Source organism: Micromonospora sp. CA-240977, assembly GCF_050942285.1.
In the GTDB taxonomy this organism is placed as follows: domain Bacteria; phylum Actinomycetota; class Actinomycetes; order Mycobacteriales; family Micromonosporaceae; genus Micromonospora.
The window spans coordinates 4,721,616-4,836,958 of the sequence record NZ_CP192055.1 but is presented as its reverse complement, the minus strand read 5'-3'; the positions used below and the strand labels follow the sequence as shown (position 1 = coordinate 4,836,958).

General features: G+C 71.3%; 93 protein-coding genes and 1 pseudogene (2 of these 94 cut by a window edge). 45 read left to right on the top strand and 49 right to left on the bottom strand.

What is annotated here, in order from left to right; all coding sequences use genetic code 11:
* The 3 genes from ACQPWW_RS21930 to ACQPWW_RS21920 all read right to left on the bottom strand — a co-directional run.
* Nucleotides 1-10,422: the 5' end (the start) of a non-ribosomal peptide synthase/polyketide synthase gene (locus ACQPWW_RS21930; protein ID WP_433125153.1), read on the bottom strand. 14,334 nt of this gene lie to the left of the window's left edge; the window shows 10,422 of its 24,756 coding nt (coding positions 1-10,422); it begins with the start codon at nucleotides 10,420-10,422; its stop codon lies off the left edge, out of view.
* 92 nt (nucleotides 10,423-10,514) lie between these two features.
* A complete protein-coding gene (locus ACQPWW_RS21925; RefSeq protein ID WP_433125152.1) occupies nucleotides 10,515-10,799 on the bottom strand; it encodes an acyl carrier protein in 285 nt (94 codons plus the stop codon).
* A gap of 49 nt (nucleotides 10,800-10,848) precedes the next feature.
* The gene (locus ACQPWW_RS21920) at nucleotides 10,849-12,597 is read right to left on the bottom strand and encodes a fatty acyl-AMP ligase (protein WP_433125151.1); all 1,749 of its coding nucleotides are present in this window, start codon (nucleotides 12,595-12,597) and stop codon (nucleotides 10,849-10,851) included.
* 330 nt (nucleotides 12,598-12,927) lie between these two features.
* On the opposite strand from ACQPWW_RS21920, the gene hppD reads away from it, so the two are divergent.
* Genes hppD through ACQPWW_RS21905 form a run of 3 tightly spaced genes read left to right on the top strand, consistent with a single transcriptional unit; the run spans nucleotide 12,928 to nucleotide 16,429 of the window.
* Nucleotides 12,928-13,998: a 4-hydroxyphenylpyruvate dioxygenase gene (hppD, locus tag ACQPWW_RS21915; protein ID WP_433125150.1), complete on the top strand. Its 1,071-nt coding sequence runs from the start codon at nucleotides 12,928-12,930 to the stop codon at nucleotides 13,996-13,998.
* Nucleotides 13,995-15,134, top strand: a complete 1,140-nt coding sequence (locus ACQPWW_RS21910) for an alpha-hydroxy acid oxidase (protein ID WP_433125149.1) — start codon at nucleotides 13,995-13,997, stop codon at nucleotides 15,132-15,134. Before hppD ends, ACQPWW_RS21910 begins: the two co-directional genes overlap by 4 nt.
* A complete protein-coding gene (locus ACQPWW_RS21905; protein WP_433125148.1) occupies nucleotides 15,131-16,429 on the top strand; it encodes a PLP-dependent aminotransferase family protein in 1,299 nt (432 codons plus the stop codon). Before ACQPWW_RS21910 ends, ACQPWW_RS21905 begins: the two co-directional genes overlap by 4 nt.
* A 32-nt stretch (nucleotides 16,430-16,461) precedes the next feature.
* Here the strand turns inward: ACQPWW_RS21905 and ACQPWW_RS21900 are convergent, their stop codons facing one another.
* Nucleotides 16,462-17,121 carry a response regulator gene (locus ACQPWW_RS21900; RefSeq protein WP_433125146.1) on the bottom strand — a complete coding sequence of 220 codons (660 nt, stop codon included), beginning with the start codon at nucleotides 17,119-17,121 and terminating at the stop codon, nucleotides 16,462-16,464.
* A 40-nt stretch (nucleotides 17,122-17,161) separates the two neighbouring features.
* Nucleotides 17,162-18,844: a histidine kinase gene (locus ACQPWW_RS21895; RefSeq protein ID WP_433125144.1), complete on the bottom strand. Its 1,683-nt coding sequence runs from the start codon at nucleotides 18,842-18,844 to the stop codon at nucleotides 17,162-17,164.
* A 226-nt stretch (nucleotides 18,845-19,070) separates the two neighbouring features.
* Between ACQPWW_RS21895 and ACQPWW_RS21890 the strand changes: the two genes are divergently transcribed.
* The 3 genes from ACQPWW_RS21890 to ACQPWW_RS21880 all read left to right on the top strand — a co-directional run bounded on the left by ACQPWW_RS21890 (nucleotide 19,071) and on the right by ACQPWW_RS21880 (nucleotide 21,535).
* A complete protein-coding gene (locus tag ACQPWW_RS21890) occupies nucleotides 19,071-19,961 on the top strand; it encodes an ABC transporter ATP-binding protein (RefSeq protein WP_433125143.1) in 891 nt (296 codons plus the stop codon).
* 139 nt (nucleotides 19,962-20,100) lie between these two features.
* Nucleotides 20,101-20,223: a hypothetical protein gene (locus ACQPWW_RS21885; protein WP_433125142.1), complete on the top strand. Its 123-nt coding sequence runs from the start codon at nucleotides 20,101-20,103 to the stop codon at nucleotides 20,221-20,223.
* A 70-nt stretch (nucleotides 20,224-20,293) separates the two neighbouring features.
* Nucleotides 20,294-21,535 (top strand): cytochrome P450, encoded by a 1,242-nt coding sequence (locus ACQPWW_RS21880; RefSeq protein WP_433125141.1) that lies wholly within the window; start codon nucleotides 20,294-20,296, stop codon nucleotides 21,533-21,535.
* Between the two features lie 79 nt (nucleotides 21,536-21,614).
* Here ACQPWW_RS21880 and ACQPWW_RS21875 read toward each other — a convergent pair whose 3' ends face one another.
* Genes ACQPWW_RS21875 through ACQPWW_RS21865 form a run of 3 tightly spaced genes read right to left on the bottom strand, consistent with a single transcriptional unit; the run spans nucleotide 21,615 to nucleotide 23,043 of the window.
* A complete protein-coding gene (locus ACQPWW_RS21875; protein WP_433125139.1) occupies nucleotides 21,615-22,178 on the bottom strand; it encodes a dihydrofolate reductase family protein in 564 nt (187 codons plus the stop codon).
* Nucleotides 22,166-22,672, bottom strand: coding sequence for an SRPBCC family protein (locus tag ACQPWW_RS21870; protein ID WP_433125137.1), 507 nt, complete (start codon nucleotides 22,670-22,672; stop codon nucleotides 22,166-22,168). The genes ACQPWW_RS21875 and ACQPWW_RS21870 overlap by 13 nt, the downstream gene beginning before the upstream one ends.
* Nucleotides 22,669-23,043, bottom strand: a complete 375-nt coding sequence (locus ACQPWW_RS21865; protein WP_433125135.1) for an ArsR/SmtB family transcription factor — start codon at nucleotides 23,041-23,043, stop codon at nucleotides 22,669-22,671. Before ACQPWW_RS21865 ends, ACQPWW_RS21870 begins: the two co-directional genes overlap by 4 nt.
* Before the next feature lie 146 nt (nucleotides 23,044-23,189).
* Here ACQPWW_RS21865 and ACQPWW_RS21860 point away from each other — a divergent pair, with 146 nt between their 5' ends.
* On the top strand, nucleotides 23,190-23,459 hold the full coding sequence (locus tag ACQPWW_RS21860) for a hypothetical protein (protein ID WP_433125133.1): 270 nt from the start codon (nucleotides 23,190-23,192) through the stop codon (nucleotides 23,457-23,459).
* Nucleotides 23,460-23,538: 79 nt separating this feature from the next.
* Here the strand turns inward: ACQPWW_RS21860 and ACQPWW_RS21855 are convergent, their stop codons facing one another.
* Together ACQPWW_RS21855 and ACQPWW_RS21850 are read right to left on the bottom strand one after the other, a co-directional pair.
* Nucleotides 23,539-24,876, bottom strand: coding sequence for a M1 family metallopeptidase (locus ACQPWW_RS21855; RefSeq protein ID WP_433125131.1), 1,338 nt, complete (start codon nucleotides 24,874-24,876; stop codon nucleotides 23,539-23,541).
* Complete coding sequence (locus ACQPWW_RS21850; RefSeq protein WP_433134480.1) at nucleotides 24,873-28,730, bottom strand: Pls/PosA family non-ribosomal peptide synthetase; 3,858 nt, start codon at nucleotides 28,728-28,730, stop codon at nucleotides 24,873-24,875. The genes ACQPWW_RS21855 and ACQPWW_RS21850 overlap by 4 nt, the downstream gene beginning before the upstream one ends.
* A gap of 599 nt (nucleotides 28,731-29,329) precedes the next feature.
* Here ACQPWW_RS21850 and ACQPWW_RS21845 point away from each other — a divergent pair.
* Nucleotides 29,330-30,829, top strand: coding sequence for an endo-1,4-beta-xylanase (locus ACQPWW_RS21845; protein WP_433125129.1), 1,500 nt, complete (start codon nucleotides 29,330-29,332; stop codon nucleotides 30,827-30,829).
* A gap of 105 nt (nucleotides 30,830-30,934) precedes the next feature.
* On the opposite strand, the gene ACQPWW_RS21840 is transcribed toward ACQPWW_RS21845, so the two are convergent.
* The gene (locus ACQPWW_RS21840; RefSeq protein WP_433125128.1) at nucleotides 30,935-31,597 is read right to left on the bottom strand and encodes a response regulator; all 663 of its coding nucleotides are present in this window, start codon (nucleotides 31,595-31,597) and stop codon (nucleotides 30,935-30,937) included.
* Nucleotides 31,585-32,745 (bottom strand): sensor histidine kinase, encoded by a 1,161-nt coding sequence (locus ACQPWW_RS21835; protein ID WP_433125127.1) that lies wholly within the window; start codon nucleotides 32,743-32,745, stop codon nucleotides 31,585-31,587. Before ACQPWW_RS21835 ends, ACQPWW_RS21840 begins: the two co-directional genes overlap by 13 nt.
* Before the next feature lie 130 nt (nucleotides 32,746-32,875).
* On the opposite strand from ACQPWW_RS21835, the gene ACQPWW_RS21830 reads away from it, so the two are divergent.
* Together ACQPWW_RS21830 and ACQPWW_RS21825 are read left to right on the top strand one after the other, a co-directional pair.
* Entirely contained in the window at nucleotides 32,876-33,277 is a 402-nt protein-coding gene (locus ACQPWW_RS21830; protein WP_433125126.1) for a DUF6069 family protein, read from the top strand.
* Nucleotides 33,274-33,747, top strand: a complete 474-nt coding sequence (locus ACQPWW_RS21825) for a hypothetical protein (protein WP_433125125.1) — start codon at nucleotides 33,274-33,276, stop codon at nucleotides 33,745-33,747. The genes ACQPWW_RS21830 and ACQPWW_RS21825 overlap by 4 nt, the downstream gene beginning before the upstream one ends.
* 181 nt (nucleotides 33,748-33,928) lie before the next feature.
* Here ACQPWW_RS21825 and ACQPWW_RS21820 read toward each other — a convergent pair whose 3' ends face one another.
* The 3 genes from ACQPWW_RS21820 to ACQPWW_RS21810 all read right to left on the bottom strand — a co-directional run bounded on the left by ACQPWW_RS21820 (nucleotide 33,929) and on the right by ACQPWW_RS21810 (nucleotide 36,466).
* A complete protein-coding gene (locus ACQPWW_RS21820; protein ID WP_433125123.1) occupies nucleotides 33,929-34,330 on the bottom strand; it encodes a class I SAM-dependent methyltransferase in 402 nt (133 codons plus the stop codon).
* Nucleotides 34,331-34,476: 146 nt separating this feature from the next.
* Nucleotides 34,477-35,232: a formylglycine-generating enzyme family protein gene (locus tag ACQPWW_RS21815; RefSeq protein ID WP_433125122.1), complete on the bottom strand. Its 756-nt coding sequence runs from the start codon at nucleotides 35,230-35,232 to the stop codon at nucleotides 34,477-34,479.
* A 193-nt stretch (nucleotides 35,233-35,425) separates the two neighbouring features.
* Complete coding sequence (locus ACQPWW_RS21810) at nucleotides 35,426-36,466, bottom strand: LacI family DNA-binding transcriptional regulator (RefSeq protein WP_433125120.1); 1,041 nt, start codon at nucleotides 36,464-36,466, stop codon at nucleotides 35,426-35,428.
* Nucleotides 36,467-37,045: 579 nt separating this feature from the next.
* On the opposite strand from ACQPWW_RS21810, the gene ACQPWW_RS21805 reads away from it, so the two are divergent.
* The 4 genes from ACQPWW_RS21805 to ACQPWW_RS21790 all read left to right on the top strand — a co-directional run bounded on the left by ACQPWW_RS21805 (nucleotide 37,046) and on the right by ACQPWW_RS21790 (nucleotide 48,410).
* The gene (locus ACQPWW_RS21805; protein ID WP_433125118.1) at nucleotides 37,046-38,794 is read left to right on the top strand and encodes a cellulose binding domain-containing protein; all 1,749 of its coding nucleotides are present in this window, start codon (nucleotides 37,046-37,048) and stop codon (nucleotides 38,792-38,794) included.
* Nucleotides 38,795-39,019: 225 nt separating this feature from the next.
* Entirely contained in the window at nucleotides 39,020-41,974 is a 2,955-nt protein-coding gene (locus ACQPWW_RS21800) for an ATP-binding protein (protein ID WP_433125116.1), read from the top strand.
* Between the two features lie 80 nt (nucleotides 41,975-42,054).
* Nucleotides 42,055-42,210, top strand: a complete 156-nt coding sequence (locus tag ACQPWW_RS21795) for a hypothetical protein (RefSeq protein ID WP_433125115.1) — start codon at nucleotides 42,055-42,057, stop codon at nucleotides 42,208-42,210.
* Nucleotides 42,211-42,224: 14 nt separating this feature from the next.
* Entirely contained in the window at nucleotides 42,225-48,410 is a 6,186-nt protein-coding gene (locus tag ACQPWW_RS21790; protein ID WP_433125113.1) for a S8 family serine peptidase, read from the top strand.
* A gap of 90 nt (nucleotides 48,411-48,500) precedes the next feature.
* Here ACQPWW_RS21790 and ACQPWW_RS21785 read toward each other — a convergent pair whose 3' ends face one another.
* From ACQPWW_RS21785 to ACQPWW_RS21765, 5 genes are read right to left on the bottom strand one after another with little or no spacing between them, the layout of a single operon-like run.
* Nucleotides 48,501-49,205 (bottom strand): hypothetical protein, encoded by a 705-nt coding sequence (locus ACQPWW_RS21785; protein ID WP_433125112.1) that lies wholly within the window; start codon nucleotides 49,203-49,205, stop codon nucleotides 48,501-48,503.
* 5 nt (nucleotides 49,206-49,210) lie between these two features.
* Nucleotides 49,211-50,815: a hypothetical protein gene (locus ACQPWW_RS21780; RefSeq protein ID WP_433125111.1), complete on the bottom strand. Its 1,605-nt coding sequence runs from the start codon at nucleotides 50,813-50,815 to the stop codon at nucleotides 49,211-49,213.
* Nucleotides 50,812-51,690, bottom strand: a complete 879-nt coding sequence (locus ACQPWW_RS21775; RefSeq protein ID WP_433125109.1) for an ABC transporter ATP-binding protein — start codon at nucleotides 51,688-51,690, stop codon at nucleotides 50,812-50,814. Before ACQPWW_RS21775 ends, ACQPWW_RS21780 begins: the two co-directional genes overlap by 4 nt.
* Nucleotides 51,687-52,514: a hypothetical protein gene (locus ACQPWW_RS21770; RefSeq protein WP_433125107.1), complete on the bottom strand. Its 828-nt coding sequence runs from the start codon at nucleotides 52,512-52,514 to the stop codon at nucleotides 51,687-51,689. Before ACQPWW_RS21770 ends, ACQPWW_RS21775 begins: the two co-directional genes overlap by 4 nt.
* Entirely contained in the window at nucleotides 52,511-53,053 is a 543-nt protein-coding gene (locus tag ACQPWW_RS21765; protein WP_433125106.1) for an RNA polymerase sigma factor, read from the bottom strand. The genes ACQPWW_RS21770 and ACQPWW_RS21765 overlap by 4 nt, the downstream gene beginning before the upstream one ends.
* Before the next feature lie 85 nt (nucleotides 53,054-53,138).
* Here ACQPWW_RS21765 and ACQPWW_RS21760 point away from each other — a divergent pair, with 85 nt between their 5' ends.
* Entirely contained in the window at nucleotides 53,139-54,239 is a 1,101-nt protein-coding gene (locus ACQPWW_RS21760; RefSeq protein ID WP_433125104.1) for an NADAR family protein, read from the top strand.
* Nucleotides 54,240-54,308: 69 nt separating this feature from the next.
* Here the strand turns inward: ACQPWW_RS21760 and ACQPWW_RS21755 are convergent, their stop codons facing one another.
* The 4 genes from ACQPWW_RS21755 to ACQPWW_RS21740 form a co-directional block, all read right to left on the bottom strand.
* On the bottom strand, nucleotides 54,309-55,655 hold the full coding sequence (locus ACQPWW_RS21755; protein ID WP_433125102.1) for a carbohydrate-binding protein: 1,347 nt from the start codon (nucleotides 55,653-55,655) through the stop codon (nucleotides 54,309-54,311).
* 168 nt (nucleotides 55,656-55,823) lie between these two features.
* Nucleotides 55,824-56,267: a hypothetical protein gene (locus ACQPWW_RS21750; RefSeq protein WP_433125101.1), complete on the bottom strand. Its 444-nt coding sequence runs from the start codon at nucleotides 56,265-56,267 to the stop codon at nucleotides 55,824-55,826.
* A gap of 84 nt (nucleotides 56,268-56,351) precedes the next feature.
* Nucleotides 56,352-57,071: a SigB/SigF/SigG family RNA polymerase sigma factor gene (locus tag ACQPWW_RS21745; protein WP_433134478.1), complete on the bottom strand. Its 720-nt coding sequence runs from the start codon at nucleotides 57,069-57,071 to the stop codon at nucleotides 56,352-56,354.
* 309 nt (nucleotides 57,072-57,380) lie between these two features.
* Nucleotides 57,381-58,667 (bottom strand): PP2C family protein-serine/threonine phosphatase, encoded by a 1,287-nt coding sequence (locus ACQPWW_RS21740; protein ID WP_433125099.1) that lies wholly within the window; start codon nucleotides 58,665-58,667, stop codon nucleotides 57,381-57,383.
* A 196-nt stretch (nucleotides 58,668-58,863) separates the two neighbouring features.
* On the opposite strand from ACQPWW_RS21740, the gene ACQPWW_RS21735 reads away from it, so the two are divergent.
* Complete coding sequence (locus ACQPWW_RS21735) at nucleotides 58,864-59,298, top strand: ATP-binding protein (protein ID WP_433125097.1); 435 nt, start codon at nucleotides 58,864-58,866, stop codon at nucleotides 59,296-59,298.
* Nucleotides 59,299-59,677: 379 nt separating this feature from the next.
* On the opposite strand, the gene ACQPWW_RS21730 is transcribed toward ACQPWW_RS21735, so the two are convergent.
* The gene (locus ACQPWW_RS21730; RefSeq protein ID WP_433125095.1) at nucleotides 59,678-61,021 is read right to left on the bottom strand and encodes a ricin-type beta-trefoil lectin domain protein; all 1,344 of its coding nucleotides are present in this window, start codon (nucleotides 61,019-61,021) and stop codon (nucleotides 59,678-59,680) included.
* Between the two features lie 763 nt (nucleotides 61,022-61,784).
* Between ACQPWW_RS21730 and ACQPWW_RS21725 the strand changes: the two genes are divergently transcribed.
* The 3 genes from ACQPWW_RS21725 to ACQPWW_RS21715 all read left to right on the top strand — a co-directional run bounded on the left by ACQPWW_RS21725 (nucleotide 61,785) and on the right by ACQPWW_RS21715 (nucleotide 63,340).
* On the top strand, nucleotides 61,785-61,913 hold the full coding sequence (locus ACQPWW_RS21725) for a hypothetical protein (RefSeq protein WP_433125093.1): 129 nt from the start codon (nucleotides 61,785-61,787) through the stop codon (nucleotides 61,911-61,913).
* A 179-nt stretch (nucleotides 61,914-62,092) separates the two neighbouring features.
* On the top strand, nucleotides 62,093-62,899 hold the full coding sequence (locus tag ACQPWW_RS21720; RefSeq protein ID WP_433125092.1) for a class I SAM-dependent methyltransferase: 807 nt from the start codon (nucleotides 62,093-62,095) through the stop codon (nucleotides 62,897-62,899).
* Nucleotides 62,900-63,043: 144 nt separating this feature from the next.
* The gene (locus ACQPWW_RS21715) at nucleotides 63,044-63,340 is read left to right on the top strand and encodes a hypothetical protein (RefSeq protein WP_433125091.1); all 297 of its coding nucleotides are present in this window, start codon (nucleotides 63,044-63,046) and stop codon (nucleotides 63,338-63,340) included.
* Nucleotides 63,341-63,395: 55 nt separating this feature from the next.
* On the opposite strand, the gene ACQPWW_RS21710 is transcribed toward ACQPWW_RS21715, so the two are convergent.
* The 3 genes from ACQPWW_RS21710 to ACQPWW_RS21700 all read right to left on the bottom strand — a co-directional run bounded on the left by ACQPWW_RS21710 (nucleotide 63,396) and on the right by ACQPWW_RS21700 (nucleotide 66,807).
* Complete coding sequence (locus tag ACQPWW_RS21710) at nucleotides 63,396-63,926, bottom strand: GNAT family N-acetyltransferase (protein WP_433125090.1); 531 nt, start codon at nucleotides 63,924-63,926, stop codon at nucleotides 63,396-63,398.
* A 175-nt stretch (nucleotides 63,927-64,101) separates the two neighbouring features.
* Nucleotides 64,102-65,412, bottom strand: a complete 1,311-nt coding sequence (locus ACQPWW_RS21705; RefSeq protein WP_433134476.1) for a ricin-type beta-trefoil lectin domain protein — start codon at nucleotides 65,410-65,412, stop codon at nucleotides 64,102-64,104.
* A 531-nt stretch (nucleotides 65,413-65,943) separates the two neighbouring features.
* Nucleotides 65,944-66,807 carry an LLM class F420-dependent oxidoreductase gene (locus ACQPWW_RS21700; protein ID WP_433125089.1) on the bottom strand — a complete coding sequence of 288 codons (864 nt, stop codon included), beginning with the start codon at nucleotides 66,805-66,807 and terminating at the stop codon, nucleotides 65,944-65,946.
* 337 nt (nucleotides 66,808-67,144) lie between these two features.
* Here ACQPWW_RS21700 and ACQPWW_RS21695 point away from each other — a divergent pair, with 337 nt between their 5' ends.
* The 9 genes from ACQPWW_RS21695 to ACQPWW_RS21655 all read left to right on the top strand — a co-directional run bounded on the left by ACQPWW_RS21695 (nucleotide 67,145) and on the right by ACQPWW_RS21655 (nucleotide 82,792).
* Entirely contained in the window at nucleotides 67,145-67,516 is a 372-nt protein-coding gene (locus ACQPWW_RS21695; protein WP_433125087.1) for a hypothetical protein, read from the top strand.
* 210 nt (nucleotides 67,517-67,726) lie between these two features.
* Entirely contained in the window at nucleotides 67,727-68,215 is a 489-nt protein-coding gene (locus ACQPWW_RS21690) for a DUF6924 domain-containing protein (RefSeq protein ID WP_433125085.1), read from the top strand.
* Between the two features lie 555 nt (nucleotides 68,216-68,770).
* Complete coding sequence (locus ACQPWW_RS21685; RefSeq protein WP_433125084.1) at nucleotides 68,771-71,650, top strand: AAA family ATPase; 2,880 nt, start codon at nucleotides 68,771-68,773, stop codon at nucleotides 71,648-71,650.
* A 151-nt stretch (nucleotides 71,651-71,801) separates the two neighbouring features.
* Nucleotides 71,802-72,827 carry a hypothetical protein gene (locus ACQPWW_RS21680; RefSeq protein ID WP_433125082.1) on the top strand — a complete coding sequence of 342 codons (1,026 nt, stop codon included), beginning with the start codon at nucleotides 71,802-71,804 and terminating at the stop codon, nucleotides 72,825-72,827.
* Nucleotides 72,828-72,958: 131 nt separating this feature from the next.
* Nucleotides 72,959-75,235: a TOMM precursor leader peptide-binding protein gene (locus tag ACQPWW_RS21675; protein WP_433125081.1), complete on the top strand. Its 2,277-nt coding sequence runs from the start codon at nucleotides 72,959-72,961 to the stop codon at nucleotides 75,233-75,235.
* A 50-nt stretch (nucleotides 75,236-75,285) separates the two neighbouring features.
* The gene (locus tag ACQPWW_RS21670) at nucleotides 75,286-76,749 is read left to right on the top strand and encodes a SagB/ThcOx family dehydrogenase (protein WP_433125080.1); all 1,464 of its coding nucleotides are present in this window, start codon (nucleotides 75,286-75,288) and stop codon (nucleotides 76,747-76,749) included.
* Complete coding sequence (locus ACQPWW_RS21665; protein ID WP_433125078.1) at nucleotides 76,746-77,555, top strand: hypothetical protein; 810 nt, start codon at nucleotides 76,746-76,748, stop codon at nucleotides 77,553-77,555. Before ACQPWW_RS21670 ends, ACQPWW_RS21665 begins: the two co-directional genes overlap by 4 nt.
* Nucleotides 77,552-79,735, top strand: coding sequence for an NHLP family bacteriocin export ABC transporter peptidase/permease/ATPase subunit (locus ACQPWW_RS21660; RefSeq protein WP_433125076.1), 2,184 nt, complete (start codon nucleotides 77,552-77,554; stop codon nucleotides 79,733-79,735). Before ACQPWW_RS21665 ends, ACQPWW_RS21660 begins: the two co-directional genes overlap by 4 nt.
* A 24-nt stretch (nucleotides 79,736-79,759) precedes the next feature.
* Complete coding sequence (locus ACQPWW_RS21655) at nucleotides 79,760-82,792, top strand: ATP-binding cassette domain-containing protein (RefSeq protein WP_433125074.1); 3,033 nt, start codon at nucleotides 79,760-79,762, stop codon at nucleotides 82,790-82,792.
* 8 nt (nucleotides 82,793-82,800) lie between these two features.
* On the opposite strand, the gene ACQPWW_RS21650 is transcribed toward ACQPWW_RS21655, so the two are convergent.
* Entirely contained in the window at nucleotides 82,801-83,580 is a 780-nt protein-coding gene (locus ACQPWW_RS21650; RefSeq protein ID WP_433125073.1) for a MerR family transcriptional regulator, read from the bottom strand.
* 323 nt (nucleotides 83,581-83,903) lie between these two features.
* On the opposite strand from ACQPWW_RS21650, the gene ACQPWW_RS21645 reads away from it, so the two are divergent.
* From ACQPWW_RS21645 to ACQPWW_RS21625, 5 genes are all read left to right on the top strand, one after another.
* Complete coding sequence (locus tag ACQPWW_RS21645; RefSeq protein ID WP_433125072.1) at nucleotides 83,904-84,266, top strand: hypothetical protein; 363 nt, start codon at nucleotides 83,904-83,906, stop codon at nucleotides 84,264-84,266.
* Nucleotides 84,267-84,414: 148 nt separating this feature from the next.
* Nucleotides 84,415-84,789, top strand: coding sequence for a hypothetical protein (locus ACQPWW_RS21640; protein WP_433125071.1), 375 nt, complete (start codon nucleotides 84,415-84,417; stop codon nucleotides 84,787-84,789).
* 27 nt (nucleotides 84,790-84,816) lie between these two features.
* Nucleotides 84,817-85,983, top strand: a complete 1,167-nt coding sequence (locus tag ACQPWW_RS21635) for a YcaO-like family protein (RefSeq protein ID WP_433125070.1) — start codon at nucleotides 84,817-84,819, stop codon at nucleotides 85,981-85,983.
* The gene (locus ACQPWW_RS21630) at nucleotides 85,976-87,373 is read left to right on the top strand and encodes a TfuA-like protein (RefSeq protein ID WP_433125068.1); all 1,398 of its coding nucleotides are present in this window, start codon (nucleotides 85,976-85,978) and stop codon (nucleotides 87,371-87,373) included. Before ACQPWW_RS21635 ends, ACQPWW_RS21630 begins: the two co-directional genes overlap by 8 nt.
* 10 nt (nucleotides 87,374-87,383) lie before the next feature.
* Nucleotides 87,384-89,504, top strand: a complete 2,121-nt coding sequence (locus ACQPWW_RS21625) for a B12-binding domain-containing radical SAM protein (protein WP_433125067.1) — start codon at nucleotides 87,384-87,386, stop codon at nucleotides 89,502-89,504.
* Between the two features lie 43 nt (nucleotides 89,505-89,547).
* On the opposite strand, the gene ACQPWW_RS21620 is transcribed toward ACQPWW_RS21625, so the two are convergent.
* Together ACQPWW_RS21620 and ACQPWW_RS21615 are read right to left on the bottom strand one after the other, a co-directional pair.
* The gene (locus tag ACQPWW_RS21620) at nucleotides 89,548-90,069 is read right to left on the bottom strand and encodes a monooxygenase family protein (protein WP_433125065.1); all 522 of its coding nucleotides are present in this window, start codon (nucleotides 90,067-90,069) and stop codon (nucleotides 89,548-89,550) included.
* A gap of 115 nt (nucleotides 90,070-90,184) precedes the next feature.
* Entirely contained in the window at nucleotides 90,185-90,577 is a 393-nt protein-coding gene (locus ACQPWW_RS21615) for a hypothetical protein (protein ID WP_433125064.1), read from the bottom strand.
* 244 nt (nucleotides 90,578-90,821) lie between these two features.
* Between ACQPWW_RS21615 and ACQPWW_RS21610 the strand changes: the two genes are divergently transcribed.
* The gene (locus ACQPWW_RS21610) at nucleotides 90,822-91,541 is read left to right on the top strand and encodes an alpha/beta fold hydrolase (RefSeq protein WP_433125062.1); all 720 of its coding nucleotides are present in this window, start codon (nucleotides 90,822-90,824) and stop codon (nucleotides 91,539-91,541) included.
* A 130-nt stretch (nucleotides 91,542-91,671) separates the two neighbouring features.
* Here the strand turns inward: ACQPWW_RS21610 and ACQPWW_RS21605 are convergent, their stop codons facing one another.
* The 3 genes from ACQPWW_RS21605 to ACQPWW_RS21595 all read right to left on the bottom strand — a co-directional run bounded on the left by ACQPWW_RS21605 (nucleotide 91,672) and on the right by ACQPWW_RS21595 (nucleotide 95,194).
* Complete coding sequence (locus ACQPWW_RS21605) at nucleotides 91,672-92,952, bottom strand: MFS transporter (RefSeq protein WP_433125061.1); 1,281 nt, start codon at nucleotides 92,950-92,952, stop codon at nucleotides 91,672-91,674.
* A gap of 117 nt (nucleotides 92,953-93,069) precedes the next feature.
* A complete protein-coding gene (locus tag ACQPWW_RS21600) occupies nucleotides 93,070-93,867 on the bottom strand; it encodes an alpha/beta fold hydrolase (protein ID WP_433125060.1) in 798 nt (265 codons plus the stop codon).
* A 196-nt stretch (nucleotides 93,868-94,063) separates the two neighbouring features.
* Nucleotides 94,064-95,194, bottom strand: a complete 1,131-nt coding sequence (locus tag ACQPWW_RS21595) for a PEP/pyruvate-binding domain-containing protein (RefSeq protein WP_433125058.1) — start codon at nucleotides 95,192-95,194, stop codon at nucleotides 94,064-94,066.
* Between the two features lie 114 nt (nucleotides 95,195-95,308).
* Between ACQPWW_RS21595 and ACQPWW_RS21590 the strand changes: the two genes are divergently transcribed.
* The gene (locus ACQPWW_RS21590; protein WP_433125056.1) at nucleotides 95,309-95,956 is read left to right on the top strand and encodes a transcriptional regulator; all 648 of its coding nucleotides are present in this window, start codon (nucleotides 95,309-95,311) and stop codon (nucleotides 95,954-95,956) included.
* A 9-nt stretch (nucleotides 95,957-95,965) separates the two neighbouring features.
* Nucleotides 95,966-96,568: a histidine phosphatase family protein gene (locus ACQPWW_RS21585; protein WP_433125055.1), complete on the top strand. Its 603-nt coding sequence runs from the start codon at nucleotides 95,966-95,968 to the stop codon at nucleotides 96,566-96,568.
* A 21-nt stretch (nucleotides 96,569-96,589) separates the two neighbouring features.
* On the opposite strand, the gene ACQPWW_RS21580 is transcribed toward ACQPWW_RS21585, so the two are convergent.
* From ACQPWW_RS21580 to ACQPWW_RS21550, 7 genes are all read right to left on the bottom strand, one after another.
* A complete protein-coding gene (locus ACQPWW_RS21580; RefSeq protein ID WP_433125054.1) occupies nucleotides 96,590-97,144 on the bottom strand; it encodes a DM13 domain-containing protein in 555 nt (184 codons plus the stop codon).
* A 94-nt stretch (nucleotides 97,145-97,238) separates the two neighbouring features.
* A complete protein-coding gene (locus ACQPWW_RS21575; RefSeq protein WP_433125053.1) occupies nucleotides 97,239-98,081 on the bottom strand; it encodes an S-methyl-5'-thioadenosine phosphorylase in 843 nt (280 codons plus the stop codon).
* A 20-nt stretch (nucleotides 98,082-98,101) separates the two neighbouring features.
* Nucleotides 98,102-98,518 (bottom strand): hypothetical protein, encoded by a 417-nt coding sequence (locus tag ACQPWW_RS21570; protein WP_433125052.1) that lies wholly within the window; start codon nucleotides 98,516-98,518, stop codon nucleotides 98,102-98,104.
* Entirely contained in the window at nucleotides 98,515-99,666 is a 1,152-nt protein-coding gene (locus ACQPWW_RS21565; protein WP_433125050.1) for a molybdopterin-dependent oxidoreductase, read from the bottom strand. Before ACQPWW_RS21565 ends, ACQPWW_RS21570 begins: the two co-directional genes overlap by 4 nt.
* Nucleotides 99,666-100,379 (bottom strand): methyltransferase domain-containing protein, encoded by a 714-nt coding sequence (locus ACQPWW_RS21560; RefSeq protein ID WP_433125048.1) that lies wholly within the window; start codon nucleotides 100,377-100,379, stop codon nucleotides 99,666-99,668. The genes ACQPWW_RS21565 and ACQPWW_RS21560 overlap by 1 nt, the downstream gene beginning before the upstream one ends.
* Nucleotides 100,376-101,056: a TIGR04282 family arsenosugar biosynthesis glycosyltransferase gene (locus ACQPWW_RS21555; protein WP_433125046.1), complete on the bottom strand. Its 681-nt coding sequence runs from the start codon at nucleotides 101,054-101,056 to the stop codon at nucleotides 100,376-100,378. Before ACQPWW_RS21555 ends, ACQPWW_RS21560 begins: the two co-directional genes overlap by 4 nt.
* Nucleotides 101,053-101,730, bottom strand: a complete 678-nt coding sequence (locus ACQPWW_RS21550; RefSeq protein ID WP_433125045.1) for a glycosyltransferase family 2 protein — start codon at nucleotides 101,728-101,730, stop codon at nucleotides 101,053-101,055. Before ACQPWW_RS21550 ends, ACQPWW_RS21555 begins: the two co-directional genes overlap by 4 nt.
* Nucleotides 101,731-101,877: 147 nt before the next feature.
* On the opposite strand from ACQPWW_RS21550, the gene ACQPWW_RS21545 reads away from it, so the two are divergent.
* On the top strand, nucleotides 101,878-103,233 hold the full coding sequence (locus tag ACQPWW_RS21545; RefSeq protein ID WP_433125044.1) for a hypothetical protein: 1,356 nt from the start codon (nucleotides 101,878-101,880) through the stop codon (nucleotides 103,231-103,233).
* On the opposite strand, the gene ACQPWW_RS21540 is transcribed toward ACQPWW_RS21545, so the two are convergent.
* Nucleotides 103,205-104,284, bottom strand: a complete 1,080-nt coding sequence (locus ACQPWW_RS21540; RefSeq protein WP_433125042.1) for an NAD-dependent epimerase/dehydratase family protein — start codon at nucleotides 104,282-104,284, stop codon at nucleotides 103,205-103,207. The two genes, ACQPWW_RS21545 and ACQPWW_RS21540, sit on opposite strands and share 29 nt — an antisense overlap.
* A gap of 161 nt (nucleotides 104,285-104,445) precedes the next feature.
* On the opposite strand from ACQPWW_RS21540, the gene ACQPWW_RS21535 reads away from it, so the two are divergent.
* Nucleotides 104,446-105,141: a response regulator transcription factor gene (locus ACQPWW_RS21535; RefSeq protein WP_433134474.1), complete on the top strand. Its 696-nt coding sequence runs from the start codon at nucleotides 104,446-104,448 to the stop codon at nucleotides 105,139-105,141.
* Nucleotides 105,134-106,150 carry a sensor histidine kinase gene (locus ACQPWW_RS21530; protein WP_433125040.1) on the top strand — a complete coding sequence of 339 codons (1,017 nt, stop codon included), beginning with the start codon at nucleotides 105,134-105,136 and terminating at the stop codon, nucleotides 106,148-106,150. Before ACQPWW_RS21535 ends, ACQPWW_RS21530 begins: the two co-directional genes overlap by 8 nt.
* Nucleotides 106,151-106,159: 9 nt before the next feature.
* On the opposite strand, the gene ACQPWW_RS21525 is transcribed toward ACQPWW_RS21530, so the two are convergent.
* A complete protein-coding gene (locus ACQPWW_RS21525) occupies nucleotides 106,160-106,492 on the bottom strand; it encodes a hypothetical protein (protein ID WP_433125038.1) in 333 nt (110 codons plus the stop codon).
* A gap of 103 nt (nucleotides 106,493-106,595) precedes the next feature.
* Complete coding sequence (locus tag ACQPWW_RS21520) at nucleotides 106,596-107,633, bottom strand: NADPH:quinone reductase (protein ID WP_433125037.1); 1,038 nt, start codon at nucleotides 107,631-107,633, stop codon at nucleotides 106,596-106,598.
* 98 nt (nucleotides 107,634-107,731) lie between these two features.
* On the opposite strand from ACQPWW_RS21520, the gene ACQPWW_RS21515 reads away from it, so the two are divergent.
* A complete protein-coding gene (locus ACQPWW_RS21515) occupies nucleotides 107,732-108,073 on the top strand; it encodes an ArsR/SmtB family transcription factor (protein ID WP_433125035.1) in 342 nt (113 codons plus the stop codon).
* 50 nt (nucleotides 108,074-108,123) lie between these two features.
* Here ACQPWW_RS21515 and ACQPWW_RS21510 read toward each other — a convergent pair whose 3' ends face one another.
* Both ACQPWW_RS21510 and ACQPWW_RS21505 read right to left on the bottom strand, forming a co-directional pair.
* A complete protein-coding gene (locus ACQPWW_RS21510) occupies nucleotides 108,124-108,324 on the bottom strand; it encodes a hypothetical protein (protein WP_433125033.1) in 201 nt (66 codons plus the stop codon).
* Nucleotides 108,321-108,776, bottom strand: coding sequence for a MarR family winged helix-turn-helix transcriptional regulator (locus ACQPWW_RS21505; protein WP_433125031.1), 456 nt, complete (start codon nucleotides 108,774-108,776; stop codon nucleotides 108,321-108,323). Before ACQPWW_RS21505 ends, ACQPWW_RS21510 begins: the two co-directional genes overlap by 4 nt.
* A 204-nt stretch (nucleotides 108,777-108,980) precedes the next feature.
* Between ACQPWW_RS21505 and ACQPWW_RS21500 the strand changes: the two genes are divergently transcribed.
* From ACQPWW_RS21500 to ACQPWW_RS21485, 4 genes and pseudogenes are all read left to right on the top strand, one after another.
* Nucleotides 108,981-109,514 carry a mycothiol-dependent nitroreductase Rv2466c family protein gene (locus ACQPWW_RS21500; protein ID WP_433134472.1) on the top strand — a complete coding sequence of 178 codons (534 nt, stop codon included), beginning with the start codon at nucleotides 108,981-108,983 and terminating at the stop codon, nucleotides 109,512-109,514.
* 150 nt (nucleotides 109,515-109,664) lie between these two features.
* A complete protein-coding gene (locus ACQPWW_RS21495; RefSeq protein ID WP_433125029.1) occupies nucleotides 109,665-110,540 on the top strand; it encodes an endonuclease/exonuclease/phosphatase family protein in 876 nt (291 codons plus the stop codon).
* Nucleotides 110,541-110,634: 94 nt separating this feature from the next.
* The gene (locus tag ACQPWW_RS21490) at nucleotides 110,635-111,030 is read left to right on the top strand and encodes a hypothetical protein (RefSeq protein WP_433125028.1); all 396 of its coding nucleotides are present in this window, start codon (nucleotides 110,635-110,637) and stop codon (nucleotides 111,028-111,030) included.
* 61 nt (nucleotides 111,031-111,091) lie between these two features.
* Nucleotides 111,092-111,208, top strand: a pseudogene (locus ACQPWW_RS21485) (ATP-binding protein); the annotation flags it as partial.
* A gap of 59 nt (nucleotides 111,209-111,267) precedes the next feature.
* Here the strand turns inward: ACQPWW_RS21485 and ACQPWW_RS21480 are convergent.
* The 3 genes from ACQPWW_RS21480 to ACQPWW_RS21470 form a co-directional block, all read right to left on the bottom strand.
* Nucleotides 111,268-113,598 (bottom strand): tetratricopeptide repeat protein, encoded by a 2,331-nt coding sequence (locus ACQPWW_RS21480; RefSeq protein WP_433125027.1) that lies wholly within the window; start codon nucleotides 113,596-113,598, stop codon nucleotides 111,268-111,270.
* On the bottom strand, nucleotides 113,595-113,981 hold the full coding sequence (locus tag ACQPWW_RS21475; RefSeq protein ID WP_433125025.1) for a hypothetical protein: 387 nt from the start codon (nucleotides 113,979-113,981) through the stop codon (nucleotides 113,595-113,597). Before ACQPWW_RS21475 ends, ACQPWW_RS21480 begins: the two co-directional genes overlap by 4 nt.
* Nucleotides 113,982-114,102: 121 nt before the next feature.
* Nucleotides 114,103-114,585, bottom strand: a complete 483-nt coding sequence (locus ACQPWW_RS21470; protein WP_433125024.1) for a hypothetical protein — start codon at nucleotides 114,583-114,585, stop codon at nucleotides 114,103-114,105.
* A gap of 238 nt (nucleotides 114,586-114,823) precedes the next feature.
* Here ACQPWW_RS21470 and ACQPWW_RS21465 point away from each other — a divergent pair, with 238 nt between their 5' ends.
* Nucleotides 114,824-115,343, top strand: partial view of a family 43 glycosylhydrolase gene (locus ACQPWW_RS21465; protein WP_433125022.1) — the 5' portion only. The gene runs 1,016 nt beyond the window's last position; only the first 520 of its 1,536 coding nucleotides appear in the window; the start codon lies at nucleotides 114,824-114,826; its stop codon lies beyond the right edge, outside the window.

Sequence of the window (115,343 nt, the reverse complement as noted above, 5' to 3'; positions counted from 1 at the left end):
GAGGTTCGTGTCCCGAACACGGTGCAAAAGATCAGCGAAGCTCGGATTCCCGTCGGTGTTCGTGCGCAACACGAGAGTGTTGACGAAAAACCCGATGAGAGACGTGAGGGCGTCGTCGGTACGCCCAGCGATGGGCGTGCCGATGGGAATGTCGGTGCCCGCGCCGAGACGGGTGAGCAGGGCCGCGAGGGCGGCTTGGACGACCATGAACGGGGTCACGTTGTGGTCGCGGGCAACAGCGGTGATGCCGTCGTGCAGGTCACTGGGAATGGTGAACGCATACCGGTCGCCGGCGCCGCTGGCCGTGGCAGGGCGGGGCCGATCCGTGGGCAGAGCCACATACTCGGGCAGACCCGCGAGGGTGGTGCTCCAGTAGGCGAGTTGCTGCTCGTGGGTGCCGGCGAGGAGGTCCTGTTGCCAGAGGGTGTAGTCGGCGTACTGGACGGGCAGGGGCGTCCAGTCGGGTTCCTGCCCGTCGATGCGGGCGGTGTACGCGGTGGCCAGGTCGGTGGCCAGGGGTTGCATGGACCAGGCGTCACCGGCGATGTGGTGCAGCAGGATCAGCAGGATGTGATCATCCTCGGCGACCCGTAGCAGGGTGGTGCGTAGCGGTAGTTCGGTGGCGAGGTCGAACGGTCGCGCGGCCAGGTCGGCAACGGTGCGGTCGACCTGTGGTGCGGGGCAGTCGATGACGGGCAACGTCACGTCGGTGCTGCCTGCTGGCAGCACCATCTGTCGGGCGCCGGAGTCGTCCTCGACGATGATGGTGCGCAGGGCTTCGTGGCGGGTGCTCACGTCGTGCAGGGCTTCGGTGAGCGCGGTGACATCCAGCGAACCGCGCAGACGTAGTGCGCTGGGGATGTTGTAGGTCGCGTTCGGCCCCTGCAACTGGTGCAGGAACCACAGTCGTTGCTGTGCCGGGGACAGCGGCACACGCTCGGGACGCGGAACCACCGGGGTCACCGGCGGGCGTGCCTGCGCGGCGGTGTCCAGGATGGCTGCGAGTGCGGCGACGGTGGGCGTTTCGAAGATCTGCCGGATCGGCAGTTCCACGTCGAGGGTGGCGCGGATCCGGCTGACCAGTCGGGTGGCCAGCAGTGAGTGCCCGCCGAGGTCGAAGAACCCGTCGTCGATACCGACCTGTCGCACGCCCAACACGTCAGCGAACAGGTCACACAACACCTGCTCCTGCGGCGACCGGGGCACCCGGCCCACCACACTGCCGTACACCGGCACCGGCAGAGCCCGCCGATCCAACTTGCCGTTGGTGGTCAGTGGTAGGCGGTCCAGTCCGACGATCGCCGACGGGATCATGTGCGCCGGAAGCATGGCGGCGGCGTGCGCGGTCAGCGTCGCGGTCGTGACGTCCGGCGACGCCACGACGTATCCGACCAGCCGCTGATCGCCCGGCTGATCCTCGCGCAGCACGACGGCCGCGTTGGAGACGTGGGGGTGGCTCAGGAGAGCGGCCTCGATCTCGCCGAGTTCGATGCGGAAGCCCCGCAGCTTCACCTGGTCGTCGGCGCGGCCCAGGTACTCCAACTCGTCGTCGCGGTTCCACCGGGCGAGGTCGCCGGTGCGGTACATCCGGTCACCGGGTGGCCCGTACGGGTTCGCCACGAACCGGTGGGCGGACAACGCCGGTCGGTTCAGGTAGCCGAGAGCCACCCCGCCCCCCGCGACGTACAGCTCGCCGGTGACACCGGTCGGCACCGGGCGCAGCCATTCGTCAAGTACATGTACGCGCAGGTCCGGCAGGTTCACCCCGATGGTGCTGCCCGCGGCGGCGGCGGCCCGGGGGCGGGTCAGCGCGACGTAGGAGACGTGCACTGTGGTCTCGGTGATCCCGTACATGTTGACAAGTTGAGGGCTGTCGTCGTCGTGCCGCGTGTACCAGTCGGCAAGCCGGGACAGGTCGAGCGCCTCGCCGCCGAAGATGATGTGCCGCAGGCTCAATCGGCTGGCCGGTGCCTCCCGGTCCGCGGCGACCAGTTGGTAGAACGCGGACGGTGTCTGGTTCAGGATGGTGACCTGTTCCCGTTCCAGCAGCCGCAGGAAGGCCGCCGGATCCCGGCTCACCGCGTACGGCACGACGACGAGCCGGCCGCCGTGCAGCAGGGCGCCCCACAACTCCCAGACGGAGAAGTCGAACGCGTACGAGTGGAACAGCGTCCACGTGTCGTGCGCTCCGAAGCCGAACCACTGTCGGGTGGAGTCGAACAGTCGGGTCACGTTGAAGTGGCTGACCATCACGCCCTTTGGCTGGCCGGTGGACCCGGACGTGTAGATCACGTACGCCGGGTCCAGCGGGTGCAGCGGCCGGGTCCGTTCGGCCTGTTCCAGGTTGTCGTCCGACAGGCCGTCGGTGAGGCTCGGGTCGTCGACGCGCAGTTGCGGCGTGGGACTGCCCGTGACCGCCGCGGCGGTCACGGCATCGGTCAGCACCAGCACGGGCGCGGCGTCCGCCAGCGTCGAGGCGATTCGCTCGGCCGGGTAGTCCGGGTCCACCGGCAGGTAACCGGCTCCGCTCTTCACCACGGCCAGCAGCGCCGTCACGAGATCGCCGCTGCGGGGCAGGACGAGCGCGACGAGCGAGCCGGGTCCGGCACCGTTCCGTACCAACGCCCGAGCCAGCCGGTTGGCGCGTGCGTTCAGCGCCGCGTAGGTCTCCGTGCCCTCGTCGTGTACCAGCGCGACATCCGCGGCATGGGTTGCGGCCACCCGCTCGAACAGTGCCGGAAGCACATCACCCGGGGTGAACGACATCGGTTCGCCTCGGTATCCCGCGACGGCGGCCGCTCGTTCGGCGGGGTCGAGGATGTCGAGGTCGGTGATCGACTGCTCGGGGTTGGTGGTGACGGTGTGCAGGATGCGGGTGAGTCGGCGACCCAGTGCGGTGATGGTTTCGGGGTCGAACAGGTCGGTGCGGTACTCGATGGTGGTGTCGAGCCCGTTCGGGGTTTCGGTGAGGTCGATGGTGAGGTCGACCTTCACCGCACCGGTGTGGGTGGGGTGGATGCCCACGTCGAGACCCGGCATCGTCGCGGCGGTATCGAGCGCGCCCTGCTGCGTGGTGTTGAGAGTCAGCAACACCTGAAACAGCGGATGATGCGCCAGGCTACGCGTCGGGTTCAGGTGCTCAACGAGACGCTCGAAGGGCAGATCCTGGTGCGCGTACGCGCTGAGGTTCGTGTCACGAACACGGTGCAAAAGGTCAGCGAAGCTCGGATTCCCGTCGGTGTTCGTGCGCAACACGAGGGTGTTGACGAAGAACCCGATGAGAGACGTGAGGGCGTCGTCGGTGCGTCCGGCGATCGGCGTGCCGATAGGAATGTCCGTCCCCGCACCAAGCCGAGTCAGCAACGTCGCCAGAGCCGCCTGGACGACCATGAACGGGGTGACGTTGTGGTCGCGGGCGACAGTGGTGATGGCCTGGTGCAGGTCACTGGGAATGGTGAAGGTGACCCGGTCGCCGGCACCACTGGCCGTCGCCGGCCGGGGCCGGTCCGTGGGCAGGGCCAGGTACTCGGGCAGACCCGCGAGAGTCGCGCTCCAGTAGCCGAGTTGCTGCTCGTCAGTCTCAGCGAGCAGATCCTGCTGCCACAGGGTGTAGTCGGCGTACTGGACGGGCAGGGGCGTCCAGTCGGGTTCCTGCCCGTCGATGCGGGCGGTGTACGCGGTGGCCAGGTCGGTGGCCAGGGGTTGCATGGACCAGGCGTCACCGGCGATGTGGTGCAGCAGGATCAGCAGGATGTGATCATCCTCGGCGACCCGTAGCAGGGTGGTGCGTAGCGGTAGTTCGGTGGCGAGGTCGAATGGTCGCGCGGCCAGGTCGGTCAGCGTGCGGTCGACCTGTGGTGCGGGGCAGTCGATGACGGGCAGCGTCACGTCGGCGTTGCCCGCGGGTAGCACCAGTTGTCGGGCGCCGGAATCGTCCTCGACGATGATCGTGCGTAGGGCTTCGTGGCGGGTGCTCACGTCGCGAAGAGCCTCGCTCAACGCGGCGATATCCAACGAACCCCGCAGACGCAGCGCGCCGGGAATGTTGTAGGTCGCGTTAGGCCCCTGCAACTGATGCAGGAACCACAGTCGTTGCTGTGCCGGGGACAGCGGCACACGCTCGGGACGCGGAACCACCGGGGTCACCGGCGGGCGTGCCTGCGCGGCGGTGTCCAGGATGGCTGCGAGTGCGGCGACGGTGGGCGTTTCGAAGATCTGCCGGATCGGCAGTTCCACGTCGAGGGTGGCGCGGATCCGGCTGACCAAGCGGGTGGCCAGCAGTGAGTGTCCACCGAGGTCGAAGAACCCGTCGTCGATACCGACCTGTCGCACGCCCAACACGTCGGCGAACAGGTCACACAACACCTGCTCCTGCGGCGACCGGGGCACCCGACCCACCACACTGCCGTACACGGGCACCGGCAGAGCCCGCCGATCCAACTTGCCGTTCGGGCTCAGCGGCAGCCGTTCCAACCGGACGAACGCCGACGGGATCATGTAGGCGGGCAGCGTGGTGGCCAGATACCGGCGCAACTCCTCGACGTCGAACGCCGCATCCGGCCGAACCGTCAGGTACGCCACCAGCCGCTGATCACCCGGCTGGTCCTCCCGCAGTACCACGGCTGCGGCGCTGACGTTGGGGTGTTGGGCGAGGGTGTTTTCGATTTCGCCGAGTTCGATGCGGTGGCCGCGGAGTTTGATCTGGTGGTCGGTGCGGCCGTGGTATTCGAGGTGTCCGTGGTGGTTCCAGCGGGCGAGGTCGCCGGTGCGGTACATGCGCTCACCCGGGCGGCCGTGGGGGTTGGCGACGAATCGTTCGGCGGTGAGGTCGGTGCGGTGGTGGTAGCCGCGGGCGAGTTGGGTTCCGCTGATGTAGAGCTCGCCGGTGACTCCGGGTGGGACGGGGCGCAGGGTGGGGTCGAGGACGTGCAGGTGGGTGTTCCAGACGGGTTGCCCGATGGGGGTGGTGGGCTCGTCGGTGGTGGTGTGGTGGGTGACGTCGACGGCGGCTTCGGTGGGTCCGTAGAGGTTGTGCAGGGCGGTGTGGGGTAGGGCGCGGTGGGTGTGGTGGGCGAGGTGGGTGGGCAGGGCTTCGCCGCTGGCGAACAGGTGACGCAACCGCGGATGGGTGCTGTCGGTGGTGTCGCTGGTGGTGGTGTCGTCGAGGAAGGTTTGCAGCATCGAGGGCACGAAGTGGGCCACGGTGATGTGGTGCGCCTCGATGGTGTGGTGCAGGTAGGTGGGGTCGCGGTGCGCGTCGGGGTCGGCCAGGACGCAGGCCGCGCCGGTGATCAGGGGCCAGAAGAATTCCCAGACGGAAACGTCGAACGTCGCGGGGGTTTTCTGCAACACACGGTCGGTGGTGTCGAGGTGGTAGGTGTGTTGCATCCAGTGCAGCCGGTTGGTGATGGCCTCGTGGGTGACGACAACACCCTTGGGCCGGCCGGTGGACCCGGAGGTGTAGATCATGTAGGCCGGATGCTGCGGCGTCAGTTGTGTGTCGGGGCGGTGCGCGGCCCGACCACGATGCTGCTCCGGCGCGGCGGACACCACCGGGATCGCGGTGTCCAGGCTGCGCTCGGTGATCAGCGCCGCGGGGGTGGCGTCGGCGAGGGTGGCGTGGATGCGCTCGTCGGGGTGGTCCGGGTCGATGGGCAAATAAGCGGCCCCGGTTTTGAGGACGGCGACGAGAGCGACGAGCAGGTCCGCACTACGCGGCAGGGCGACGGCGACGAACCGTTCAGGTCCGGCGCCGTGGGTGATGAGGGTGTGCGCGAGCCGGTTCGCCTCGGTATCCAACTCCGCGTAGGTCAGGCTGCGGTGCCGGTCGACCGCCGCCACCTGCTCGGGGGTGCGAGCGGCCTGCGCCTCGATCAGCCGCGGTAGGACGTCGGTCGGCACGGGGTGGGTGGTGTCGTTCCACCGGTGCAACACCTCCCGTTCGACCGGGTCGAGGATGTCCAGGTCGGTGATCGACCGCTGCGGGTCAGCCGTGACGGTGTGCAGGATCCCGGTGAGCCGGCGACCCAACGCGGTAATGGTTTCGGCGTCGAACAGGTCGGTGCGGTACTCGATGGTGGTGTCGAGCCCGTTCGGGGTTTCGGTGAGATCGATGGTGAGGTCAACCTTCACCGCACCGGTGTGGGTGGGGTGGATACCCACGTCGAGACCCGGCATCGTCGCGGCCGTGTCGAGCGCACCTTGCTGCGTGGTGTTGAGAGTCAGCAACACCTGGAACAGCGGGTGATGCGCCAGGCTGCGGGTCGGGTTGAGGTGCTCAACGAGGCGTTCGAAGGGCAGATCCTGGTGCGCGTATGCGCTGAGGTTCGTGTCACGGACACGGTGCAGCAGGTCAGCGAAGCTCGGATTCCCCTCGGTGTTCGTGCGCAACACGAGAGTGTTGACGAAAAACCCGATCAAAGACGCCAAAGCATCATCAGTACGTCCGGCGATCGGCGTGCCGATAGGAATGTCCGTCCCCGCACCAAGCCGAGTCAGCAACGTCGCCAGAGCCGCCTGGACGACCATGAACGGGGTCACGTTGTGCTCGCGGGCAACAGTAGTGATGCCGTGGTGCAGGTCAGCGGGGATGGTGAAGGTGACCCGGTCGCCGGCACCACTGGCCGTCGCCGGCCGGGGCCGATCCGTCGGCAGGGCCAGGTACTCGGGCAGACCCGCGAGAGTCGCGTTCCAGTAGCCGAGCTGCTGCTCGTCAGTGTCGGCGAGCAGATCCTGCTGCCACAGGGTGTAGTCCGCGTACTGAACAGGCAGCGGCGCCCAATCGGGTTCCCGCCCGTCGATACGAGCCGTGTACGCGGCAGCCAGATCAGTGGCCAGCGGCTGCATGGACCAGGCATCACCAGCGATGTGATGCAACAGGATCAACAGGATGTGATCATCCTCGGCCACCCGTAGCAGGGTGGTCCGCAGCGGCAACTCGGTGGCCAGGTCGAACGGACGCGCGGCCAGGTCGGCCAACGTGCGCTCCACCTGCGGCCCAGGACAATCGATCACCTGCGGCCCGACATCGGCGTCACCCGCCGGCAACACCATTTGCCGGGCGCCGGAATCGTCCTCCACGATGATCGTGCGCAACGCCTCGTGACGCGCACACACGTCACGCAGCGCCTCGCTCAACGCGGCGATATCCAACGAACCCCGCAGACGCAGCGCGCCCGGAATGTTGTACATCGCGTTAGGCCCCTGCAACTGGTGCAGGAACCACAAACGCTGCTGCGCCGCGGACAACGGCACACGCTCCGGACGCGGAACCACCGGAGTCACCGGCGGACGTGCCCGCACTGCGGTGTCCAGAACCTCCGCGAGCGCCGCGACCGTAGGAGTCTCGAACACCTGCCGGATCGGCAACTCCACCTCAAGAGTCGCGCGGATCCGACTGACCAAGCGGGTGGCCAGCAGTGAGTGCCCGCCGAGGTCGAAGAACCCGTCGTCGATACCGACCTGCCGCACGCCCAACACGTCGGCGAACAGGTCACACAACACCTGCTCCTGCGGCGACCGGGGCACCCGACCCACCACACTGCCGTACACCGGCACCGGCAGAGCCCGCCGATCCAACTTGCCGTTCGGGTTCAACGGCAGCCGTTCCAACCGGACGAACGCCGACGGGATCATGTAGGCGGGCAGCGTCGTGGCCAGATACCGGCGCAACTCCTCGACATCGAACGCCGCATCCGGCCGAACCGTCAGGTACGCCACCAGCCGCTGATCACCCGGCTGGTCCTCCCGCAGCAGCAGGGCGCACTGGGCAACCACCGGATGTGACGTGATCGCCGCATCGATCTCGCTCAGCTCGATGCGGTGGCCCCGCAGCTTCACCTGATCGTCGGTGCGACCCAGGTACTGCAACTGCCCGTCGGGGTTCCACCGGCCCAGGTCACCAGTGCGGTACATCCGGCTCCCCGGGGAGCCGTACGGATCGGCCACGAACCGCTCGGCGGTCAGGTCCGTCCGTCGGTGGTAGCCGCGGGCCACCTGCACTCCGGCGATGTACAGCTCGCCGGGCACCCCGGGCGGCACGAGGCGCAGCGCCCGGTCGAGCACGTACACGACGGTGTCCGCGATCGGTCGACCGATCGGCGGATCGTCCGCGGCGCGCTCGTCGATCGGCGCGGCCGTCGACCAGATCGTCGTCTCGGTGGGTCCGTAGATGTTTGTCACCGAGCGGCAGGCGCCGCGCAGCGCCCGCGCCAGGGTGGGAGTGAGCGCCTCCCCGCCGATGAGGACGTTCAGGTCCCCGAGTCCGGTGGTGGTCGTCGAGACCAGGTTCCGCCACAGGCTGGGAGTCGCGTACATCCAGCTCGCGCCGGTTCGTTTGAGCAGGTCTCCCACCGCGGCCGGGTCCTGGGCGGTGTCGCTGGTGGCGAGCACGAGTGTCGCGCCGCGCAGCAGTGGCACGAGGATGTCCACGAGGGCGGGGTCGAACCCGATCGTGGTGACGGACAGCAGGACGTCGCCCGCCGCGGGCGTGCACCACTCCTCCATCGCGCGCACCGACAGCAGCAGGTTGTCCCGGGAGACCACCACACCCTTGGGTCGGCCGGTCGATCCGGACGTGTACATGGTGTAGGCCGCGTGCTGGCCCAGCACGGTACTGGCCGTCTCGCCCGGTGCGAGGTCAGCGCCGGACAGCTCCGTGAGCGCCACGAGGACCTCGGGCGAGTCCAGCACCAGGGGTGTCGCGTCGCTGTCCGGAAGCCGGGAGGCGGACGCCTGGTCGGTCAGCACGAGCGACGGACCGGACTGCTGCATCATGTAACTGGTGCGCGCGGCGGGATGAGCCAGGTCGAGCGGGACGAACGCGCCGCCGGCCTTGAGCACCGAGAGGATTCCCACGACCAGGTCCGGGGTACGCGGCAGGGCGAGCGCGACGTACCGCTCCGGTGCCACCCCATGTGCCATGAGCAGCCGGGCCAGCCGGTTGGACCGTTCGTCGAGTTCCCGGTACGACAGCGTGGTGACACCGTCGGACACCGCGGGCGTGTCCGGGCACTGCCGGGCCCGTTCCACAAGCCGCTCGACAAGCGACGCCGTGGGCGGCTCCCGGCCGGAGTCGTTCCAGTCGACGAGCAGCCGCTGCCGTTCACCGGCGCCGAGCAGATCGATCTCGCCGACCGGACGGTTCGGATCGGCGGTCACCCCGTCCAGGAACCGCAGGAACCGGTCCCGCTGGTTGACGACGTCGTCCTCGCCGTACCGGCTGGGATTGGCCTCGACGCCCAGCCGGACGCCGGAGTGCGGCGTGCCGTACAGGTTGAAGACGAAGTCCCGGACCCGGCCGGAGGTCAGCTGCCGGGTCGTCGCCCGGATACCGGCGAACGACAGGATCGTGTCGTGTGCGATGACGTCGACCATCGGGCCGACGAAGGTGTCCTCGCTCCCCGACAGGCCCATCTCCCGGTGCAGGTCCTCGCCGCGGTACCGCTGGTGCCGCAACGTGTCCCGGAGGTTCGCCGCGGTGCGGGCGGTGAGTGCGGCGAACGTCTCGTGGCCGTCCACAGGTACCCGTAGCGGCAGCTCGTTGGCGAGCATGCCGGGAGTGGTGAGCGCCGTACGCCCGATTCGCGCTGCCACCGGTAGGCCGAGGGTCACCTCGGAGAGCGACGTCATCCGGTGCAGGTATCCCGCGGCCGCGGCCACCGCGACGACCGACCAGGGCAGGCTGAGCCTCTGCGCGACGGAGACCAGCGCCGCGGTCCGCGCGTCGCCCAGCGGGGCGCTGCTGCGCAGCGACGCCGAGGGCATCGCCTCCGCGGCCCGCCCGGACAGCCGGGTCGACTCCGGCGGCTCGGCGAACGTCCGCAACCAGTAGTCACGGTCCTCGGCGTACCGGGCGGAGGCCCGGTACGTCGCGTCGTCGTCCACCAGGTCCGCCAGCGTGCCGAACGTCCGGGGCGGACACTCCCGCCCCTCGGCCAGCGCCGTGTAGACCTCGGCCAGCCGACGCAGGTAGAGCGACAGCCCGTAGCCGTCCAGCATCGCGTGGTGATAGCGCAGGTAGTAGCTCTGCACGTCCGGCCCGATGTGGAAGAGCGCGTGGGTGACAGTTCCCGGCGCGCCGAGATCCACCGGCGCCGTCAGGTCCTGCCGCATCCACGCCTCGGCCGCCGCGCGGGGATCGGGCCGGCCGCTGACGTCGAGGAGCCGCACCTCGTGCTCGTCGTCGTGCCCCAGGATCTGGTAGGGACCCGTGTCGTCGACAGCGAAACGGACGCGCAGCGCCTCGGTCTCGTCGATCACCAGACGGGTGGCCGCGACGAACGTCTGCGGATCCACGGCGCCCTCGATGTCGAGCCGTACCCCGACGGTGTGCCTGTTGCTCCCGGGGTCCAGCTGCTGTGCGAGCCATACCCCCAGTTGTGCAGCGGACAGTGCGCGCCGACCGGCGCCCCCGTGAGTCACCTGAATCCTCGCAATCGTGCGGCCGTCGCCGTGCGGGTGGACATGCGAAAAGGTGCGTGCCGCCGGGCGGCACGCAGATCACGTTCCGTCGGTCAGCCGGCCAGCGAGCCCGTCCCGGGCGTGAGCCGTTGGGACACCAGCGCGCCCAGGGAGGCCACCGTCGGGTTGTCCCACAGGTCGCTCGCCTCCAGGACCACACCGAAGTGGTCCTCGACCTCGACGCTGACGCTCATCGCCCCGATCGAGTCGAGACCGTACTCGGCGAAGGGTGTCGAGGGGTCGATCTGCTCCGGACGCATGCGCAGCGGTGCGGCGAGCCGCTCCCGGAGCCACTCGATGACGGCGGCGGTGTCGGGTAGGGCGGTATCGGATGACAATTCTTCCTCCTGGATGACGATCGGCTCCGGTGTCGGGCGTGGTACCTGCTCAGGCGGGCCCCACGCCCACGCGGTTGGCGTAGATCGATGCCAACTCACCGTTGAGGAAGAGTTGGCGCACCGCGGCGCGCTGGATCTTTCCGCTTGTGGTGCGGGAGACACCGCCGGGACGAAGCAGCGCCACGTGCGCCACGGACAGCCCGAACTCACGGGCCACGGTCTGCCGGATGTCGACCGCCAGCGAGCTCAGCCGCTCGCCGTCGAGCCGCCCCCGTACCTCGTGCGTGACCACCAACTCTTCCTCGGCGTCGGCTCCGTTCGCGGCCGGGACCAGGAACGCGGCGCCTACCGACCCGCTCAGCTCGCTGTGCTCGGCGCGCAGCGTCTGTTCCAGGTCCTGCGGGTAGAGGTTCCGGCCCTTGATGACCAGCACATCCTTGATCCGCCCGGTGACGTACAGCTCGCCGTCGAGCAGGAAGCCGAGGTCGCCGGTGCGCAGGTAGCGCCGGCCGTCGAGCATCGCGCCGAAGCTGCGTGCGGTGGCCGTCTCGTCGTTCCAGTACCCGTCGGCGACCGTGGCGCCGTTGAGCCACAGCTCGCCGATCCGACCCTCCGGTAGCACGGTGTGGGTGGACGGATCCACGACGCGGACTTCGATGTCCCGGGGCGCGCCGCAGCTCACCAGCTCCCGGACCGGGCCGTCGCCGGCCGGCAGGAACTCGTGCAGCTCGAGGGCGGCCGCGTCCGCGTGCACGGTTCGGACCGTCCGGTGTGCGGTGCCGGAGACCAGCAGGGTCGCCTCGGCCATGCCGAAGCACGGCACGACTGTGTGCGGGGACAGCCCGACGCTCGCGAAGCGGGAGTTGAACGCGCGGAGGGTGGCGGCCCGGACCGGCTCGGAGCCGTTGATCGCGTAGCTCCAGCAGGACAGGTCCACGCCGTCGAGATGCTCGTCCTTGATCCGGCGGACGCAGAGGTCGTACGCGAAGTCGGGGGCGGCCGAGGCACCCACCTGGTATCGGCTGATGGTGCGCAGCCACAGGTGGGGGCGGCGCAGGAAACCCGAGGGCGGCATCAGGACCATCGACCGTCCGGTGAGGATGCCGGTCAGCATGAGGCCGACCAGCCCCATGTCGTGGAAGAGCGGGATCCACCCGGCGTACCGCCGGCCCTCCCGGACCGGGAACGTCCGCGCGATGGTGTCGACGTTGCGTAGCAGATTCCCGTGGCTGATCCGCACGCCCTTCGGGGCGGCGGTCGATCCGGAGGTGTACTGCAACAGCGCCGGCGTCCGGTGTGTCGCCACTGGCCAGGTGTCGTCGGGTGCCGGCTGAGCATCGGCGGTGGCGGCCGAATCCAGCACCGTCAGCTCGGTCAGCTCCTCCGCGTCCAGCCACTGCTCGACAAGCTGTCGACTCTCCGCATCGGTAAGCACCAGCCGCGCGCCGGCGTTGCGGGCCACCCCGGCGAGTCGTAGCCGCTCGTGCCGGTACCGGCCCGGTACCGGCGCGGGCACGGCGATCACCCCCGCGTAGAGGCAGGCGAAGAGGGCCACCGGAAAGTCCAGGCCCGAGGGGTACAGCAGCAGGGCGCGGTCGCCGGGCACGAGGTGCTCCCGGAGCCGGGCGGCGAGCTGGCGGGCGGCCGCGTCCAGCTCGAGGTAGGACAGCCGGGGATCCCGGTTGTCGGCGTCGCCGAACGGGTCGTCGACGTAGACGACCGAGTCCCGGTCCGGGATGGTCCGGGCCAGCTCGGCCAGGACCGACGTCATGTTCGCGGCGTCCCTCACATTGCGCACGGCACTCCCCATCTCAGCGGACGAACCGACGTCCGAACGACTGCGAAAACCAGCCGCCGGCCCGAATTAGAGTGCACCCGTCCTGCTGTTGCCAAGCCGTTTACCGCATTGACGCAAATTTGCCCTCGGCGCGCACCGGGAGCCAACGTATCAGCCGCTTCGGCGGACCGTCAATGCGGATATAACCGCAGGTCAGGGGCATAATACGGAGGTGATATTGGGTTTATATACCACTGCTCTAAGATTGTTTCCGTTGCTCGCCGCAATCTGTCGCGGCGAATGGGTCGACCGCTCTTTCCTGTTCTCCGAACTGATCCGTCTGGAGCAGTCATGTCACCACAAGCCATCGCCTATGCCGAGCTTTTCGTCGCTGATCAGGCCGAGGCGGTCGACTATCTGTCCTCCTGCTTCGGGCTCGTGCCCGTCGCCGTCGCGGGGCCGGAGACCGGCACCCCCGACCGGCGATCCACGATGCTGCGCAACGGTGCCGTCACCATGCTTGTCACTGTCGGGCTGGATCCGGAGGGCCCCGTCGCCGCCTACGTCGAGCGGCACGGCGACTCGATCGCCGATCTGGCGCTGACCACCGACGACGTCCAGTCCGACTTCGAGCGGGCGACCCGGGCCGGGGCCGCCGCCCTGGTGCCACCACGTCCGTCGCACAACACCGACAACCCGACGTCGTACGCCGTCGTCTCCGGCTTCGGCGAGCTGCGGCACACCCTCGTGACCGCCACCGACCCGGCCGGCGTCATGCCCCCGGACCGGCGGTGGTCACCGCTGCCGGACGCCGAACCCGTTCCCCGCGACCTGCTCGCCCTCGACCACGTCGCGGTGTGCCTGCCGGCCGGCAGCCTGCGGCAGACGGTGGCGTTCTACGACGCGGCGTTCGGCACGCCGTACTACTCCTCCGAGTTCATCCAGGTCGGCGATCAGGCGATGGATTCGATAGTGGTGCGCAACGAGACCGGCGGCATCACCCTGACCCTGATCGAGCCCGATCCCACCCGGCGTCCCGGCCAGATCGACCAGTTCCTGACGGCGCACGGGGGCGCCGGCGTGCAGCACCTGGCGTTCCTTGTCGACGACATCGTCACCAAGGTCGGCGAGTTGCGGTCCCGGGGCGTCGACTTCCTCAGCACCCCGGAGACGTACTACGACATGCTCGAGCAGCGCGTGGGTGCGATGGGGGACCGGATCAACGACCTGCGCAGGACCAACGTCCTTGTCGACAGGGACTCCTGGGGATACCTGCTCCAGCTGTTCACCCGGGCCCCACACGGCGGGCGCACCCTGTTCTACGAGCTGATCCAGCGCGACGGTGCCCGGGGCTTCGGCAGCGCGAACATCAAGGCGCTCTACGAGGCCGTGGAACGCAGTCAGCAGGCCGCCGCGCGATGACCGACGGCGGCGGTGGTGGGGCCGGACCGCTGTCCCTCGCCGACTACGAGGACAGTGCGCGGCGCACTCTGCCGGCGGACGTCTGGGACTTCATCGCGGGCGGGGCGGGGGAGGAGCGTACTGTCGCGGCCAACCGCGCCGTGTTCGACACGGTTCGGCTGCGCACCCGCGTCCTTGCCGGTGTCGAGGAACCCGACCTCACGGTCCGGGTCCTCGGCGACATCTGGAACGCGCCGATCGGCGTCGCTCCGCTCGCCTACCACGAACTGGCTCACTTCGACGGTGAGACGGGCGTGGCCAAGGCGGCGGGAGAGCTGGGACTTCCGGTAGTGGTGAGCACGTTCGCCAGCCAGACGCTGGAGCGAATCGCGGCGGAGGCGTCCGCACCGCTGATGTTGCAGCTCTACGTCTTCCGGGACTGGCCGGTCACCGAGGCGTTGGCCCGCCGGGCGGCGGCGGCGGGTTACCGCGCCCTGGTGCTCACCGTCGACACGCCGCGGCTCGGCCGGAGGTTGCGGGACCTGCGTAACGCGTTCCGGGTGCCGTCGCACATCCGCCCGGTGAACCTCGACGCCCAGGTGAACGGCGGCACGCACCATCCCGCCGAGCACAGTCGACAGACGTTCGACACGCGGCTGGACTGGTCGGTGGTCGACCGGCTGCGGGCCGTCTCCGGCCTGCCGGTGCTGGTCAAGGGTCTGCTGACGGCGGAGGACGCGGCAGCGGCGGTGGCGGCCGGCGCCGACGGTGTGTTGGTCTCCAACCACGGCGGGCGGCAGCTCGACGGTGTGCCCTCGACGCTGGAGGTGCTTCCGGAGGTGGCCGCCGCTGTGGACGGCCGGTGCCCGGTCTTCCTCGACGGCGGCGTTCGCCGTGGCGCGGATGTCTTCGCCGCGCTCGCCCTCGGCGCCAGGGCGGTCTTCGTGGGCCGGCCGGCGATGTACGGGCTCGCGGTCTCGGGTGCCGCCGGCGTCCGCGACGTCCTGTCGCTGCTCGTCGAGGAACTGGCCGAGACGATGCTGCTCACCGGCCGGGCGGCGGTGGACCGGATCGACACCACGGCGGTCAGCACCGGCCGGGCCGGCGGTTTCGGTTGGGACGACCACCGGCCGGTGCGATCGAAGGAGACGACATGACGTCGGGCCCGCACGTGTTGCCGACCGGATCGCTGCACGCCAGCGTCGTCGATCCGCTGCTGGACACGATGACGTTCCTCAACGAGATCACCTCGCGATACCCGGAGGCCGTCTCGTTCGGCCCGGGCCGGCCGTTCGACGAGCACTTCGACGTCGCGGACATCAGCGGGTGGATCGACACCTACGTGCGGCACCTGCGCGACGGTGGCCGTTCCGAGGACGAGGTGCGGCGGGCGCTCTTCCAGTACGGCGACACCGCCGGTCAGATCCGCCCACTGATCGCCGACATGCTGCGCGTCGACGAGGACATCAGCGTCGGGCCGGAGGCGATCGTGGTGACGACCGGTTGTCAGGAGGCGCTGCTGGTGACCCTGCGCGCGCTGTTCGCCGGGCCGGGGGACGTGCTGCTTGTGGAGAACCCGTGCTACGTGGGCGTCACCGGTGCCGCCCGCCTGCTCGACATCCCAGTGGTTCCGGTCGCCCGGACCGCGGACGGCATCGACCCGGCCGTCCTGGAGCGCACGGTACGGGAGTTGGCGGCGACCGGCCGCCGCGCCCGCGCGCTCTACGTGGTACCGGACTGCGCCAACCCGAGTGGCGAGAGCCTGCCGACGGCGGCTCGGCAGGCGTTGCTCGCCGCGGCCGAGCGCCTCGACCTGCTGCTGCTGGAGGACAACCCGTACGGCTTGTTCGCGGATGAACAACTGCCCACCCTCAAGGCGCTGGATCGGGGCGGCCGGGTCGTCTACCTCGGGTCCTTCGCCAAGTCCGCGTTCCCCGGCGCCCGCGTCGGGTACGTGGTGGCGGACCAGCGGGTGCGCGGTGCCGGGCGCGAGGGTCTCCTCGCCGACGAGCTGTCCCGGATCAAGAGCATGGTCTCGGTGAACACGTCGAGTCTCGGCCAGGCGGCGGTGGCGGGGATGCTGCTGACGCATGGCGGCGGTCTCCGCGAGGCCAACGCCACGGCGGCCAAGCGCTACCAGGAGAACATGCGCGTGCTGAGGCGGGCGCTGGAGCGGGAGTTCCCGTCAGCCGACCGGGAGCGCCTCGGCGTCGCCTGGAACACACCGGGCAGCGGCTTCTTCCTCACCGTCACCGTGCCGTTCGCCGCCGACGAGGCGGTGCTCGCCCGCTCGGCGCGGGAGTACGACGTGATCTGGACGCCGATGCGGTACTTCTACCTGGACGATCGCGGCGATCGGATGATCCGGCTGGCCTGCAGTTACCTCACGCCTGAGCGGATCGAGCTCGGGATCGGTCGGCTCGCACGGTTCATCCGGGACGCCGCCCGCTGATCCAGCCACGGCCGTGCCACGGGCCGCCCGGATCAGTCGTCGTCGCCGACCAACCCCGCCTCGTAGGCGAGGATCGCCGCCTGCACGCGGTTCTTGGCGTTCAGGCGGAGCAGGATCGTGCTGACGTAGGTCTTGACGGTGCCTTCGGCCAGCCGGATCCGTTCGGCGATCTCGCTGTTGGACAGCCCCTTGACGAGCAGGGTGAGGACCTGGGCCTCGCGCTGGGTGAGGTTGCCGATCCGTTCGCGGGCGGCGATCCCGCGGGCCATCCGCCCGCCCGCGACCTCGCTGATCAGCCGTTCCACGACCTTCGGGGCGAGGTGCGTCTGACCCTTGGCCAGCGCGCGGACGCCGGCGATCAGGTCACGGGGGTCGGCGGCCTTGAGGAGGAAGCCCGCGACACCCTCGTCCAACGCCCGGGCGACGAGGTCGTCCTCGGAGAACGTGGTCAGCAGGCCGACGGTGGTCTCCGGCACTTCGTCACGCAGCAGGGCAGCCGCGGCCAGCCCGTCGAGATAGGGCATCCGGATGTCCAGCAGGGCCACCGTGGGCCGGTGGAGACGGGCGAGCTCAACGGCGTCCTGCCCGTTCTGCGCCTCGGCCACGACCTCGATGTCGTCCTGCGTGGACAGGATCGCCTTGACGCCGGAGCGGACCATCAACTCGTCGTCGGCCAGCAGGACGGTGATCACAGGGGCTCCTCGCTCGTCTCCCGAGGATCCACCACCGGAGTCACGACCGGGTGAGCCTGTCTTTGGTCACCAGAATGTCGCCCGTGTAGCAGAGCCGGAACATGTCACTGGAGATGACTAGGGGATTGCGGTTGGTCAGATAATACTCACAGCGCGCGTCGGCCGGCGTTGGCGGCTCGCTCAGCACGGGAGGGGCGCTGCTGATGCTGCGCCGGGGGAGCGATCCGGTGAACTCGTCGCGGTGCTGCCCCACCTCCAGTCGGTCGAAGTCCGCCGGGTCGAGCGCGGTGTTGACGACGGTGAGCAGGTGATAGCCGAGGAGCACGGCCCCGAGCGCGCCGAACGCGGCGGCGGGCAGCCCGGCGGCGGCCAGCAGCCTCCGCCGCATGCGCCGCTCCGCCTGGGGCAGCCCGGGCAGGGGGCCGGCCGTCGGGACGGCCTGCTCCGGAGGGTCGTCGGTCGGCTCGGGTGCGATCCGGTGGGCCGGCACGGGCCGCGCGCCGATCGGCAGCCGGGCGCTGATCTCGAAGACCCCGTCGCGGGGCCCGGAGCTGACAGTGCCGCCAGCCAGGCGGAGCCGCTCGTGCAGGCCGAGCAGACCCTGGCCGGAATGCGGACCGGGGACCCGCGCCGAGGTCGCCGGGAGTGGGTTGGTGACCGTCACCGTCACCTCGTCGGCCGTGCGGTGGAGCCGGACGGACACCGGGAGCCCGACCGCGTGGCGGGTGGCGTTCGTGACCGCCTCCTGCACCACGCGGTGCAGCGCGTGCGCAGCCATCGGCGTGAGGCCGGAGCCTCGCGGGTCGCTCGCGATGGGGGTGGCGCCGCCGACCGGGCCCGTGGTCTCGCCGGTCTCGTCGAGCGAGATCGGGACTCCGAGGTCACGTGCCCGGGCGACGAGGTCGGCGACGGTGGGGACCGCGGCGTCGCCGGCCACCCCGTCCCCCTCGCGGAGCATTGTGGTGATCTCCTGGAGGTGCTCGGTGGCGGCCACGGCCGTGGCCCGCAACTCGCCGGCGGCTCGGCGTTGCCGCTCGTCCAGGCCGTCGTCGAGTTCGAACGCCCCGGCCCGCAGCGCGATGAGACTCAGCTCGTGGCCGAGCGAGTCGTGCATCTCCCTGGCGATCCGGGCCCGCTCGCGGGTACGCGCCTCGGCCGTGCGGATCCGCTGCTCACGGTGCAGTTGGTGGGCGCGTTCCCAACCGGCGTACGCGAGGTCGGCCCGCAACCGCCGGTAGCGTCCGGCCAGCCACGGCACGGCGGCGGCGCCGAGCACGGTGAGCGCCATGCTCAGCCAGCGGCTCGGCGTCCCGGTCAGGAGGGCGATCAGCAGACCGACGGTCAGTGCGCCGCTCAGCCCGACCAGGGCGCCGCGATGGTCGGCCGACCGGCGCCCGGCCAGGTAACCGATAACGATCATGAGGGCGATCGGCCACTCCGGCGAGCCGCCGGCGCTCACCAGGTACGACGTACCGGACAGGGCGGCGAGGGCGAGTGACCAGGCCGGCCGAATCCGGGAGAGGGTGACCGCGCCGACGATGAGGACCGGCGCCGTCACGTATTCCCAGGGACGGGCGGCGAGGCTCTTCGCGTTTGCCACCAGCACACCGAGCAGGCAGACATAGAGCACTGTGTCGACGATCCGTGGACTGGTGCGCAGACGGTGCGCGATCGTGCGGATCCGGCTCAACGCTCGGGTCCGACGCGGGCGTGGCTCGTCCACGGCAACGATGCTACCGAGGCCGATCGAACGAGGTCAAAGCGCGCGACCCGGTCGGGGCCCACGGGCTGCCGTGGTGACCTGCGGTTTGGGTCGACCGGCGGGCGGATCCCCCGGCGGAACTAGGGGTTGACGGTCGACGTTCGGCAGGTCCCTCGCGGCGCCCGGCGCCCCTATCCTCGCGGTACCCGCAGGCGAGCGGATGTGCCAGGCAGGGAGGGGACGCGCGATGATAGTCCTGCGCGAGGTGACGAAGAGGTTCGGTGCGCGGGTCGCGGTGGACCGGGTGTCGTTCGAGGTACCGGCGGGCAGGGTCACCGGTCTTCTCGGGCCCAACGGCGCGGGCAAGGCGACCACGCTCGACCTGATCTGCGGCCTGTCCCAGCCGACCGAGGGCCAGGTTCTGCTCGGCGGCAGTTCGTCGGCCACGCCGTCGTCCGGGCGTGCGGTGGGTTTCTCGCCGGTGATCGGGCCCGGCGACAGCGCCCGCGACGGCCGCGAGTACCTGGTGCGGGCGGCCCGATCGACAGGCGTGTCGGCGTGCCGGGTCGAGGACGTCGTCGAACTCGCCGGGCTGGGCCGAGCTGCCGCGGATCGCGTCGGTGACTACTGCCGGGGCACCAGACGCCGGCTGCGTATCGCCGCCGCCCTGCTCAGCGATGCGCGGGTGCTGGTGCTGCGCGAGCCGACCGAGGGCCTCGATCCGGAGGGCGTCGCCTGGGCCCGTGGGCTCTTCCGGACGCTGGCTGCGCAGGGCCGTGTGGTGCTGGTGACCACACACCGGTTGAACGAGGTGACGGACCTGACCGAGCACGTCATCGTCATGCGGCGCGGCCGGGTCATCGCCGACATGAGCACCGCCGACGTCATCGCCCGCAGCTCCGATGGCCCCGTGCGGATCCGCACCCCGCAGGCGGGCTTGCTGGCCGACCGTCTGATCTCGGACGGATTTCACGTGGACCGGCCGTCGGCCGACGAACTGCGGGTACGCGGCGGCACAGTGGAGGAGGTTGGTGAGCTCGCCCATCGGTTCGGTGTGCTGGTGCACGAGCTGACCATGGAGTTGGCGTCGTTCGAGCGTGCCTACGCGGAGCTCGCGACGGCCGGGCCCGACGCCTGACGCGACGCCGGCCGGGAGACGCGGTCCGCCCGGCGCCGACGATAACCCGGAGATAAGTCGACGATACCGGGGTCGGTCAGGATCAGTCGCACTGCGGACGGCGAGAGTCGCGACCCGAAGTAATGGAGCCACCGACTCGATGAGCACTGCACCGGCCCGCATCCCGTCCGCCGCAACCGAGGCCGCGATCGCCGGCGCCCCGCGCGGATTCCAGTTGACGAACCGCCCGTCCGACGAGGTCGCCCCCACGTGCCTGAACTGAGCACACGCCGGTCGGCCGGACGCACGACGACGGCCGGCGACGACGAGCACGTGACGAAAGGAGCACTGTCGTGACCGTATCCGGGCGGCCGATCCCCGCGACGGGGGCAGCAGAGATGCTCGCCGACCTACCCTCGCTCACCGACCCCGCCCTCTACGAGCGCGGCGACCCCTACGCGGTGTGGGCGGTCCTGCGTCGGGAGTGCCCGGTGTCGTGGCACCAGAGCGAGGAACAGAGCGGCTACTGGGCGGTCACCACGTACGAGCCGGGCCTGCAGGTCCTCACCGACTGGCGACGGTTCACCTCGACAAAGGGCGTCATCGTGCGGCCCAGCATGGACACGCCGTACCCGGGCGCGGGTCGGATGCTCGGCATGTCCGACCCGCCGCTGCACGACCGGCTGCGCCGACCGATCGCCGCGCTGTTCTCCAGCCGCGCCATCGCGGGACTGGCCGACCGCACCAGGAGGACGGTGCGTGAGCTGCTCGCCGCCGCGGTGGCGGCGGGGGAGTGCGACTTCGTCTCCGACGTCGCGGCGCAGATTCCGCTGGCGGTCGCCGGCGACCTGCTCGCCATCGAGGACGACGAGGTGGATCGGCTGGCGCGGGCGATCGCGTCGGCCGCGGACAACACGAACGACATCGACGGCGCGGTGGCGCAGAAGGCGCACTTCGACATCCTCCGGCACTACTCCCGGGTGATGGCACGGCGCCGGCAGAATCCCGGCGGCGACGTGGTGTCGGCGCTCATCGGCGCGCAGGCCGACGGCGTCGAGATCACCGACGCGGAGATCGTCGTCTCCTGCGACAACATCCTCGGCGCGGCGAGCGAGACCACCCGCCACTCGGCGAGCGTCGGTCTGCTCACCATGCTCGAGAACCCGGACCAGTGGCAGGCCTTGCGGGACGGGAGGGTCCCGCTGCGCAACGCGACAGAGGAGATCCTGCGGTGGACCGCGCCGGTGACGCACATGCTGCGGGTGGCGAAGGAGGACACGGTCCTCGACGGCGTGCCGATCCGGGCCGGCGACCCCCTCGCGGTCTGGATCGCGTCGATGAACCGCGACGAGTCCGTCTTCGAGCGGGCCGACGAGTTCCTGCTGCACCGGCCGCCGAGCCGCTACATGACCGCGTTCGGGGGAGGCGTGCACTACTGTCTCGGCGCGGGTCTGGCTCGACTGATCATCAGCACGCTGCTCGAGGAGTTGGCAACGCTCGACGCCGAGATCATCGTAACCGGCACGCCCCGCCGGATCGCGTCTCCCGTGGTGGGCGGGCTGGCCACCCTGCCGGTGGAGTTCCGTCGCCGGTGAGGCGCCGACCACCACCGGCCGACGGGGCCAGGCCGAACACCCGGCCCGACCGCTGTGTTCGGTCGGGCCGGGCTGTCGTTCACCGTTCGAGGGGGCGGTAGCGAAGGTGTGTGACGCCGTTTCGGAACCGGCGCTCATCGATCAGCTCAAGGTCGACGCGCATGCCGGTGGGCAGCCCTGGCTTACCTCCGCCGACGACGATGGGCAGGATCAACAGCTGGCACTCGTCGACCAGGCCCGCCTCGAAGGCCTGTGCCGCGAGGTTGGCACCTCCCACTGTGAGATCGCTGCTGGCCGTCGCCTTCAGCCGGCGCACGGCGGCGCTGTCGAATTGGCGTTCGAGTCGGGTGTCGGCGGTTGACACCGCGGCGAGGGTCGTGGAATAGACGACTTTGCTCGCCGCCTTCCAGACGCTGGCAAACTCACCTGTGAGCTCGGACTGCGCGGCCAGAGCGGTGTTGGTCTCCCAGACCGCCATCGACTCGTACAGGCGCCGTCCGTAGAGGAACGTGCCGACGGATCGCAGGAGATCGGTGGTGAACGCGAACACCTCGTCGTCGGGCGGGAACCAGTCGAAGGCGCCGCGCTCGTCCTCGACGTAGCCGTCGAGCGACATGTTGTTTATGTAGATCAGCTTTGCCATGCTCCTACCTTCCGGTGATCAGCTGCCCGGTCCTGGAGACTGGCCACCGTGGCGTCCAGCTTGGTGAACGCCTGGCGCCAACCCTCCTCGCTGGGCTGGGTCAGGTGCTCGGGCAGCCACTGGCGGATCTCCAGTCGTGTCCGCCCGTCGGCTTCGTCGTGGAACTCGACCCGCAACCTGGTCTCGAACGGCTCGATGCTCTCCTGAAGCCGGCCACTGACGCGCATGACGCCTTCGAGCAGTTCGCCGTCGGCGATGTCGAGAAGGTCGACGTGGATGTGCACGCGAAGGCCGGGGTTGTCGGGGTTGACCTCCGTCCACCGTTGATAACCGCCGGGGCGGATGTCGAACTCGATCTCGTCGCGGGGCAGGGAGTTGCCGGTCGGGCCCCACCACGCCGCCAGGTGGTCGGGGTCGGTGAAGGCTCGGTAGACGAGCTCCCGCGGCGCGTCGAACACGCGGGAGATGACGAGCTGCGGAGTTGTGGTGGTCATTCGGGCTCCCTGGTGTCGTCGGCCGCCTGGTCCGTGGCCCGTTCGGCGGCCTGCACGGCGGCGAGGTGGGCATCGAGGCGGGTGAGGGAGGTGTCCCAGAACCGTCGGTAGCGCTCGATCCAGTCGGCCGCCTCGCGCAGCGGGGCAGCTTCGAGGTGGCTCGCGCGCCACTTGCCCGACCGTGACCGGGAGATGAGCGCGGCGCGTTCGAGCACTTTCAGGTGTCGTGACACCGCCGGCATCGAGATGGAGAGAGGTGCGGTGAGTTCGGTGACCGTGGCGTCGCGCGCGGCCAGCTCGGCGATGATCGCGCGCCGGGTCGGGTCGGCGAGCGCCGAGAACACCGCGCTGAGCTGATCGGTGTCCGCCATCGGAAGCTCCCTTCACTTAACCAGTCGGTTAAGCGTATTGGAGCGCGGGTGATGGTGTCAACGGACGGGCCATCGGGCTGTGGAAGGGGGATGACATCGGGGCTCGGTGGGCAACGGGCGGCCGGCGTCGCGCGGACAATGGGGGAATGAAGCGAGAGGTACGCCTGACACGGTTGACCGGGGCGCGCGCCAACGGCGCGGTGGCGACGGGCGCGGCGGCTACCGGCGCGCGGGCTGCCGGGGCGGCCTCGCTCGGTGCCCTTGCCGTGGGGGCGCTGGCCGTCGGGGCCGTGGCCGTCGGGGCGCTGGTCATCGGGCGGCTGGCGATCCGCCGGGCGGTCGTACGGGAGCTGCGCGTCGGCCGGTTGGAGATCGACGAGTTGGTGGTGCACAGCCGACCCGCTGCGGAGGCATAAGGCCGATTGACCACGTCGTCCGGAGGCACCCCCTTGGCCATCGACCCGGAGGGCGAGCGTTGATACCGCCCCGGCGTGGTCAGCGAGGCAGCGCGGGCAGCGTCGGGCGGTCGAGCCAGGCCGCGAACAGCTCGTCCAGGGGCTCGCGGGCGAAGCGCTGGGCGTGCCGCCGGAACTGCTCGGTCGTCACCGTCGCGTGGGGGTGCTCGGCGACCCAGGCTCGCAGGAGCGCGAAGAACGACTCGTCGCCGACCCTCTTCCGCAGCGCGTGCACGGTGAGCGCGCCGCGCTTGTAGACAAGCGGATCGAACATCCGGTCGACGCCGGGATCGGCGACGACGACGTTCCGCGGGCGATCCGCGACCCACGCGTACCACTGCGCGGCCAGGGCGTCTGTCGGCAGGTCGCCGCAGACGCCGGACCACAGCCACTCGGCGTACGTGGCGAAGCCCTCGTTGAGCCAGATGTGCCGCCAGTCCGCCACCGTGAGGCTGTTGCCGAACCACTGGTGGGCCAGCTCGTGCACCACGAGCCGCTCGTGCGTGCGCCGCCCGTCGACGTGGTTGCGTCCGAACACGGCCATACCCTGCGCTTCGACCGGATCGTCAAGGTCGTCGTCGGCGACCACGACGACGTACTCCCGGAAGGGGTACGGCCCGAAGAGCCGCTGCAACGCCGACATGATCTGGCCGTGCCGGCCGAAGTCGTGGGCGACGTTCCGGCGCAACGCGGGCGGGATCGCCGCGCGCTGCACGACCGCGCCGACGGCCAGGTCCACCACCTCGTAGCGGCCGATCTGGACGCTCATCAGGTACGGCGAGGTGGGCTCGCGCCGCTCGTACACCCAGGTCGTGCCGCCCACGCCCCGCCGCTGGCGCACGGGATCACCGGTAACCAGCACGGTGTACGGGGAGGAGGTCGTCACCGCCACCCGGAACGTGGCCTTCGCGCCCGGCTGGTCATCGCACGGAAACCACGACGGCGACCCGTTCGGCTGGCTGGCCACGAGCACCCCGTCGGTGAGTTCCTCCCACCCGAGCTCGCCCCACCGGCCGGAGATGGGCACCGGCTTTCCCGCGTACCGGATCTCCACCCGGAACGTGTCCCCGGCGCCGATCGGCCGCTCGGGTTTGATCTGTAGCTTGTCCGGCCGGTGCAGGTACTTCGCCGGGCGCCCGTCCACCCGGACGTCCTGGACGCGGAGCCGACCGAGATCGAGGGTGAACCGCGAGAGCGACTGCCCGGCCACCGCGGTGATGTCCGCCCGGCCGGCGAGCCGGTTCGACACGACCCGGTAGTCGAGGTCGAGGTCGTAGTGCCGCACCCGGTAGCCGCCGTTGCCGTGCTCGGGCAGGTAGGAGTCGCCGGAGCGACCGGCGCCGGGCGTCGCGGCGCTCGACGCCGACTTCGGATTCATGCCGACCGGGCCGCTGGGGCCGGCCAGGCGGTGATCGGGTTACCCAACCACCGGCTGTCGCACGGCACGGCGTCGCCGCGGGTCACCAGCGAACCGGGCCCGACGGTGGTCCGCGCCCCGATGCTCGCGCCCGGCAGGACGATGCCGTGCGGGCCCAGCGCGGCTCCCGCGCCCAGTGTCACCTCGTCCATGCTCATCACACGATCATGGAACAGGTGGGTCTGCACCACACAACCGCGGTTCACCGTCGCGCCGTCGCCGAGGCGCACCAGGTCGTACTCGGGCAGCCAGTAGGTCTCCAGCCAGACGCCCCGGCCGATCTTCGCACCGAGGGTGCGCAGCCACGCCGTCAGCAGTGGCGTGCCGGTCGCGAATCGGACCAGCCACGGCGCGGCGAGGACCTCGACGAACGTGTCCGCGAGCTCGTTGCGCCACACGAAGGAGGTCCACAGCGCCCGCTCGGCGACCCGGAACCGCCCGACCAGCAGCCACTTCGCGGCCGTCGCGACGGCGGCGGCGACGATCGCCGCACCCAGCAGCACCGGCCCGGCGGCGAGCACGGCCGCCCACCACCCGGCGGCCCGCCAGGCGAGCGAGAGTACGGCCAGCACACCGGTCGCCAGGGCGCCGGCGCACATCACCGGAACGATCCGACACAGCTCGATCGCGGCGCGGGCCAGCTTCAGCCGGAGCGGCGGGTCGAAGGTGCGGCTGGTGTCGGCCGCCTCCACGGTCCGGCGCAGCGGCATCGGTGGCGCGCCGAGCCACGACGAGCCCTTCTTCGCCTTGAACGGCGCCGACGACAACACACCGACAAGCCCACGCTTGGGCACCGAACGTCCCGGCGCCGCCATTCCCGAGTTGCCGAGGAACGCCTGCTTACCGATGCGGGCCGGGGCGACGCGCAACCACCCGTGGCTCAGCTCGTACGTCGCGACCATTGTGTCGTCGGCCAGGAACGCCCCGTCGGCGACAGTGGTCATCGCCGGCAGCGCGAGCACGGTGGAGGCCTCCACCCCGCGCCCCACCCGGGCGCCCAGCAGCCGCAACCACACAGGTGTGAAGAGGCTGGCGTAGAGCGGGAACAGCCCGACCCGGGCCATCCCCATCAACCGTTCGGTCGTCCAGACCTGCCACGCCACCCGCCCCTGCACCGGGTGGTACCCGGCACGCAGGCCGATGCTGAGCGCCCGGACGGCCCCGAGCACCAGCAGCGCGTAGGCCACGACGTAGGCGACGGTCGCCACCGCGACGGCGGCCAGCACGGCGCCGGCCGTCGGTCGGACGGTGAACGTCCAGCCGAGCAGGGCGAGCGCCGGCAGGGCGGCCACCACCGGAACCAGCCCCAGCGACTGGGCGGTCATCCCGTACGCGAGCGGCCAGAGGCGTGCCCCCAGCCGCGATCGAGGGGGACGCTGCCGGGGCCACCCGTCCGGATCCTTGCCGGCGGCTACGGCCGGTGAGCCGGCCCAGTGGTGGTTCGCCGGTACGGCGCCGGCCACCGTCGAGCCGGCGGCGACGCGGGCGCCCTTGCCGATCCGGGCGCCCGGCATCAGGGTGCTGCGGGACCCGACCCGGGCGTCGGCGCCGACCCGAACCCGGCCGATGCGCACCACGTCGCCGTCGACCCAGTGGCCGGCCAGATCGACCTCCGGTTCGATGGCCGCGCCGCGGCCGAGCTTCAGCAGGCCGGTCACCGGCGGCGCCGAGTGCAGATCGACGTCGGCGCCGATCTGCGCGCCGAGGGCCCTGGCGTAAGTGATCATCCAGGATGCTCCGGCGACGCTTGTGGCGCCGCTCAGCTCGGCGAGGCGTTCGGCGGCCCACAGCCGCAGGTGCACGCCGCCACCGCGCGGGTAGCTGCCGGGGCGTACCCCCCGCAGCAGCAGTCGCGCTCCGGCGGCGGCCACTGCGATCCGGCCCAGCGGGCTGAACAGCACAAGCCAGCCCAGCGCCACCCACCACCAGGACACGACCGGCGCCCAGGGTGCCGGCGCGAACAGGGTGAGCACGTTGCCGAGGACGGCCAGGACGGTCAGCCAGCGGAGACCGACCAGCGCCAGCATCGGCACCATCACCGCGGCCTGGATCAACCCGGCGCGCCTCGGCGTCGGCCGAACCTCCCGGAGCGTGGCCGCCGGGGTGTCGAGCGCGTCGAGCACGGCCGCGAGCCGCGACAGTCTCGGGTGGAGGTAGATGTCGGCGACCGAGACACGCGGGTGCCGGCGGCGGATCCAGGCCACCAGTTGCGCCGCGTTCAGGCTGCCGCCGCCGTGGGTGAAGAAGTCCGCGTCCGCCTCGGTGGGGCGTACGCCCAGGATCTCCGCCCAGCCGCCCGCGAGCCATTCCTCCGTCGCGGTCAGCTCGGCAGCGGTGTCCTGCGGGGTGGCCAGCGGCCAGGGCAGCGCGGCCCGATCCACCTTGCCGGAGGTCCGGGTCGGCAGCGCGTCCACCACGGCCAGCAGCGGCACGAGCGCGGCCGGCAGCTGCTCACGGATCCGCAGCGCCGCCGTCGCGGCGTCGAATGTGACCCCGTCGTGCGGAACCACGTACCCCACGAGCAGTTGGTTGCCAGCCGCGGTGCGCCGCACCGCCGCGGCGGCACCGGCCACGTCGGGCAGCGCCTGCAGCGCGGCGTCGATCTCACCCAGCTCGATCCGGCGTCCGCCGAGCTTCACCTGCTCGTCACCGCGGCCGACGAACAGGAGCCCTTCCGGCTCCGCCCGGACGATGTCACCGCTGCGGTACGCCCGCTGCCAGCCGAGCGCGGGCAGCGGCGCGAACTTCTCGGCGTCCTTGGCCGGGTCCAGGTAGCGGGCGAGTCCCACCCCGCCGATGACCAGCTCGCCGGTCTCACCCATCGCCACCGGAGCGCCCGAGCCGTCGACCACTGTGAGTTCCCAGCCGGCCAGCGGCAGTCCGATGCGTACCGGCCCCTCGCCGGTCATCCGCGCTGCGCAGGCGACAACCGTCGCCTCGGTCGGCCCGTAGGTGTTCCAGACCTCGCGGCCCTCGACGGCCAGGCGCTGGGCGAGCTCCGGTGGGCAGGCCTCGCCACCGAAAATCAGCAACCGGACCTCCTCCAGCGCCTCGACCGGCCACAGCGCGGCGAGCGTCGGGACCGTCGACACCACCGAGATGCGCTGCTCGGCCAGCCACGGACCGAGGTCGACGCCGCTGCGGACGAGCGACCGCGCGGCCGGCACCAGACAGGCGCCGTGCCGCCACGCCAGCCACATCTCCTCGCAGGACGCGTCGAACGCCACCGACAGCCCGGCCAGGACCCGGTCCTGCGGGCCGATCGCCTCGCTGGCCTCGTCGGCGAGGAACAACTGCGCCTCGGCGTCCACGAAGGCCGCCGCCGCGCCGTGGCTGACCGCGACACCCTTCGGGGTGCCCGTCGAGCCGGAGGTGAAGATGATCCAGGCGTCGTCGTCCGGGCCGGGCCGACCGGTCCGACCCGCCGGGGTACGGCGCGGTGACACCGCGAGCCCGTCACCGAGGACCGCGACGACCCCCGCCTCGGCGAAGACGAGCTCGGCGCGTTCCTCGGGATCGTCCGCGTCGACCGGCACGTAGGCCGCGCCCGCCGCGAGAACGCCGAGGATCGCCAGGTACAGCTCGGCCGTACCGGAGGAGATCCGGACGCCCACGCGGTCGCCGACACCGATGCCGTGCCCGGACAGCGACCTCCGGACGGCCTCGACCTCATCGGCCAGATCCCGGTACGTCAGCGCCGTGGCACCGCTGTCGAGCGCACCCGCGTCGGCGTGCGCGCGCACGGACTCGTCGAAGATGTCGACGAGCGTGCGGCGAGCCGAGGGTGGAGAGGACCGGAACACCGCGGGGATCATCGGTGCGGTGGCTGTCGGCGGTAGCGCGACCACCTGGGGTTCACTCGTCACGGGCACCCGGCGTTCACCATTCTCGTCCAGCGGATCGGCGTCAACCAGGCGCGCGGCAAGCGGACCCGCCCTGGGCAGCGCTCAACGCTACGTCGCACCCGGCCGGAAGTGACGGAAAAGCAACGGCTTCGTGTCCACCACCACAGCGACCCGTTCGGCAAAGGTCGAACGGCTGCGGCAGGTGCCCACTGGTCGACGGCGCTGCCGCAGCCCGTCGCGACCGCGCCGACGGGTCAGCGCGTGTCGGAATCGGCTGGTGCGGCGAATCCGCCAGTCCCGTCGCAGATCGAATTGATTCGATATATTATCGCGGCAGGGCTGGGTCACTCCGCACGGGCGTACGACGCCGGTGCACGCCATCCACCGGGCGGGCCGGGCAGCGGCCGGTGGTCACCGATCCGAGCGCGGCCGGGTTGACGACGACTCGTCGTCACCTGTCACGTGCTGGTCCAGCGAGCGCGGCGCTCAGGTCGCCGACCGTGCAGCGGTCGGCCGGTTCCGTGCCTCGTGCGGCATCGGATCAGACGGAACACCGAGGAGAAACGCAGATGAACCACGTACCCGCTCGACCGAAACACCGCACCAGGGGTGCCACCAGGCTGCTTCTGGGCGGGGCCTGCGCCCTGGCGCTCGTCGTGTCCTCATTGGCCATGGCGACCTTCGCCCAGGCCGATCTCAGCGGTCCGCCCGGGACCACCCTGCAGGCCGCCGCCGAGCGCAGCGGCCGGTACTTCGGCGCTGCCATGGGGGCGGACCGCCTCAACGACTCCGGCTTCCTGGCCATCGCGGACCGCGAGTTCGACATGATGACGGCCGTCAACGAGATGAAGCCCGACGCGACCGAGCCCAACCCCGGCCAGTTCGACTTCCGTAACGGTGACGCGATCTACAACTGGGCCACCCAGCACGGCATGCGGTTCCGGGGCCACACCCTGGCCTGGCACGCCCAGCAGCCGAGGTTCTGGGGGAGCCTCAGCGGCAGCGCCCTGCGGTCCGCGATGATCAGCCACATCAACGGCGTGATGGCGCACTACAAGGGCAAGTTCGCCTACTGGGACGTGGTGAACGAGGCCTTCGCGGAGAACGGCAGCCGGCGGTCGTCGAACCTGCAGTCCACCGGAAACGACTGGATCGAGGTGGCGTTCCGGACCGCGCGCGCGGCCGACCCGAACGTGAAGCTGTGCTACAACGACTACAACATCGAGAACTGGACGTACGCCAAGACGCAGGGCGTCTACAACATGATCAGGGACTTCAAGTCCCGGGGCGTCCCGGTCGACTGCGTCGGTCTCCAGACCCACTTCACCGGTGGCAGCTCGCTGCCGGGCAACTTCCAGCAGACGCTGTCCAGCTTCGCGGCCCTCGGGGTCGACGTGGCGCTGACCGAGGCCGACGTCACAAACGCCTCGACCAGCCAGTACCAGGGCCTGACTCAGGCCTGCATGAACGTCCCCCGCTGCGTCGGGATCACGACGTGGGGCATCCGGGACAGCGACTCCTGGCGTGGCAACGAGAGCCCGCTGCTGTTCGACCGCAACAGCAACCCGAAGGCCGCGTACACCGCCGTCCTCAACGCTCTCAACGCCGCCTCCACCACGGTGCCGGGCACGAGCACCCCGCCGCCGACCACCGCTCCGCCGACCACCGCACCGCCGACCACCGCACCGCCGACCACCGCACCGCCGACCACCGCTCCACCGACCACCGCTCCACCGACCACGCCGCCGCCCAGCACCGGGGAGCCGGGTGCCTGCACCGCGACGTACCGCATGGTCAACAACTGGAGCGGTGGCTTCCAGGGTGAGGTCAGCGTGTCGAACAACGGCTCCGCCACGCTCAGCGGCTGGACCGTACGACTGACGCTGGCCGGGGGACAGACCATCGCCAACATCTGGAGCGGCATCAACACCGGGACCAGCGGGACGATCAGCGTCCGCAACGCCGAATACAACGGATCCCTCGGCGCGAACGCCTCGACCACCTTCGGCTTCCTGGTCAACGGCAGCAGCAGCGCGGCACCCAGCAACCTCTCCTGCACCAGCCCCTGATCGGCGCACCAGCCGCGGCCTCAGGTCAGTGACCGGGACCGACCACGTGGTGGTCGGTCCCGGCACCGAGGGCCGCCGGCCGTCCTGCTCCGACCGGCCTTCCGCTCAACCCAGCCGGCCGTCGTGGGCGAGCAGGGCGATCTGGGTGCGGTTGTCGAGATCCAGCTTGGTCAGGATGTGCGAGACGTGAGCCTTCACCGTGGTGACGCTCATCAGCAGCTCGATGGCGATCTCGGCGTTGGAGCGTCCCTGCGCGATGGCCAGCACCACGTCCCGTTCCCGGGGCGTGAGCAGGGCCAGCCGGGTACGCGCCTGTTCGTAGGACTCGGCGCCGGAGGCGACCCGCTGCATGAGGCGGCGCGTGACGCCCGGCGACAGCATCGGGTTGCCGGCGGCGACGGCGCGGACGGCCTGGCTGATCCGCTCCGGCGGGGTGTCCTTGAGGAGGAAGCCGCTGGCGCCGGCCCGTAGTGCCCGCACCACGTGCTCGTCGGTGTCGAACGTGGTGAGCACGATGATCTCCGGTGGCCGGGGGCGGCGGCGCAGGCGTTCGGTGGCGGTGATGCCGTTGACGCCGGGCATCCGGATGTCCATGAGCACCACGTCGGGCAGGTGCCGGTCCACAGCGGTGATCGCCGCGCCGCCGTCGGCGGCCTCGCCCACGACGACGATCCCGTCGGCGCCGTCGAGCATCATCGTCAGCATTCCCCGTACCAGTGGGTCGTCGTCGACGATGACGACCCGGATCGGGCCCGTCACGTCGGCCATGGCAGCCACGCGGTGAGGTGGAACCGACCGGAGGCGTCGATGTGGTGGGCGACGCGACCGCCGGTGAGGGCGGCCCGTTCGGCGAGACCGATCAGGCCCGCGCCGTCGTGCCCGGCGCCACCGCCGTCGGGCATGGTCGGGTTGCTCACCGCGATGCTCAGGCCGGTGCCGGGCGCCCCGCCGACCGCGAGGCGGACCGGCTGCCCGGCGGCGTGCTTGCGGGCGTTGGTCAGCGCCTCCTGCGTGATCCGGTAGGCGGTGCGGCCGACCGCCGCGGGGACCTCGACCGACGGGCCGAGCGGGTCGTCGACCTCGATGTGTTGCCCGGCCGCGCGGGCCTCCGCGACCAGGCGCGGAAGGTCGGCGAGGGTCTGCCCGGGTGGCGCGTCCGCCGGCGACTCGGAGTCGTCGCTGCGCAGCAGCGTGATGACCTCGCGTAGCTCGTCGAGGGCGTGGTGCGCGCTGGCCCGGATCACCCCGGCCGCCGCGCTGAGCCGCTCGGGTGGCGCGTCCGGCCGGTACTCCATCGCGCCGGCGGCCGCCGCCAGCAGCGACAGCCGGTGGGCCAGCACGTCGTGCATCTCCCGCGCGATCCGCGTGCGCTCCGCGGCCCGGGCCTCGACGATCCGGCGCTCCTGGTCCTGCTCCGCCCGCCACGCCCGGTCCCGCAGTGCCGCCAGCAGGGCGTGCCGGGCCCGCGCCCAGGTGCCCCAGCCCAGCAGGGCCGCGTACGCGGCCGTCATCAGTATCAGCCGCCATCCGAACGGCAGGCTCGGCATCGGCCGCCACGCCGCCTGCGCCGCCTCGCCCGCCACGCCGACCGCCGCCACCACCGCGGCCTGCCGGAACGGCCGGTGGCGGGCGGTGAACAGGACCGCGAAGCTCGCCACCGGGGTGGCCACCGGCGAGAGCGCCACCAGCAGACCCGCCAGCACGCCAGCGACCTCCGGGCGGCGGACGACCACCGGAACGAGGGCCAGGGCGGCCACCGCCAGCGCGACATCGGCGCGGACCAGGGCCGTCGACCCGGAGCGGGTGGCGGACCACAGCTCGGTCGCGATCAGCACGCCCATCGCCACGACCGCCACGCCCGCCGGGACGGGACGCCACGTCCGCGGCGGGTCCACGTCGCACGTCGCCGCATCCACCAGCGCAGGCTACTGGGCTCGTAACGGGTCCGACCACCTTCTTTGGTAGTACGCGCCGCCGCCGATGGATGGACGCGCCGCGGCGTCCGGGCCGACGTGCCCGGACCGGTCCGGTCCACACACTCAGGGCATGACGAACAACCTTCTCCTGCGTCGAGCCGCGGTGGCTGCCGGCGCGATCCTGGTGGCCGCGGCCGAGTTCGCGATCCTGCACTCGGCGGCCGGCGTCGACCTGGCGGCCGGCACCGGAGCGGCGACCCGACAGGTCACGTTGGCCGCGGTCGTGGTGGCCGCCGCGGTCGCGGCACTGGCCGGTTGGGCGCTGCTCGCGGCCTTCGAACGCGGCACCAACCGGGCCCGCGTCTGGTGGACCTCGATCGCGGTCGCGGTGCTGCTGCTGTCGATCCTGGTCGGGCCGACGAGCGGCGTCGGTGGGGGAGCGAAGGCGACTCTCGCGCTGCTGCACCTGAGCGTCGGCCTCATCCTCATTTTCGGCCTGCCCCGGCCGCGCCCGGAAGGGCTGAACCGATGACCGCGCTGACCGTACGCAAGCAGGACGGGGCCTTCGTCCTCGACTCCGGTGCCGGGCCGCGCGCCTCGCTGCGTACCGGTTGGACCCTGCGGTGCGGTGAGATCCGCACCGGCTCGGGCCTCTGGACGGTCGAGCCGACCGACCGCCGACGCATCGGGGTCACCGCCCGGGCGGAGCACGGTGCCGCGGTGCGACTCGACCCGCGCCGGTCGCACGTGCCGGGCCCCGGCGGGGTGGCGCGGTGGTCGCCCGGTCGCCGGGGCGGTGAGCTGACCCGCGACGGGCACCGGATCGCGGTGCGGCTCTCCGCCGGGCCGCGCGGGCCGATCCACGTCGATGTCACAGGTGAGTGGGCCGAGCTGGATCTGGTGGTGCTCACCGCCTGCTTCGCGCTGCTGACCCGACGCCGGCGGCGCACCCTCCTCATGATGGCGGTCATGGGCTCCGCCAGTCGCGGTCCCATGGGTTGACCCGGACGGGCCCGGCAGGAGCGATGACGAGGACGAGGAATCGGTGGATCCAGCAGGTTCAACGGCTGCTGGATCCACCGCGTTGGCCACGAGAGCTACCTCGACGGCATGGACCGGTGCTGCGTTTCGGCGAGACGGTCGCCCGTCGGGGAGGTACCGCGGACCGCCCAGGCCCGGGCCGTCAGCCGGATCGACCCGTCCGGTTCACGCGAGCGAACTCCGCCACCGCCCGCGCCGGCTGGGGGACGAAATTCAGTACGAGCCCACTGACGATCACGTCGACGGCGCCACCCGGTAGGGGCAGCACCTCGGCGTCGCCGACAGTGAAACTGGCGCGTTCATCGGTGACGCCGGCACGGGCCTGCCGCACGAAGCCCTCGGAGGGATCCACTCCGGTGACGCGACGCGGCTTGGCCGTCCGCAGCACTGCCGAGGTCAGCACGCCGGTGCCGCTGCCCACGTCGAGCCAACGCAGCCCGGTCGGCAGGTCGAGCCAGCGCAGGAACTCCACAGCGACGAGCCGACTCCACCGACCGACGTACGCCTCATACGCCGTACCGTCCTGCCAGACCGGAGATGCCATTCCGGCACCCTACGGCGAGGCCGTGGCCCGCGGGCCCCTTTCGGTCCCGGTCGGACACCGTCGTCAGCGTCGTCCCATCCGGTGCCGGCCCGGCCGGCCGACGACGTCGAGTGCGTCACCTCGGCTGACACGCCCGGGGCGTCGTCTCAACGAGGTGGCACTGGTCCGACCGGGCGGACCGCCGTGAAGTCGGCGTGTTCGTACCGGGTGGCGGAGAGCAGTAGCAGCCACTCGTCACAGCCCTGCCACGGGTAGAGGTCGCCGGCTCCGCCGCGGACGGTGCGGGGTCCCTCGCCGGTGCGTGGTCGCGCGTCCGCGGGCGCGTCGTCGAATCCGGGGATCCAGACGTCGGCGCAGATCTCGTTCGCCGACCCCATGGCTGCCAGCCCGAACGCGTTCTCCAAGGCGGCCGTCCGCGTCTCGTCCGCGAAGTCGTCGAGAAGCTGGTCCTCGTCGGGCTTCTCGTCGCCCCGGAAGGTCAGGGTGGTGGTGCCGGCGCGGGCCGCGTATTCCCACTGCGCCTCGCTGGGCAGCTCGAACGGCAACAGCTTGAGCAGGTCGTGCAGGTCGCCGCCGAGCCGGGCCGTGTTGGTGGCGGCCTCGGCGTAGTCGTCCGCGTAGTCGGGCAGCCAGTGCTGGACCTGCGCCACGGTCAGCGGGTGTCGGGCGAGCAGGAACGGTTCGACCCGCACCTCGCGTACCGGTTGTGCGTCCTGAGCATTGGCGAGGAACGGCGCGATGGTGTCCTCGACCTCGCCGCCGCGTTCGATGGCGCGTACCGCGTCCAGTTCCGCCTCGGACAGTCCCATCCGGAACGTGCCGCCGGGAACCTCGCGGAACACCACCCCCGATGGGAGGTGCCGCCATGCCGGGCGCCCGGCCACGAGCTCCTCAGTCCACATGCGAGCGAACGCTAGCAGCCAGGCAACCCGGCGGTCTGCCCCGACGACCACCCGAGGTGCCGGCGCCCGCTCGCGTCGCGAAGGCGGCACGAGTCGGCCCGCACCCGCGAGGCGCCGTCGACGGCCCGGTGGAGAGCGAACGAATCGATTTCGCGAACAACCCGACCGTACCGACCCGAACGGTCGCGGGGGATCAGGGGGAGGCGGGGGGCGCGGTGCTGCCCCGCACGACAAGCGCGGTGCCGAGCTCGTACCGGTCCTGTGTCAGCGGGTGGCCGTCCGCCAGGCTCAGCGCGAGTCGGGCAGCGGTAGCGCCTATCTCACCGAACGGCTGCCGCACGGTGGTCAGTGGCGGTGCCAGCCACGCCGCCTGGTCGACGTCGTCGAAGCCGACGACGCTGAGGTCATCAGGAATCCGCAGGCCGGCATCCCGCGCCGCGGCGTAGACGCCCATCGCCTGGAGGTCGTTGCCGCAGACGACAGCGGTCGGCGGGTCGGGCCGGGCCAGCAGTTGGGCGCCGAGGTCACGGCCGTCGGCGAAGGCGAAGACACCGCGTCGTTCGAGCGTCGCGTCGAACGCGACACCGGCGTAGTCCAATGCGGCGCGGAAGCCGTCCAGGCGAGCTCGCGCGGACAGGTCGTTGACCGGGCCGGTGATCAATCCGATCCGCTGGTGCCCGAGGTCGAGAAGATGTCGAGCGGCGGCGAGAGCGCCGCTCCAGTTGTTGGACCCCACGGCGGGAGTGGGAAAAAGGTCGTCGGTCGGGTCGATGGCGACAAGCGGTATGCCGCTGGCCGCGAACTGCTCACCGTGATCGGCGGTGACCGTGGAGAAAGCCGTGATGACGGCGGTCGGTTGGCGCAGCAGCAGAGGCTCCACCCAGGGCTGGCCGGCCAGCAGGCGTCGGTGCACGTCGGTGAAGCCGACCATGCAGTCCCGCGCGCTGGCGACCTCCTGAACACCTCGCAGGATCTCCATGGCGATCGAGGGCAGCATCCGGTCGAAGACGGCCTCGATGCAGAGGGTCGCGCTGCCTGTCTGTCGCCGCCGGTACCCGTGGTCGCGCAGCAGTGCCTCCACGCGCCTGCGGGTCTGCTCACCCACACCGCCTCGGCCGTTGAGGACCTTGGAGACCGTGGGCGCCGAGACTCCGGCGAGTTCGGCGATCGCGGCGATGGGCAGGTCACCGCGCCAGGGCTTGCGGGCCCGCGGCAGTTGACCTTCCTCGATCACGCGGGAATTCTATCGGTTGCCCGGGCCGCACCAAATCCACCGCGATCGTCCCAGAAATGTTTGCGGAAACATTTCGTGCGCGGACCCGGTGGGCAGCGAATCCCGCCAGCCTCCGACCAACTTCGGAATGCTTTCGCGAAACCTCGCCGTCATGCCTTGACGCGTGCCGTGCTATCTACCACAGTCGATGTGGGCGAGAGTGGCGTGCCGTCGGGAGCCCGGCCGCCAGCAGGGCATCACCGTGAGTCAGGGTCAGGTGCGATGGGCAGCACCTGTTAGCGCTAACGATGTCCTGCACCGCCGACCCGGCTGCGGTGGCGGCGTGGCCTGGCGGTGATCGGTCCGCATCGTGGAATCCGTGTCGGTCGCGACCCTCGGCAGGAATTGTCCGGCTCGAAGGCGACCGACCGACCTCACTCTGGCGCAAGGCCAGCCTCCAACGGCCTTCTCGGCGAATTCCGGCAGTGGGCACGGTGCGGGGTTCGGCTTCGCCGCAATCAGTCGAACAGGCAGATCGACGGGTCTGGACCGCATTGCTGTGGGCACTTTTCGCGTCACCCCGATTCAGGAGAATGATCTATGAGGAGACCCAGAGTCATCAAGGCCGCCGCGGTGTCGGCCGGCGCGGTGCTGTTGGCATCGACGGCGGTCGCCGTGGCGATGCCGGCGGGAGCGGCAGCCGCCGGTTGCGCTGTGGATTACAGCGTGTCGTCGCAGTGGCAGGGCGGATTCGGTGCCAACGTCACAGTCACCAACCTTGGTGATCCGGTCAGCAGTTGGACGTTGGACTGGTCCTACAGCGCCGGACAGACCGTCACGCAGGCCTGGAACACGACGTTGACCCAGAGCGGCGCCGCGGTCACCGCCAAGAACGTCAGTTACAACGGGGCCATCGCCACCAACGGCACCGTGTCGTTTGGTTTCAACGGATCGTGGACCAGCAGCAACCCCGCTCCGACCAGCTTCACGCTCAACGGGGTGGCCTGCACCGGCGGTCCGGCGCCGACCACCCCGCCGCCGACCACGCCACCACCGACCACCCCACCGCCAACCACGCCACCGCCGACCACGCCACCACCGACGACGCCGCCACCGAACGGGCCGGCGGACATCACCGTGAACAGCGCGACCAGGTATCAGACCGTCGACGGGTTCGGGGCCGCGCAGTCGATCTGGGGTAGCGCGTGGTCGACGGCCGAGACGCAGACGCTTGTCGGGCTGGGCGCCAACCAGTTGGGCCTGTCCATCGTGCGGACCGGTCTGTCGCCGGTGTCCAGCGAGTGGGCGACGCATGTGAACTCGCTGAAGACGGCGAAGGCGTCCGGGTCGAACGTGAAGATCCTCGCGTCGCCCTGGACCGCGCCGGCCGCGTGGAAGACGAACAACAGCCGGGTCAACGGCGGCAAGCTGAAGACCGACTACTACGACGACTACGCGAACCATCTGAACAGCTACGTCCAGTACATGCGGGACCAGGGAGTGACGATCGACGTCACCTCGGTGCAGAACGAGCCCGACTGGCACCCGGACTACGACTCGATGGACTGGAGCGGCACCGAGCTGCGCAACTTCGTCCGTGACCAGGGCACGAAGGTGCAGAACACCAAGCTGATGGTCGCCGAGGCGGTCAACCTCAACTACGGCTTCACCGATCCGACCCTGAACGACACCACCGCCCGCAACAACATCGGCTACATCGGCGGCCACCTGTACGGCACCGAGGCCGCCGGCCGACTCAAGTCGTATCCCCTGGCCGAGCAGTACAACAAGCCGGTGTGGATGACCGAGTGGAACCTGCACGCCGCCGACGGTGGCGGCTCCAACATCTGGGGCAACCCCAGCAACCAGACCGTCTGGAACGAGACGCTCGACGACATCATGCGCACCGTGCACCGGTCGATGGAGGCCAACTGGAGCGCCTACATCTGGTGGTACGGCAAGCGTTACTACTCCTTCATCGGTGACGGCGAGTCGGCGTACGGCACCATCGCGGGCGCTCCCCTCAAGCGTGGGTACGCGTTCTCGCAGTACGCCAAGTACGTCCGCCCCGGCTACCAGCGGGTCGGGCTGACGAAGAGCTCCAAGGCGTCACCGCTGGAGGTGACCGCCTACCAGGGTGACGGCAAGGTCACTCTGGTGATCCTCAACCGCTCGAACAGCGCGGTCAACAACGCCGTGGTCCAAGCGCCGCAGAACGTCACCCGAGCCGAGTACTACCTCACCTCCCAGAACGCCAACGCGGCAAGCCAACCGACAAGCGTCAACGGAGGTCAGGCCACCATCAACGTCGGCGCCCGCAGCATCTCCACACTCGTGTTCACCCTCTGAGGGCTCCTCCGCCCGGTGGGGCGTGCGGGTGTGGTCACACGACCGCACCCGCACGCCCCACTCACGTGACTCCTTCTCCGGCCGACGACACAGGCCGCCGGCTCGTCCGGGGCGGGCGCGGCACGGCGCACCCCGGGTGGACATCGCTTGCCCCGGCGGAGGATCCCGCCCCGCGGCTCGACGCGAGTACTTGCGCCCGAGCAGCGAAAAGGGAGATCATCACGCATGCTCGACCCCTCGCCCGAGGATGACGGGCCCGCTCCGACGGTCGCCACGCCGCATTTCGTGGGCCGTGATCGTGAGATGGCCGCGCTTCGGGGCGCCGTGGCCCGGCCACCGGCGATCGTGCTGGTGGAGGGCGAGGCGGGGATCGGGAAGAGCCGACTGCTGCGAGAGTGGTTGGCGGCGCCGGAGCAGCGCACGGCCCTGGTCTCGGTGTGCCCACCGCTTCGCGAGTCGCTGACCCTGGGGCCGGTCGTCGACGCCTTCCGGGGGATCGACAGCCAGGTGTCGCGGCTGCCGCTCACCGCGCTCGCGGGCGCGTTGCGGCCCCTGTTCCCGGAATGGTCCGCGGACCTGCCGCCCGCACTGTCGCCCCTGGACGATGCGAAGGCGGCACGGCATCGCCTGTTCCGCGCCCTGGACGAGCTGCTGCGGGCTCTGCGTGTCGACGTGCTCGTGCTCGAGGACGCCCACTGGGCCGACGAGATGACACTGGAGTTCCTGCTGTTCGTCACCTCCCGGCAGCAGACGGACGGGCCAAGCCTCGTGATCTCCTACCGGCCGGAGGAGGTGGGCGACGGGTCGCTGTTGCTGCGGCTGACGTCCCGGTTGCCCGCCGGCGTGACCCAGCTGAGGATCGCTCTGGCGCCCATGCGACCCGACGACACGGCGGCGCTGGTCTCGTCGATGCTGGACGGCAACCCGATATCGCAGGAGTTCGCGACGTTCCTGCACGAGCGGACCGGTGGCGTTCCGCTGGCGCTGGAGGAGTCGGTCCGTCTCATGTGCGACCGCGCCGACCTCGTCTTCCGCGACGGGCAGTGGGTCCGGCTGAAGCTGCGTGAGCTACGGGTGCCGCCGACGGTGCGCGACTCCACCCGGGAGAGGGTGGGCCGTCTGTCGCCGCCGGCGCAGCAGGTGTTGCGTGCCGCTGCCACGTTGGCTGAGCGGTCCTCGGCGGCCACGATCGCTGTCACCGCAGGCCTGTCGCCCGCCGTGTGTCGAGGCGCCATCTCGGAGGCGGCCGACGCCGGCGTCCTGGACGCGGACGACCGCGACCAGTGGCGCTTCCGGCACGTGCTGGCCGCCACGGCCGTCTACGAGGCGATCCCGTTGACCGACCGCAGACAGTTCCACCTGCTGGCCGGCCGCGCCCTGGAGAACATCCACCCGCGGCCCGTCGCACGCCTTGCCCACCACTTCCGGGAGGCGGGCGAGACGCAGTCCTGGGCGCGGTACGCCGAGCAGGGCGCCGAGCTGGCCATGGCGTCGGGTGACCACACCAAGGCCGTCGACATGCTTGTCGACCTGTTGTCGTGGGCCGTGCTGCCGCCGCCGGACCGGGCACGGGTGGCGCGCATCGCCGGTGTGGCAGCGCTGGGCCGACGCGAACCTGTCGATCAGGTTCACCACCGGGTGATCCGTACCCTGCGCTCGGTGTTGGAGACCCCCGGTCTCTCCGCCCGCCAGCAGGCCGAGATCCGCAACCCCCTGGGTCGGCTCCTGATCACCGCGGGTGAGGCGCAGGCCGCGCTCAGCGAGCTCGAGCAGGCGGTGGCCAACCTCGACCATGACCCGGTCGAGGCGGCGCGGGCGATGACCTACCTCGGATGGGCCTACGCGGGACCGTGGCCGGCGTCCACCCATCGGCGTTGGCTGGATCGCGCCGCCGAGCTCACCACCGGATTCGACTCTCCCGCGGAGCGGCTGAACCTGGCCGGTAACCGGGCCGCCGCGTTGCTGATGCTCGGCGAGGAGGAGGCCTGGGACGTCGTCGCCGGCCTGCCCGTCGACGGCGCGACCTCGGCGGAGCGTCTCGACGTGGCGCGCATCCACGCGAACGTCGGGACCGGCGCGGTGATCTGGGGCCGGTACGCCGACGCGGACAAACACCTCGCCGTGGCCATGCACCTCGCCGAGACCGAGCAGGCGTCCCGGCTGTACCACAACGTCCGACTCGAACAGGCCAACCTGGCGTGGCTCACCGGCCGGTGGGAGGGTCTCGCGGAACAGAGCGTGGCACTCGCCGACGCCGACCGGGACCGGCCGGCGCACTACCTCGGCAGCATCCGGCTCGCGGCCCGGCTGGCAGCCGCGGCCGGACGGCGGCGCGCCGCCGAGGAGCAGTTCCGCCTGGTCCTCGAGGAGTCCGCCCGCCTCGGCGCTGCCGACGACACGATGGAGGCGGCCGCCGCGCTGGCCCGACTGTGGCTGGCGGACGGAAACAGTGGCCGGGCGCTCCAGATCACGAACGAGCCGATGGACACCGTCCGGAGGAAGGGCATCTGGATCTGGGCGACGGACCTCGTCCCCGCGCAGATCGAGGCGCACCTCGCCGCGGGCGACCTCAAGACCGCGACCCGGCTCGCCGACCAACTCGCCAGGGGATTGCGGGGCCGTACCGCGCCGGCGCCGCGCGCCGCCCTCGCCGTCTGCCGTGCCCTGCTGCTCGCCGCGGTCGGAGACCACGCCCGCGCGGCGGCGGCGTACGGTCGGGCGGCGCGCGCCTGGAGCGCGTTGCCGCGACCCTACGACGCCATGCTCGCCCGCGAGCGTCAGGCCGAGGCGCTCATCGCGCAGGGCCAGCTCGAGCACGGTCGAGAGCTGCTTGCCGCACAGTACGAGCAACTGTTCAGGCTCGGCGCCCGCGGCGACGCGGACCGTGTCGCACAGCGGCTCCGCGAACACGGCGCCGAGGTTCCGCGACTGTGGCGGGGCGGCCGACGAGGGTACGGCGACCAGCTCTCACCGCGCGAGCTCGACGTGGTCCAACTGGTTGTCGCCGGCAAGACCAACCGGGAGATCAGCCGGATCCTGGCCAAGTCGCCGGCCACCGTGGACCAACAGTTGCGTGCGGCGATGCGCAAGTTGAAGGTGACCTCCCGGACCGCGCTCGCGGTCAAGGCGGTGGAGGCCGGAGTGTTCGCCGAAGAGGACTCCCTCGGCAGCCCGTCGTGAAAATTGACGTATCCGCTGGATAGCGACGGCCACCCGGCCCGCCGAGCATGGCTCCATGATTCATAGCCATTGGGCAATGCGTGCCTGAGCGACACGTCGCGCGTGACGACGACGCCGCCATCGAGCACCCGCCACCACCCGAGCTGCCCAGCGAGCCGCGCGTCAGCGCCCCCGACGCCCACGACGCCGACGGTGCCGACGACCACAAGAACCACGACCCCTACCAACCCCTGTAGGTCGAAGGACTCTCATGACACTCAAAGCCCTCGCGGCTTCGCTGGCCGCAGTGGTTGGCCTGAGCCTGATCCAGGCACCACCGGCGTCCGCGGCCGAGCCGGATCCCGGCGCCGCCGCCAGCAAGATCGCCCCGACCCTGAAGGACCGCTTCCGTACGTCTCCGGCGTCCGACTTCTGGATCACGTTCGACACCGGCGCCGACCTCGCGCCGACGAAGAAGATCACCGACTGGACCGCTCGCGGTCGGTTCGTCTACGACGCGCTGACCGCGGCGGCGAAGAACTCCCTGGCGTCCGTCTCCACCGAACTCGACAGGGCCGGCGTCAAGTACACCTCCTACCCGATCGCCAACACCGTGCTCGTCAAGGGAGGCAACGAGAAGCTCGCCCTCGACGTGGCCGCGAAGACGCAGGTCGCCGAGATCCACGCGACGCCGCAGGTCGCGCTGGTCAAGCCCGTCGACGAGAAGAGCCCAGCCGACCGGGCCGCCCGCCCCGCCGCCCCGAAGGCCGCGGACGCGGGCACCTCCACGTGGGGCCTGGACGCCATCCACGCCCCCGAGGCCTGGGCCATGGGCGCCACCGGGGCGGGCATCACCGTGTCCAACCTCGACTCGGGCGTCCAGTTCGACCACCCCGCCCTGATGCACAAGTACCGCGGCACGAAGCCCGACGGCACTGTCGACCACAACTACAACTGGATGGCCGCCCGGGGCAGCTGCACTGACGCGCCGTGCGACGACAACGGGCACGGCACGCACACCATGGGCACCATGGTCGGCGACGACGGCGTCAACCACGTCGGCGTCGCCCCGGACGCGCAGTGGATCGCGACAAACGGCTGCTGCGACAGCAGCGGCGTCGAGTCGCTGCTCCGGTCCGGCTGGTGGCTGCTCGCCCCGACCGACGTCCACGGGAACAACCCCGACCCGTCCAAGCGTCCCCACGTCATCAACAACTCGTGGGGCCAGACCGACGAGCACAGCTTCAACGACTTCTTCCAGGCCATCGACGAAGCCTGGACCGCCGCGGGCATCTTCAGCGTGTGGTCATCGGGCAACACCACGCCGTACGCGGCCTGCGACACCGTCTCCTCACCCGGCTCCGCCGAGAGCGCGTACTCCGTCGGCGCCTACGCGTCGGACGGCACGCTCGCGTTGTTCTCCCGCAAGGGCGAGGGTGAAGGTGGCCGGATCAAGCCCGAGATCTCCGCTCCGGGCGACGCCGTCCGTTCGTCCTATCCGGGCAACAGCTACGTCGAGATGTCCGGCACCTCGATGGCCGCCCCCCACGTCGCCGGCGCCGTCGCGGCGTTGTGGAGCTACGACCCGACCCTCATCGGGCAGGTCGAGGAGACCCGCCGCCTGCTCGGCGAGTCCGCCGTCGACGTCGACGACACCGAGTGCGGCGGCACCGCCGCTGTCAACAACAAGTACGGCGAAGGCCGCCTCGACCTCGTCCGCCTGCTCGAACTCGCGCCCCGCAAGGGCGGCACCCTCACCGGTGTCGTCACCGCCAACGGCGCCCCGGTCCCCGCCGCCGACGTGACGATCAGCGGACCGTTCAGCCGGTCGATCGGCACCGACAAGGACGGCAGGTTCACCACGAACCTCCCGGTTGGCGACTACCAGCTCAGCACCAAGGTCTTCGGCTACCTGACCGCGACCGCCAACGTCACGATCACCCTCGGCCAGGACACCTCCGTCACGCTGCCGCTCACGGCCGCCGCGCGGCACGACATCAGCGGCAGGGTCGTCGACGACAAGAAGCGGCCCGTCCCGAACGCCGACGTCTCCGTCAAGGACACGCCGCTGAAGCCGGTCCGCACCGACGCCAACGGCGGGTTCACGATCAGCGCCGTTCCCGAGGGCGGGTACACGCTGAACGTCAAGCCCAACGCCTGTTTCTCGCCCACGACCCTCCCGCTGACCGTCGGCGCGCAGAACGAGTCGCGCGAGATCCCGGTGGGGCTCGTCGTCGACAAGGGTGGCTACAGCTGTGCCGTCTCCGACGGCGAGTACCTGCGCGGCACCGACCCGGTCGCGTTCAGCAGTGGTGTGTGGGCCACTGTGAAGTTGCCGTTCCCGATCGCGCTCTACAACGGCAGCCACGACACCCTCGGCATCGGCCTGCGCGGCGTGATCGCCCCGGACGGCAGCACCGGCCCCGGCTACGGTGGTGCGGGCATCTTCCCGTTCTACGTCCAGACCCCCGTCGAGTTCGCCCCCGGCGGCGGAGTCTTCACGGCAGCCACCAAGGTCAACGGTGAGGACGCGTTCGTCGTCGAGTACCGCAACGCCAAGCTCTGGGCCTATCCGGACCGGTCGGAGTACACCGAGCCGGTCAACCTCTCGGCCACGCTCACCCGCTCCGGCACCATGATCTTTGGGTACGGCGACGGCGTCGGGACCGCCGACCCGGTGACCGCCGGCGCGCACGCCGTCACCGGCATCCAGGGCTGGGCCGGCGTGGACGGCATCCGGTTCTCCGACAGCGCCCCGGTGCTGCACGACGGAATGATCGTCACCTACGACATGCCTGACTTCGGGTATTTCGACGCCACAGTCGTCGACCAGAACGACGGGCTGCCGGTGGCCGGAGCCAAGGTCTCCTTCAGCACCAGGAACGGGCTTGTCGAGACCGTCACGACCAACGGGACGGGCATCGTGCACCGCCAGCTCCCGGTCGGCGACTACACAATGACTGTCGACGCGCCGAACTACGCCACCGCGACGTACCCCTTCTCGCTCGACAAGCTCTACGCGAAGGCGAAGATCGACGCACGGCTGACCACTGGTGTCGCCGGCCTGAAGGCCGACGGCCTCGACGCCCTGTTGGGCGCCGACCAGAACGGCGTGGGCTCGCTGACGCTTACCAACAACGGTTCCGCCCCCCTCACGTACAACCTGGGGGAGGCCGCGCGGCACCCCGACCTCGACGCCGCCTCCGCCACCACGCGCACCGGGAAGGGCGCGGACAGCACTATCGACCTCGCCGCGTGGAAGACCGGTGCGAGCGGTATGAAGCCGTCGAACGTCGACGGCAAGGCGGCCACCGCGCGCGCAGCGGAAGCCCAGGCGGCCGGCAGGGTCGGCACGACCTCCGGCGGTGACGTCATCACCCGGATCGCCATTCCCGGCACGATCGCGGAGAAGGAGCCCTCCGGCATCGGGTACGACGGCGACGTCTGGGTCCACGACTACAACAAGCGGACCAACACCGCCTACACGGTGACGGGCAAGTCGACAGGCAAGGTCTTCGACGCGTCGTGGAACCCCGCGTACCGGGCGTTCGACATGGCGCTCGACACCAAGACCGGTGACATGTGCCAGATGGAGGACAGCCCGGCCAGCTACATCCACTGCTTCGACCGTACGACCGGGAAGGAGACCCGGCAGATCAAGGGTGACTGGTCCACGTTGCAGCTGACCGGTCTCGCCTACAACCCGGCGGAGGACGTGTTCTACGTCGGCGGCCGGGCGAACGGCATGATCGGCACCGTCGCCGGGACGTCGCACGACAACGCGGGCGCGCTGCTGTCCTTCTGCGCCCCGCCGCTGCCCGAGGTGATGGGCCTGGCCTACAACCAGGCGTCCGACACCATCTGGTACACCGACCTCACCTCGAACCGGCCCACCCGCCTGTTGCAGGTCGACCCCGACGACTGCTCGCTGGTGAACGCGTGGTGGTTCCCGGGCCAGAAGGCGGGCCAGGGCGGCGGCCTGGAGACCGACTCCACCGGCGCGCTGTGGGCGGCGGACCAGGTCGCCGACGACGTCGTGCTCGTCGACGTCGAGGACGACCTGCTCACCGACCTGCCGTGGCTGTCGCTCTCCTCGACCGGCGGCACCCTCGCTCCGGGCCAGTCGACGACCGTCCAGGTCTCGATCTCCTCGAAGGGTGCCAAGCCGGGTGTTCTCGGCGCGAACATCGTGGTCAGGTCCGACTCCGGACGCCAGTCCAAGACCTACGTCCCGGTGACGCTCACGACCACGAAGTACCAGGTCGGCGTCAACGCCGGCGGCCCGAAGCTCACCGACGGCTCCGGCTACACCTGGTCGGCCGACCAGCCCGCCGGCACGAAGGCGTGGGGCTACGAGGGCAAGACGACTGTCGCCTCCACGAAGGCCGGGATTTCCGGTACGACGGACGACGCCCTGTTCCAGTCGCAGCGCACCACTCACGAAAAGGAGCTGTTCTACCGCTTCCCCGACGCGCCAAAGGGCACCTACGCGATCGACTTCGGCTTCGCCGAGATCGAGAAGGTGGCCAGGGGTAAGCGGGTGTTCGACGTCGTCGTGGACGGATCGCTGACGGAGTACGCGTACGACCCGGCCGCGGCCGTGGGGCCGAACGCCGCCGACTGGCGCTCCGCCGTCGTGCGGCACGAGGGCGGTCCGCTGACAGTGGAACTGCGGGGCGCGAAGGGCCTGAAGGCCCCGACCATTGCCGCGCTGCGGGTGACGCTCGACCCGCGCGCCGACGCGGCGGAGCCGGAGCCTCAGCCCGAGCAGCCGGAGCCGGGACCCGTGCCGGTGGCCCCCGCCGGCCGCTCGTACTCGATGAAGGTGACCGACGGGCTCTACCGCCAGGGCACGGAGGAGTCCGGGTGGCACGGCGACGACCTCTGCGGTGTGCTGTGGTTCAGCTCCGAATACCTCCAACCGTTCTACGACACGGCCTGGGACGGCGTGTGTGTGACGACGAACGGCACGCTGACCTTCGACCGCGCCAGCACGCTGGGGAGCAACACGGCACTGCCGTCGCCGTACCCGATCGACGCGATCTACCCGCTCTGGGACGACCTCATCGTCGACGACGAGGCGGGCATCTACTTCGGCACGACCGAGGTGGACGGGGTGGCCGCGCAGGTCATCGAATGGCGCAACGTCGCCTTCTACAGCGACCAGACGGCTCGCGTGAGCTTCTCGGTCACCCTGATCGCGGACGGCCGGATCCAGATCGGGTACGGCGACGGCGTCGGCGGCGACAACCCCCTCACCCGAGGGTCGTCGGCGACGGTCGGCCTGGAGAGCCTGACGCGCAACCCCGCGAGTCAGTACTCCGTCGACCAGCCCGTCCTGAAGGCCGGCCTGGGGCTGGAGTACACCCTCCCGGCCGCCGGCACGATCGAGGGAACGGTCACCGACAAGAACGACGGCAAGCCGATGGAGGGCGCGATCGTCACGCTCAAGGGGCCGGCGGGTGAGCGGGTCATCACGACCGACGCGAAGGGTCGGTGGAAGGCCCAGGCGCTGGTCGGCGAGAACACCGTGCAGGTCGACGCGCCGAACTACGTCACCGCCAGCCACCCCGTGACCATCGCCAAGAAGGATCAGGCCGAGGTCGTCGACACGGCGTTGACCTCGGGCGTCGCCACCGTCACCGCGGGTGACCTCGACTGGCTCCTCGACAAGGGCCAGAAGACGACGGCCGACGTGACGGTGACCAACACCGGCTCCGCCCCGCTCGAGGTGCGGGTCAGCGAGCAGAAGCGCACGAGCGACGGCGGGCACGAGGCCGCCGACCTGCCGTGGCTGACCCTCACGGGCGCGGCCGCAACCGGCCCGGTCACGCTCGCGGTCGGCGCGTCCACAACGGTCACGGCGACGGCCGACAACGCCGCCGTCGCGCCCGGCGTGCTCGTCGGCGACGTGCTTGTGGCGTCGAACGCCGGCAAGGGGGAGGCGCAGTTCACGCCGGTCCGCCTGGCGACCTCGGCCTACTGGCAGGGCGTCGACGTCGGCGGCTCCGGGTACGTCGGCGCCGACGGCTTCGTCTGGTCGCCTGACCAGGAACTCGGCTCGCGGTCGTGGGGCCACGTCGGCGGCAGGACGCGTACCACAAGGGCCGACATCGCCGGCACCGAGGACGACGCGCTGTTCCGCACCCAGCGGACCGGCGAGACGTTCAGCTACGTGTTCAAGAACGCCCCCGCCGGAACGTACCGGGTCGCCCTCGACTTCGCGGAAATCGAGAAGGTGAAGGCCGGTAAGCGTGCGTTCGATGTGCTCGCCGACGGCAAGGTCGTGCTCTACGACCACGACGTGCAGGCGAAGGTGGGTGCGTTGACAGCGGACACGAACCGGGTCACCGTCGAGCACGCCGGTGGCGATCTGACGATCGAGCTTCGTCGCGACAAGGGCGAGGACGACCCGATCCTCAACGCCCTCAGCGTCCAGCAGGACCCGCGCCTGTGAGATAGCCAGTGGTCGGAGCCTTCCCGGCGAAGGATTGCCGGGGAGGCTCCGACCGCGACCAGGAGAGTTGGCGGTGATCCCGGACGGCTGTCAGCCGCGCCCGGGGGACCGCCGGACGGTGAGCACCCCGGCGATCGCCAGCAGCGTCCCCGCCAGGAGGTACATCCAGCGGTCGTGGGCGGCGTCCCAGCCGTCGCCCACGCCCACGAGCAGTGCCACCGAGGCCGGCGGCAGCGCCACCACTGTGATCGCGAGCAGCAGCATCGGGGCGGCGAGTGGACTGCCAACTCCGCGCGGCGAACGTCGCCAGCCGACTGCCGCCGCGAGGAACGCGACCGCCGCGACGGTGACGGCCTCACGGGTCAGGTCCGCGTACGGCAGCGACGCGGTCTCCGGCCCGGCCCTTGTCACGAGCAGCGCTGCCGCCCAGCACGCACCGCCGACGACGGCAGTGGGGACCGCTCGTACCAGCGCGCCGAGCCAGGCCGGAACCGGCAGGGTCTCCGCGATCGGCTTCGCGGGGTCGTCGAGCGCGAACGTGACGCCGAGGCCGACGAAGGCCATCACCAACCGCAGCAACGTGAGGTGGTGGTCGGGGGGCAGGACCGACCCGGTCACGGCCGGTGGGGTCACGATCGCCACACCGACGATCCCGGCCGCCAGCAGCGGTGCGATCCGCGTCGCCCGCAGCGTCGGCCAGACCAGCACCGCCGCCGTCCGCAGGCGTCCGCCCCGCCTCGGTACGGGTGCGCTGACGGCCTGGCCCGACGCGTCGACGGCGTCCGCGGTGGGCATCCTGCTCAGTCGGCGCACAGCGGCTCGCCCTCATCCGGGGACGGCGGCTCGACCGCAACCCCGAAGATGACGCCGAAGCGCTCCAGCGGTGTACCCGGCGCGGTCAGCTCGGCCCAGTGCCGCTCGACGAGCGGCGCGACCTCGTCGGGCGGCCGTCGCAGCAGCTCCAACGCCGGTGCCGCCGCCCGGTCGGGTGCCGAGATGCCGAACCTGCCGGACGGGTCGCTGAAGATGAGCGCTCCGAAGCTCGTCTCGTCCAGCGAGCGCATCCCGGCCAGGGCGGCCGGCGACGCCTGCCCGACCAGCCACACCAGCAGCGCCGACCGGGCTCCGCACAGCGAGAATCCTCCGTCGTACGCCTGCGCGGCCATCAGCCGGTAGGCGACTCCGGCGGCGAGGACGGCGGTTGCGCGGTCGTCGCCCCACACCGTGCCCACCCGTACCGCCTCCGGGGTGCCCGCCGCCGCGTCCGCGGCTTTCCAACCGGCCACCACGCGCATGTTCTCGGTGACTGAGCCGGTCTGGCCCGCCGGGGAGATCTCGTCGAGTGCGGTCCGCTGCCGTACCGCGAGCGGCGGACCGGGCGCGGTGACGCCGTCCGGCACGACCTCGCGTACGGAGGTCACCACCGACTCCCACCCCGGGACGAATCCGTCGAACCCGTCGAAGTAGCAGTAGGTGACGTCGTCGCGGAGGACGCACGACTGGATGCTCTCCGGCCGGTCTTCCACAGTCGCGCGGGCCGCCGCGATGCCCGGGTCGGGTCGCGACTGCGTCAGCCCGCCGCCGACGGTGAGGATCAGCCCGACGGCGAGCCCGGCCGCGACCATCGACCGCCGCGCCTTGGCCCGGGCCAGAACGGCCGCGACGAGCAGCACGGTGATCCCGACCAGATAGGCGAGGTGCCGGGCCGCGGGTCGGTCGGAGACGCCGGCGGGCACCGGGGCCGCGAACTCGCTGACGTAGACCGGGAGCAGGAACCGCCAGCCGGTCCCGCTCAGGGTCGCGGAGATCGCCACGAACTCCAGCACGAGGACGAGCAGGACGAGCAGTGGGGCGATCAGCACGGAGCGGATCAGGACACCGGCGAGCACCCCGACCGCACCGAGGAGCAGCACCAGCGCCGACGGGGTCACCAGCGCGGCGACGTCGACGCCCTCGGCCGCGCCCGGAAGCACCGCGGCGACCCCGACCCGGACGGCGACGAGCAGGAGGCTGAGGCCAGCCAGCGGTAGCAGTGCCAGCAGGAACCCGCCGACCCGCCATGCGGGCGGCAGCACCAGCACGTCGTAGGACGCGTCGACCTTGTGCCGGTGCGACCGCAACGTGACCAGGTTCGCCACGATCAGCGCCGACCCGCCGAGGATCGGCAACGCGAGCAGTTGGATGGTGATCAGCTCTTCGGGGAGCACCGGATATCGGTTGGCCGAGCCGGACAGCCAGCCCCACAGCCACGGGCCGAGGAACAGGAGCGCGGCCGCGATGGTGAGCGGGTGTCGCAGCATTCGGAGCGCCTCGAACCGGGCGAGTGCGAGGAGCGCCTGCCGACGCCGGTGTGTGGACGACGGCGTCGGACGGGTCGGCGTGGCCACCGTCAGGGCCGCGGTCACCGCGCGCCGCCCGCGGTCATCGGCGCCTCGGCGCCGGGGACGACGCCGACCAGCGTCAGGTAGCCGTCCTCGATGGACGGATCCGTCAGCGCGGCCCCGGGTGGCGGGTCGCCGACGTGACGGTGCAGCCCCGTGCCCGTCCGCCACGACGCCAGCGCCCCCGCCTCCCGCGCCGCGCTCGTCCACACCCGGCCGGCGGCGAGCCCGGCCAGCTCCGCGGGGGTGCCCTCGAACCGCACTCGGCCCCGGTCGAGGACGACGACCTCCTGGCACAGCGACATGACGTCCTCGGTCTGGTGGGTGGACAGCAGCACCGTCCTGCGCTCGCCCAGGTCCGCGACCAGCTCCCGGAACCGCAGCCGCTGCTCCGGGTCGAGACCGACTGTCGGTTCGTCGAGGATGACGAGGTCCGGGTCGCCGACCAGGGCAGCCGCCAGCGCGAGCCGTTGCCTCATGCCGCCGGACAGGGTCCGGATCCGGGATCGCCGTCGGTCGTCGAGGCCGACGGCGGAGAGCACCCGGGCGACCTCGGTGTGCCGCGCCGTCCGGTGGGTGAGCTCCTTGAGGATCGCGACGTAGTCGACGAACTCGAACGCGGTGAACGACGGGTGGAAGCCTGGGTCCTGCGGCAGGTAGCCCAGCCGGCGCCGGACCGCGAGCCGCCCGGGTGGCGTGCTCGGATCGTGGCCGAAGACCCGCAGCGTGCCGCCATCGGCCGGCAGGGCGGTCGCGACGATCCGCAGCAGCGTCGTCTTGCCCGCGCCGTTCGGGCCGAGCAACCCGGTCACTCCGGTGCGCAGCGTGAACGACACTTCCTCAAGCGCGGTGGTGCGCCCGTACCGCAGCGCCAGACCGTCTGCCCGAACGGCGGTCATGAAATTCTCCTCATCAGGTTGGGGACGTGGTAACGGTCGTAGGTGCCGCGCTGACGGGACAGGGCCACGGCGGCGATCCCGCCGACGACAGCGACGCCAACCTGCCCGGCGAGGGTGAAGACGAGCCGGTCGCCGAAGGTGGAGGCGACCACCGCCGCCCAGCCGCCGGCGACGACGACCACTGCCAGCCCCGCGCCGAGCCGGGCCGAGAGCAGCAGCGACAGCACGGTCAGGGCGAGCGACGGCAGGAACCAACCGGTCGCGCGCAGCCCGTACTCGTAGATGAAGAGGCTGGCAACGGCGGACAGCGCGGTGGTCGCGGCAAGGACCGCGAGGCACCGCAACAGCAGTAGCCGGAACGAGCGGATCGGAGCGACAAGCGCGATCTCGTAGGTGGGGTCGATGCCGGGCGCGAACGACATCCCGACCGCGACCAGCGGCAACAGCGGGGCTACGGCGAGGAACACGACCGGGTCGGTGAGCACGGCGACCGTTGCCGTCAACGCGGCAGTGACCGCGATCGCCACGAGCCACGACAGCCGCAGCGCCGGCGTCGCCGCGAGCAGCCGCGCCGTGTGGTCGGGAACGCCGGCCGTGATCATCAAGCGTTCGACGGGCCCTGGCCGCGGCGCGTCCAGGGCGACGTCGAGGCGGGCCCAGCCTCCGTCGATCGCCCATCCCAGGTCGACGGTCGCGGCAGCGGCGAGGCGTTCGCGGCACTCACCGCACGCGACAAGGTGCGCCTCCGTGGACCACAGACCAGGGGCGGCGAGGGTACGGGTGGCGTAGGCGCGTAGGTCCTCGTCGAGCAGGTGCCAGGTCATGTCAACTCCTCTCGCAGCTGCCGGCGGGCCCGCATCGCCCGCGTCTTGACGGTGCCGGCGGGGATACCGAGCAGGACGGCGGCCTCGGCGGTGGAGAGGCCGTCAAGGACGGTGGCGCGGATGACCGCGCGCAGCTCCGGGGAGAGGCGGGCGAGGGCGCCCCCGAGGTCGCCGTGCTCCAGACCGATAAGCACCTCCTCCTCGGCGGACGACTCGTCGCTGCCGCGCAGGCGGGCCAGCAGCCGGCCGAGCCGATCGCGGGATGTGCGGCGGCGCAGCGCGTCGATGAGCCGGCGCGACGTGATCCTCCACAGCCAGGCGGCAGCGTCGGTGTCGCGAGGCCGGAACGAGGCCGCCGCGCCGGTCCACACCCCGAGGAATGCCTCCTGCACGACGTCGTCGATGAGGGCATCGTCGGCGCAGCGGTAGCACAGGCGCAGGCGTAGCCACGGCGCGTGCCGGCGGTAGAACGCCTCGAACGCGTTCCGGTCGCCGCCCGCGATCAGGGCCAGGAGTTCGGCGTCATCCTGGGCGGTCATGCCTACCTATCGCGGTGGGGTCGAGTTTTGGTTCGCATCAATGGCACAGCTTCCTGCCGGCGCTCGCGCCGTTAGGCTCGCCGGCATGCCGGACAGCACCGCAACGTCGCGCCTGGTTGGCGATGACGTCATCGCGGGGCGGCAACGCCTCGTCGTCGTCAACAGAGGAGATCATTACGCGCTCAGCACGCTCGGTGTCTTCGCCGATGGCGTCGTCCTCTGGCAATTCGGCTCGACTGATCTCGACGGTCTGCGCGCCGCGTTCGACGACGGCACGCTGACCCTGACCCCGCCCGAGGGCGCATCGCTGGTCATCGCCGGCACGGCACGCGGGACCGTGCCGGCACTGGAGTCCTGGCTGACTCCGGAGCTGGTGATCGGCGATCTCGCCGACGAGGTGGACCACCTCAACGATCGGCCGGACTCCGCACGGCGCTGCTGGAACGCGCTCCTGACGTATGCCACGGATCCGACAAGCGCCAACTTGGAGATCGTCCGCGAGTTGTATCACGCGGTGCCCGAGCACCGCCGAATCTTCATGCTCGGCGACATGGACCAGAACGACGTTCCGGTGCGGATCCTGCTCGCCGAGGTGGGCGAGACGATCCCGGCCCGACGCCCGGACCACACGCTCACGGTGACCCCGGAGGCCCGGGAGCAGGCGCTCGACTATTTCCGCCGGAGCGAGGCCGGTGTCGCCAGAAGCTGGGCGCGGCGGGTGGCGGACGGACCGGAGACGACCGTTCCGCTTGTCGTCGGCGGGCACGTGTACCCGAGCGGCTGGCCGGATCCGGCGGGCGTGGAGGTCCTACAGATCGACTATCCGGCGACGGTGAACTCCGGCGGCCGGGACTATCCGAGCGTCATGCACGCCTACTGGGCGCTGTCCACCGACGACGCCGACTGGCACGACCGGATCGCCGCCGCCGGCCGTGGCCTCGACGCCCGGACACTCGGCGAGGAGGCGCCCCGGCGGACGGGCTGGCCCGCGGCCCGGCTGGGCGTGATGGCCGCGCTGCTGCGGGACAAGTTCGAGCGCCACCCGGCGATGGCGGCGACACTACTCGGCACGGGTGACGCCCGGCTGCTCTACAACGACTGGGCTTCGAGGTACTGGAGTTCGAGCGGCGCCAACTGGCTGGGACGGTTGCTGGAACTCGTCCGTTCCGAGCTGGCCAATCGGTGACCGGGCCGGCCGTAGCAAGAGCACCGGCCCGGGTCCGGCCCGGGCCGGTGCTGAGACGAGCTGGGTCGGTCAGCGGCCCTGGAGGCGCTTCACGTTGTCGCCGAAGGTCCATCCCTTCGACCCGTCCCAGTTCGCCGACCAGGTCATCAGGCCCTTGAGGCCGGGCACCGAGTTCCAGGCCTGGGTGACAAGCGACGTCGACAGGTAGCCGCCGCCCGCGCCGTTCTGCGCCGGCAGGCCGGGGACCTGCTTGTCGTACGGCACGCGGATGGTGGTGCCCTGGATGGTCAGGCCGTTGTTGAGGCACTGGGTCTGCACAGTGAAGCCCTGCACGGTGCCCGCCGGGTACGAGTCGCCGGCGCAGCCGTACATCGAGCCGTTGTAGTACTGCATGTTCAGCCACCAGAGCCGGCCGTTGTCCACGTACTTCTTGATGATCGGCAGGTAGGAGCCCCAGATCGAGCCGTAAACCACGCTGCCGCCGGTGACGTAGGCGGTCTCCGGCGCCATGGTCAGGCCGAAGTTCGACGGCATCCGGGCCAGCACGCCGTCGATGATCCGGATCAGGTTGGCCTGCGACGTCGACAGGGTGTTGATGTTGCCGCTGCCGGTCAGGCCGGTCTCGATGTCGATGTCGATGCCGTCGAAGTGGTAGGTCGTCAGGATCGGCACGATCGTCGCGATGAACCGGTCGGCGACCGCCGCGGAACTCAGGTCGATGCCCGCGGCGGCCCCGCCGATCGACATCAGGATGGTGGCGCCGGCCGCTTTGGCCTGGCACATCTCGGCCGGGGTGGCCACCTTCACGCCGGCGTCCATGCCGTTCTCCCAGAGGACCGTGCCGTCGGCTCGGATCACCGGGAACGCCGCGTTGATCACGTTGTAGCCGTGCTGGTTGAGCCGGCTGTCGGTGATCGGGATCCAGCCGAGGCCGGGGTGTACGCCGTTGGAGGCGCCGTCCCAGTTCTCCCAGTAGCCCTGCAACACCTTGCCGGCGGGCCGCGACTTCACCGCGCAGGTCCCACCGGTCGGTGGTGGCGTGGTGGTCGGTGGCGGCGTGGTCGGTGGTGGCGTGGTCGGTGGTGGCGTGGTGGGGGGCGGCGTGGTCGGTGGCGGCGTGGTGCTTCCCGAGCACGCGCCCAGGTCACGCCAGAGCGACGGTGTCGCGGCGGGGTTCCAGCCGGCTCCGGGGTACGCGGTGTGGGCGACCAGAGCCTGGTAGAGCCGGCCGCCATAGGTCACCTGGGCGCCCGCCTGGTAGGTCGTTCCCTCGGCCCACGCCGGGGCGGTGCAGGCGACCATCGGGACCGCGTTGGCCGAGGGCACGGCCGCCATGCTGCTGGGGACGAAGGCGACGGCGGCCGTGACGGTCATCGCCGCCCCGGCCAGCACTGCGAAAATCCGACGGCTCCTCATGGTTCACTCCCCAGGCTTCGGTGACCTCCGACCTCCACATATTGACGTTCGTAAAGTTTAATATCAAGGGTTGTTTACAGATTCCGGGAAGTTGGGGGAGTCGGAGGACTGACGGGGCTGCCGCGTGCCGCGCCGGCCTTCGAGTTTCAGGTCGTGCGGCGACGCATGCTAGGTGTCGGCGGCGCCCGACCGGCCCTGCCGCCGATCGTCATCCCAGGTCCAGGGCACCGCGAAGGGGTCCTCGGGCAGGAAGCAGCCGTAGTCCTGCAGCGGAGACTCGTCGTCGAGTACCACCCCGTGCAGCCAGCCGGCCGGCGACAGGCCGTCCGTCCGGCCGCTGACCCGCACGCCAGGCCGGAGTCCACCGACGCCGACCCTCTCGCCGTCCACGGCGTCGGCGGCGAGCGTTCCGTCCCGATCGAGCAGGGCGTGTACGGCATCGTAGACGTCAGTGATCGCCTCGGCCGCCTCCGCATCGGACAGACCCGGGCTGCGGTCGCGTAGCGCCTGCCGCGCCGCGGCCAGGAACCGGTCCGGGTCCACCACGACGACATCGCGTCGGGTCCGAATGCTGATCATCATGCCCGCGGTCGGTAGCCCGGCGTCCGTCATACCGGGAGGGTAGACCCCACCGGTCCGGGGCGGCGGCCGAGCGCAGTGGCACGGCCTTGATCGATAAGCGGCAGGGGTTGGTGGCTAGTAGGTGTCGGCCAGGTGCGTCCGCAGCTTGACGAGCGCGCGGGCCAGCAGGCGTGAGACGTGCATCTGCGAGACACCGATCTGGTCGGCGATCTCGCTCTGGGTCTGGTTGCCGTAGAAGCGCAGGGTGAGGATCTTCTGCTCCCGCTCGTCGAGCGTGGCCAGCGCGGGGCCGAGCGCCACCCGCAGCTCGGCCTTGGCGAACTCGGCGTCGTCGCCGCCCAGCATCTCGCCCAGCTCGGTGCCGCGCTCGCCGTCGCCAATCGGGGTGGACAGCGAGACGGCGTTGTACGCGCGGGCGCCTTCGAGGCCTTCGAGGACCTCTTCCTCGGTGAGCTTGAGGTGTGCGGCGATGTCGGCGACAGTCGGCGAGCGCCCCAGCGTTTGCAGCAGGGTGCTGTTCGCGTCCGAGATCGCCAGGCGCATCTCCTGCAGCCGGCGGGGCACGCGGATGTCCCAGGTGCGGTCCCGGAAGTGACGCTTGAGTTCCCCGACGATGGTGGGGATCGCGTAGCCGGCGAAGTCGACACCGCGGGACGGGTCGAACTTGTCCACTGCCTTGATCAGGCCCAACGCCGCGGTCTGCGTCAGGTCCCCGGTGGGCTCGCCTCGCCCGCTGTAGCGTCGGGCGAGGTGATTGGCCAGCGGCAGCCACGCCTCGATCGCCCGGTCCCGCAGCGCGGCCCGCGACGGGTGATCGGCGGGCATCGCCGCCATCGCGAGCAGCAACCTCGTGGCGGTCGAGTCGGCCGAGGTCTCCTGGTTGTGGGTGCTCCTCGGTGCGGGCCGGTCGGTGGTGATGGTCATGCTGGTTCCTCCGCATCGCACCGGCCGCGCTCCGCTTGTCCGGCGCCAACCGTCTGAGCAGAGGGTAGACGAAAGGACGCCAGAAACCTAGCCGAAAGGATGAGGTGTCGCAGCTCGGTGTCGCGTCCTCTGCCCGGAGTCAGGTCACAGTTGCTGGCGGTGGCGCACGAGTCCCCCGGCGGAGGAGGCGGTCGATCTCGGATCAGCTGCCCGCGGGGCTCATTCCGATTGACGGCGGATGACCAGCAGGGCGATGTCGTCGTCCGGGTGCTCGTCTGCGGTGGTGGCCATGATGTGGTCGCACAACTCCTCGGCCGGCCTGGACCGCACGGCGTTGGCGAGGCGCTCGATGCCGGTGTCGATCAGCTCGCTGCGACGTTCGACAAGTCCGTCGGTGTAGAAGACGAGCGCCGCGCCGGGCGGCAGGTCCACAACTGTGGTGCGGCGATTGGCTGGTGGTCGGCCCACGCCGAGTGGCCGGTCCACAGTCAGGTTGACCGGCCGGGTGGGTTGGCCGGGGGTGGCCAGCAGCGGTGGGAGATGCCCCGCGGAGGAGAGGTGCACCGTCGCGCGGTCGGGGGTGATCAGGGCGTAGAGGGCGGTGGTGAGGGTGCCCGCCTCGAAGTGGTGGATCTTGCGGTCGAGGGAGGTCAGCGCCTGGGCGGGATCCTCGGAGTCGAGGGCGTAGGCGCGGAGCGCGCTGCGGATGCGTCCCATGACGACGGCGGAGGGCAGGCCGTGGCCGGAGACGTCGCCGATGACGGCGCCCAGCCAGCCCGAGGGCAACGTGAACACGTCGTACCAGTCGCCGCCGATGCCCAGGTCGTGGCCGGGTATGTACCGGGCGGCCAGGTCCAGGCCGGGGATGTCGGGTAGCCGGCCCGGTAGCAGGCTGTGCTGCAGGGCCAGCGCCGCCTGCCGGTCGAGGACCTGCGCGTGGGCCTGACCTGCGATGCTGGCACGGTCGGCAACGAGCTGTAAGAGCTGCACGTCGTCGGAACCGAACTGACGCAGGGCCAGCGAGCCGACGTGTAGTACGCCGACGAGGTTGCCGTTGACGAGCATGGGCACGCCCAGCAGGGCCCGTATGCCGGCGGCGAGCAGGAGGGGGTTGACCACGTCGTCGGGCGTCACGTCGTGGATCGTGACCGGCGCGCGTGTCGCCGCCACCCGCCCGGCGAAGCCGCGTCCGACCCGGACGCGGAAACCCCGCCGGACCTCCTCCTCCAGGCCCTTGGCCGCGGTCGCGACCAGCTCACCGGTGTGGTCGTCCAGCAGCAGGATGGTGGCGGTGTCGACAGCGAGCAGGTCCCGGACGCGTTCGAGTAGCTCGTCGAGCAACTCGGTGATGTTCAGCCCCGACAGGGCGGCGTCGGTGATCGCCTCGATACGTCGCAGCCGCTCGTCGTTCGTCACCAGTTCGGCATCGGGCACCAGTTCGGCATCGGGCACCAGTTCGGCATCGGGCACCAGTTCGGCATCGGGCACCAGCTCGGCATCGGGCACCCAGGCAGCCTAGACGCCGGCCCACCACCGATGGCACGTCAGGAGCGAGATCAACAGTGTCGTGCCGTCGAGACGGGGTACCTCCGATGTCACATCGACGCATTGGTCGGCCGGTGGATCCGTTCCGGAGAGCTATCCTCCCTCGTGCCACCGGTAAGGTCACCGGCTCCACGTCCGACAGGGAGGGCAAGCAGTAGTGAATCCGCCGCTCGACCAGCATGCCCCTACCGGCGGGAAGCCCCTGTTCTCGACGTCGTTCGCCCTCGCGGACCTGACCCGCGTCCGAAGCGAGGTCGAGGCCGCCAGTCGCCGGTGTGGCCTTGACCACGACGAGATCGAGAACTGGGTCATCGCGATCAACGAACTGATGATCAACGTGATTCGGCACGGCGGTGGCAGAGGCGCCGTACGCCTGCTCCTGAACGGTCAGCTCACCTGTGAAGTCACCGACCAGGGGCGGGGCTTCAACACCGCGCACTACTTTCCGCGCACCGAGCGACCGCCCCTGTCCGAAACGGGAGGAATGGGTCTCTGGGTGGTCGGGCGGATGGCCGAGTACGTCCTCGTCGACAGCGGGCCCGCAGGCACCACCATCCGCATCGCGGCACGCACCCGCGACACTCTCGGATAACCATCCCCTCCTCGACGTCATCCGTTGCCGGAAGCGCCTGCGGCGGTCCACGAGGCGACCGTCCGGTACGAGGGTCCTTCCGAGCAGGTCCCGCAGCGGCCGGGAGCGTCCGCGTGCGGCGGAACCAGCAGGCATCGACGTACCAGGGACGGCCGTTAGCCCGGCCGGACGAGGAACTCGGCACCGTGACCGGTGATATCACCTGTGGTTATACGGTCTCCCTCGACGTCGGGGCGCGAGCTGCCCGACATGCCGGAGCGGGCTCGGCGTGACGCCGAGCCCGCCCGTTCCGGCCTGTGTCAGGTGTGCCGGACCTCGCCCTGCGGTCTGTTGATCTGCGGGCCCTCGAACGGGCTGTGCACGCAGCCGGCCGTGATCATCATGCGAGGGGCGCGAGCCTGAATTGCTGGTTGGTTTGTCCGTGGCAGTCGTAGAGCTGGATCGGGGCTCCGTTGGCCGTGCTCCAGACGTCCAGGCATCGTCCGGACTGCACGTTACTGATGGTGCCGTTGGAGTTGATGTTCCACTGTTGGTTGGTCTGGCTGTGGCAGCTGTAGATCTGCACCGCCGCGCCGTTGCCGGTGCCCGCCGCGTCCAGGCACATGTTGCCGTACACCTGTAGTTGTTTGCCTGAGGTGTACGTCCATGCCTGGTTGGACTGCTTGTTGCAGCCGTAGAGCTGTACGCGGGTGCCGTTGTTGTGGGAGGCGTTGGTTACGTCGACGCACCGGCCGGACTGCGTGCCGATGATCTCGCTGGCGGCGTTGGGTGGGACGGTGGGTGAAGCGGTGGGGGTCGGCGTGTTGGTGGGGGCCGCCGTCGGGGTGGTCGGCGTCGAGGGCAGCAGCGGGCAGGTGCTGCGGTAGGTGACCACGCCGCTGTTGTCCAGCAGCGGGCAGAGGAACTGGCTGTACCGGGCGTCGTTGTCGACGAACATCTTGACGAACGGCAGCATGGTCCGGACCATCACCGGGTTCGACCGCCCGACCATGAACCCATGATCCGCGCCGGCCACCTCCACGTAGACGCTCTCCGTCGTGGTCGGGAGGCTGTTGTACAGGCTGGTGGCGTAGGACGGGGTGACCACCGTGTCCGCCTGCCCAGCGAAGATCATCGTGGGCACCCGGTCGTTGGCCAGGTTCGACGACGGCGAGTACGGCGCGATGCCGACCACTGCCTTCAACGATGGGCGCCGGATGGCCGCGCTCAGCGCGCCACCGCCGCCCATGGAGTGGCCGGCGACCGCCAGCCGGTTGGGGTCGACCCGGTCGCGTACCGGGCTCTGCTGTGTCAGGTAGTCCAGCGCGGCGAGCAACTGGGTGCCTCGGGCCGTGTCGAAGTCGTTGCGGCTGTTGGTCTCGATGCCGATCACGACGAAGCCGTGCGAGGCCAGCCACGGTCCCATCCAGGCCAGCTCGGCGGAGAACAACGCGGTGTAGCCCGGCGAGATCGCGATGGCCCCGAAGGTGCCCTGGCTGGTGTCGGTCGGGTAGTAGATCCTGCCGCCGTTGAAGCCGTACCCGGTCGGGACGCTGACCGACGTGTTGGCGAAGGGGCCGTTCACGGCGGTGACGCTGGTCCGGGTGGGGTCCGGGCCCCGCTGGTACGGGTTGTCGGCGGCCGATGCCGACCCGGTCGCCACCGTCATGGTGAACAGCCCGACGGTGGCGACGATCCCGGCCGCGGCGAGCTTGAACAGCCGACCGCGGAAACGGGATGACACTCGGTCAGCGTGGGCATCCCCAGAGGGCGGGGGGTGGTCCGCAGGTCCTCGCATGGTCGTACCTCCTGGTGGTGGGTGGGTGCGGTGCGGGCGGGCTCGACGCTGTGCCGACCTGACCCGCCGGGGTGACGGCACGCCGAGACGCTGAGTTATCGAAGCTGTTCCGGAAGAATCGAGCGTTCGTGGTCGAGCACACCCGGTGGAACGGATCCGGGAAAACCATGCTGATCCTCCGGTGGTGAGATGGGAGATCTCCGTCGCTGGTCGGGTGGGCGACCTGCTCGGCTGCGGCGGCCCCGATGCTGAGTCGGCCCGACCGGGCCCGGGGCGCACGGCGGGCGTCCGCCCGGAGGCGAGTCGGCGCGAGCTACCTGACCAGCGGCTGAAGGATTGCGACGGGTAGCCCGTTCGCCCGTTGGCAGGTGACTGTGGGCGCTGGGCTCGCCGGTGTGGGCGTGGTTGCCGGGCAGGTCGGTGGGCCTGACGGTCGCGTACGGCGCCTCCAGTACTGAAAGGATCATGTTAACGTTCACACTCATCGATGGCTCTCAGGCTGGCAGAAAGTTCCAGGATTTTCAACCGGTAGTTTCGGGCCTGTTACAGATCCGGCGGTCGGGGTGGGCGTCGCGCCCGACCGGGGGGGGCACCAGCGAGGCGCAGCGGCGTCTCGGTCAGCCCTCGCGGCATCGGAGTGGGTTGCGCGTTTGGCATCCCGGGAAGGAAGTGATCCAGACTCGTACCTCCTCAATGGACGGAAACTGCCATGCTGGAAAATCTCGCCGTGGTCGGAGGCCCGAAGACGCCGGTCTCCCAGCCGGTGCTGATCGGCTTCTTCGTCCTCGTCGCGGTCGCCATCGTCGTCATCCTGTTCCTGCGCTCGCGCAGCAAGTAGCACCGCGACCGCGACCGGGCCGGCGCCCGTTCCGCTTGAGCCACGGGGTTGCCGGGGCGTATTGCGATCATTTACGGTCGACGATGCCGGAGTGAGGGGCGCTGCGACGGACCGGGTCCGCCACGCTCACCCGGGAAACCCTCGGATCCAAGGGCGCCTTCCGCGATGAGGGAGGCGTGATGGGCACATTCGTGACCACGTGGGCTGCCGGCGACTATCCGGCCATGGCACGGCGGCTGATGCCGGTCGCCCAAGAGGTGGTGACGGCCGCCGCGACAGGGCCGGATGACCGGGTGGTCGATGTGGCCACCGGTACGGGCAACGCGGCGATACTGGCCGCCCGACGCGGAGCCCGTACCGTCGGGGTGGATCTGGAGCCCGCGCTTGTGGAACTGGCCCGGCGTCGGGCCGCCGACGACGGCCTTGCTGTCGACTGGCGGGTCGGCGACGCGGGTCGCCTACCGCTGCCAGACGATTCGGCCGACGTGGTCCTGTCGGTGTTCGGCGTGATCTACGCGAACGACCACGAGGTGGCGGCGCGAGAGCTGAGCCGGGTGTGTGCCCCCTCGGGTCGAGTCGTACTGGCTGCCTGGACACCGGGCAGCCTGTTGCCGGCCATGGGTCAGGTCCTCGGTGGATATTTACCGCCACCTCCGCCCGGCGGCGCCCCGCCGAGCCGGTGGGGTGACCGTACGTCCGTCGGGCAGCTCCTGGCAGCCGCCGACCTGCGGATCACGTCGACTGTCGTCCACCGGTTGGGCCTGAGCTTCGCCAACGCCGACGCGGCGACCAGCCTGCTCATCGACACCGCCGGGCACGTCGTCACCGAACGGGAACGGCTCGTGGCCGAGGGCCGGTGGGACGCGTTGCGCGCGGACCTGCGCGCGTTCGTCGGCGACCGCGGGGTGGCCGACGGCGGTCAGTTCCGGTTGGAGGCCGAGTACCTGCTCACGACTGCCGCACCGGCACCAGCGGCGACACCGTGACGCGGGCAGGTCTGGACAAGCAGCCGCCAACGGTCGCCGCGATGTTCGACGGCGTCGCCGAACGGTACGACCCGCACCCGTGACCACGGGTTCGCCGCACCACGGGGACAGCGGGCGTACGTCGGCCGATGGGAGGATCGCCCGATGCGCGTTCTCTTCGACGGCCAGGCTCCGGTCGCGTACGGGCAGATCTATGTGACGAGTAGCGAGCTGCCGGACATGGAGGAGGCATTCGCCGGGCAGGTGAACGGCCTCTGCGGGGCCGGTCAGTCGGGCGCGTTGTTCCTGATGACCGGCACGCACACGGGGCGGGTCCGGTTCACTGTCGAGGTGCATGACGGTGAGCCACCGGCGGCAGCGCCGGAGTGGGAGGACGTGGTGGAGGTGTCGTTTCTGCCGGGAGCCCCGGTGGTCGACCTCGTTCCAGCGGGTGGCGGCTGAGCCGCGCGAGCGGTGGGAGGGGAATCGTCGCGACGAGGAGTACTGGGCGACAAGCTCAGCCGACCCGCTGGGCCAGCACCTGCCCCGGCCAGGACCCAGCCAGGAAGGTGTCGGTGGGGGTGAACCCGTGGCGCTCGTAGAACGCCACCAACTCGCCACCGCCGCCCGCCCAGCAGTCCACCCGTAACAGCCGCACGCCGGCTCGCCGGGTCTCCCGCACGGCATGTGCCAACAGGGCCGACCCGAGGTTTCGACCGGCGAACCGTCGGTCGGAGACCAGGAGACGGACGTACCGCTCGGGTTCCTCCGCGGGCGCGATCGGTGCGCGCGGACTGGGCCCGGAATCCAGCACCAGGGTTGCGGCTGGCGTCCCGTCCAGTTCGGCGATGTACGGGAGGTTCTCGGTCAGGTACCGGTCGACAAGTTCCGTCCCGCCGGGCTTCTCGGAGAACGGTGTCGTGCCCCACTGCTCGGTATTGCCCCGACTGTTCATCCACGTCACCGCGTCGTCGAGCATTCTCAATACGGCGGGTGCGTCGGCCGGACCGCCGCGCCTGATACGTACGCCGCGGGTGGTGTCGTCCATGGCGGGATTGTAGGTGTGGCTGGCGGCAGGTCGATGTGCTGGTGGGCGGTATACCGCAGAGGTATGAATATGACTCTGAGGTATACCGCCCACTGCCGCATCCGCCCCGACGGAGGTGACCGGCGGTCACCTCCGTCCGCTGGCCGCAGCCGAGCCGGGGTGCGAAGTTGTTCGTCTAGTTGCGCGTGCTCCACTGCTGGTTGGCGCCGCCGTGGCAGGCCCAGAGGTGCAGTTGGGTTCCATTGGCCGTGCCGGAACTGACAGCGTCGAGGCAGAGCCCGGACTGGACTCCGGTGATGGTGCCGTTGGAGTTCAGGTTCCACTGCTGGTTGGCCTGGCCGTTGCAGTCCCAGATGATGACGGCGGTGCCGTTGCTGCTGCCCGCCCCGTTGGCGTCCAGGCACTTGTTGCCGTAGACGGTCAGGGTGCGGTTGGAGGTGTGGGTCCAGCGCTGGTTGGTGCGACCGTGACAGTCCCACAGCTGCGGGCGGGTCCCGTTGCTGGTGCTGGAGTTCGGTATGTCGATGCAGCGGCCGGACTGGCTACCCGCGATCAGCACGTTCTGCTGGCCGGGCGGCGGGCTCGTCGGCGGGGGAGTGGTGGGCGGAGCGGTGGTGGGTGGCACCGTCGACCCGAACTGGCTGAAGAACCGCCACACCTCCTGCTTGACCCAGCTCCGCGCGCCGCTCTCGCAGCCGGCACACCCATCCACCGGACCCTGCTGGTGGCCGCCGTCGAACGCGGCCCAGAGCACCGGATAGCCGGGCTGGCACGAGTAGGCGGTGGTGATGTGGGTCCGGCTGCCCGCCGCCGGTTCCGGCGGGTTCTGCGCGGCACAACCGTTGTTCCGGACGAACCTGTCCCGCAGCGACCGTCCGCTCGAGATGTTGTCGTTGATGCCGTGAATTCCCAGGTACGCCACTGGCTGGGTGCCGCCGCTGCATCCGCTGATCGCCCCGGGGGCCGCGATCGCCGCGACCGCACGGAAGACGGTCGGCCGGGAACACGCCAACGAGTAGCTCATCGCTCCGCCGTAGCTGAACCCGACCGAGAAGAGCTGCGTCGTGTCGACGCAGAGCGCGTTCTCGATCACGCGGACCATGTCGTCGGTGAAGGTCACGTCCTCACCGTTGGAGTTGCCCCAGCCGTTGCCGATGCCCTGCGGGGCGACGAAGATCGTGGTGTTGTTCGCCTGCGAGAGCATGCCGTAGTAGGCCCACGGGGCTCCGTCGGTGCCGCCCGACGCGACCTGCTCGGCCGTGCCGCCCAACCAGTGGAACCCGAAGGCCAGCCGGTGGGGGTAGGTGTTGTTGTAGCTGTCGGGCAGCCGGAGGATGAAACTGCGGGTCTTTCCGCTGCTCTGGATGGTGTGCGTGCCGCTGTTCAGTCCGGGTGCCTTGCCGCAGCCGGCGGTGGTGGCCGCGGCCGCCGATCCGCCTGTCGCGATCACGTACGCTCCGACGGCGACCAGCACCATGACGGCCATGGCCGCCCCGATCCAGGGGGCGGAGAGTTTACGAAGTGGCACAGTCAAACCTCCTTGGGTATGCGTGGGTGGCGATGTGCGGCGTCCGATCCGCGTCGGTGACACGCGGATGAGCGGGCGTGCCGTTCTGGTTGTCGGGACGACGACCGGCAGGGGCCACGCGTTAACCGCGCGGAAATAGATTAGCATCATCGTCTGACGTATGACGTCATTGCTCGCCCCAGGGATGGCGCACCAGGGGTGCGATCGCGCCCGCGGGCGTCAGGCGTGGTGGCGGTGCCAGGAGGGGTACGTGCGCCAGTCCGGCTGGCCGAGGCGGTGGCGCTTCAGTCCGTTCCGCCTCCGCCACCGCCGGTGTCGAAGTTCGCCGCGTCTCCGTAGCTGGCGTTCTCCGCCACGGCCGCGGAATGCCGATCGGGCACGCCGCGGCCTCGCTCGAAGATGTCGCGGCCAGGACGGGGCGAACTGCGGCGGCGCTTGAGGATCAGGACCGTCTGCCCGCGCCGCTGCGGTTGGGTGCCTCCGGGGACCTCAGATCAGGACCGCGGCGAGAGCGCGGAACGCGTCGGCGGGGAATGTCGTGGCGTCGCCACCGTTGAGCACCTGGACCGCCACCTCGTCCGCACCGGCCTGGTAGTGCTTCTCCAGCCCGGCCGCGACCTGCTCGACGGTGCCCCAGGGGATCAGCGCGTCCACGAGGCGGTCGCTGCCGCCCTCGGCGAAGTCCTCGTCGGTCCAGCCGAATCGCCGCAGGTTGTTCGTGTAGTTGGGCAGTGCGAGGTATGCGCTCGTGTATTGCCGGGCCGTGGCGCGGGCAGCGGTGGGGTCGGCCTCGAGGACCACCGCGACCTCGGGGGCGAGCAGCCGGTCCGGGCCGAGTGCCGCCCGGGCCTCGGCGGTGTGTTCGACGGGGACGAAATACGGATGCGCCCCGGCTGCGCGGTCGCGGGAGAGTTCGAGCATCCGCGGGCCGAGTGCGGCCAGGACCCGCCGCTCGGGAGAAAGCCCGGCGGCGTCGAGACCGTCGAGGTATCCCACCATCTTCGAGTACGGCCTGCGGTAGGCCGTGCCGCTGCCCTCCAACAGCACGGCGTGGCTCGCGCCGAGACCCAGGAGGAACCGGCCGGGATGGGCCTGCTCCGCGTCCAGGGCGAACGCCGCCACCTCCGGGGGCGACGAGTGCCAGATGCTCACGATCCCCGACGCGACCCCGAGGCGACTGGTCCCGTCCAGGATCTCGCGGAAGCGTGGGGCGACATTCTCGCCGAAACCGCCCGAGAACCAGAGCCGGGCGTAGCCCAACTCCTCCAACTCGACCGCGGCATCGACGGCCGCGCCTCGACTTTCAGTGGTGAGAAAGAACGGTTGCCACACGCTGACGAGTCGTTGTGCCATACCGGAACACTACGCAACTCCGGCGGAGCGCGACGCGCACCAACCGAGATATCTGCACCTCACCGGGCTGGCCGATATGGCGGCGCTGCTGGCGACGGCGATCCCCCTGGTGCGGGTTGGACGAACAGCGCAGATGGCGGGCCGCGCAGCCACCACTGCCGGCCGGTCGCCGGCTGGTCGGCCCGACCGTTCACTCGCTGGCCCGGTCCCATTCACGATTTCGGGCAGACCGGAGTGTCATGATCAACACGGCCGATCTCCCTGATCAGGACTATCGACGGCGGTCAGCGACCACAGGACAACGGGCGCCACCGCGCCGGCCGGAGAGGTCGAGAAAATGACGAAGAATTTCCTGGGCAAGAGGGTGAGTGTCGTCGCGGCGGTCGCGGCCGCCCTGACGGTTGCGTTGGCGCAGCCCGCTCTCGCCGCGGCGTCGATCTGGCACCACCAGACGCAGGCACAGGCGGACAACAATCCGGGCAAGGGGACCGCCTGGGTCTGGGTGTACTCCGGCAAGGAGAGCGGGGCGACCGGCGGCCGGGTCGAGTACACGCTGACGAACGGCGCCACCGGCGACCTGGCGGTCGGCCGTGGGCAGAGCGCGTCGAAGGACCCGGGCGGCAAGGTCAAGGCTTTCCGGGCCTGCACCACCTACTACATCGACGGCTACGACATCAAAGCCTGCTCCAGTTGGGCCTACTTCGGCTGACCGCCGCGCTGCTGAGTCGGGTGCCCTGCCGTCGGGTGGGTTGGGTGTCCCACCGGACGGGCAGATCCACGTCCGGCGCTTCCGGGTCGTTGGGCGCCGCATCTGGCCATTGTCGTCGGGCGGTGTCCACACCGGCGGACAAGCCATGAGCCGGCATCCGCCGCTGCCCGCGGATCATGTGCTGCGCCGCGTCACGCCGGGAACCGGGTCGTGCCGCGGACCCGCGCCCCGGTCGCGACCGGAGGGAAAGCCTGCTTTCGCTACGCTTCGCCGATGGCCCGACTGCCCGAGACGTGGTGTGTTCCGGTCGTTCGCGCGGACTTCCGCGACGACGGTGTGTGGGAGCGGCTCAAGGACGAGATCGTCAGCCCCACGGCGGAGGGCTTCCTGGCCCACGTCGAGTTCGTCGAGGACCGTGAGCTGGTCGGCCGCAGCGGTACGGCGATCGCGGCCGGCTATACCCGCGCCTACCCGCATCGGTACCGGCACCCGGTGGTGTTCGTCGTCGACGCCGTCACCGTCTCGCTGCCGGAGCATCCGCTGCTCGTCGTCAATCTGAACGAGAGCGACGAGACGGGTCCGTTCAGGACGCTGCCCCGGCAGGTCCAGGCGATCGAGAACAACCTGTCCATCGCGAACATGGGCTTTTTCGAGTTCGCGCGGTCGGCCGGACCGGACGGCGTCTTTCGAGGCTTCTGAGCACGGGTGCCGGCACGGGGTGAGCGGCGCGCCGAGGAGCGCTGCCGCCGACGTCGTCACGTCGAGTCCGACGCCCGGCGTGGCAGGCGACGGGACCATCTCCACAGTGCCGTCGCTGGTCCTCGGGGCGCCGGCCGGAATTCCCGCCAGTTGAGATAATCGCTATGGTTGTTTTGTATAGGCGGCGGTGACTGTGCCGATATCAGGGAAGGTGCGGCCTGGCAATCAGCCGGGTGTCCGGGCCCGAGCAGCGCAAGGGCCTTGTCCATGGTTCATGTCGCTACCAAAAACAAACCCCGCGGCGTGCGCTAACTCGGCTGATGGTGTCTCGGCCCGCTGGGCGCGGGGTGATTTAATGGGTTTCAGGGATATCGTTCCACCCTTTGGGCGACCGGTCCCTTTCAACGGATTGTGGTAGGCCGCCAGGCAGTGCTCGTGTTCCCTGGTCGGCCGGTGAGCAATGCTGGCCTCAGCTGCATATTCGACATTCGCTGATGCTTCGGTATAGTGCGACCAATCCCCTTTGAGTGCGCCGGAAAGCGTCTGATCTGCGTGATGACAACTGGGCTCGAAAATGCGTCAAGCGACCCATCCTTCGTTGGGCGGCAACCACAGTTGGCGCGAATCAGGAGAGCCCAGGCCACCGTGCTGAGCCGTGGCTGGCAAATGGTCTGCGAGGTGGTCGGGGAGCCGGGCATCGGCAAGACGCGGTTCGTCCACGAGGCGGTGGAGCGGGGCGCCCCCACCGTCCCCTGGGCCGTCGGGACCTGCTCACCGGATGAGCGCGGAGTTCCCTTCCACGTGTTCCGGCACGCCTTCACCGAGGGGCAGTCACTCCGCCGCGGGCTGGGCGCCGGACGGCCCACCGGGGAGACCTGGGCGGAGTCCGCCGCCGCGGTGCCGCCGGCGCCGGCGCGGGCCTCGGACGCCCGACGGTTCCGGACCTACCAGTTGGCCCGCCGGCTGATCGGCCTGGCGGCCCGGGACGGTCTGGTGCTGGTCCTCGACGACCTGCACTGGGCGGACGCCTCCTCCACCGGGCTGATCGCCCACCTGCTGCGGTATCCGGTGCCCGCCCCGCTGCTGCTCGTGCTCGTCTACCGCCCGCGGCAGATGGCGACCCCGATGCCGTTCGGTCCACCGGATTCCGGCGACCACGACGATGCGGAGCCGACGTCACACGATCGGATCGAGCTGCGTCCGCTCAGCCTCGCCGAGGTCGCGTTGCTGCACCCCTGCGTCGGCCAGGCGGAGGTGCGCGCCCGGTACGACCTGACCGGGGGCAACCCCGGTTACCTGGCGGCGCTGCCGGTCGACCCGACCTCGACCGGCGCCGACCCGGTCCGTGCGGCGCCGGGCGCCCGGCTGTCCGACGCGGCGCTGGCCGAGCTGCGCCGCGAGTGGATCGGCCTGCCCCCCGTCGACCTGGCCTGCCTACGGGCCGCGGCCATCGTCGACGCGCCCTTCGCCGCGGATCTGCTCGCCGAGGTCGCACAGGTCCCGGCGGCACTGGCGGCCGAGGCCGGCTGGCGGTTGGCCCGACTCGACCTGATCCGCCGTGTCCCCGGCACCGGACGGTTCGCCTTCCGGCACCCGGTGCTGCGGATGGCTGTCGCGCAGGACACCGACCCGGCGTGGCAGGTGGAGGCGTGCGCGCGGGCGCTCACCGCGCTTGTCGAGCTGGGCGCGCCCGCCGCGGACCGGGCCCGCTACGCGGAGCGCCTGCTCGCCCTCCCGAACGGAAGCTGGGCCGACCGCTGCGTCAACGTGCTCTGCCGGGCCGCGCAGGAGGTCCGGCGCGAGACGCCGGAGCTGGCCATCCGCTGGCTACGGGTGGCGCTGCGCGCGCTGCGCCCGACGGCCGGTCTGACGCAGCGTCGCCACGACGTGTCCCTCGTGCTGGCCCAGATCACCGGGGAGGCCGGTGACCTGGCCGAGAGCAGGGCGCTGCTCCAGGAGATCGTGCCGCTGTTCCCCGCCGACCCGCAGGGACGACGGGCGCAGGCGGTAGCTCTCTGGGCCCGGGTGGAACGCCTGCTCGGCAACTACGCCGAAGCGGCGGCGATCAGCCGGCGCGAGCTGGCCGCGCTGCCAGCCGACGCCGGGCCCACCGGCGGCTACCGACTCGCCACCGAGATCGGCGCCGCCGGCATCCTGGCCGGCCGGTCCGTGGCCGGGCTGCCCGACGTGCTCGGCGGGGATCTCGGCGGCTCCGGCGCGGACCGGGCCAGCCTGCTCGCCGTCCGCAGTCTGGCCGCCGTTCACGACGGTGCGCTCGACGACGCCCGCGACCTGCTCGACGCCGGCGCCCGGATCGTCGACTCGCTGCCGGACGGGGACGTGCGGGACCACCCCGACTGCCTCACCGCGCTCGGCCTCACCGAGTTGTACCTCGAACGGCCGGCCGACGCGGGACGGCACCTCGACCGAGGGCTGACGCTGGTCCGCGCCTCGCACCGCGACGACGGACTGTGTCAGCTGTTGCTCGGTCGCAGTCAGGTGGCCTACCAGGGTGGCCAGCTGCCCGGCGCCATCGGACTGGCCACCGAGGCGGGCATCGTCGCCCGGCGCATCGGCAGTCACCACCTGCTGAGCTTCGCCCTGGCGTTCGAGGCGGAGGCGACGGCGTGGCGCGGCGGCCTGCGGGACGACGACCGGGCGGTGGCGTTGGCCCGCAGCGCCGCCGGAATCGCCACCGACCTCGCGAGCTGGTGCGGTCGTACCGCCGCGACAGCCCTGGCGACTGCTGCGCTGCTCTCCGGTGATCCGGCGACCTGTGCCGAACTGGTGCGGTCCGCCGGCGGCGACAGCCGGCTGAGCCGTCTCCAGAGCACCCTGCGGCCCAGGTGGTTCGAGCTGCTCTGCGCCGCCGCTCTCGCCGCCGGCGACACCGACGACGCCGAACGGCAGGCGCGGCTGGCACTGGCCGAGGCGGACCAGGTCGGCCTCCCCGGGCAGCGGGGCTTCGCCGAGTCGGCGTACGGCGAGGTGCTGCTCGCCCGCGGCGAGCCCGGAGCGGCGCTGCCGCGCCTGGAAACCGCGGCCGACCTGTTCCGCTCCGCCGGGATGGTGCTCCGGCGCAGCCTGGCGCTTGCCTCCCTGGCCCGGGCCGCCGAAGCCGCCGACCAGACCGGCCTGGCGGCACGGGCCCGCCGCCGCGCGCTGGAACTGGCCGGGTGGTGCGGGACGGAACGGGTGGGCCTGCGACTGGCCCGTCCGGTCGGCCCGCGCGAGGTCGCCGCCCTGACCGACCGGGAGTGGCACATCGCGCGGCTGGCGGCGACCGGGGCCACCAGCCGACTGATCGGGCGGCAGCTGAACATCAGCCCCCGCACCGTGGAGGCGCACCTGACCCGCATCTACCGCAAGGCGGGCGTCGCCTCCCGGTCGGCTCTGGTCGCCTGGGTCGCCCGGCTCGATGACACCGATCGGTGACCGCGACCCGGACCGGATGACACCGTCTCGTGCAACGCCGACAGGCCGGGCAGCACGAGGCCGCGCCGCCGCCGTCGTGGCCCGACAGCCGCTCACATACTCGACTGCATCGGGCGCGATTCCCGTGCACCGGTGGTGGATGGAGGACGAGATGCTGGGCAGAAGATCCGTCAGGAGCCCGCGTACCCTCACCGCGCCGCTACCGGCGATGCCGTTCGCCGCCGCCACTGTGGCGCTGCTCGTGCTGACCGGCTGTGGTGGCGAGCCGGTGGACGCGGCCACCCCGGCGCCCCACGATGCGACGACCTTCGGTCGGGACCGGGCCGCGCTGGTGCTCACCGCCTTCGACCAGGCCGACTCTGCGGCCTCGGTGGCCGGTGACGTCGAGGCGCTGCGGACCCAGGAGGTTCCGCCCTCACTGGACCTCAGCATCGCCGCGGTCCGCCGGTCCGCCTACAACCAACGCACCCAACCGTCCTTCCAGCACATCAACCCGGCCTTCGCGGTGCCGCCCGGCGATCCGACCTGCTTCCTCGCCACCGCCACTCTCCGGCTGACCGGCTCGGAGCTGGCTCCCACCGACGTCAGCCAGTTCGTGCGCGGCGCCGACGGTCAGTGGAAGCTCAGCCACAACGTTCAGGTCACCCAACCCTCGCTGGTGGTCGCCCGCAGCCTCGACGGTCGACCGGCCACGGCCGGCGGCACCGCCCTGGACGAGACCAGCCGCCGGGCCCTCGCCGCCGAGGTGTTCGCCCGCAGCATCGGGTCCACGACGGGCAACCGGGCCCTCGTCGCGTCGAGCCCGCTGCTCGACGGCCAGTTCGCCGGTGGTTGGGAGGTCTACGGGCAACAGCTCGCCGGTGCCGGCGCGGCGGTGCGGCGGACGATGGACCGGGCCGAGTGGTCGGACTGCGCGGTAGCGGTGCCGACCGGCACGCTGACCTTCCTGACGATCCACGCCACGGACACGCTGCGCCCCGCGCCCGGCGGCCCGGCCACCGTCCAGATGGCGCCGCAGAGCCCCGATTTGATCGCCACCGGTCATCGCACCGCGGTCAGCGGAAAGTCGATCCGGGTCACCCGGGTGGAGACCATCGTGCTGCTCGTGCCGACGCAGGCGGCCGGCACGACGGTGCTGGGGCTCAACGACACCGCGCTGACCGTCACCGTCGGCTGACCGGCCGCCGAGCGTCCACGACGCCGCCGGCGGCAGAAACCGGTGGCATCACTCGGAACGGACGGCCGGGACCGCGACGATGGCAGCAGCCGTGATCGCCGGCGGTCCGGCCACCAGGCTCGGGAGGAACCATGTGGCGTCCGCGCTTCCGATCGGACTACGTGCCGGTGCGGCTCCCCGACGGTCCGCTCGTGGTGCTGGGGGAGACCCGCAGCCTGCTCATCGACGACCCGGTCGCCGCGGACCTGGCCGACCAGCTCGACGGTGTCGCGCCGCTTGCCGACGTGGTCGCTCGGCTGGCCACCCGACATCCGGTCGCCGTCGTCGCCGCCGCCCTCGCCCGGCTGCGCGACCACGGCCTGCTGGTGTCCGGTCCGGCGCACACCTCGCCGGCCGAGGCCGCCGGCTGGGACGCCCGGGGTGTCCCGCCCGAGGCCGGACAGCGGTGGATGAACGGGGGAGCGGTCACCATCGTGGACCTCGGTGCGCCCCGGGTGGCCGAGACCGCCGACGCGCTGCGCGCCCTCGGGCTCGCCGTGACAGTGGTCGGGCCGGACCCGACGGACCCCGACCCGGACACCACCCAGGTGCTCGTGCTGCCGTCGTCGATGCTCGACCCCCGGCTGGCCCTGATCAACGACCGCCACCTGGCCACCGGTCGCGGGTGGACGCTTGTTCGGCCACACGGCAACGTCGTCTTCCTCGGCCCGCACCTCGTGCCCGGCCGCACCGGCTGCTGGGTCTGCCTGCGGCAACGGTGGCAGGAAAACGAACAGGTGAACGCCTTCCTCGACGGGCAGGAGCTGGCCTCCGCGCTGCCGCAGCCCGGTCGCGCCGTCCTGCCCGGACTGGCCACCATGGCCGCCGGGCTGCTCGCCGCCGAGCTCGCCGTGCTTGCCGTCCGGGGCACGTCGCCCCGCCTCACCGGCCGGATGGTCGCCCTGGACACCCGGGACCTGAGCACGGAGAGCCACCAACTGGTACGCCAGCCGCAGTGCCCCGCCTGCGGTGACCCGGACCTCGTCGGCAAGGCCGAGCCACGGATCGACCTGCCCCCCAGCGGCACCCAGCCCAGCCGGGCCGGGGACTCCCGCACCCGCGAACCCGCCGAGGCGTACGCCGCGCTCGCTCACCACGTCAGCCGGTACCTGGGCGTGGTGAGCCGGCTGACCTCGCTGGAGACGACCGACAACGGCGTCACCCACACCTACTCGGCCGGGCACAACTTCGCCCAGCCCCGCCAGCTCGCCGCGTTGCGCCGCAATCTGCGCGGCCAGAGCGGCGGCAAGGGCCGGACCGACCTCCAGGCCCGGATGAGCGCGGTCGGGGAGGCGGTGGAGCGCTACTGCGGGGTGTGGCGCGGCGACCGCCCGGTGCACCGGGCCACCTACCGGCAGCTCGGCCCGGACCGCGCTGTGCACCTGCGGGAGGTGCTGCTGTTCTCGGAACGCCAGTACGCCGACCGGGACCGGCTCAACCGCGACCTGGGCCACCTGCACCGCGTCCCCCGCCCGCTGCCCGACGACGTGGAGCTCGACTGGACCACGGGCTGGTCACTGACCCGGCAGACACCGCGCGAGCTGCCCGCCGCGCACTGCTGGTACGGGCATCCGGAGCTGACCGGGCTGGGCGTGTGCTCGGCCGACTCGAACGGCTGCGCGGCCGGCGGCAACCGGTCCGAGGCGATCCTGCAGGGCTTCTGCGAACTCGTGGAGCGGGACAGCGTCGCCCTGTGGTGGTACCACCGCTCCCGGATGCCCGGGGTCGACCTCGCCTCGTTCGCCGACCCGTGGATGGCCGCCTGCGTCGACCACCACGCCACCGCCCTCGGCCGCGAGCTGTGGGCCCTCGACCTGACCGCCGACCTCGGCGTGCCCGCGTTCGCCGCGGTGTCCCGGCGGGTCGGCGCGGGGCCGGAGGACGTGCTTGTCGGCTTCGGCGCGCACCTGGACGCGCGGGTCGCGCTGACCCGGGCGCTCACCGAGGTGAACCAGTTCCTGCCCGCCGTGGCCGGACCGGCCACCGCCGGCAACCGGTACGGCGTCGACGACCCGGACACCGCCCGCTGGTTCGGCACCGTGCGGGTGGCCGACCAGCCCTGGCTGGCCCCGGATCCCACCCGGGCGCCGCGCACCGCGGCGGACCACCCGGCGCTGACCACCGGCGACGTCGGGGACGACGTGCGCCGGTGCGTACGGCGGGCGGAGCGGGCCGGCCTGGAGGTGATCGTCGTCGACCAGTCCCGTCCGGACGTCGACCTGGCGGTGGTGAAGGTCGTCGTGCCGGGCCTGCGGCACTTCTGGCGCCGGCTCGGTCCGGGCCGGCTGTGGGACGTGCCGGCCCGCCTCGGTCGGGATCCGCTGGCCGTCGACGAGACGTCGGCCAATCCGCTGAATGTCTTCTTCTAGTGGGGTGCGCAGATGACAGGCGTGGTGGGCCCGGTCGGTCGGCGGCCGTCGTGAGCGGCTCCGTCGGCGGTCCGCCGGTGCAGGAGTCGTACCGGCTGCGTCGGGACGCGGAACTGCGACTCGGTGAGGACGGCTCGCTGACCCTGCGGCAGACCCGCTTCCAGCTCACCCTGGAACAACCGGGCATGGGCCGGCGGGCGCTGCTGCTGCGGCTCGCCGCCGACTGGGTGAACGACGTCGAGGTCGGCCGGCTGATCAGCGGGCTGGAGGGGGAGAACCGGGTGTTGCCCGCGCAGTTGCTGCTGCGCCGGCTGCTCGCCCACTCCTGGCTGGAGCGCCGCGTCCAGGTCGACGATCGGCCGCTGCTCGACCTGGCGCCCACCGGCCTGGGCCGGGGCAGCCTGCCGGAGAGTCGCCTGCACACACCCGGGGTGCGCTACCGGCTCTCCCGCTTCGCCGCCCTTCAACACGAACGGGGCATGCTGGTGGCCGCGTCACCGCTGAGCACCCTCGTTGTCGGCTGCGCCGACGCCGCGCTCGGCGCGGTACTGGCCGCCGCCGCGCCGGGCGTCGGCCCCGAGACGGTGGCCCGCACGCTCGGCGTGCCGCCGGACGTCGCCGGGCGGGTGCTCGACGAGTTGGCCACCGCCCGGATTCTCGTCACCGACGCCGAGTTCGAGGCCGAGTGCGACGACGCGCCGCTGGCCTACTGGTCACCGGAGGAGTTGCGGCTGCACCACCGCTCCCGGGCCGGCCGACACGCGCTGCCGGTGGGTGGCACCTACCGGATGCGGGAACGCTTCGCGCCGCAACCGCTGCGCCGCCCGTACGACGGGGGACGGGCGGTCGAGTTGCCGCTGCCGGACCTGGCGACGATCGCCAAGGCGGACCCCGCGTTCAGTCAGGTCGTCACGGACCGCCGCAGCGTGCGCGATCACGACGACGCGGCGCCGCTGCCCCTGGAACGGCTTGCGGAATTCCTGTACCGGTCGCAGCACACAAGCGCCGTCGGCGAGGCCGGCGGGCAGGAGGTCGGCCACCGGCCCTACCCGGGCGGCGGCGGGGTCTACGAGCTGGAGATCTACCCACTTGTCGCGCGCTGCGCCGGGCTCGACCCCGGGCTCTACCACTACGACGCGGTCGGGCACCGGCTGGAGCCGGTCGCCGGGTGGGGACCGGCCGCGGACCGACTGCTGGCATACGCCCGAGCGGCCGGCGCGCTGCCTCGACCACCGCAGACGGTCCTGGTGGTCACCGCCCGGGTCCAGCGGCTGATGTGGAAGTACGAAGGGATGAGCTACGCCATGATTCTCAAGGACGCGGGTGTGCTGACCCAGCAGATGTATCTGGTCGCCACCGCCATGGGGTTGGCCCCGTGCGCCCTCGGCGCCGGAGACTCCCAGGCCTTCGCCGAGTTGTCCGGGCTCGACCCGCTCGTCGAGCCGAGCGTGGCCGACTTCCTGCTCGGGTCGCGCCGCGTCACCGGCCCGCCCGGAGCGGGGGGCCGGCCATGAAGTTCCGGCGGCAGGCGCTGCGCCAGTTGGAGGCGCCCGAACAGTTGGACCGCGCGGTCCGGCTGACCACGGTGCCGAACTGGCTGGCCACCACCGCGCTGGTCATCGTCGTGGTCGCGGCGGGCGTCTGGTCGGTGCGCACTGTGGTACCCCGCACCGTCGAGGCGGCCGGGGTGCTGATCCACTCGAACGGGATCTCGGCCCTCGACGCGCTCGACAGCGGTCAGGTCACCAAGGTGTGGGCCGCACCGCACCAGCGGGTGCCGAAGGGCACCCCCCTCTACAGCCTGCGCACACCGGACGGCAAGGTGCGGGTGGAGACCGCGCCGGGTGACGCGTACGTCGTGGCCTGGCTGGTCTCCGAGGGCGAGATCGTCACCCCGGGCACGCACCTGGCCGACCTGGAACGGCTCGACACCGCCGGGGACGCGTTGCAGGCCGTCGTCTACGCCCCGGCCGTCGCCGCGCCGCTGCTGCAACCCGGGGTGCCCGTCGAGGTGGCCGCGGCGGCCGCGCCGCGCAACGTGTTCGGCACCCTCGCCGGCCAGGTGACCACTGTCGGCGCCTTCCCGGAGACCGAGGCCTCGCTGCGCGCCTTCCTGGGCACCGGCCCGGACGTCCGGCGGCTGCTCGCCCGCGGCAGCGTGGTCCGGGTCACCGTCGCCCTGCAACCCGACCCGGCCGCCCCGGGCGGCCTGCGCTGGACCAAGTCCCCGCCGCCGTTCCAGCTCAACTCGGCAAGCGAGGTCACCGCCTGGTTCACAGTGGACCGGGAACACCCGATCGACTGGTTGCTGCGACGATGAGCGCGCCGACGACAGCCGCCAGCGGCACGCCGGACCTGCCCAGGATCCGGCGACGACGGGTCCGCACGCCCACCCTGATCCAGATGGAGGCGGTGGAGTGCGGTGCCGCCGCGCTGGGGATCCTGCTCGCGCACCACGGTCGGCACGTGCCCCTGGAGGAGTTGCGCCGGGTGTGCGGGGTGAGCCGGGACGGCTCCACCGCGGCCACAGTGCTCAAGGGCGCCCGCCGGTACGGCATGGTGGCCAAGGGTTTCCAGATGGACCTGGCCGGCCTGGCCACCGTGGCGCTGCCGGCGGTGCTGTTCTGGCGGTTCGAGCACTTCGTGGTGCTGGAGGGGCTCGGCCGCAAGGTCTTCATAAACGATCCGGCCACCGGTCCCCGCGCGGTGAGCTGGGAGGAGTTCGACGGCGCCTTCACCGGCATCGTGCTCACCATGGAGCCCGGCCCGGAGTTCCGGCCCGGCGGCACCCGCTACCGGCTGGTGCGGGCGCTGGCCGAGCGGTGGCGCGGCCCCGGTTCGGCGATCGCGCAGATGCTGCTGCTCGGCCTGCTGATCGCCGTGGTCGGTCTGACCATCCCGGTGATGGCCAAGGTCTTCGTCGACCGGGTGCTGTTGCAGGAGGACCGGTCCGCGTTCGCCGGCCTGGTGGCGGCGGTGGCGGTGGCCACCGTGCTGACCTTCCTGGCCAGCCTGCTCCAGCAACGCCTGACCGTACGCGCGGAGACGGCGCTCGCCCTCGCCAGCGCCGCCCGGTTCTTCCGACATCTGCTGCGGCTGCCGCCGGCCTTCTTCGACCAGCGGCAGGCCGCCGACCTCAGCCAGCGGGTCCGCGGCAACGAGGTGGTCGCCGAGGTGCTCACCCGCCGGACGGCCACCACCGTGGTGGACACCGGCCTGGTGCTGGCGTACGGGGCACTGCTCTGCCAGTACGACCTGCTGCTCGGGTTGTGCGCGGTGGTCCTCGCCGGGCTGAACGTCAGCGTGCTCCGCTATGTCGCCTCGACCCGGTCCACCGCCGTCGCCGGCCTGCAGGCGGACCGCAGCAAGCTGGTGACCACCGTCTACACCACGGTCCAGATGATCGAGACGGTGAAGGCGGGCGGCGAGGAGGAACGCGCGGTGGCCCGGTTCGCCGCCCGCCATGCCACAGTCGCCACCCGTCAGCAGCGGCTCGGGGTGCCCACCGCGGTGCTCTCCGTGCTGCCGGCGTTCCTCGCCTCGGGGACCACCGCGGTGCTGCTCGGGTTGGGCAGCCGGCAGGTAGTGGCCGAGGCGATGAGCGTCGGCGTGCTCGTCGGCATGCAGAGCCTGGCCGCCGCGATGAACCGCCCGCTGGGCAACCTGACCGCGCTGGGCTCGCGGTTGCAGGACATGAGCGCCGACCTCAACCGGCTGCGGGACGTGGAGCGGTATCCCCTGCCCTCGGCCCAGGACGGACCCGCCCGTCCGTTGGCGCCGATGGAGGGACACCTGCGCATCGAGGAGGTGACGTTCGGCTACAACCCGCTGGGCCGTCCCCTGCTGGAGAATTTCAGCCTGGACCTGCCGCCCGGCGCCCGGGTGGCGCTCGTCGGGCGGTCGGGCAGTGGCAAGTCGACGGTGGGCCGGCTTGTCGCCGGGCTCTACCGGCCCTGGACCGGACGGGTCACAGTGGACGGCCTGGAGCGGTCGGCTGCCGACGACGGCCTCTGGGCGGCCACCGTCGCCATGGTGGACCAGGACCAACGGCTGTTCGAGGGGACCGTCCGGGACAACGTCACAATGTGGGACCTCACTGTCGCGGACGAGGACGTCGTCGCCGCGCTGACCGACGCGTGCCTCTACGACGAGGTCGCGGGCCGTCCCGGTGGCCTGGGCAGCCCGGTGCGGGAGAACGCCCGCAACTTCTCCGGCGGCCAGCGGCAGCGGCTGGAGATCGCCCGGGCGCTCGTCCGCAGCCCCCGGGTGTTGGTGCTGGACGAGGCCACCAGCGCGCTGGACGCCGAGACCGAACGCCGGATTGACATGCACCTGCGCCGTCGGGGGGCGACCTGCCTGATCGTGGCCCACCGGCTGTCCACGGTCCGCGACTGCGACCTGATCGTGGTGCTGGACGGCGGTCGGGAGGTCGAGCGCGGCACCCACGAGCAACTGGTCGCCCGGGACGGGGCGTACGCGCGCCTGGTCCGGGACCACTGACCACGACGATCCGAGGAGACGCTGATGAGTGGCGCGGTGGAGGATTCCCCGGGCGGCGGCCTGATCGGCTTCTGTGCGGACGGCGTACGCGAGGTCTGCCGCCTGGACGGTCCGGTGGCCGGCTGGCTGGTGACCGGGGGCGAGGCCGACCTGTTCGCGGTGCGCCGGGCCGGGATGAGCCCGTCGCGTCGGCACCATGTGGCCCGGCTGCCCGCCGGTGGCCTGGTGCCGACGTCCACGGCGATCGGCGCGTGGCAGTTGATCCTGGTGCCGCTGCCCGGCACGGAGTTGCGCGGGCTGTCCCGGCGTCACCTGTCCCTGCTGGAGCGGCACGTCCGGCTCGGTCGGGTGGCGGACGAGGGGGCGTCGCCGCGGGCGCGGACCGCCGCGACGGAGCTGGTCGCGGCGGTGGACCTGGTGCTGGTGACAGTCGCCGACGCGCTGCGCCGGGGGCAGGCTCCCCGGGAGGCGTCCACCCTGTGTGGCAGCGAGATCATTTCGCTGGCGCAGGGGAGCGCCCTCACCTCCACCGGCGGCGCCTGGTGGCTGCGCAGCGCCGGCGGGCAGCTGCGACGCAACGACGGCGGCCCGGCGGAGATGTCGGGGGAGCGGGAACTGCTGCTGGTCACCGAGCGGGACTGGGTGGTGGCCGAGTCGTCGTGCGCGGTGGAGAGCCACGGCAGCTGGGACCTGCTGGTGAACGGTCAGCTCCGCTCGGCCGTCGACCAGCACGTGGCTCGTCTGCTGCGGATGGTGGAGACCCGGATCGAGGAGGCCGACGCGGCCCTGCTGAGCGCCGTACGGCGGCGCCGGCAGACCGACGCGGCGGTGCTCGCCGCGGCGGCCCGCCGGTCGATCGGGGTGATCGGGGCGGGCGGCGCGGTTCCGGTTCCGGACACCGAGGCCGGCTTCGACAGGTACGGGCGGGCCGCCGCGGTGCTCCGGGTGGTCACCGAGGGGATGGGTAGCCCGATCAACGAGCCGGCCGACCGCAGCCGCGCGCCGCTTGACGACCGGGCGGCGGTGCACGCGGTGACCCGGGCGTCCAGCCTGTTCCTCCGTGAAGTGCGGCTGCCGGACCGCTGGTGGCGGCGGGACCTGGGTCCGCTGGTGGGGTGGCGGGCCGGCGTCGACCCGGAGCAGGCCGTCGCGGTGCCGCTGGTGTTCCGCCGGGGCCGCTACCACCACGTCGACCCGGACACCCGGGCGTACGCGCCGATCGACGCGACAGTGGCCGCGACGTTCGCCGCCGAGGCGACCGAGGTGCAGGCGCCGCTGCCGCCGACCGCCCGGATGCGTCATCTGCTGCGGGCCGGGCTGGTCGGGGCGGCCCGTGACGTGCGGGGTCTGCTGTTCGCCGCGGTCTGCGTGGCGCTGCTGGGCCTGGGGGTGCCGCTGGCCACCGGCGAGGTGCTCGGCCAGTTGGCCCGGCAGGGCGAGGTGACCGGCCTCCTCGGCTTCGTCGCGCTGATGCTCAGCGCGGCGGTGGTCGCGGGGCTTGTGGGTGTGGTGCAGAACCTGCGTCTGCTGCGGTTGGACGGCCGGCTGCAGTCCGGCGCGCAGTTGGCGATCTGGGACCGGCTCATGCGGCTGCCGGCCCGGTTCTTCACCGGTCGTAGCAGCGGTGAGATCGCCAACTCGATGTTGGGGATCTCGTTCGTCGGTGAGGCGCTGAGCGCGCTGCTGCCGCAACTCGTCTCGGCGGCCGCGACGGTCGCGGTGACCCTCGGCATGCTCCTGGTGGTCGAGCCCGTGCTCGGGCTGTGGGGAGCGGGGATCGTCGCCGTCACCATGCTGACCTTCGGCGCGTTCGCCGTCCTGATCGTCCGTCAGCAACGGTCCGCGCTGCCGGCCGAGCACCGGGCGGCGGCGATGACCAACCAGCTGCTCGGCGGCATCGTGAAGATCAAACTGGCCGCCGCCGAGACCCGGGCCCACGCGCGCTGGTCGGAGGTGGCCGCGGCGGCCCGAGCATCGCTGCAACGGGTCCGGCAGAGTCAGGCGGGCCTGGTCGCCTTCGGCACCGTGCTGCCGGTCGCCGGTCAGCTCGTCCTGTTCGCCGTGCTGATGGGGCCGCTCACCGGCCGGGTCGCGCCGGCCGACTTCTTCATCCTCAACGTCGGCTTCGCGATGCTGCTCGGCGCACTGCTGGTGCTGGTGTCGGCCGGGGTCGAGGTGATCGCGGCGGTGCCCCGGCTGGGCAGCCTGCGGGAGATCCTGCGTGCCGAGCCCGAGGCACGTCCGGACCGGGTGGACCCGGGCGAGTTGCGCGGCGAGGTCGCGCTGCACCGGCTCACCTTCGCCTACCAGCCGGACGAGCCGCCGGTGCTCGTCGACATCGACCTGCACGTCCGCCCGGGTGAGTTCGTCGCCATCGTCGGGCCGAGTGGCTGCGGAAAATCCACACTGCTCCGGTTGCTGCTCGGTTTCGAGCGCCAGCAGCAGGGCGCGGTGCTCTACGACGGCCAGGACCTCTCCGAACTCGACGTGCACGCGGTCCGCCGGCAGTGCGGGGTGGTCCTGCAGGACGGCCAGCTCTTCGCCGGCTCGGTACGCGACAACATCTGCGGCGCCGGCAGCTTCCCGCTGGACCAGGTCTGGGAGGCGGCCCGGATGGCCGGCCTCGCCGACGACCTGGAGGCGCTGCCGATGGGGATGAGCACGATGGTGCCGTTCGGCGGCGGCACGCTCTCCGTCGGGCAGCGGCAGCGGGTGCTGATCGCCCGCGCGCTGGCCCCGCTGCCTCGGATCATCTTCCTCGACGAGGCGACGAGCGCACTGGACAACCGAACCCAGGAGGTGGTCAGCCGGAGCACCGCGGCCCTCGCCGCGACCCGGGTGGTCATCGCCCACCGGCTGTCCACGGTCCGTGCGGCGGACACGATAGTGGTCCTCGACGCGGGGCGGATCGTCCAGCGGGGCACCTTCGACGAGTTGATGGAGGACCCGGAAGGGCTGTTCCACCGGTTGGCGCGGCGGCAACTGCTCACCGATCCGGACCGCTCCGACGCCGTGGTGGAGAGTCGGCAGGCCGACGGGCAGCCCGCGACCGGCTGACGGGTCGGTCAGCCGTTGTCGATGACCGTGCTGTCCTCCAGGCACACGTCCGCGTCGAGGTGGTTTTCCAGCAGCTCGGCGACGTGCGCCTCCGACTGGTTCTCCACGGCGAGCCGGAACGCCTCGGTGAGCACGTTGACCACGCCCTGGGTCAACAGCAGGGTCTCCCGGTCGAGATCGGCCCAGGACGACCGGGCGCTGCCGCGGACCAGCTCCGGAGCGAGGGTCAGCAGTCGGGCGGTGACGGCGGCGACCAGCTCGTCGGCCACCGGGCGGAGGCTGTCCAGCACCTCGCTGAGGGTCTGCAGGGCCGGCACCGTGCCCACGCGTACCCGGTGCAGGTCCAGGGCGGCGCGCAGTGGGCGTGGCCGGACGGTGCGGACGGTGCCGTCGGTGGTCCGGCCGATCACCCCGTGCCGGGTCAGCGCGTGGGCCAGCGCGGGACGGTCGGCGGTCAGGCGTTGCAGCATCGCGGTCAGCCCGTCGGGCGCCTCGTCGCTGGCCCGGACTCCCAGCATCGCCTCGATGGACACCAGGTTGAAGCCCTGCCGCTGCAGGGCGAGGATCGCGTCCAGCCGGCGGACGTGGGAGTCGTCGTAGAGCGCGGCCCGACCGCGCCGTACCGGCGGGGGCAGCAGCCGCCGGGCCTGGTGGGCTCGGATGTTGCGCGGCGACATCCCGACCTTGCGGGCGAGTTCCTCCACGCTGTACCCGGCCGGGCCGCCGGGCGTCGTCGTCACCTCGTCGATGGTCACGGTGGCCTCCGGCAGCACTCGGTGACGGAACACGACACCCCGTCGAACCGCTGTCACTCCTGGGCGGTCCGCCGATCGCAGCGTAGGTGCGGGCACCGGGCGGATGACAGGCGAGGAATTACTACTTGTCCACAGTGGTGCCACTCATTAGAATTGTTCGCCCGCCGCAAGTCGCTGATTCTGAATTACCCGGCTTTCGCCGCAGCGCGACCTTTTCGCGGCCACATTCGATGAAATCCCCGCGCGGTGGGCGGACCGGATACACCGGTGACCCACGATGAGGCGAAACCGGCGGCCCGGAACCTCCCGCGCTGCCCGTCGCCGCCGCAGGCGGTCACCATCGAAGGGAGCAGGGTGTGACACCTGTCGATCGAGCGGTCTTCGTGGCCGCGTACAGCCGGCTGGTCGCCGACGTCTGGGCCGACCCGATCAAGGAGCAGGCGCTCGATCGGGACCCGCGGGGTTTCCTCGCCGGCTACGGGCTGCAACTCGCCGAGGATGTGCAGGTCCGGGTGGTCCGGGACGTGGCCGAGGCCGATCCGGACCTGGAGGTGCAGGTCGAGTCGTGGCAGCAGGCGGGGACCACCGGCATCTTCGTGCTCTTCGTGCCGTCGCTGCTACCGGTGGCCCAGGCGGAGCTGGCCGAGGACGAACTGGACAGCGTCGTCGCCGGTCTGGACCCCAGCTGCGCCTGCTGCTGCCCGTGCTGCTGCACCTGACACCGATGTCTGCCGCCCACCGGTCGGCGCGGCAGATTCTGATGGCAGTCAGCCGAAATCGTTGATTGTCGAAGCTCGATCTTCGTAGCGTTCTCGCCACACCGATCAACCGCCCGCACCGCAGCGATCCCGAGGAAAGGACCGAACGATGAGCAACGACGACCAGGAATATGGCGCGAGGTTCGTGACCAAGTACTCGGAACTGGTCACCGCGGTATGGCGCAGCGACGACGAACTGCAGCGCCTCCTCGCCGACCCGACCGGCTACGCGACGGCGGCCGGCCTACCGGTCGCCGCCGGCTCCCGGGTCGAGGTCGACCGCGCCCAGCCCGCCACGCTCTACACCAAGGACCAGATCGTCGCCGACTGGGCCGGCACGCCCGGCCTGCACGTGCTGCACGTGCCCGAGGTGCCGCTCGTCGACCTCAACGAGCTGACCGAGGCCGAGTTGGAGACCGTCGCCGGCGGCGTCGCCCCGGTCGCCGACAACAACGTCAACATCATCGCCGTCCTCATCCTCTGAGTTCCCCACCCCCCTCCGGGAGCCTCGATGACTGACACGACCGAGAGCATCGCCTTCCGATCCGGCACCTACCGGACGGCCACCGTGGAGCAGACCTGGGCACGGATCGGGGGCCTGCTCGACCGGTTCCGGATCACCCGGGTCGCCGACATCACCCGGCTCGACGAGATCGGCCTGCCGGTGCACGTCGCCTACCGGCCGGTCGGAGCCACAATGGCGGTGAGCGTCGGCACCGGCGCCACGGCGACGCAGGCCCGGGTCAGCGCGGTCATGGAGAGCATCGAGTCCTGGCATGCCGAGAACCTCCGGCCGGGGACCGTCGTCCGGTCCCCGGCCGAGGCGCTCGACCTGCCCTACGACGTCCGGTGGCTGCACCTGGCGGAACGGTCACCCCTGACCCCCGCCGTCGCGCTCGACTGGGTGGCCGGCACCGGGCTGGTGACCGGTGCGCGTTGCCTGGTGCCCCGCGCCACCATCGAACTCGACTTCACCGTCCGGCGGGGCTGGGACCGGGCCCTGTTCACCCCCAGCAGCAACGGGCTGGCCACCGGGAACACCTTCGCCGAGGCCAGCCTGCACGCCCTGCTGGAAGTCGTCGAACGCGACTGCATCGCCCCGTACTGCACCTCGCCGTTGGCCGAGCGCACCTACGCCGACCCGGGCACCGCCACCAACGCGATGACCCGCACCGTGCACGAGGCCCTGCTGCGGGCCGGTTGCTGGGTGGAGGTCTGCGACATCACCAACGCGGTCGACGTGCCCTGCTACGCCGCCTCGATCTGGTCCCCGGACCTGCCTGTCACCTTCGGCGGATTCGGCTGCCACGTGGACCCGGAGATCGCCGTCGGTCGGGCCATGGCGGAGGCGGCGCAGTCGCGGCTGGTCATGGTCTCCGGAGCGCGCGACGACATCGACGCCACCGCGTACCACGACGTCGGCGCACCGCCGGTGCCGCCACCCACCGTCGACCGGCCCGTCCGGCCGGTCCGTCGGGACTCGCCACCGGTGGGGGACGTGACCCAGGTGCTGCGGGAGCTGGCGTCGCGGGTGCAGCGGGTCACCGGCGTCGAGCCGTTCAGCGTCGACCTGACGCACGACGACATCGGCATTCCGGTGAGCAAGGTGTTCGCCCCCGGCCTGCGGATGTTCGACGAGCGGGCCCTGAGTATCCGACCAGGAGTGCCCCGTGACTGACGTCGTCTTCATCGGTCCGAGCCTGCCGGCCGACGCTGTCGATCGGCTGCTGCCCGACGCGGTGGTGCTGCCGCCCGTCGCGCACGGCGACCTGCTCCGCCTGGACGTCGGCCCCGGCGACCGGGTCCTCATCATCGACGGGTTCTTCCTGCAACACCCGCCGGTCCGCCACCGGGAGATCCTCCACCTGCTCGACCGCGGCGTGACAGTGGCCGGCGCCGCCAGCATGGGCGCGCTGCGCGCCGCCGAGCTGTGGCCGTTCGGGATGCGGGGCGTGGGCGAGGTGTTCCAGCTCTACCGCGACGGGGTCGTCACCGGCGACGACGAGGTGGCGGTCGTGCACGGTCCCGCCGAGGAAGGCCACCGCGCGTTGAGCGTCCCGCTTGTGAACATCCGGGTCGCGCTGCGCCGCGCCGTCACGGCCGGCGTGCTCAGCGACGCCGAGGCGGCGCTGCTGCTCGACATCGGCCGGGAGCTGCCCTTCCGGCGACGGTCGTACCGGGCGTTGGAGCGCGCCGCGCCCCCCGAGGCGGCGGCCGTCGTGGACCGGTTCCTGACCTGGCACCGGCGGGACCCCTCCGACGCCAAGGGCGCCGACGCCCGGCTGCTGCTGTCGATGGCGGCCGACAACGCCCCCGAGCTGTGCCCGGCGCACGCCGGCGACCAGCCGATCGACAACCTGCACACCCGCTTCCTGGACAGCTGGCGGTCGCGGTTCGCCGGCGAGTCGGTCGGCGGGCACTGGGTCAGCGACCGGGAGACCGCCGCGGTGCTGATGCTGCTGCACCCCGAGTCGGCGACCTGGCACCGGCGGGGAGTGCTGGCCGGGCTGGCCGAGGTCGACATCGCCGACCCGATGGTCGAGCAGCGCGCCCGTGAGGTGGCCCGCCGGCGAGGGTTGACCACCGCGCTGCCGACCGGGTGGGACTGGCTGACCGACCGGGAACAGCATCTCGGCGATCCCGAGGCGGTGCTGCGGGTGTTGGTGCGGGCGTTCGGCACCACGCCGTACCGCAGCCTGGCGCTGTGGATGGTCGCGGCGCCGCTGCGCACCCCCGCGATGCTCGCGGCGGCGCGGCAGGTGGCGGCGACCGCGGCGTCGCTGAACGAGACGCTCGTCCCGCGTACGACGGGGCACCGCCGCCCGGGTGGTCGGCTGCACTTCCGCACCGAGGTCGTCGACGCGTGCTTCGCGAGGCTGTGGGGCTGTGCCGTCGACGGGCTGGAAGCGGAGGCGTGGGACCGGGGCTTCGTCGACCTGGCGGCGTTCCGGTACGCCGCCGAACCGCTTGTCGCGTACGTCAAGGCGTTCGGTGCCCCGCGACTGCCAGCGGTGGCCACGTGCGCGCAGGAGGAAACCCTGGCCGGTTCAGCGGCCCGGGTCGGCTGAGGAGGAGTCGATGAGCGGCACCGTCAAGGCGGCACTGATCTACCCCCCGCTGACCGATCCCACCTCGGGGTACCACTCCCTGAACTACCTCGACTCGTACGCCCGGGCGCAGGGACACCGGCCGGCGGAGATCATCGACGCCAACATCGAGGCGTTCCACCACTCGTACACCCCGTCGGCGTACGACTGGCTGCGGCGGGAGCTGTCCCGGGTTTCCATCGAGGACCTCAGCGGCCCGGACGCGCTGATGGCCCGAGCCAATCAGCTCGGCCTGCCCGACCCCGATCCGGAGCGGCTGCGCCGGTCCGTCGGGGTGTTGCAGGATCCGACCCTGTTCTACGACTACCGGCACTACCAGGACGCCGTCGAGGGCGTGATCTCCTGGATGGACGCGCTGGGCACCGTCGGGTTCCCCGGGCAGTTCCACGCCGGCTTCCGGCTGCACCCGCCGCCGATGGTCTCGATCGGCTCGGTGGCCGCGCTGACCGACGAGGCGGTGCTCGCCCGGCTCAACCGGCCCTTCCTGCCGTACTACGAGGACGTGCTGATCCCGCGACTGGTCGCGGGCGGGCACCAGGTGATCGGCATCAGCGTCACCTACCAGTGGCAGCTCCCGTTCGCGCTCTGGATCGCCCGGCTCGTCCGGCGGGCCTGCCCGGACGTCTTCCTCATCTCGGGTGGCACGGAGATCTCCGACGTCTGGAAGTGCGCCAGCAAACCCGAGTACGTCTTCCAGGTGCTTGCCGACTTCGACGCGATAGTGGTCGGGGAGGGGGAGAGCGCGTACACGGAGATCCTGGACGCGGTGCAGACCGGCACCCTGCCGGCCGGGCATCCCAACGTCCGGCTGCACCCGAAGTACGGCCGTCAGCGTCAGCTGCCCCTGCGCTACGAACGCCTGGCGCAGGTGCCGGTGCCGGACTTCTCCGGCCTGCCCTGGGACCTCTATCTCAGCCCGGAGCGGTTCGTCTACTACTCGCCGACCCGAGGCTGCTACTGGAACAAGTGCACGTTCTGCGACTACGGCCTGAACACCGACGGTCCCACCAGCCCCTGGCGGCAAAACACTGTGGACAAGATGGTCGCGGACGTCACCGAGTTGTCGAAGTTCGCCAAGTTCATCTACTTCTCGGTCGACGTGCTCGCTCCGGCGACCATCCTGCGCTTCGCCGAGCGGGTCGTCGAGCGCGGGCTGGACTTCCGCTGGGGCGCCGAGATCCGGTTGGAGAAGTACTGGTCGGACGAGCGCTGCGAGCTGCTGCGGCGCAGCGGCTGCGTGGCCATCTCGGTCGGGTTCGAGTCCGGTAACCAGCGCATCCTCGACCTGATCGACAAGGGCACGAAGCCGGAGCAGGCCCGGCGCACGATGACCGCGATGACCAAGGCCAACATCGGCGTACAGATGATGGGCTTCACCGGTTTCCCCACCGAGACCCGCGAGGAGGCGCTGGACAGCGTCAACTTCCTGCGGGACAACCCGGACCTGTGGACGCTCGGCGGGCTCGGCGACTTCATGCTGACCCCGGGCGCCATCGTCGCCAAGGAGCCGGACCGGTTCGGCATCACCAATGTGCGACCTGTGGAAGGGTCGGACATCGTCCGGATGCTCAAGTACGACGAGCCGGTCACCGAGGCGGCGCAGGCCGAGGTCGCCCAGGCCAAGACCGGCCTGAACCCCGGGCATTTCCACCGTCCGTGGCTGGGCGCCACGGACACCCCGCACACGTTCTTCTACCACGACCGGTACGGCACCGCGGTGCGTGGCGTCCTCGCCCACGACCGGGTCCGCCACGACACCGACGACCAGACCGAGTTCCTCGCGAACGGCTCCTTCGTGGACCGCGACGACGAGCAGGTCTGGGAGGCGTACCGACGGATCCGCTCCGACGAGCAGGACGGCGTCCCCGGCGACCTGCCGGCGGACCGGCACCTGTTCCGCCGGGTCGACGGTCAGGTGTTCGCGCTCAACCGCAGCACCCGGCTGTTCCTGGATCTCTTCAGCGCGCCGCTCACCCTCGCCGAGGCGCAGCGCCGGCTCTGGATCGTCGAACCGACAGTCGCCGACCGGGTCTGGCGGACCTTCATCGGGCAGCGGTTGATCCGCCGGCACCGGCTCCCGGCCGATCAGTAGGGCCGGTGGGCCGCGTCGCCACCTCCTGAGGGCCCCGCGCGCTTCAGTGGCCGGACTCGCTGGTGTAAAGCTCCTCTTCGGCGACGACCGGTGCGATGTTGTCCTCGGGACGCCCGACCCGCGCGGCCGAACCGAACATGGCTCCACGTGCCGGATGCACTGGTGCGAACGCGGCGAAGCCCCGCTGCTTCGGGATGTCGTCGTAGACCGCCTCCATCCCTCCCCGCAACAGGTAGGTCTCGTGCCAGAAACCGGTGCCGCCGCTGTCGCGCAGGAAGTTGCGCCACCAGATTCGGTGCGGTTCGGAGCGTGCCCAGGACAGCAGGGCGGGCAGGTCGCGCCAGTACTGGCGGATGCCGACGTGCATGGGGAACAGCGACCAGAGCAGGGATTCGCTGTGGATCAGGCCCTCCGGCTCGGCGGTCGTGGACCGGCCGATCTGCGGGCCGTAGCCCATCAGCGTCCGCAAGCCGTAGAGCCGGTTGACGCGCATGCCCAGATAGACGACCACGAGGTCCGGATACGACGACAGGTCGACAGTCTGCCGATTGACGCGGGTAGGCATCGAAGGCTCTCCTCGGTTGTGAAGCTCGACGAGACCGACGCTAGGCGACGGCACTGAACGGGCACTTGACGCCGACTGGATGCCGCCGCGGGCTTCCCCGCTCCTGCTCGATCGGTCAGGCGTCGGCGCCGCCGGGTAGTGCGGCGAGCAGGCCGTCGGCGCGCGTCGCGAAGAGGTGAGCCCCGCGCTCCTGCGAGAGGACCCGCGCTCGCCGGGCGACACGCGCGGCGGAGCCGAGGTCGCCGCCGGCTCGCAGTGCCTGCGCGCGAATGAGGAGAACCAGTCCCTCGGCATACCGTTCGCCGTACGCCTCGATGACTCGCTCCACCTCGACGGCCGCGGTGACCGGGTCACCGCCGGACATCGCCACTGCCCAGTGCCTCGCCAGCCGCGGATAGCTGCCGGAGAACGTGAAGGAGAAGTCCGGGTCAGCGTCTATCGCCTTCTCGGCGGCCCGTAGCGCCCAGGTGACGTCCGCCGCGGCGGCCGCCGCAGGGGGAGGCATCACCCATCAAGCCCTTCCTCAGACCGAGTGGATATTGAGGAAAGGCTACGCGTTGGCCCCGGCCATTCAAACGCTGTTGGTGCGTGTGCGAGCCGCCGCCCTCCGACCCGCACCGGCACCCATCGACCGACTTGACGGTCAGTTGGCGGCCCGGCCGGGCCATGTTCCGCGCGTTCAGTCCCTGTCCACCCCCGGTCTCTACCGTCGGAACGGTCAGCACGAAGGACCAGAGAAGAGGGACGCGACGGTGGATCTGGACAACAAGCCAACAATCGTTCTCGTACACGGCGCGTTCGCCGACAGCAGCGGCTTCGACGCGGTCATCCGGCGGCTCCGGGCCGGCGGCTATCCGGTCATCGCCGCGCCGAATCCGTTGCGCGGCATCGCCGTTGACGCGGCCGTGGTCAAGGCGCTGCTGAACAGCGTCGAGGGGCCGGTCGTGCTGGTCGGCCACTCCTACGGCGGGGCGGTCATCTCCGCGGCCGCCGCCGGCAGCGACCAGGTGCGGGCGCTTGTCTACCTGGCGGCGTTCGTTCCCGACACCGGTGAGGCGGTCGGGGAGCTGGTCGCCAAGTTCCCGGGCAGCACGGTGAACGAGTCGCTGAAGGCGGTGCCGCTGACGGATGGGCAGGTCGACCTGTACATCGATCCGGCGGTCTACCATTCCCGGTTCGCCGCCGACGTGTCCGCCGAGGACGCGGCGGTGTACGCCATCGCGCAGCGCCCGGCCGCAGCGGCGGCGTTCGGCGAGCCTGCCGCCGGGCCGCAGGCCTGGAGCACGATTCCGGCCTTCACCCTGATCAGCGGCGCCGACATGATCATTCCGCCGGAGACGCAGGAGTTCATGGCCGAGCGGGCCGGGGCCACGGTGCGGGTGGTCGACGACGCCTCGCACCTGGTGTTCGTCTCACACCCGGAGACCGCGGTGGCCCTCATCGAACAGGCGGCCCACGAGACCGCACGTTGATCGTCGCCAGCCCGCCGGTGGGCCGGTCTGGGACAGCCTCTCGAAGGCTGCTCCAGGCCGGCCCACGGGGGACCCGTCACCTGTCGGCCAGGCCCGTCGGGCCACACCGTCGTTCACGAGGATCTCCGGGTCACGCTTGGATCCTCTGTCGAGGCTGCGGTCGAGCCGGCTCGTCCGGGCGGACCGGTGCTGACCCGCGCCGGGCGACGATCACGACGTACAGGAGCAGGCCGGCGGCGGTGAGGACGAAACCGGCCCAGACGGTGGACAGGGTTCCCCAGCCGGCGTCGAGGGTGACCGCGCCGCCGATCGCACCGAGAGAGTTGGCCAGGTTGAGGGCGGCCAGGTTGAGGGCGCCCATCAGGGTCGGGGCGTCGGGCGCGAAGCTGGTCAGCCGTACCTGGATGGTGGGGATCGCGTACATCATTGTCGCGCCGACGCCGAACAGGCACGGCAGCAGAACCGCCAGGTCGCTGCCGGCCACGCCGATCAGCACGAGAAGGACCAGAACCCCGCCGTAGCCCCAGAACAGCCCGCGATTCTCGTGCCGGTCGGCGACCCGGCCACCGAGGTAGTTGCCGACCGCCATGCCGAGACCGAAGACGGCGAGCGCCACCGGGATGAGCGAGGCGTCCCGCCGCGCCGCGTCGGTGACGAACGGGCCGATGAACGTGTAGACGGCGAAGATGCTGGAGATGCCGAGCGCGGCGACGGCGACCATCAGCCAGACGTTCAGCCGACGCAGCGCTCTCAGCTCGTTCGCGATCGAGGTGCCGCGCAGCTCGTCGGTGCGCGGTAGCCAGGCGACCAGGGCGGCGCCGGCGAGCAGGCCGACGGCGACCACCGTCCAGTACATGACTCGCCAGCCCGCGCTCTGACCGATGAAGGTGCCCAGCGGGGAGCCGGCGATGGTGGCGACGGTGAGGCCGCCCATCACTGTGGCGAACGCCTTGCCGCCCTTGCCCGGCCCGTACACGTAGGCGGCGACGACGGCTCCCGCGCCGAAAAACGCACCCTGCACACTGCCGGCGACGAAGCGGAAGAGGACGAGTAGCGCGATGTTCGGCGCCAGGGCGGAGAGCCCGTTGCCGACCAGGAACAGCGCGATCAGGCCGAGCAGCAGAGTGCGCCGGTTGGCTCGGGCCGCGAGCAGGATGATCGCCGGGGAACCGATCACCACACTGAAGGCGTACGCGGTGATCGCGTAGGTGGCGACCGGGATGGAGACGTCCAGATCGGAGGAGAAGAGCTGGATGATGCCGTTGCTGCCGAACTCGCCGGTGCCGATCGCGAAGGTGCCCAGCGCCAACGCGAGCAGTGTCAGCTTCGGATATCGGATCGGTGCCGCCGTCGACGCGCGTCGCATCTCCTCGGCGACCGCGCACTGACCTTCATACGCCTGCTGGTGCATCGTGTCGTCCTTCGTGAACTGTCGGCCAACTGGCGGCTGGGCTGGGGTGGGCCACTATCGGACGGGGCCGCGCGTCCACCCCAACCGTTCGAACATCGCTGCCGGCGGAACGCGTCGTCAGCGCGCGGCGCGCTTGATGATGTCCGCCGTGACGGCGGGCTGCGAGATCATCGCGACGTGCGACGCGGCGACCTCGCGAACCTGCGCGCCGGCCCGCTGCGCCATGAACCGCTGGGCCGCGGCGGGCAGCACCTGGTCGTTGCGGGCGACGAGATACCAGGACGGAATGGTCTTCCACGCCGGCACCCCGGACGGCTCCCCGAGGGTGCGGGTGTCGGCCGGCCGCTGCCCGGCCCACATCAGCTCGGTGGTCGCCTTCGGCACGTCACCCGCGAACACCTCCCGGAAGAACTGCCGCTTGATGTAGCCGTCGACGAGGTCCGTGCCGTACGGCCGGAAGTCCAGCGCCGCCTCGGTGAGCCTGCTGCCCGGGTACATCGTCTGCAGACCCAGCAACGACTCGTGCTGATCGGGCGCGAACGCGGCCACGTAGACCAGTGCCTTCACGTTCGGGTTGCCGGTCGCGGCGTTCGTGGTGACGATCCCGCCGTAGGAGTGCGCGGCGAGGACGATCGGACCGCTCAGGGTGGCGAGGATGCTGGCCAGGTATGCCGAGTCGGTGGCCACGCCGCGCAGCGGGTTCGCCGGAGCGATGACCGGGTAGCCGTCGCGGATGAGCCGGGTGGCGACGTCGTTCCAGCCGGAGGCGTCGGCGAAGGCCCCGTGGACGAGGACGACGGTGGGCCTGGGCTGGTTACCGGGCCGGGGGTGGGCCTGCGCGGCGGGTGCCCCGAGCACAGCGCCGGTGGCGGCCGCGACGGAACCGGCAAGCAACGTTCGACGGCTTGTCGTCATTGGGTTGACCTCTCGATAATCGTTCTCGATCGTGACTCCGAGCCAGCGTAGGTTCGGCCACTTGACGAGCACTGAACGAAGCCGCCGGCCAGCCGTCGACGGATTCCGTCGTCGTCAAGTCCGTCGACCTAGTCTGCGATCATGAGGGCGCCGACGAGCGAGACCGCCGGCGTGACGTCACCCGACCTGCGACGGATCAGGGACCCAGGGGTACGACCCGGCCGGCGCTCCCGTCCACCTCGACCGACGCGCCGTCGGGCAGGGCTGTCGTCGCGCGCGGGACCGCCAGGACGGCCGGGAGGCCCTGCTCGCGGGCGACGATCGCGGCGTGCGAGAGCAGGCCGCCGATCTCGGTGACGACCGCGGCGACCACGCCGAACAGTGGGGTCCAGGCCGGATCCGTGGTGCGGCACACGAGGACGTCACCGGGCCGGACCCGAGCGAAGTCGGCGGGACCACGCACCACGCGCGCCGGCCCGGTGGCGCGACCGGGGCTGCCGGGCGTACCGGTGAGGGCCGCGCTGCCGTCGCCGCCGGCCGTGGGCGCGGGAGGGAGGGCGCTGGTGACCGGGCGCGACTGGAGGAGCCAGATCCGGGAGCCGGCGATCGCCCACTCGACATCCTGCGGGCCGCCCAGCAGGTCGGCTGCCTGGCGACCGAGCTGCGCGAGTCGGGTGAGCTCGTCATCGGTGAGGCAGAAGCGCTCCCGGTCGGCCCGTCCCACCTCGCGGGTGATCGTGCGGTCGACCCGGGTCTTCTTCGTGCCGAGCGACCGACCGGTGATCTGGCCGCCGGTCAGCGTCCACGAGTCCGGGGTGACGTGGCCGCTGACCACGCTCTCACCCAACCCCCAGGACGCCTCGACGCGGGTGTCGTCGCCGGTGAACATCACCCCGGCGACGTCCGCGTCCACCAGGCGTTGCACAAGCACGGCGATCGACGGCGACCGGGTGTCTCCCCGCCGACGCCGATATTCCACGGCGCGCGCGGACCACAGTGACAACCAGCACCTGCGGACGGCGTCAGCCACCTGATCGGTGCCGCGCACGCCCAGAAACGTGTCGTGCTGCCCGGCGGCGGTGGCCTCGGTGGTGTCCTCGCTGGTCGCCGACGACCGCACGGCGACGTGGCCGTCGCCGATCCGCGGCAGCGCCCGAGCGATCTCGTCGATCAGCCCCGCGGGAAGGCCGTCGTCGGTCCTCCGGTAGGCGGTCGTCGGCACCACGAACCCGGGTGCAACCGGCAGACCCGCGCGGAGAAGCCGGGCGAGCGCGGCGGCCTTGCCGCCGGACGTCGCGGGTTCGGCGTCGGTCAGGTCGATAAGCAACGGGCCCCCTTCGGCTTCCGTGGAGCCTATCCGTGCGCGAATGCGGAGATTCCCGACGTGCACGGAGTGTGCGCCGCGTTGACGTCCGGTGCGGGAATCTGAATGCTGACTGCCATGACGCATGCCTCAGCACCGGAACTGTCGGTTCTGCACGCCGTGCGGGTGACCGGGCTGGCCAGCGACGCGGCGGTCTCCGGCCGCACGGGCATCGACCTGGACACGACCTCCGAGTTGCTGGGGGACTTCGAGGCGTACGGGTGGGTGACACACGTCGAGTTCGCCGGCACCAGCGGGTGGACGCTCACCGAGCGCGGCCGTGAGCAGGACTCCCGGAAGCTGGGCGAGGAACTGGACCAGACTGGCGCGCGGTCCACCGTCGAGCAGGCCCACAAGGAGTTCGAGACCCTCAACGGACGACTGGTCCGGGCCTGCACCGACTGGCAGTTGCGGCCGGTCGAGGGTGACCGGTTGACGTCCAACGACCACAGCGATCCGCAGTGGGACGGCCGGGTGCTTGACGAGCTCACCGCGATCGGCGCGGAACTGACCCGGCTGACCGGCGTACTGGCGAGCGCGCTGAGCCGGTTCGACGGTTACGCGGATCGGTTCGACGCGGCGCTCGCGCGGGCTCGCGCGGGCGACGGGCGCTGGGTGACCGGGGTGGGGGTCGCGTCGTGTCACGCGGTGTGGATGGAGCTGCACGAAGATCTCCTGTCGACGCTCGGGATCGCTCGCGGCGCCGCCGAACCGGGCAGCCGGTAGGTCTCCGCCGTGGCTGTCCGACATCTCTACCTGGCGCGACACGGCGCGGCGGACGCCTTCGGTGAACTCACCGAGGTGGGACACCAGCAGGCTGACCTGCTCGGTCGACGGCTCGCCCGGCTGCCGATCGACGCGGTGTGGCACTCGGTGCTGCCGCGTGCCGCTGCGAGCGCGCACGAAATCGCCAAACACCTGCCGGACGTGCCGGTCGCCGAGGCGGCCGAACTCGTCGACCACGTGCCGTACGTGCCGAACGCGGACGAGATGCCCCGCTCCTGGGCCGGCTTCTTCGACGGCTACGACGAGGCCGAGGCGGCGGCCGGCGCCCGCATCGCGCAAGCCCTTGTGGCACGGTTCACCACCGCCCCGGAGCGCACCGAGCCGGACTCGCACGAGGTGCTCGTCACGCACGCGTACCCGATCGCGTGGCTGGTGCGGCACGCGCTGGCGGCCCCGCCCACCGGGTGGCTCGGCCTGGACAGCGCGAACACCGGGCTCACCGTGATCGAATACCGGGTCGGCCTGTCGCCCACGCTCGTGATGTTCAACGACCAGAGCCACCTGTCGGGTGACCTGCGGTGGACGGGATTCCGCTCGGCCGAACGCCCCTGAGGAGTCGGCCCGCTCAGCCGCTCAGCCGCTCTTCAGCTCGGCCGCGCCGAAGGAGACCGAGAACCGCTTGCACCAGATGGAGACGCTCCGGAAGTCGCCGGGGTCAACCGATGGGGGCAGCTCGTACACCTGGTTGCCCCGATTGCCCTTGAGTCGGGCCAGCTCGACCCATTCGCCGTCGTCGAACACCCGCCAGCCGGCAGTGCCCCGGGTGACCGGCCTGTCGGTCAGCCACACCCGCAGGTCCGGGCCGTCCGACGTCTTGAGGTTGCGAAGGACGAGCCGGTGGCGTCCGTCGGCGAGCCGGTGAATCTCGGCGCTGCCGGTCGTCGTGTGCTCGTGGGTGACGAACGTGCCGGCAGTCAGGATCTCGTCCTCCGCCGGCGTGGCTGACGGGGTCGCGGACGCCGGAGCAGGGGCGGCCGATGTCGTCCCGACCGGGGGAACCGCCTCGTCGACGTAGGTGTCGGTGAACAGCTTCCACGGCTGGAACCAGTAGAGGGCCAGGGCCGCCACGACGACAGCGCAGGCGACACCGGCCCAGGTCACCGGCGACCGGAGGATCCTTTTTCCCACCCCCGCAGCGTACGGCCGCGGCAGCCGTCGAACTGGTCACGAACCCTTGCGGAACCCTTACGGCCGGCCGCCGTCGATGCCCCGGGCCTGGCGGTCAGGGGAGCGTGATGCCGGTCCGCGTACCGGCCAGCGCCTGTCCGCACGGGCAATCGCTCTGGTCCGGTGGCAACGCCCCCACCGCGTCACCGAGCAGGACGCGCAGGCGATCGACGTTTCGCGCGAAGACGGTGAACACCTCCTGCTGGGTGACGCCGTGACCGACCTCGACGCCCGAGTCGAGGTCGGTCACCAGCGACAGCGCGGTGTAACACAGTGCCAGTTCGCGGGCCAGCACGGCTTCGGGGTGACCGGTCATGCCGACGACCGACCAGCCCTGCTGGCCGTACCACCGTGACTCGGCACGGGTGGAGAAGCGCGGCCCCTCGATGACGACCATGGTGCCGCCGTCGACCGGCCGCCAACCGGCGGTGCGGGCGACGTCGAGGACCGTGGCGCGCCCGACCGGACAGTAGGGGTCGGCGAACGGAACGTGGACGACCCCGGGAACTTGCCCGTCCGTGCGGGGCTGCCCGTCGTAGTAGGTCTGCTCGCGGCCGTTGGTCCGGTCGACCAACTGGTCCGGTACGACGAGGGCGCCGGGACCCAGCTCCGGTCGCAGGCCGCCCACGGCCCCCGGCGCGAGCACCTGGCGGACGCCGACAGTGCGCAGCGCCCACAGGTTGGCCCGGTAGTTGATGCGGTGCGGGGGGAGGGCGTGCCGCCGTCCGTGGCGGGGAAGGAACACCACAGGTCGCCCGGCGACGCTCCCGACGGACAGCGAGTCGCTCGGCGGTCCGTACGGTGTGTCGACGGTGACCTCGCTGACGTCGTCGAGGAACTCGTAGAAGCCGGATCCGCCGATCACGCCGATCGGCGGGGAGGCCTTACCTGCTGACATGTGCGCTTCTCCTCGCAAACTCAGGAACGGTCCGTGCCGCGCGTCCGGCCGACGATGGCGGCGACGACCAGCACGAGCACGATGACGGCCCAGACGACGGCGAGCCCGGCGGTGAGCCCCAGCGGGTAGTCGCGGTCCGGTAGGCCGGGGTTCGGCGGTGCCGACGGCGGTCGCCACAGCAGTGGCACCGCGATCAGCAGCAACGTGGCGCTGGCCAGCAGGCCCGCGCTGATCCAGGCCAGGCGCAGCCGGTTCGTCACCAGTCGGCCCAGCGCCAGCCCGACCAGTCCGACCAGCGGTGCCACCAGGACGTCGTGCAGCAGCGGACCGCCGAGCAGCCACGGCAGTGTGGTGCCCAGCTGGGGGAGGAGCAGCCACCCGCCGTACGCCGCCGCGGCGACGCCGAGCACGAGCAGAAGCAGTCGGACGGTTCTCACCGCAACACCTCCAACCGGGTCACCCACTTGGTCTGGAGGACGCCCGGCCGGCTCGGCGCGATGAGACGGCAGGGGTACCCGTGGTCCGGAGACAGCTCCTCGCCGTTGATCCGCAGTGCGAGCAGGGTCAGCGGGTCGCTGGCGTGGGCCGCGGGGAGGGTGCTCGCGGCGTACAGGCCCTCGGTCTCCAGGGAGGTTACGCGAACCGCTCGGTCGGTGGGTGCGCCGGCCCGCCGGAGTAGCTGGGCGACGGGCACCCCGGTCCAGTGGGCCGAGGCGCTCCAGCCCTCCACGCAGGCGATCGGCAGTTCCGCTGTGCGTTGCGGCAGGGCCGCCAGGTCGGCAAGGGTCAGGGCGTACCGCCCGCCCGGCCAGACAATTTCCAGCCGCCAGTCCGGTGGAACGGCGACGCGCGCGGCGGCTGCCGTCCGGTTGATCGGTACGCCCTGCGGTCCGGACGCGGACCGCCACGCCAGCGGGGACACCCGACGCAACCACGGGACGGTGATCCCGGCGGTGGCCAGCACGGCGATGCCGGCGACGCCCGCCGAGGTACGCAGGAACGCGCGCCGTCCGGCCGAGTCCCGATCCTCCGGCCCGGCCGCACCGCCTCTCCGTCGCAGCGACGTGCCCAGCGCCGTGCGGGCGACCGGCAGCTTCACCGCGACGTGCAGCAGCAACGCGCCCACCGCCAGCCAGGCGACCGCGTAGTGCGCCGTCGGGAAGAAGAATCCCCACGGGTACGACTGTGCGACGTTGAACAGGCCGGTGACCAGTTCGAAGAACGCGGCACAGACCAGGACCAGGACGGAGATCCGTTCGAGGGCGTGGGCGGGCAACCGGATCGGCTGGCGCACTGGCGGACGGACGAACAGCCGGGGGTAGACGCTCCACAGTTTGGCAAGCAGCAACGGGATCGCCGCGACGCCGGAGAGCACGTGGACACCCTGGGTGATCCGGTAGAGGTTGACCGGTCGGGTCGGCCAGGTGAACCAACCCGGCGGGTGCTGGATGTAGTGGCTGAGCAGCCCGGTGCCGAAACACAGCCCGAACGCCACCCCCAACCAGAGGCCGAGCCGGGCGGCGACCAGCGGGGAGTGCGACGGCGCGGTGAAGTCCTCCGGGGCGGGGACGCGGGGCCGGCGCATCACTGGCGCACCAGCTCGGCGAACCAGCGGTTACCGAACCGGAGTTGGCGTGCGACGCGTAGGCCGGCAGCGGCGGCGGTACCGGCCACCACGTCAGCCCCGACCCGCGCCCAGGGAAACGCGGGCCCCCGGCGACCCTCGTCGCCGGTCGGCCCGGACAGCACGTACGCCTGTCCCTGCCACAGCCCGGCTCCCGGGGGTTCCACCTCGACAAGCAGCGTGCCGTCGACCGCGAGCAGGGCGCCGCACCGGCGCAGCAGCCGGACCGGGTCACCGCCGATGCCGATGTTGCCGTCGACGAGCAGGGCGTGCGCCCACCTCCCCTCGCCGGGAAGTGGGTCGAAGACGTCGCGTCGCAGGGCGACCACACCCCGGCCCTGGGTCAGCCGGACCGCCTCGGCGGAGATGTCCACCCCCAGCGCGACGAGACCGCGCTGGGCGAGCGCCCTGGTCAGCCGGCCGGGGCCGCAGCCGAGATCGATCGTCGGCCCGTCGCAGCGCGCGGCGATGGACTCGATCGCCGGCTCGGGTGGGCCGTGCCAGCGCCGTACCGGCAACAGGTCGCGTCGCCCGTCGGTGTGCACCAGCCAGTGCTCGGGTTCGGCCGGAGGCAGCGGGGCGACCGGCGTACCGCGGGCGTCCCGGCCGGCGGGCCACCCGTCGAGTCCGCCCAGCACCACAGCGAAACCGTCGAGACTGATCGTCGATGTCACCGGCGGCGTCCGCTCACCAGGTGCCCACCCACCGACTCCACGGCAGCCGCGAACCGGGTGCCGGGCAGGTCGGCCGCGACCGCCAGCGCGCTGGGCCAGTCGTCGACATCCCGTTGCGCCGGCAGGATCGCCGGGCGTACGCCGTGCTCCCGCAGAGCGGCGAGGGTGCGGCGACCGGTGTCGTCGGTCGACATGGGCACGTCGCGTAACGCGCCCGCGTACGCCGGGTCGCGTAACCCGAGGGCCCACCAGCCGCCGTCGAGCGCCGGCCCGAACACCGCCCCGTGTGCGGTGAGCAACTCCAGCGCGATGGTGAGCAGGGCCGGCCGGACCTGCGGCGTGTCCATGCCGATCTGCAGCACCGGTCGGCCGGGGAAGGCCGCTGCGGTGTCGGCGTGCGCGTTCGCGAGGCGGTCGGCGAACGTGTCGCCGCGCTGAGGAAGAAGGTGCCAGCCCGCCAGCGCGGTGGTCAGCTCCGCGCGGTACTCGGCATCGGCGAACCGGCCCGTGTGGGCCAGCACGGGAATGGTCGCCGCGGTCGCGCGTACCGCCGCGAGGGTGTCCAACAGCGCCGCCGCGGCGACCCGGGCCGCCTGGGCGGGGTGCGCCGGTGGACAGAGGCGCGTCTTGGCCAGCCCGGCGACCGGCGCCTTGGCGACCACGAGCAGGACGTTCACCGTCCACCACCGACCCCGGCGCGCAACACTGCGGCGAAGTCCCGGGTCGCCCGCACCGTGCCCCGCACCGACCCGGAGACCTTCGACCTGGTGCCGGCGGCCCGGGGCGCGTACGCGACGTCCAGCTCGAGAATCCGCCAGCCCGCCGCGGAGGCGCGCAGCAGCAACTCCAGGGGATAACCGAACGCGCGGTCCTGAACGCCGAGGCCCAGCAGCGCCGCGTGCCGGGCCACCCGGATCGGGCTGATGTCGTACACCGGCACACCGCGACGCCGCAGCAGCGCGGCGACCAGCGCGTTTCCCATCCGGGCGTGCCACGGCCAGGCGTCCGCCGAGACCGGCCGACGCCGTCCGACGGCGAGATCCGCCCGCCCGTCGAGCAGCGCCGCGACGAGCCTGGGCAGCTCGGCCGGATCGAACGAGCCGTCCGCGTCAAGGACGCAGACCAGCTCCGCGTCCGCCGCCAGCAGACCGGCGTGTACGGCGGCGCCGTATCCGCGCCTCGGCTCGTGGACGACCCGGGCCCCGTACTCGGCGGCGACGGCCGGCGAGCCGTCGGTGGAGCCGTTGTCGACAACGATGGCCCGGTAGCCGGGTGGCAGCCCGCTCAGTACGACAGGCAGTGCGGCCGCCTCGTCCAGACACGGCAGCACCACGTCGATCGTTGTGTGCATACCGGCGACGCTAGGCCCGCCACGGGCCGTCCGGACCGCTGTGTGTCCTTACGAATCGCTTACGCGGCAAGGGATCTTACGAGTCCCTGACGTCCCACCGGTGCGCTGTCGAATCCCTGGTCGGAGGTCGTATCGTCGGCCGTCACCATGACCATGATGACCCGGCCGGGACGACCCCGGTCCGCCGACCTGACCGTCCTCGGCGCCGAGGTGGCACTGCTCGCCGCCGCCGTCACCGTCGGCGCGCTGCTCAACCATCGGGGCGTGCGGCTGCATGCCGACGCCGCCCCGCTCTACGCCGAGTGGCAGCCGCATCTGGGCCCCGGCACTCCCGCCGCGCTTCTCGTCGCGGCGCTGATCGTCTGGCGGGGCGCGCGCTGGGCCGCCGACGCGCGGTGGTCACGGCTGCTGGTCGTCGGCTACCTCGCCGCGGTGCTCTGGACGCTGTCGCTGGCCCTGGTGGACGGGTGGTCCGCCGGGTTGACCGAGCGGCTCACCGTGCAGGCCGAGTACCTGCACGAGGTGCCCCGGGTGACGGATGTCGGCGCCATGCTGTCCGGTTTCGCCGACCGGATCCTCGACTTCCAGCCCGACTCGTGGTCCACCCACACCGCCGGTCATCCACCGGGAGCGCTGCTGTTCTTCGTCTGGCTGGAACGGATCGGCCTGGGTGGCGGGACGGCCGCCGGTCTCGCGTGTGTGGTGCTCGGCGCCACGGTCTGCGTGTCGGTGCCTGTGACGTTGCGGGCGCTCGGCGCCGAGGGCGCGGCTCGGGCGGTGTTGCCGTTCCTGGTCCTGTTCCCGGGTGCGGTCTGGGTGGGCGCGTCCGCGGACGGCATGTTCGCCGCGGTGATCGCCGCCGGGCTGGCGCTGCTGGCGGTGGGTGGCCGGCCCAGGGCCGTACTCGGCGGGCTGCTGCTCGGCTTCGCCCTCTACCTGTCGTACGGGTTCGTCCTGGTCGGGATCCTCGCGGTGACAGTGGTGCTGCTGCGGGCACGGGATCGCCTCGGCGTGCTCCTGGTCGCGGCGACGGCCGTCGCCGCCGTTGTCGTCTGGTTCAGCCTCGCCGGCTTCTGGTGGCTGGACGGCTACCACCTGGTGGAACGTCGCTACTACCAGGGCTGGGCGGCGGAACGCCCGTACGGCTACTGGGTCTGGGCGAACCTTGCCGCCCTGCTGCTCTCGGCCGGGCCGGTGGTCGGGCCGGCGCTGCGGCGGGCGGTGGCCGCCGTACCGATCCGACCACCGCTCGCGACGGCCCTCCGGCAGCGGATCGCCAGCGCCGGACCCACTGTGTGGTTGCCCGTCGCGGCTGCGGTGGCAGTGCTCGCGGCGGACCTGTCCGGGCTCAGCAAGGCCGAGGTGGAGCGGATCTGGCTACCGTTCGCGGTCTGGCTGCTGGTCGCCACCGCGCACCTGCCCGACCGACACCGACGGTGGTGGCTGGCGGCCCAGGCCGGCACGGCCCTCGCCGTCAACCACCTACTGTGGACGGTGTCCTGACCGAGGCCGGCTCCCGCATCACCGCGGTGGTGAAGTCCGCGATGCCGGCGGCGAAGCCGACTCGGGCGGTGAAACCCAGCAGCCCGGCGGCGCGGGCCGGATCGGCCACCACGTGCCGGACGTCCGCCACCCGCCCGCCGCCGACCGTGACCGGTGCCGGCCCGCCCATCGCCGCAGCCAGCTCCTGGGCCAACTCGCCGACGGTGTGCGGTTCACCCGAGCAGACGTTCACCGGCACCAGGGGCTCCGGGGCCGGGGTCGTGAGGGCCAGCACGTTGGCCGCCGCGATGTCGCTCACGTGCACGAAGTCGCGCCGCTGCCGGCCGTCCTCCAGGACCCGGGGCGGTTGCCCGGCGGCCAGGGCCGACCGGAAGATCGACGCCACCCCGGCGTACGGGGTGTCGCGGGGCATCCGCGGCCCGTAGACGTTGTGGTACCGCAGCGCCCAGACCGATCCGCCGGACTGCCGGGCCCAGGCGCCGGCGAGGTGTTCCTGGGCCAGCTTGGTGGCGGCGTACGTGCTGTGCGGCTCCAGCGGCGCGTCCTCGGGCACGAGACCGGGGGAGAGCGCCTTGTCACAGTGGGGGCAGGTCGGCTCGTACCGGCCCGCGGCCAGGTCGGCGGCGCGGCGGCCGGCCGGCCGGACGATCCCGTGGTCCGGGCAGTGGTAGCGGCCCTCGCCGTAGACCACCATCGAGCTGGCCAGCACCAGGCGGCGTACGCCGGTGGCGTGCATCGCGGCGAGCAGGGTGGCAGTGCCGAGGTCGTTGTGCGCCGCGTACCGAGGGGCGTCGGCCGGGTCGACGCCGTGGCCGACCATGGCCGCCTGGTGGCAGACCGCGTCGACCCCGGCGAGCAGCCGGGTCAGCAGCTCGCCGTCGCGCACGTCGCCGACCACGAGGTCGTGCCGCTGCGCCCAGGGCGGCGGCGTCGCGCCGTGCGCCTCCGGTAGGAGCGCGTCGACGGCCACCACCTCGTGCCCGTCCTCGTCGAGCAGGTCGGCGACGTGGGAGCCGATGAACCCGGCAGCACCGGTGACAAGTATCCGCATTCCGGTCACCGTATGACCCGGCGTACGCCGGCAGCGGCCAGCTCGCGCGGCCGTAAGAACCTCGTTAGGTTTCGCCGGTGCGGTCGGTGCCCGGCGCCTGGCTACGCTGGGCGGATGGACAGGCCGGGGGACAGGTCGACGGGCCGGAACGGGGGACGTTCGTGACACAGCGGGTGCTGGTGGTCGACGACGACCAGACCGTCAGCGACGTCATCTGTCGATACCTCGAACACGACGGCTTCCAGGTCAGCCACGCCGGGGACGGGGCGGAGGCGCTGGCGGCGGTGGCTCGCCAGGCACCGCACCTGGTCGTGCTCGACCTGATGCTGCCCCGGATCAACGGCCTGCAGGTGTGCCGGGAGTTGCGGGCCCGGCCCGACGGCATCCCGATCATCATGCTGACCGCGCGGGGTGACGAGTCCGACCGGATCCTCGGGCTGCAACTCGGCGCGGACGACTACCTGACGAAGCCCTTCTCCCCCCGGGAACTGGTGCTCCGGGTCCGTTCGGTGCTCCGTCGCGCCGCCAGCGGGCCGCCACCCGAGCGGCCCGAGGCGATCACCGACGGCAGCCTGGTGCTGCACACCACCTCCCGGACCGCCCGCCTCGCCGGTGCCGACCTGGCGCTGACGCTGCGCGAATTCGACCTGCTCGTCCACCTCATGCGGCATCCGTCCCGGGTGTTCAGCCGGGCCGAACTCCTGGAGCAGGTCTGGGGCTGGAACTTCGGGGACCACTCCACGGTGACCGTGCACGTACGCCGACTGCGCGAGAAGATCGAGGACAAACCGGCCGATCCGCAGCGGATCGTGACCGTCTGGGGCGTCGGCTACCGGTACGAGCCAGCCGATGCCTGACCTGCTGCTGATCTTCGCGATCGCCCTCGGCGCGGCACTGGGCGTCGGGCTCGCCGGCGCGCTGCTGCTGCGCGCGCTCCGGCGCAGCTCGATCACCGTGCACCTGAGCGTGCTGCTCGCCACCACTGTGGTCGCCGTCGCCGTCGGGGTGCTGGCGGTCGCGGAGGCGATGTTCCTCTCCGCCCACGACCTCGAGGTGGTGCTGATCACCGTCTCGGCGGCAGCGGTGGTCAGCCTCGCCGTCGGCGGGCACTTCGGCCGTCGACTGGCCCGCGCGGCGGTCTGGCGCGACCAGGCCCGGGAACGGGAACGGCAACTGGAGAAGGGCCGACGGGACCTTGTCGCGTGGGTCTCCCACGACCTGCGTACCCCGCTCGCCGGGCTGCGGGCCATGGCGGAGGCGCTGGAGGACCGGGTGGTCCGCGATCCGGACACTGTCGAGGAGTACCACCGCCGGATCCGGCTGGAGACCGACCGGATGACCCGACTCGTCGACGACCTCTTCGAGCTGTCCCGAATCAACGCGGGAGCGCTGCGGTTGTCGCTGACGGCGGTGCCGCTCGGCGAGGTGGTGTCCGACGCGCTGGCCAGCACCACCCCGTTGGCCGAGGCCCGCCGGATCAAGCTGATCGCCAGCGAGTCGGGCTGGCCGACGGTCGCCGCGAGCGAACCGGAGCTGGCTCGGGTCGTCGCCAACCTGCTGCTCAACGCCGTGCGCTACACCCCCGAGGACGGCACCGTACGCATCGAAGCCGGCCACGAGGAGGACCACGCCTGGCTGTCGGTCGCCGACACCTGCGGCGGCATCCCCCCGGCCGACCTACCCCGGCTGTTCGACATCGCGTTCCGTGGCGAACCGGCCCGTACGCCCGGCCCCGGTGACGGCGGGGCGTCCGGCGGGCTCGGCCTGGCCATCGTCCACGGCCTGGTGGAGGCGCACGGCGGTCGGGTCGAGGTGCGCAACACCCCGGAGGGTTGCCAGTTCATGGTCCGGCTCGCCACCGCCTGACGCGGTCTGCTACTCGTACTCCTGCCCACACTGGGCAAGCTGCGCCAGATCGTCCCAGCCGAGGGAATCGATTGCGTGATCGCCTGGCTCCGGCTCGTCCACCAACGGCACGGCGGGGCCAGGAACCGGCATCCGCAGGCCGTCGTCCTCGCTCCAGCCGCCCAGTGCCCCGGCCATCCCGCATTCCAGATACGCCTTGGGGTCGAAGTTGTACCAGCGGATGCCCGTGGCTCGCACACGTCCGGCCGCACGGGGTGCGTCAATGCCGAAGTAGGCGTGCTCGTCGACCCGACCCGACAGCGGCCGGGCGACCTGCCGCCACGCCCGTAGGAACTGGTCCACACTGCGACCGGAGGCGTTCATGCGCTCGCCGCTGCCAGCCTCGCCGGACCACACTGTTTGCCGGATCTGACCACGCAGGCGAACCCGGCCCGGACAAGAGCGGCTACCAGGAGAACATCGTCGTATCTGCGACGTCCACAAGCACCTTGCCGACCGCGCCGGCTTCCACCGCTCGATGAGCGTCGGCGGTGCGGTGCAGCGGGAAGCGGAGCAGTGGCAGGCCGTGTTCCTCGCCCACCGGTAGGGCGCCGTCCCGGATCGCGGCGGCGACGTCCTCGACGGCTGCGGCGCGGGCGTGCGGGCCGGCCGTGTAGAGCACCAGGAACTGCAGGCGGGTGTTCAGCACCATGTGCTGGCCCACGTTCAGCGCGACCGGCTGTCCGCCCACGTTGGCGTACGTGGCGATGGTGCCGCGGGTGCGCAGCACGGCCAGGTCCAGAGCCAGGTTCGCGCCCAACGCCACCTCGGCGACGATGTCGACGCCGTCCGGGGCGATGGCACGGATGGCGGCGGCTGGGTCGCCCTCGCGGTAGGTGACGGTGTGGTGGGCTCCGGCCGCGGCGGCCAGCTTCGCCTTCTCCGGTCCGCTGACGGTGGCGATCACGGTGGCGCCGGCCCATCGGGCGAGCTGGATCACCGCGTGCCCGACCGCGCCGGCTCCGCCGGCGGCGAGCACCACCTTGCCGTCGAGTACGCCGGGGCGCAGGCGGCGTGGCCCGTCCTCGGCGACGGTGAGGGCGCGGTGTGCGGTGAGCGCGGGAACGCCGAGTGAGGCGCCGACGTCGAAACCGGCCTCGTCCGGCAGCGGCACGGCCTGGTCGGCGGGTACGACTGTGAACTCGGCGGCGGTGCCGGTGGGCCGCCCGGCGGCGGCCATGAACAGCCAGACGCGCTGACCGACCCGGCCGGGGTCGACCCCGGCACCGACGGCGTCGACCACGCCGGCGCCGTCGAGGTGCGGGGTGATCTCGGGGAACAGTTTGCGGTGGGCGGTGCCGGAGCGGGCCTGCCAGTCGGTCGGGTTGACCCCGGACACGGCGACCCGGACGCGGACTTCACCGGGTGCGGGCGCGGGTCGGTCACGCTCGACGAACTGGAGAACGTCGGGGCCGCCGTTGTCGCGGTAGATGATTGCCTTCATGATCCGTCCAATGTTCGATCTGCGTCGTACCGTTCGAGCAGGATCGAACAGTACGACGAGAGTCGTACTCTCCGCAAGATCTGGCTAGGCTTCGTCTCGTGACCGAGGTGATCGAACCCGCAATCGAGACCGTGACGATCGACGTCGTGCTCAGCGCGCTCGCCGACCCGGTACGGCTCACGCTCGTGCGCGCCCTCGACGCCGCCGGGGACTGGACATGCGGCAGCGACATCCTCAGGGAGGCCGGCGTCACCATTGGCAAGTCGACGGTGTCGCACCACATCAAGGTGCTGCGCGAAGCCGGCCTGATCCGCACGCGAGTCGACGGCATCCGCCGGCTGCTCACCCTCCGCTACGACGACGTGGAACAACGCTTTCCGGGGCTGCTGACCATGCTCCGCGAGCATGCCCCTGCCGGTGCCGCCGCAGAGCGCTCTTAGCGGGTAGCACCAGTATTCCGGTCAGCTCGACGAGGCTGGTGACCTCTCCGTCATGCGGCTCCAGCAGCGACGAGGATCCGGTGAGCGTTGTCGGGCGTCCTGGAGCCGGTCGCGTGCGATGGCTGGGGGCGCATGTCCAGTACGGCAGGCGCGTCGGCCGGGCCGGCGCGTCTGATGCGTACGCCGCCGGTGGTGTCGTCCACGGCGGCATGGTATTCGGCGAACTGGCCGATCACGACCGAGGCCATCATCCGGTCGGACCCCCATCCCCAGGTCCGGAATCTCCGGAGTCCAGGGTCCGATTCATCGCCGCGAGCAGGCGCTCAAGGGTTCTGCGGTCGCTGTCGGTGAGGCCATGGAGGATGGCCGCCTCGTTGGCCAGATGTTCCTCGATGAGCCGGTCGGTCAACGTCACGCCGGCCGGAGTCAGCCCAACCACTCTGCCGCGCGCGTCGGCTGCGGAGACCGAGCGGGACACCAGGCCGCGGGCGATCAGTCGGTCCACCCGTTTGGTCACCGCGCCGGTGGTCACGAGCATCCGGTGACTCAACTGGCCCGCGGTGAGGGTGTAGGGCTGGCCCTCGCGGCGCAGCGCCGCGAGCACGTCGAAGTCGCCGTTGCCGAGGCCCGCTGCGGCGAACGGCGGCCGCAGGGCCACTTCGAGTGCGGCGGCCAGCTGTTGGATGCGGCCGATGATCAGCAACGGAGTGGGGTCGAGGTCTGGTCGCTCTCGGCCCCACTGGCCGACGATTTCGCTGATCCGGTCGTCATTCACTGTTGCATCTTACCTTCCAAGGAAGATAACTTGCCTTCCGTGGAAGACAAATCGATTCGTACGTCAACTCCGGTGGTCACGGCGTACGTGGATCCGTCCTGCCCGTTCGCCTGGATCACCTCCCGGTGGCTCATGGAGGTCGCGACGATGCGGCCGCTCGCTCTGCGGTTCGAGGTGATGAGCCTCGCGGTGATCAACGAGCACCGCGACCTGGAGCCCTGGTACCGCGAATTCAACGACCGGGCGTGGGGGCCGGCCCGGGTGTGCGTGGCGGCGGCCGCGCAACACGGCTCCGCCGCCCTCGCCCGGCTGTACCCGGCGCTCGGCCGCCGGATCCACGACGCCGGCGACAGGGACTTCGACACCGTCGTCCCGCTGGCACTGGCCGAGGCCGGCCTCCCCGTCGACCTGGCCGACGCCGCCCATCGGAGCGACGTCGACCCACAGATGCGGGCCAGCACCGCCCGCGCGCAGCAACTGGTGGGCGAGGACCTCGGTACCCCGACGGTCGTCGTCGACGACGTGGCCTTCTTCGGTCCCGTACTGAACGCGATCCCTCGGGGGGAGGAGGCTGTGCGGGTCTTCGACGGCGTCCGTCTGCTCGCCGGCTGCCGGGCGTTCTCCGAGCTCAAACGCGCCAGGTCCGACGGCCTCACGTTCGCGTAGCTCCACCACGACCGCCGGGGGCGCCGGTGACCCGGCACCTGTCGACTCAGGCCCGTCGACCCTTCGTCACCGGACGTTCGTTGTCGCGTCGACCCGAATCGATAGGGTGCGTTGTCCGCCACCGACGGCGGCTTGTGCGGAGGGGCATCCATGCGCAGGACAACGGACTGGTCGGCCCGCACCCTGGGCGCCCTTGCGGGCGCTGTCGCGCTGGTGGCGGCCCTGCTGCCGGCGGCCCCGGCGGCTGCCGCGAGCGCGGGCTTCAAGGCGGCCACGCTGAACATCTACTACGGGCTGAGTCAGGCCGATTTCGTGCACGACCTGAACCTGATCGCGTCCAGGGCGGACCTCGTCGGTCTCAACGAGGTCGGTGCGCGCAAGGCGTTCCTGACGAGCTGGGCCGCCGACAACGGCTGGTGGTTGTACGCGCCGGGCGGGACCAACCAGGCTGGCGAGGCGTTGATCGCCAAGAAGAGCATGTTCGAGGTGCTCGACAAGGGTTCCGTCTTTGTCTGTGACACCAATGGCCCGGGCGAGGTGCCGCCCGCGCGGTACAACAACTGGGTCACGTACCGGCACAAGGCCACCGGCCGCGTCGTGACCCACATCAACGCCCACGCGGTGGCCGGCATCGAGAGCGCTGGCCGGCCCGAGGACCTGCCGCGCACCAGGTGCGCCGAGGCGCAGTTCCAGGGCCTCAAGGACCTGGCGGTCGACAAGCAGGACGAGGGTCAGGTGATCGTGAGCGGGGACCTCAACGTCGACTTCAGCGCCGACCGGAGCTACGGGTACGCGAAGTTCCCGTGGCAGGTCTTCGAGGCCAACGAGCTGCCGAACCTGCGCTCCAACTACAACCTCTACGGCGAGAAGGGCACCGGGACGCACGGCAACCGGCACATCGACTACGTCTACTTCTGGAAGCGGCTGCCCGAATACCAGCTGATGTGGATGACCGACTACGACATCGTCGGTGGCACCACGTCCGACCACAACGGTGTCGTAGCCATGTTCTCCATCCAGAACTGAGGCGCCCGCCTTCGGCCGGCCACGAGTTTCCGGAGCGTTCTGTGCCGCCGAGGGCAGATGCCACACGGGTGGCACGGCAGATGACAATGCGAGCGTGACCGACACCGCGCCCTCTTCGCTGCCTGCCGTGATCGACCTCATCGACGGGCACATGTACCGGGTGCTGAAGGGCGCAGAGGATCCGGTGACGGTGATCGAGGAGTTGAAGGGCGCATTGATCGAGCTGCACCCCGAGGTGTTCGTGCGGAGTGTCGACAAGCTGTACCCCATCTACGCCGACCTGTCAGACATTGTCGACGGCTTCCCGTTCGACTACGGCGACGGTGCCGAGTTGATCGCCCAACGGGAGATCCGCGACGTTGCCTGGGACTGGTTGAGCATGGCGCGTAACGCCGACGGGTTGGCCATCTACATCGACCGCTGGACTGCCAGAATCGCGGCCTTGCCGACCATCGAGGAAGGGCGGCCGTTCCGCGGTATCGCGGGCTAGCGGGGTGGCAGCGGGTGTGCTTCACGACCGCCAGGTCGAGTCGGTCGGTCTGGGCGTTGCTGCCGGTGGGCTTGGCCTGGCCATCGTCCATGGCCTGGTGGAGGCGCACGGCGGTCGGGTCGAGGTGCACAACACCCCGGAGGGTTGCCAGTTCCTGGTCCGACTCGCCACCGCCTGACGCCACGATCGCTCGGGTCGACACCTGTCGACGTCACGGCTCACGCCCGCGAGATCGAACTAAGCCTCGTCCCTCCAGGCCCGCATTGTGGCAACCACTGTCAAGGTGTTCGGGTGTTCGTCACCCAGCACCCGCACCGCATCGTTGACCGCCTTCTCCATGACGGGGATGGCCTCGTCGGTGCGGCCTGCCTGACGGTAGGAGGAGGCCAGGTTGGCCCGGGCGATGATCGTGTGTGGGTGTTCTTCGCCCATCACCCGTGCTGCGTCGTTGAGCACCTTTTCCTCGATGGTGATGGCCTCGTCAGTGCGGCCTGCTTGCCAGTAGGAGGAGGCCAGGTTGGCCCGGGCGATGATTGTGTGTGGGTGTTCTTCGCCCATCACCCGTGCTGCGTCGTTGACGACCTTTTCTTGGATGGTGATGGCCTCGTCGGTGCGGCCTGCTTGGCGGTAGGAGGTGGCCAGGTTGGCGCGGGCGTTGATCGTGTGTGGGTGTTCGTCGCCCATTACCCGTGCTGCGTCGTTGAGCACCTCTTCCTCGATGGTGATGGCCTCGTCGGTGCGGCCTGCCTGGTGGTAGCAGGCGGCCACGTTGGCGCGGGCGTTGATCGTGTGTGGGTGTTCGTCGCCCATTACCCGTGCTGCGTCGTTGATGACCTTTTCTTGGATGGTGATGGCCTCGTCGGTGCGGCCTGCTTGGCGGTAGGAGGTGGCCAGGTGGGCGCGGGCGTTGATCGTGTATGGGTGTTCGTCGCCCATTACCCGCGCCGCGTCGTTGACGACCTCTTCTTGGATGGTGATGGACTCGCCGGTGCGGCCTGCTTGGCGGTAGGAGGTGCCCAGGTTGGTCCGGGCGATGATCGTGTCGGGGTGTTCGTCGCCCAGCACCCGCACCGCGTCGTCGACGATGCGGTGCCAGTAGTCGACGGCGAGGGTATACAGCCCGGACCGCAGGAGGCTGGCGCCGGCCCGGTACAGCAATGGATGCCCCTCGGGATGCCACAGCACGTCACCGGCGAGGCCGGCCAGGGTGCTGGTGTTGGCACGCAGTGCGTCGACCAGCTCGGTGATGGCGTGGTCTTGTTCCGGCCACAGCCGCAACAGCGCCGCGGCGGCGGCGTGGGCGACGATGGCCGGGTCGATCGTGCTGACTTCCCGGCTGGCGCGGGCGGTAAGCGCGTGGACCCGCACGGCGCGGGGACCGTTAGCGGGGGTGTGGGTCAGCAGGCCGTACCGGTGCAGCGTCCGCAGGGCCATGCCGGACTGGTCGGCGCTGACGGGCCGGCCGACCTGGTCGGACAGGTAGCCGGTGACCGCGGCGGTCGTCCACAGTTCGTCGGGGTGGCCGTCGGGGCTGAGCAGCGCCGCCAGCGCCAGGGCCGGGCGGGCCAGCCCGACCGGGTTGGCCTGGTCGGCGGCGTCCAGGGCGAGCAGGAGTGTGACAGTCACCGGCCGGCCGTAGCCGTCGGGGTCGCTGCCGGCGGGCATCACCTCTGCCATCCGGGCGGCGGCGTAGCGGGCCAGATAGTCCGCGCACCCGACCGCCTGGTCGATCATGTAGGCGGTGGCGTGGGACAACGCCAGGGGCAGGTGCCCGACGGCTGCGGCCAGGTCGCACGCGCTCGCGCCGAGCAGGCCGGGACACCCGGCGTCGGTGAGCCGGTCGGTCAGATACGCCAGCGACTCGCTCGGGCTGTACACGCCGATGTCGATGCTCTGGCGGCCGCCGGTGGACAGGGCCGCGTCGCGGCGGCGGGTCGTCGCGAGCGTCCACCCGGTCGGTCGGTGCGGCGGCCACCAGCCGACCAGGTCGGCCGGGTCCGTGATGTCGTCCAGGACGATCAGCCAGGTCCGGTCGGTGGTGTACAGCCACTCGCAGAAGGCGGTGGCGTCGGCGGCCGGTTCCGTGCCGTCGGCTCCCGGTGCGCCGACGCGCAGCGCCGCCCGCGCGTAGCCGGTGATGATCTGCTCGGGGCTGCCTGCGGGCACCCACACCACCAGATCCGCGGTCCGCTCCTCCTGGGCCTGGTGGGCGAACCACGCAGCCAACTGCGACTTGCCGACCCCACCCTCACCGGCGAGGACCCTGGTACGCGTCCGGGCCGGCCGAACGTCGTGTTGGGTCAACACCACGTCGGCCCCGTGGTCACGCGCGTCCTGGATCCTCTCCCGCACCGCCCGCCGGGGTTGGAACGCCGAGGCCAACGCCGGCGGCTGCCCTACCTGGACCGGCCACGTCACCGCCGTGGGCGGGTAGTGGCGATGTTCGTGGAACTCGGGCCGGACATCGCCGTGGATGACGCCGGTGTTGGCGACACCAGCCCGGTCGGCCGTCGCGGCACCGGATTCGGTGACCGTGGCCGCGGCGGGCGGATCAAGCGGTGAGGTCACGGCCGTGGCCGGCGCTGAACACCGGTGTTGGCCACGGATCCCGGACCATCCGCTGTCGCCTCCCCGGAACGGGTGACCTGCACCGGACGGTCCGTGCCGACCACGTCCGCTCCCGTGTTCGCCTGCCCGCCGCCGGTGGCGCGGGCCGCGCCCGTGTCCTCGACCCGGTCCGGCTCCACCATCGACGCACCCCCTGATCCAGCGGCGGGCAGCAGGTACGGCGCGGCCACCGCGACGAGCGCCACCACCACGCTGATGGCACTGGCCAGCTTGTCGGCCTTGTCCACACCCACCGCCACCAGGTACGCCACCAACCCAGCGACGATCACACCGAACGTGACACGCCCGGCCCACAGCCACCCTGGCCCACGACGAGGCACCATGCCTCCACCCATAACGATCGACATCGCTGGTTACTGCTGGTCAGTCTACGAACACTCGCCAACCTCCGCGCGCCGGCGTGGTGACCCCGGCCTGCGGCGGAACGGGCTCCGGGTGCGGAGATCAGGTCTGCCGCCACACCCGGAACGTCTGGTCGAGTCGCCACGTGCCATCGGGCTGTCGTGCCTCGTTGCGCCAGCGGAACTCGTCTGCCTGAATGTCGGAGAAGGTCCAGCGGAGGTCGTCGCCGTCGAGCACGATCTGGTCGCCGACGCGTGCTGCCAGGAAGGTGTGTGTCCGATGCCGTCCCGGTCCCACCCACGTCGAGCGCCAGACCTCCGCACCGGCTGTGGGATCGGGGAATCGCACGCTGACGCCGTGTTCGACGCCGGGCAGGATCCAGATGTCGGTGGTGGCCCGGCCGCCCAACGCGTACCCGAAATGCCACTCGCCTCGTCGAACGGCCGAGGACCCGTCGGGGTCGTACTCGGTGCAGTCCAGTGCCCAGGAGCCCGTGAACTGTCCGAACAGGCTGAGGTCGACGCCGTCGGCTGGCTCGTCCGCGAGGAAGGCGGCCCCGATGGCATCGGATGACGTGAGCACCATGTCCGAACGATAGCGCCGGCCGTGGTGGCGGGATCAAGGCGAACGAGAGCCGTCGATCCTTGACACTCACAGATGCGATCGCTAACACTGTCACGCAACGCGAACTTAACGAGCAGAACACATTGTGCCTGTACCGCGTGGCGACGCGTGCGGCACGTTGCCCGCCGGCCAAACCCACGAAGACCCCGAGCCACGCAAGTGTTGATCTTGTTAACGCTAACATTCCGGAAGGGGAGTCGTGACCGTGGTTCCAAGGCGAACACCAGCGGCATCGACCACCGGGCCGGCGTCGTCACCGGACGGCGCGGCCACCCCACGCTGGGCCGACACGGGCAGGGCGGACAGCCGGTGGCGGCTGCGCTACGGGACCAACGGGTACGTCGGCATCCGGATTCTCGCGCTCTCCGCCGTGGCCGCCGCGGCTGTCCTGGTGGTCGCCGACGGGCCGGCGCAGGCCGCCACGCTGCCGACCGGCGCCGTCTCGCTGGAGGCGGTCAACCAGACCGGACGGTACGTGCGGCACATCGACTATCTCGGGCAGCTCGACCCGGTGACCGCCAGCAGCGCCAACCAGGTCAAGCTCGACGCCACCTTCACCGCGGTCAACGGTCTGGCATCGCCCGCCTGCTACTCGTTCCAGACCAAGACGGGCCTGTTCCTGCGGCACCGCGACTACCGGCTCCGGATCGACAGCAACGCCGGTGACGCGGGGTTCCGGGCCGACGCCACCTTCTGCGCGGTCGACGGCTCGGTCTCCG

Excerpts from the sequence above, each read along its gene's own strand:
- ACQPWW_RS21805 (WP_433125118.1), top strand. The coding sequence starts at position 37,046 with ATGAGGAGACCCAGAGTCATCAAGGCCGCCGCGGTGTCGGCCGGCGCG.
- ACQPWW_RS21635 (WP_433125070.1), top strand. The coding sequence starts at position 84,817 with ATGACTGACACGACCGAGAGCATCGCCTTCCGATCCGGCACCTACCGG.
- ACQPWW_RS21855 (WP_433125131.1), bottom strand. The coding sequence starts at position 24,876 with ATGAATCCGAAGTCGGCGTCGAGCGCCGCGACGCCCGGCGCCGGTCGC.
- ACQPWW_RS21745 (WP_433134478.1), bottom strand. The coding sequence starts at position 57,071 with ATGGCGGCGATGCCCGCCGATCACCCGTCGCGGGCCGCGCTGCGGGAC.
- ACQPWW_RS21710 (WP_433125090.1), bottom strand. The coding sequence starts at position 63,926 with ATGGACGACACCACCCGCGGCGTACGTATCAGGCGCGGCGGTCCGGCC.
- ACQPWW_RS21770 (WP_433125107.1), bottom strand. The coding sequence starts at position 52,514 with ATGACCTGGCACCTGCTCGACGAGGACCTACGCGCCTACGCCACCCGT.
- ACQPWW_RS21620 (WP_433125065.1), bottom strand. The coding sequence starts at position 90,069 with ATGCCTACCCGCGTCAATCGGCAGACTGTCGACCTGTCGTCGTATCCG.
- ACQPWW_RS21755 (WP_433125102.1), bottom strand. The coding sequence starts at position 55,655 with ATGAGGAGCCGTCGGATTTTCGCAGTGCTGGCCGGGGCGGCGATGACC.
- ACQPWW_RS21885 (WP_433125142.1), top strand. The coding sequence starts at position 20,101 with ATGAGCACTGCACCGGCCCGCATCCCGTCCGCCGCAACCGAGGCCGCG.
- ACQPWW_RS21520 (WP_433125037.1), bottom strand. The coding sequence starts at position 107,633 with ATGAAGGCAATCATCTACCGCGACAACGGCGGCCCCGACGTTCTCCAG.
- ACQPWW_RS21820 (WP_433125123.1), bottom strand. The coding sequence starts at position 34,330 with ATGGCATCTCCGGTCTGGCAGGACGGTACGGCGTATGAGGCGTACGTC.
- ACQPWW_RS21495 (WP_433125029.1), top strand. The coding sequence starts at position 109,665 with ATGCGCAGGACAACGGACTGGTCGGCCCGCACCCTGGGCGCCCTTGCG.
- ACQPWW_RS21655 (WP_433125074.1), top strand. The coding sequence starts at position 79,760 with ATGAGTGGCGCGGTGGAGGATTCCCCGGGCGGCGGCCTGATCGGCTTC.
- ACQPWW_RS21685 (WP_433125084.1), top strand. The coding sequence starts at position 68,771 with ATGACAACTGGGCTCGAAAATGCGTCAAGCGACCCATCCTTCGTTGGG.
- ACQPWW_RS21845 (WP_433125129.1), top strand. The coding sequence starts at position 29,330 with ATGAACCACGTACCCGCTCGACCGAAACACCGCACCAGGGGTGCCACC.
- ACQPWW_RS21510 (WP_433125033.1), bottom strand. The coding sequence starts at position 108,324 with ATGATGGCCTCGGTCGTGATCGGCCAGTTCGCCGAATACCATGCCGCC.
- ACQPWW_RS21800 (WP_433125116.1), top strand. The coding sequence starts at position 39,020 with ATGCTCGACCCCTCGCCCGAGGATGACGGGCCCGCTCCGACGGTCGCC.
- ACQPWW_RS21675 (WP_433125081.1), top strand. The coding sequence starts at position 72,959 with ATGTGGCGTCCGCGCTTCCGATCGGACTACGTGCCGGTGCGGCTCCCC.
- ACQPWW_RS21720 (WP_433125092.1), top strand. The coding sequence starts at position 62,093 with ATGGGCACATTCGTGACCACGTGGGCTGCCGGCGACTATCCGGCCATG.
- ACQPWW_RS21530 (WP_433125040.1), top strand. The coding sequence starts at position 105,134 with ATGCCTGACCTGCTGCTGATCTTCGCGATCGCCCTCGGCGCGGCACTG.
- ACQPWW_RS21590 (WP_433125056.1), top strand. The coding sequence starts at position 95,309 with ATGACGCATGCCTCAGCACCGGAACTGTCGGTTCTGCACGCCGTGCGG.
- ACQPWW_RS21750 (WP_433125101.1), bottom strand. The coding sequence starts at position 56,267 with ATGACGGACGCCGGGCTACCGACCGCGGGCATGATGATCAGCATTCGG.
- ACQPWW_RS21680 (WP_433125082.1), top strand. The coding sequence starts at position 71,802 with ATGCTGGGCAGAAGATCCGTCAGGAGCCCGCGTACCCTCACCGCGCCG.
- ACQPWW_RS21840 (WP_433125128.1), bottom strand. The coding sequence starts at position 31,597 with ATGGCCGACGTGACGGGCCCGATCCGGGTCGTCATCGTCGACGACGAC.
- ACQPWW_RS21860 (WP_433125133.1), top strand. The coding sequence starts at position 23,190 with ATGAAGCGAGAGGTACGCCTGACACGGTTGACCGGGGCGCGCGCCAAC.
- ACQPWW_RS21550 (WP_433125045.1), bottom strand. The coding sequence starts at position 101,730 with ATGCACACAACGATCGACGTGGTGCTGCCGTGTCTGGACGAGGCGGCC.
- ACQPWW_RS21665 (WP_433125078.1), top strand. The coding sequence starts at position 76,746 with ATGAAGTTCCGGCGGCAGGCGCTGCGCCAGTTGGAGGCGCCCGAACAG.
- ACQPWW_RS21870 (WP_433125137.1), bottom strand. The coding sequence starts at position 22,672 with ATGACCACCACAACTCCGCAGCTCGTCATCTCCCGCGTGTTCGACGCG.
- ACQPWW_RS21790 (WP_433125113.1), top strand. The coding sequence starts at position 42,225 with ATGACACTCAAAGCCCTCGCGGCTTCGCTGGCCGCAGTGGTTGGCCTG.
- ACQPWW_RS21695 (WP_433125087.1), top strand. The coding sequence starts at position 67,145 with ATGACGAAGAATTTCCTGGGCAAGAGGGTGAGTGTCGTCGCGGCGGTC.
- ACQPWW_RS21605 (WP_433125061.1), bottom strand. The coding sequence starts at position 92,952 with ATGCACCAGCAGGCGTATGAAGGTCAGTGCGCGGTCGCCGAGGAGATG.
- ACQPWW_RS21775 (WP_433125109.1), bottom strand. The coding sequence starts at position 51,690 with ATGACCGCCGTTCGGGCAGACGGTCTGGCGCTGCGGTACGGGCGCACC.
- ACQPWW_RS21865 (WP_433125135.1), bottom strand. The coding sequence starts at position 23,043 with ATGGCGGACACCGATCAGCTCAGCGCGGTGTTCTCGGCGCTCGCCGAC.
- ACQPWW_RS21470 (WP_433125024.1), bottom strand. The coding sequence starts at position 114,585 with ATGGTGCTCACGTCATCCGATGCCATCGGGGCCGCCTTCCTCGCGGAC.
- ACQPWW_RS21600 (WP_433125060.1), bottom strand. The coding sequence starts at position 93,867 with ATGACGACAAGCCGTCGAACGTTGCTTGCCGGTTCCGTCGCGGCCGCC.
- ACQPWW_RS21815 (WP_433125122.1), bottom strand. The coding sequence starts at position 35,232 with ATGTGGACTGAGGAGCTCGTGGCCGGGCGCCCGGCATGGCGGCACCTC.
- ACQPWW_RS21575 (WP_433125053.1), bottom strand. The coding sequence starts at position 98,081 with ATGTCAGCAGGTAAGGCCTCCCCGCCGATCGGCGTGATCGGCGGATCC.
- ACQPWW_RS21640 (WP_433125071.1), top strand. The coding sequence starts at position 84,415 with ATGAGCAACGACGACCAGGAATATGGCGCGAGGTTCGTGACCAAGTAC.
- ACQPWW_RS21825 (WP_433125125.1), top strand. The coding sequence starts at position 33,274 with ATGACCGCGCTGACCGTACGCAAGCAGGACGGGGCCTTCGTCCTCGAC.
- ACQPWW_RS21625 (WP_433125067.1), top strand. The coding sequence starts at position 87,384 with ATGAGCGGCACCGTCAAGGCGGCACTGATCTACCCCCCGCTGACCGAT.
- ACQPWW_RS21475 (WP_433125025.1), bottom strand. The coding sequence starts at position 113,981 with ATGGTGCCTCGTCGTGGGCCAGGGTGGCTGTGGGCCGGGCGTGTCACG.
- hppD (WP_433125150.1), top strand. The coding sequence starts at position 12,928 with ATGTCACCACAAGCCATCGCCTATGCCGAGCTTTTCGTCGCTGATCAG.
- ACQPWW_RS21850 (WP_433134480.1), bottom strand. The coding sequence starts at position 28,730 with ATGATCCCCGCGGTGTTCCGGTCCTCTCCACCCTCGGCTCGCCGCACG.
- ACQPWW_RS21540 (WP_433125042.1), bottom strand. The coding sequence starts at position 104,284 with ATGCGGATACTTGTCACCGGTGCTGCCGGGTTCATCGGCTCCCACGTC.
- ACQPWW_RS21725 (WP_433125093.1), top strand. The coding sequence starts at position 61,785 with ATGCTGGAAAATCTCGCCGTGGTCGGAGGCCCGAAGACGCCGGTCTCC.
- ACQPWW_RS21660 (WP_433125076.1), top strand. The coding sequence starts at position 77,552 with ATGAGCGCGCCGACGACAGCCGCCAGCGGCACGCCGGACCTGCCCAGG.
- ACQPWW_RS21765 (WP_433125106.1), bottom strand. The coding sequence starts at position 53,053 with ATGACCGCCCAGGATGACGCCGAACTCCTGGCCCTGATCGCGGGCGGC.
- ACQPWW_RS21700 (WP_433125089.1), bottom strand. The coding sequence starts at position 66,807 with ATGGCACAACGACTCGTCAGCGTGTGGCAACCGTTCTTTCTCACCACT.
- ACQPWW_RS21905 (WP_433125148.1), top strand. The coding sequence starts at position 15,131 with ATGACGTCGGGCCCGCACGTGTTGCCGACCGGATCGCTGCACGCCAGC.
- ACQPWW_RS21890 (WP_433125143.1), top strand. The coding sequence starts at position 19,071 with ATGATAGTCCTGCGCGAGGTGACGAAGAGGTTCGGTGCGCGGGTCGCG.
- ACQPWW_RS21565 (WP_433125050.1), bottom strand. The coding sequence starts at position 99,666 with ATGCGCCGGCCCCGCGTCCCCGCCCCGGAGGACTTCACCGCGCCGTCG.
- ACQPWW_RS21875 (WP_433125139.1), bottom strand. The coding sequence starts at position 22,178 with ATGGCAAAGCTGATCTACATAAACAACATGTCGCTCGACGGCTACGTC.
- ACQPWW_RS21500 (WP_433134472.1), top strand. The coding sequence starts at position 108,981 with ATGGAGGTCGCGACGATGCGGCCGCTCGCTCTGCGGTTCGAGGTGATG.
- ACQPWW_RS21910 (WP_433125149.1), top strand. The coding sequence starts at position 13,995 with ATGACCGACGGCGGCGGTGGTGGGGCCGGACCGCTGTCCCTCGCCGAC.
- ACQPWW_RS21545 (WP_433125044.1), top strand. The coding sequence starts at position 101,878 with ATGACCATGATGACCCGGCCGGGACGACCCCGGTCCGCCGACCTGACC.
- ACQPWW_RS21760 (WP_433125104.1), top strand. The coding sequence starts at position 53,139 with ATGCCGGACAGCACCGCAACGTCGCGCCTGGTTGGCGATGACGTCATC.
- ACQPWW_RS21785 (WP_433125112.1), bottom strand. The coding sequence starts at position 49,205 with ATGCCCACCGCGGACGCCGTCGACGCGTCGGGCCAGGCCGTCAGCGCA.
- ACQPWW_RS21715 (WP_433125091.1), top strand. The coding sequence starts at position 63,044 with ATGCGCGTTCTCTTCGACGGCCAGGCTCCGGTCGCGTACGGGCAGATC.
- ACQPWW_RS21830 (WP_433125126.1), top strand. The coding sequence starts at position 32,876 with ATGACGAACAACCTTCTCCTGCGTCGAGCCGCGGTGGCTGCCGGCGCG.
- ACQPWW_RS21705 (WP_433134476.1), bottom strand. The coding sequence starts at position 65,412 with ATGGCCGTCATGGTGCTGGTCGCCGTCGGAGCGTACGTGATCGCGACA.